101 protein-coding genes and 1 pseudogene (2 of these 102 running past the window's edge) are annotated in these 113,969 nt (G+C 65.9%); 54 read left to right on the forward strand and 48 right to left on the reverse strand.

The window, feature by feature from the left end:
- The 5 genes from LNV28_RS05655 to LNV28_RS05675 all read left to right on the forward strand — a co-directional run.
- Positions 1-665 carry the 3' end of a radical SAM/SPASM domain-containing protein gene (locus tag LNV28_RS05655; RefSeq protein WP_263516075.1) on the forward strand. Its footprint begins 721 nt before the window's first position, so only the last 665 of its 1,386 coding nucleotides appear in the window; the start codon falls outside the window, past its left edge; it ends in the stop codon at positions 663-665.
- Between the two features lie 93 nt (positions 666-758).
- Positions 759-1,946: an efflux RND transporter periplasmic adaptor subunit gene (locus tag LNV28_RS05660; RefSeq protein ID WP_263516074.1), complete on the forward strand. Its 1,188-nt coding sequence runs from the start codon at positions 759-761 to the stop codon at positions 1,944-1,946.
- 4 nt (positions 1,947-1,950) lie between these two features.
- Positions 1,951-2,703: an ABC transporter ATP-binding protein gene (locus LNV28_RS05665; protein ID WP_318013827.1), complete on the forward strand. Its 753-nt coding sequence runs from the start codon at positions 1,951-1,953 to the stop codon at positions 2,701-2,703.
- Positions 2,700-3,914 carry an ABC transporter permease gene (locus LNV28_RS05670; protein ID WP_263516073.1) on the forward strand — a complete coding sequence of 405 codons (1,215 nt, stop codon included), beginning with the start codon at positions 2,700-2,702 and terminating at the stop codon, positions 3,912-3,914. Before LNV28_RS05665 ends, LNV28_RS05670 begins: the two co-directional genes overlap by 4 nt.
- Before the next feature lie 133 nt (positions 3,915-4,047).
- Positions 4,048-4,875, forward strand: a complete 828-nt coding sequence (locus tag LNV28_RS05675; protein ID WP_263516072.1) for a hypothetical protein — start codon at positions 4,048-4,050, stop codon at positions 4,873-4,875.
- A gap of 265 nt (positions 4,876-5,140) precedes the next feature.
- On the opposite strand, the gene LNV28_RS05680 is transcribed toward LNV28_RS05675, so the two are convergent.
- The gene (locus LNV28_RS05680; RefSeq protein WP_263516071.1) at positions 5,141-5,719 is read right to left on the reverse strand and encodes a single-stranded DNA-binding protein; all 579 of its coding nucleotides are present in this window, start codon (positions 5,717-5,719) and stop codon (positions 5,141-5,143) included.
- A 126-nt stretch (positions 5,720-5,845) separates the two neighbouring features.
- On the opposite strand from LNV28_RS05680, the gene LNV28_RS05685 reads away from it, so the two are divergent.
- The 5 genes from LNV28_RS05685 (at position 5,846) to dgt (ending at position 11,017) form a co-directional block, all read left to right on the forward strand.
- Positions 5,846-6,562, forward strand: a complete 717-nt coding sequence (locus tag LNV28_RS05685) for a transglutaminase-like domain-containing protein (protein ID WP_263516070.1) — start codon at positions 5,846-5,848, stop codon at positions 6,560-6,562.
- A gap of 104 nt (positions 6,563-6,666) precedes the next feature.
- Entirely contained in the window at positions 6,667-7,842 is a 1,176-nt protein-coding gene (locus tag LNV28_RS05690; RefSeq protein ID WP_263516069.1) for a sensor histidine kinase, read from the forward strand.
- A gap of 5 nt (positions 7,843-7,847) precedes the next feature.
- Positions 7,848-8,627 (forward strand): LytR/AlgR family response regulator transcription factor, encoded by a 780-nt coding sequence (locus tag LNV28_RS05695; protein WP_263516068.1) that lies wholly within the window; start codon positions 7,848-7,850, stop codon positions 8,625-8,627.
- Positions 8,624-9,496, forward strand: coding sequence for a head GIN domain-containing protein (locus LNV28_RS05700; RefSeq protein WP_263516067.1), 873 nt, complete (start codon positions 8,624-8,626; stop codon positions 9,494-9,496). Before LNV28_RS05695 ends, LNV28_RS05700 begins: the two co-directional genes overlap by 4 nt.
- Positions 9,497-9,655: 159 nt before the next feature.
- Positions 9,656-11,017, forward strand: a complete 1,362-nt coding sequence (gene dgt / locus LNV28_RS05705; RefSeq protein WP_263516066.1) for a dGTP triphosphohydrolase — start codon at positions 9,656-9,658, stop codon at positions 11,015-11,017.
- Between the two features lie 36 nt (positions 11,018-11,053).
- On the opposite strand, the gene LNV28_RS05710 is transcribed toward dgt, so the two are convergent.
- Positions 11,054-11,554, reverse strand: coding sequence for a cupin domain-containing protein (locus tag LNV28_RS05710; protein ID WP_263516065.1), 501 nt, complete (start codon positions 11,552-11,554; stop codon positions 11,054-11,056).
- A gap of 29 nt (positions 11,555-11,583) precedes the next feature.
- On the opposite strand from LNV28_RS05710, the gene recQ reads away from it, so the two are divergent.
- The 4 genes from recQ (at position 11,584) to LNV28_RS05730 (ending at position 17,555) form a co-directional block, all read left to right on the forward strand.
- A complete protein-coding gene (recQ, locus tag LNV28_RS05715; protein ID WP_263516064.1) occupies positions 11,584-13,455 on the forward strand; it encodes a DNA helicase RecQ in 1,872 nt (623 codons plus the stop codon).
- A 51-nt stretch (positions 13,456-13,506) separates the two neighbouring features.
- On the forward strand, positions 13,507-14,601 hold the full coding sequence (locus tag LNV28_RS05720) for an extracellular solute-binding protein (RefSeq protein ID WP_263516063.1): 1,095 nt from the start codon (positions 13,507-13,509) through the stop codon (positions 14,599-14,601).
- A gap of 77 nt (positions 14,602-14,678) precedes the next feature.
- A complete protein-coding gene (locus tag LNV28_RS05725; protein ID WP_263516062.1) occupies positions 14,679-16,796 on the forward strand; it encodes a M13 family metallopeptidase in 2,118 nt (705 codons plus the stop codon).
- 183 nt (positions 16,797-16,979) lie between these two features.
- Complete coding sequence (locus LNV28_RS05730; protein WP_263516061.1) at positions 16,980-17,555, forward strand: hypothetical protein; 576 nt, start codon at positions 16,980-16,982, stop codon at positions 17,553-17,555.
- A gap of 343 nt (positions 17,556-17,898) precedes the next feature.
- Here LNV28_RS05730 and LNV28_RS05735 read toward each other — a convergent pair whose 3' ends face one another.
- Positions 17,899-18,786 (reverse strand): LysR family transcriptional regulator, encoded by an 888-nt coding sequence (locus tag LNV28_RS05735; protein WP_263516060.1) that lies wholly within the window; start codon positions 18,784-18,786, stop codon positions 17,899-17,901.
- Between the two features lie 128 nt (positions 18,787-18,914).
- On the opposite strand from LNV28_RS05735, the gene hppD reads away from it, so the two are divergent.
- Both hppD and LNV28_RS05745 read left to right on the forward strand, forming a co-directional pair.
- Positions 18,915-19,958: a 4-hydroxyphenylpyruvate dioxygenase gene (gene hppD, locus LNV28_RS05740; RefSeq protein WP_263516059.1), complete on the forward strand. Its 1,044-nt coding sequence runs from the start codon at positions 18,915-18,917 to the stop codon at positions 19,956-19,958.
- A 185-nt stretch (positions 19,959-20,143) separates the two neighbouring features.
- Positions 20,144-20,683 carry a VOC family protein gene (locus LNV28_RS05745; RefSeq protein ID WP_263516058.1) on the forward strand — a complete coding sequence of 180 codons (540 nt, stop codon included), beginning with the start codon at positions 20,144-20,146 and terminating at the stop codon, positions 20,681-20,683.
- A 23-nt stretch (positions 20,684-20,706) separates the two neighbouring features.
- Here the strand turns inward: LNV28_RS05745 and LNV28_RS05750 are convergent, their stop codons facing one another.
- Complete coding sequence (locus LNV28_RS05750; RefSeq protein WP_263516057.1) at positions 20,707-21,909, reverse strand: MFS transporter; 1,203 nt, start codon at positions 21,907-21,909, stop codon at positions 20,707-20,709.
- 182 nt (positions 21,910-22,091) lie between these two features.
- Here LNV28_RS05750 and LNV28_RS05755 point away from each other — a divergent pair, with 182 nt between their 5' ends.
- Positions 22,092-22,901, forward strand: a complete 810-nt coding sequence (locus LNV28_RS05755) for an AraC family transcriptional regulator (protein WP_263516056.1) — start codon at positions 22,092-22,094, stop codon at positions 22,899-22,901.
- Positions 22,902-22,908: 7 nt separating this feature from the next.
- On the opposite strand, the gene LNV28_RS05760 is transcribed toward LNV28_RS05755, so the two are convergent.
- Entirely contained in the window at positions 22,909-24,591 is a 1,683-nt protein-coding gene (locus tag LNV28_RS05760) for a M64 family metallopeptidase (protein WP_263516055.1), read from the reverse strand.
- Between the two features lie 198 nt (positions 24,592-24,789).
- Between LNV28_RS05760 and LNV28_RS05765 the strand changes: the two genes are divergently transcribed.
- Entirely contained in the window at positions 24,790-25,941 is a 1,152-nt protein-coding gene (locus LNV28_RS05765) for an ABC transporter substrate-binding protein (RefSeq protein ID WP_263517125.1), read from the forward strand.
- A 10-nt stretch (positions 25,942-25,951) separates the two neighbouring features.
- Here the strand turns inward: LNV28_RS05765 and LNV28_RS05770 are convergent, their stop codons facing one another.
- Complete coding sequence (locus tag LNV28_RS05770; protein WP_263516054.1) at positions 25,952-26,812, reverse strand: S1/P1 nuclease; 861 nt, start codon at positions 26,810-26,812, stop codon at positions 25,952-25,954.
- Positions 26,813-27,284: 472 nt separating this feature from the next.
- Between LNV28_RS05770 and LNV28_RS05775 the strand changes: the two genes are divergently transcribed.
- Positions 27,285-27,761, forward strand: coding sequence for an Lrp/AsnC family transcriptional regulator (locus LNV28_RS05775; protein ID WP_263516053.1), 477 nt, complete (start codon positions 27,285-27,287; stop codon positions 27,759-27,761).
- Positions 27,762-27,771: 10 nt separating this feature from the next.
- Here the strand turns inward: LNV28_RS05775 and LNV28_RS05780 are convergent, their stop codons facing one another.
- On the reverse strand, positions 27,772-28,344 hold the full coding sequence (locus tag LNV28_RS05780; protein WP_263516052.1) for a 4'-phosphopantetheinyl transferase family protein: 573 nt from the start codon (positions 28,342-28,344) through the stop codon (positions 27,772-27,774).
- A gap of 5 nt (positions 28,345-28,349) precedes the next feature.
- Positions 28,350-32,459 (reverse strand): Pls/PosA family non-ribosomal peptide synthetase, encoded by a 4,110-nt coding sequence (locus LNV28_RS05785; RefSeq protein WP_411969907.1) that lies wholly within the window; start codon positions 32,457-32,459, stop codon positions 28,350-28,352.
- A gap of 407 nt (positions 32,460-32,866) precedes the next feature.
- Here LNV28_RS05785 and LNV28_RS05790 point away from each other — a divergent pair, with 407 nt between their 5' ends.
- On the forward strand, positions 32,867-33,058 hold the full coding sequence (locus tag LNV28_RS05790; protein ID WP_263516051.1) for a hypothetical protein: 192 nt from the start codon (positions 32,867-32,869) through the stop codon (positions 33,056-33,058).
- 114 nt (positions 33,059-33,172) lie between these two features.
- Here LNV28_RS05790 and LNV28_RS05795 read toward each other — a convergent pair whose 3' ends face one another.
- The 5 genes from LNV28_RS05795 to LNV28_RS05815 all read right to left on the reverse strand — a co-directional run bounded on the left by LNV28_RS05795 (position 33,173) and on the right by LNV28_RS05815 (position 34,993).
- Positions 33,173-33,439 carry a hypothetical protein gene (locus tag LNV28_RS05795; RefSeq protein ID WP_263516050.1) on the reverse strand — a complete coding sequence of 89 codons (267 nt, stop codon included), beginning with the start codon at positions 33,437-33,439 and terminating at the stop codon, positions 33,173-33,175.
- 143 nt (positions 33,440-33,582) lie between these two features.
- Positions 33,583-33,921 (reverse strand): nucleotidyltransferase family protein, encoded by a 339-nt coding sequence (locus tag LNV28_RS05800; RefSeq protein ID WP_263516049.1) that lies wholly within the window; start codon positions 33,919-33,921, stop codon positions 33,583-33,585.
- A 74-nt stretch (positions 33,922-33,995) separates the two neighbouring features.
- The gene (locus LNV28_RS05805) at positions 33,996-34,358 is read right to left on the reverse strand and encodes a hypothetical protein (RefSeq protein ID WP_263516048.1); all 363 of its coding nucleotides are present in this window, start codon (positions 34,356-34,358) and stop codon (positions 33,996-33,998) included.
- A 111-nt stretch (positions 34,359-34,469) separates the two neighbouring features.
- Complete coding sequence (locus LNV28_RS05810) at positions 34,470-34,712, reverse strand: hypothetical protein (protein ID WP_263516047.1); 243 nt, start codon at positions 34,710-34,712, stop codon at positions 34,470-34,472.
- 23 nt (positions 34,713-34,735) lie between these two features.
- Positions 34,736-34,993 (reverse strand): hypothetical protein, encoded by a 258-nt coding sequence (locus tag LNV28_RS05815; protein ID WP_263516046.1) that lies wholly within the window; start codon positions 34,991-34,993, stop codon positions 34,736-34,738.
- A gap of 312 nt (positions 34,994-35,305) precedes the next feature.
- Between LNV28_RS05815 and LNV28_RS05820 the strand changes: the two genes are divergently transcribed.
- Positions 35,306-36,166, forward strand: a complete 861-nt coding sequence (locus tag LNV28_RS05820) for a restriction endonuclease (protein ID WP_263516045.1) — start codon at positions 35,306-35,308, stop codon at positions 36,164-36,166.
- A gap of 152 nt (positions 36,167-36,318) precedes the next feature.
- Here LNV28_RS05820 and LNV28_RS05825 read toward each other — a convergent pair whose 3' ends face one another.
- The 7 genes from LNV28_RS05825 to dnaA all read right to left on the reverse strand — a co-directional run bounded on the left by LNV28_RS05825 (position 36,319) and on the right by dnaA (position 51,466).
- Positions 36,319-38,025 (reverse strand): DUF8808 domain-containing protein, encoded by a 1,707-nt coding sequence (locus LNV28_RS05825; protein ID WP_263516044.1) that lies wholly within the window; start codon positions 38,023-38,025, stop codon positions 36,319-36,321.
- 304 nt (positions 38,026-38,329) lie between these two features.
- A complete protein-coding gene (locus LNV28_RS05830) occupies positions 38,330-39,349 on the reverse strand; it encodes an HNH endonuclease signature motif containing protein (protein ID WP_263568746.1) in 1,020 nt (339 codons plus the stop codon).
- Positions 39,346-42,426, reverse strand: a complete 3,081-nt coding sequence (locus LNV28_RS05835; RefSeq protein ID WP_263568747.1) for a DEAD/DEAH box helicase family protein — start codon at positions 42,424-42,426, stop codon at positions 39,346-39,348. Before LNV28_RS05835 ends, LNV28_RS05830 begins: the two co-directional genes overlap by 4 nt.
- A complete protein-coding gene (locus LNV28_RS05840; RefSeq protein ID WP_263568748.1) occupies positions 42,423-45,740 on the reverse strand; it encodes a site-specific DNA-methyltransferase in 3,318 nt (1,105 codons plus the stop codon). Before LNV28_RS05840 ends, LNV28_RS05835 begins: the two co-directional genes overlap by 4 nt.
- Before the next feature lie 158 nt (positions 45,741-45,898).
- The gene (gene gyrB, locus LNV28_RS05845) at positions 45,899-48,451 is read right to left on the reverse strand and encodes a DNA topoisomerase (ATP-hydrolyzing) subunit B (RefSeq protein ID WP_263515989.1); all 2,553 of its coding nucleotides are present in this window, start codon (positions 48,449-48,451) and stop codon (positions 45,899-45,901) included.
- Between the two features lie 107 nt (positions 48,452-48,558).
- Positions 48,559-49,695, reverse strand: coding sequence for a DNA polymerase III subunit beta (dnaN, locus tag LNV28_RS05850; RefSeq protein WP_263515988.1), 1,137 nt, complete (start codon positions 49,693-49,695; stop codon positions 48,559-48,561).
- Positions 49,696-49,939: 244 nt separating this feature from the next.
- On the reverse strand, positions 49,940-51,466 hold the full coding sequence (dnaA, locus tag LNV28_RS05855) for a chromosomal replication initiator protein DnaA (protein WP_263517123.1): 1,527 nt from the start codon (positions 51,464-51,466) through the stop codon (positions 49,940-49,942).
- Between the two features lie 676 nt (positions 51,467-52,142).
- Between dnaA and rpmH the strand changes: the two genes are divergently transcribed.
- The 7 genes and pseudogenes from rpmH to LNV28_RS05890 all read left to right on the forward strand — a co-directional run bounded on the left by rpmH (position 52,143) and on the right by LNV28_RS05890 (position 57,888).
- Complete coding sequence (rpmH, locus tag LNV28_RS05860; RefSeq protein ID WP_054021782.1) at positions 52,143-52,277, forward strand: 50S ribosomal protein L34; 135 nt, start codon at positions 52,143-52,145, stop codon at positions 52,275-52,277.
- A 23-nt stretch (positions 52,278-52,300) separates the two neighbouring features.
- On the forward strand, positions 52,301-52,762 hold the full coding sequence (locus LNV28_RS05865) for a ribonuclease P protein component (protein ID WP_263515987.1): 462 nt from the start codon (positions 52,301-52,303) through the stop codon (positions 52,760-52,762).
- Between the two features lie 54 nt (positions 52,763-52,816).
- Positions 52,817-53,125: a membrane protein insertion efficiency factor YidD gene (gene yidD / locus LNV28_RS05870; protein WP_263517122.1), complete on the forward strand. Its 309-nt coding sequence runs from the start codon at positions 52,817-52,819 to the stop codon at positions 53,123-53,125.
- Positions 53,122-54,834 carry a membrane protein insertase YidC gene (yidC, locus tag LNV28_RS05875; protein WP_263515986.1) on the forward strand — a complete coding sequence of 571 codons (1,713 nt, stop codon included), beginning with the start codon at positions 53,122-53,124 and terminating at the stop codon, positions 54,832-54,834. Before yidD ends, yidC begins: the two co-directional genes overlap by 4 nt.
- A 284-nt stretch (positions 54,835-55,118) precedes the next feature.
- On the forward strand, positions 55,119-56,501 hold the full coding sequence (gene mnmE / locus LNV28_RS05880) for a tRNA uridine-5-carboxymethylaminomethyl(34) synthesis GTPase MnmE (protein WP_263515985.1): 1,383 nt from the start codon (positions 55,119-55,121) through the stop codon (positions 56,499-56,501).
- Between the two features lie 33 nt (positions 56,502-56,534).
- Positions 56,535-56,823, forward strand: a pseudogene (locus LNV28_RS05885) (IS3 family transposase); the annotation flags it as partial.
- Between the two features lie 264 nt (positions 56,824-57,087).
- On the forward strand, positions 57,088-57,888 hold the full coding sequence (locus LNV28_RS05890; RefSeq protein WP_263515984.1) for an IPTL-CTERM sorting domain-containing protein: 801 nt from the start codon (positions 57,088-57,090) through the stop codon (positions 57,886-57,888).
- Between the two features lie 125 nt (positions 57,889-58,013).
- Here LNV28_RS05890 and LNV28_RS05895 read toward each other — a convergent pair whose 3' ends face one another.
- The 5 genes from LNV28_RS05895 to LNV28_RS05915 all read right to left on the reverse strand — a co-directional run bounded on the left by LNV28_RS05895 (position 58,014) and on the right by LNV28_RS05915 (position 62,971).
- Positions 58,014-58,670: an exosortase H-associated membrane protein gene (locus LNV28_RS05895; RefSeq protein ID WP_263515983.1), complete on the reverse strand. Its 657-nt coding sequence runs from the start codon at positions 58,668-58,670 to the stop codon at positions 58,014-58,016.
- A gap of 4 nt (positions 58,671-58,674) precedes the next feature.
- Positions 58,675-59,202: an exosortase H gene (xrtH, locus tag LNV28_RS05900; protein WP_263515982.1), complete on the reverse strand. Its 528-nt coding sequence runs from the start codon at positions 59,200-59,202 to the stop codon at positions 58,675-58,677.
- Between the two features lie 936 nt (positions 59,203-60,138).
- A complete protein-coding gene (locus LNV28_RS05905; RefSeq protein WP_263515981.1) occupies positions 60,139-61,428 on the reverse strand; it encodes a TRAP transporter large permease in 1,290 nt (429 codons plus the stop codon).
- Between the two features lie 65 nt (positions 61,429-61,493).
- On the reverse strand, positions 61,494-61,970 hold the full coding sequence (locus LNV28_RS05910; protein ID WP_263517121.1) for a TRAP transporter small permease: 477 nt from the start codon (positions 61,968-61,970) through the stop codon (positions 61,494-61,496).
- Positions 61,971-61,990: 20 nt separating this feature from the next.
- On the reverse strand, positions 61,991-62,971 hold the full coding sequence (locus tag LNV28_RS05915; RefSeq protein ID WP_263515980.1) for a TRAP transporter substrate-binding protein: 981 nt from the start codon (positions 62,969-62,971) through the stop codon (positions 61,991-61,993).
- Positions 62,972-63,118: 147 nt separating this feature from the next.
- On the opposite strand from LNV28_RS05915, the gene LNV28_RS05920 reads away from it, so the two are divergent.
- Positions 63,119-64,108 carry a sugar kinase gene (locus LNV28_RS05920; protein WP_263515979.1) on the forward strand — a complete coding sequence of 330 codons (990 nt, stop codon included), beginning with the start codon at positions 63,119-63,121 and terminating at the stop codon, positions 64,106-64,108.
- 8 nt (positions 64,109-64,116) lie between these two features.
- Positions 64,117-65,460 carry a pectate lyase family protein gene (locus LNV28_RS05925; protein ID WP_263568749.1) on the forward strand — a complete coding sequence of 448 codons (1,344 nt, stop codon included), beginning with the start codon at positions 64,117-64,119 and terminating at the stop codon, positions 65,458-65,460.
- Positions 65,461-65,473: 13 nt separating this feature from the next.
- On the opposite strand, the gene LNV28_RS05930 is transcribed toward LNV28_RS05925, so the two are convergent.
- The 3 genes from LNV28_RS05930 to LNV28_RS05940 form a co-directional block, all read right to left on the reverse strand.
- Positions 65,474-65,995, reverse strand: coding sequence for a YgjV family protein (locus tag LNV28_RS05930; protein ID WP_263515977.1), 522 nt, complete (start codon positions 65,993-65,995; stop codon positions 65,474-65,476).
- A gap of 43 nt (positions 65,996-66,038) precedes the next feature.
- Entirely contained in the window at positions 66,039-66,296 is a 258-nt protein-coding gene (locus tag LNV28_RS05935; RefSeq protein ID WP_263515976.1) for a DUF3297 family protein, read from the reverse strand.
- A gap of 80 nt (positions 66,297-66,376) precedes the next feature.
- On the reverse strand, positions 66,377-67,333 hold the full coding sequence (locus LNV28_RS05940; RefSeq protein WP_263515975.1) for a LysR family transcriptional regulator: 957 nt from the start codon (positions 67,331-67,333) through the stop codon (positions 66,377-66,379).
- 71 nt (positions 67,334-67,404) lie between these two features.
- On the opposite strand from LNV28_RS05940, the gene LNV28_RS05945 reads away from it, so the two are divergent.
- Entirely contained in the window at positions 67,405-68,469 is a 1,065-nt protein-coding gene (locus LNV28_RS05945; RefSeq protein WP_263515974.1) for an NAD-dependent epimerase/dehydratase family protein, read from the forward strand.
- A gap of 29 nt (positions 68,470-68,498) precedes the next feature.
- On the opposite strand, the gene pelA is transcribed toward LNV28_RS05945, so the two are convergent.
- The 4 genes from pelA to LNV28_RS05965 form a co-directional block, all read right to left on the reverse strand.
- On the reverse strand, positions 68,499-69,575 hold the full coding sequence (gene pelA, locus LNV28_RS05950) for a pectate lyase (protein ID WP_263515973.1): 1,077 nt from the start codon (positions 69,573-69,575) through the stop codon (positions 68,499-68,501).
- 388 nt (positions 69,576-69,963) lie between these two features.
- Entirely contained in the window at positions 69,964-71,991 is a 2,028-nt protein-coding gene (locus tag LNV28_RS05955) for a GDSL-type esterase/lipase family protein (RefSeq protein WP_263515972.1), read from the reverse strand.
- A gap of 2 nt (positions 71,992-71,993) precedes the next feature.
- Positions 71,994-74,990 carry a TonB-dependent receptor gene (locus LNV28_RS05960; RefSeq protein WP_263515971.1) on the reverse strand — a complete coding sequence of 999 codons (2,997 nt, stop codon included), beginning with the start codon at positions 74,988-74,990 and terminating at the stop codon, positions 71,994-71,996.
- Positions 74,991-75,193: 203 nt separating this feature from the next.
- Positions 75,194-75,529 carry a cupin domain-containing protein gene (locus LNV28_RS05965; protein WP_263515970.1) on the reverse strand — a complete coding sequence of 112 codons (336 nt, stop codon included), beginning with the start codon at positions 75,527-75,529 and terminating at the stop codon, positions 75,194-75,196.
- 258 nt (positions 75,530-75,787) lie between these two features.
- Here LNV28_RS05965 and kduI point away from each other — a divergent pair, with 258 nt between their 5' ends.
- The 9 genes from kduI to kdgR all read left to right on the forward strand — a co-directional run bounded on the left by kduI (position 75,788) and on the right by kdgR (position 85,290).
- Positions 75,788-76,624, forward strand: a complete 837-nt coding sequence (gene kduI, locus LNV28_RS05970; protein ID WP_263515969.1) for a 5-dehydro-4-deoxy-D-glucuronate isomerase — start codon at positions 75,788-75,790, stop codon at positions 76,622-76,624.
- 55 nt (positions 76,625-76,679) lie between these two features.
- A complete protein-coding gene (gene kduD, locus LNV28_RS05975) occupies positions 76,680-77,441 on the forward strand; it encodes a 2-dehydro-3-deoxy-D-gluconate 5-dehydrogenase KduD (protein WP_102768746.1) in 762 nt (253 codons plus the stop codon).
- A gap of 81 nt (positions 77,442-77,522) precedes the next feature.
- Entirely contained in the window at positions 77,523-78,410 is an 888-nt protein-coding gene (locus LNV28_RS05980; RefSeq protein WP_263515968.1) for a carbohydrate ABC transporter permease, read from the forward strand.
- On the forward strand, positions 78,407-79,270 hold the full coding sequence (locus tag LNV28_RS05985) for a carbohydrate ABC transporter permease (protein WP_263515967.1): 864 nt from the start codon (positions 78,407-78,409) through the stop codon (positions 79,268-79,270). The genes LNV28_RS05980 and LNV28_RS05985 overlap by 4 nt, the downstream gene beginning before the upstream one ends.
- A 238-nt stretch (positions 79,271-79,508) precedes the next feature.
- Positions 79,509-80,642 (forward strand): ABC transporter ATP-binding protein, encoded by a 1,134-nt coding sequence (locus tag LNV28_RS05990; protein WP_263515966.1) that lies wholly within the window; start codon positions 79,509-79,511, stop codon positions 80,640-80,642.
- Positions 80,639-81,967 carry an ABC transporter substrate-binding protein gene (locus tag LNV28_RS05995; protein WP_263515965.1) on the forward strand — a complete coding sequence of 443 codons (1,329 nt, stop codon included), beginning with the start codon at positions 80,639-80,641 and terminating at the stop codon, positions 81,965-81,967. The genes LNV28_RS05990 and LNV28_RS05995 overlap by 4 nt, the downstream gene beginning before the upstream one ends.
- Positions 81,968-81,992: 25 nt before the next feature.
- Positions 81,993-83,159: an oligogalacturonate lyase family protein gene (locus tag LNV28_RS06000; protein ID WP_263515964.1), complete on the forward strand. Its 1,167-nt coding sequence runs from the start codon at positions 81,993-81,995 to the stop codon at positions 83,157-83,159.
- Between the two features lie 11 nt (positions 83,160-83,170).
- Complete coding sequence (locus tag LNV28_RS06005) at positions 83,171-84,397, forward strand: pectinesterase family protein (protein WP_263517119.1); 1,227 nt, start codon at positions 83,171-83,173, stop codon at positions 84,395-84,397.
- A gap of 65 nt (positions 84,398-84,462) precedes the next feature.
- Complete coding sequence (gene kdgR / locus LNV28_RS06010; RefSeq protein ID WP_263515963.1) at positions 84,463-85,290, forward strand: DNA-binding transcriptional regulator KdgR; 828 nt, start codon at positions 84,463-84,465, stop codon at positions 85,288-85,290.
- A gap of 10 nt (positions 85,291-85,300) precedes the next feature.
- On the opposite strand, the gene LNV28_RS06015 is transcribed toward kdgR, so the two are convergent.
- The 3 genes from LNV28_RS06015 to LNV28_RS06025 form a co-directional block, all read right to left on the reverse strand.
- Complete coding sequence (locus LNV28_RS06015) at positions 85,301-85,534, reverse strand: DUF2805 domain-containing protein (RefSeq protein WP_263515962.1); 234 nt, start codon at positions 85,532-85,534, stop codon at positions 85,301-85,303.
- Positions 85,535-85,563: 29 nt separating this feature from the next.
- On the reverse strand, positions 85,564-86,121 hold the full coding sequence (locus LNV28_RS06020; RefSeq protein WP_263515961.1) for an adenine phosphoribosyltransferase: 558 nt from the start codon (positions 86,119-86,121) through the stop codon (positions 85,564-85,566).
- A gap of 83 nt (positions 86,122-86,204) precedes the next feature.
- A complete protein-coding gene (locus LNV28_RS06025) occupies positions 86,205-87,695 on the reverse strand; it encodes a GGDEF domain-containing protein (protein WP_263515960.1) in 1,491 nt (496 codons plus the stop codon).
- A gap of 187 nt (positions 87,696-87,882) precedes the next feature.
- On the opposite strand from LNV28_RS06025, the gene gshA reads away from it, so the two are divergent.
- Complete coding sequence (gene gshA, locus LNV28_RS06030) at positions 87,883-89,433, forward strand: glutamate--cysteine ligase (RefSeq protein ID WP_263515959.1); 1,551 nt, start codon at positions 87,883-87,885, stop codon at positions 89,431-89,433.
- A gap of 12 nt (positions 89,434-89,445) precedes the next feature.
- Here the strand turns inward: gshA and LNV28_RS06035 are convergent, their stop codons facing one another.
- The 5 genes from LNV28_RS06035 to LNV28_RS06055 all read right to left on the reverse strand — a co-directional run bounded on the left by LNV28_RS06035 (position 89,446) and on the right by LNV28_RS06055 (position 92,062).
- Positions 89,446-89,697 carry a hypothetical protein gene (locus LNV28_RS06035; protein WP_263515958.1) on the reverse strand — a complete coding sequence of 84 codons (252 nt, stop codon included), beginning with the start codon at positions 89,695-89,697 and terminating at the stop codon, positions 89,446-89,448.
- 228 nt (positions 89,698-89,925) lie between these two features.
- On the reverse strand, positions 89,926-90,147 hold the full coding sequence (locus tag LNV28_RS06040) for a hypothetical protein (RefSeq protein WP_263515957.1): 222 nt from the start codon (positions 90,145-90,147) through the stop codon (positions 89,926-89,928).
- A gap of 33 nt (positions 90,148-90,180) precedes the next feature.
- Positions 90,181-90,771 (reverse strand): hypothetical protein, encoded by a 591-nt coding sequence (locus LNV28_RS06045; RefSeq protein ID WP_263515956.1) that lies wholly within the window; start codon positions 90,769-90,771, stop codon positions 90,181-90,183.
- Positions 90,772-90,870: 99 nt separating this feature from the next.
- On the reverse strand, positions 90,871-91,413 hold the full coding sequence (locus LNV28_RS06050) for a DUF2939 domain-containing protein (protein WP_263515955.1): 543 nt from the start codon (positions 91,411-91,413) through the stop codon (positions 90,871-90,873).
- 10 nt (positions 91,414-91,423) lie between these two features.
- Entirely contained in the window at positions 91,424-92,062 is a 639-nt protein-coding gene (locus LNV28_RS06055) for a LysE family translocator (RefSeq protein WP_263515954.1), read from the reverse strand.
- 127 nt (positions 92,063-92,189) lie between these two features.
- Here LNV28_RS06055 and LNV28_RS06060 point away from each other — a divergent pair, with 127 nt between their 5' ends.
- Positions 92,190-93,896 (forward strand): O-antigen ligase family protein, encoded by a 1,707-nt coding sequence (locus LNV28_RS06060; protein ID WP_263515953.1) that lies wholly within the window; start codon positions 92,190-92,192, stop codon positions 93,894-93,896.
- 76 nt (positions 93,897-93,972) lie between these two features.
- The gene (locus LNV28_RS06065) at positions 93,973-94,605 is read left to right on the forward strand and encodes a PEP-CTERM sorting domain-containing protein (RefSeq protein ID WP_263515952.1); all 633 of its coding nucleotides are present in this window, start codon (positions 93,973-93,975) and stop codon (positions 94,603-94,605) included.
- A 46-nt stretch (positions 94,606-94,651) separates the two neighbouring features.
- Here the strand turns inward: LNV28_RS06065 and LNV28_RS06070 are convergent, their stop codons facing one another.
- The gene (locus LNV28_RS06070) at positions 94,652-95,005 is read right to left on the reverse strand and encodes a DUF3147 family protein (protein WP_263515951.1); all 354 of its coding nucleotides are present in this window, start codon (positions 95,003-95,005) and stop codon (positions 94,652-94,654) included.
- A gap of 64 nt (positions 95,006-95,069) precedes the next feature.
- Between LNV28_RS06070 and LNV28_RS06075 the strand changes: the two genes are divergently transcribed.
- The 3 genes from LNV28_RS06075 (at position 95,070) to LNV28_RS06085 (ending at position 97,644) form a co-directional block, all read left to right on the forward strand.
- Complete coding sequence (locus LNV28_RS06075; protein WP_263515950.1) at positions 95,070-95,606, forward strand: DUF3455 domain-containing protein; 537 nt, start codon at positions 95,070-95,072, stop codon at positions 95,604-95,606.
- A gap of 3 nt (positions 95,607-95,609) precedes the next feature.
- On the forward strand, positions 95,610-96,053 hold the full coding sequence (locus LNV28_RS06080) for a GNAT family N-acetyltransferase (protein WP_263515949.1): 444 nt from the start codon (positions 95,610-95,612) through the stop codon (positions 96,051-96,053).
- A 274-nt stretch (positions 96,054-96,327) separates the two neighbouring features.
- Positions 96,328-97,644, forward strand: a complete 1,317-nt coding sequence (locus LNV28_RS06085) for an NAD(P)-binding protein (protein ID WP_263568750.1) — start codon at positions 96,328-96,330, stop codon at positions 97,642-97,644.
- Positions 97,645-97,995: 351 nt separating this feature from the next.
- Here LNV28_RS06085 and LNV28_RS06090 read toward each other — a convergent pair whose 3' ends face one another.
- Together LNV28_RS06090 and LNV28_RS06095 are read right to left on the reverse strand one after the other, a co-directional pair.
- The gene (locus LNV28_RS06090) at positions 97,996-98,391 is read right to left on the reverse strand and encodes a nuclear transport factor 2 family protein (RefSeq protein ID WP_263515947.1); all 396 of its coding nucleotides are present in this window, start codon (positions 98,389-98,391) and stop codon (positions 97,996-97,998) included.
- A complete protein-coding gene (locus LNV28_RS06095; protein ID WP_263515946.1) occupies positions 98,388-100,127 on the reverse strand; it encodes a DUF885 domain-containing protein in 1,740 nt (579 codons plus the stop codon). Before LNV28_RS06095 ends, LNV28_RS06090 begins: the two co-directional genes overlap by 4 nt.
- A 335-nt stretch (positions 100,128-100,462) precedes the next feature.
- Between LNV28_RS06095 and LNV28_RS06100 the strand changes: the two genes are divergently transcribed.
- Positions 100,463-101,113 (forward strand): DUF2242 domain-containing protein, encoded by a 651-nt coding sequence (locus LNV28_RS06100; protein WP_263515945.1) that lies wholly within the window; start codon positions 100,463-100,465, stop codon positions 101,111-101,113.
- Between the two features lie 10 nt (positions 101,114-101,123).
- Here LNV28_RS06100 and LNV28_RS06105 read toward each other — a convergent pair whose 3' ends face one another.
- The 5 genes from LNV28_RS06105 to LNV28_RS06125 form a co-directional block, all read right to left on the reverse strand.
- A complete protein-coding gene (locus LNV28_RS06105) occupies positions 101,124-102,428 on the reverse strand; it encodes an RNA polymerase sigma factor (protein ID WP_263515944.1) in 1,305 nt (434 codons plus the stop codon).
- A 10-nt stretch (positions 102,429-102,438) separates the two neighbouring features.
- Entirely contained in the window at positions 102,439-102,858 is a 420-nt protein-coding gene (locus LNV28_RS06110; RefSeq protein WP_263515943.1) for a VOC family protein, read from the reverse strand.
- A gap of 29 nt (positions 102,859-102,887) precedes the next feature.
- The gene (locus tag LNV28_RS06115; RefSeq protein WP_263515942.1) at positions 102,888-103,463 is read right to left on the reverse strand and encodes an SRPBCC family protein; all 576 of its coding nucleotides are present in this window, start codon (positions 103,461-103,463) and stop codon (positions 102,888-102,890) included.
- On the reverse strand, positions 103,460-103,903 hold the full coding sequence (locus LNV28_RS06120) for a YciI family protein (RefSeq protein ID WP_263515941.1): 444 nt from the start codon (positions 103,901-103,903) through the stop codon (positions 103,460-103,462). Before LNV28_RS06120 ends, LNV28_RS06115 begins: the two co-directional genes overlap by 4 nt.
- A 116-nt stretch (positions 103,904-104,019) precedes the next feature.
- Positions 104,020-104,403 (reverse strand): YciI family protein, encoded by a 384-nt coding sequence (locus tag LNV28_RS06125; RefSeq protein ID WP_263515940.1) that lies wholly within the window; start codon positions 104,401-104,403, stop codon positions 104,020-104,022.
- Between the two features lie 79 nt (positions 104,404-104,482).
- Here LNV28_RS06125 and LNV28_RS06130 point away from each other — a divergent pair, with 79 nt between their 5' ends.
- From LNV28_RS06130 to LNV28_RS06160, 7 genes are all read left to right on the forward strand, one after another.
- Positions 104,483-106,798: a helicase-related protein gene (locus LNV28_RS06130; protein WP_263515939.1), complete on the forward strand. Its 2,316-nt coding sequence runs from the start codon at positions 104,483-104,485 to the stop codon at positions 106,796-106,798.
- Positions 106,799-106,881: 83 nt separating this feature from the next.
- Positions 106,882-107,625, forward strand: coding sequence for a class I SAM-dependent methyltransferase (locus LNV28_RS06135; protein ID WP_263515938.1), 744 nt, complete (start codon positions 106,882-106,884; stop codon positions 107,623-107,625).
- A 128-nt stretch (positions 107,626-107,753) separates the two neighbouring features.
- Positions 107,754-108,242: a hypothetical protein gene (locus LNV28_RS06140; RefSeq protein ID WP_263515937.1), complete on the forward strand. Its 489-nt coding sequence runs from the start codon at positions 107,754-107,756 to the stop codon at positions 108,240-108,242.
- 59 nt (positions 108,243-108,301) lie between these two features.
- A complete protein-coding gene (locus LNV28_RS06145; RefSeq protein WP_263515936.1) occupies positions 108,302-108,730 on the forward strand; it encodes a PaaI family thioesterase in 429 nt (142 codons plus the stop codon).
- A gap of 193 nt (positions 108,731-108,923) precedes the next feature.
- Positions 108,924-111,074: a GGDEF domain-containing protein gene (locus tag LNV28_RS06150; RefSeq protein ID WP_263515935.1), complete on the forward strand. Its 2,151-nt coding sequence runs from the start codon at positions 108,924-108,926 to the stop codon at positions 111,072-111,074.
- Entirely contained in the window at positions 111,071-113,143 is a 2,073-nt protein-coding gene (locus tag LNV28_RS06155; protein WP_263515934.1) for a GGDEF domain-containing protein, read from the forward strand. The genes LNV28_RS06150 and LNV28_RS06155 overlap by 4 nt, the downstream gene beginning before the upstream one ends.
- Before the next feature lie 36 nt (positions 113,144-113,179).
- Positions 113,180-113,969, forward strand: partial view of a SulP family inorganic anion transporter gene (locus tag LNV28_RS06160; protein ID WP_263515933.1) — the start only. Its footprint extends 890 nt past the window's final position; 790 of the gene's 1,680 nt are visible here — the first part of the coding sequence; it begins with the start codon at positions 113,180-113,182; its stop codon lies beyond the right edge, outside the window.

Genomic DNA, 113,969 nt, shown 5'->3' on the forward strand with positions numbered 1-113,969 from the left:
TTGCGGCCGACCCTCGCTTTGCGGACTGCGGGGCCCGCATCAGCATCCGTTGCAATGTGGACAGCCGCAATCACGAGGGCACGCTGGCCCTGCTGGACACGCTGATCGCGCACGACCTGCTGCGCCATTTCCAGTTCTACACCGCGCCGGTCCACAGCTGGGGCAACGATGCGCACCTGACCTCGCTGAGTCAACAGCAGTACGCCGACTTTGAGGTCGACCTGCTCGCCCGGCTGATGAATGCAGGCCATGCCCCACGCTTGCTGCCCAAGACTCTCACACCGATCGTGTGCATGAGCCTGCGGCCGGACGCCGAATTGACCGACCCCTACGGCGAAACCTTCAACTGCACCGAGATCTCGCAGGTGCCGGCCTACAAGGAAGTGCGCTTCTACCGCCTTGGTGAACTGGGCCAGCCCGCGCCTGTGCCGCCCCGAGAGCGCCCCTTCGGCGACTGGAACGACCGCATCCTCGCGGGTGATGTGCCTTGCCACAACTGCCGGATCCTGCCCATCTGCGGAGGCCAATGCCCCAAGAAGTGGCTGGAAGGGATCTCGCCGTGTCCGTCGATCAAGCACAACATCGAATCGCGCATGACGCTGGAGATGGTGCGTCTGAACCGACAGAACGGCCTCATCCACTCGCACGAGACCGCCGAGGCCTGAGGACATCAGCCTGCGCCGCGGTCGAACCGATAGCCGAACCCCTTCCCCCACGAAAGCCCCAGCGCAAACGGCGCGGGGCCTGAGGAGCCAATCATGCTGAAACCGCAACGTCGTCGCTGGGTCATGCTGGGCAGTGTGCTCAGCGTCCTGCTGCTCGCAGGCTGGGCCTGGAACAGCCAGGCCTCGTCCAGCCAACGACCTTCGCCCTACAAGTTTTCCTCGCTGGACGAGGGCGCCATCACGCAGGTCATCATGGCCAATGGCAGCCTGCAGCCGGTCTCCACCGTGACCGTCGGATCGGCTGTGAGCGGCACCGTGGCGCAGCGCCTGGTGGACTTCAACGACCGGGTCGTCAAAGGCCAGGTCCTGGCCCGACTGGATGCCGCGCACTTTGAGGCGCGTGAGCGCCAGGCCTCGGCCCAGCTGAGTGCGGCGCAGGCCCGGCTGGCCTACGCCGAAGGCCATCTGCGCCGCAACGAAACCCTGGCGGCCCAGGGCTTCATCGCCGCGCCCCAACGCGATCAGAGCCAGCGTGAAGTCGATACGGCGCGCGCGGACCTCGACCTGGCACGCGCCCAGCTGGACGCCGCCCGCACCGACCTGAACCACAGCATCATCCGTGCCCCGGTCGATGGCGTCGTCATCAAGCGCAGCATCGATGTGGGACAGACCGTCGCGGCCAGCTTCCAAACCCCGGAACTGTTTCTGATCGCCCGCGATCTCAACGAGATGGTGATTCAAGCCAACGTCAGCGAGGCGGATGTGGGCCTGGTCCGCGAAGGCCAAGCGGTGCACTTCGTGGTGGACGCTTTTCCCGCGCGGGAGTTCGAGGGCAAGGTTCAGCAATTCCGTTTGAATCCCAGCAACACCCAGGGCGTCGTCAGCTACACCGTGATCGTCAACGTGGCCAACCCGCAAGGGCTGCTCAAACCCGGCATGACCGCCCAGACCCGCATCGTCGTGGCCAGCCAGGCCAAGGCGCTGCGCCTGCCCACAGCAGCCCTGCGCTTCAAGCCCAGCGAGGATGAACTGGCCAGCCCGGCGCGGCAGGCCGGTCAGCACAACGCGAAGGCCAGCGATGACGGCGTGCTCGGCAATGTGCGTCAGGGCCAGCGTGTCTTCAAGGTGTACACCGAAGGCCCGAACCGCAAGCTGCAAGCCCATGAGGTGACCATCGGTATCGCCAACACCCGCTACACCGAGTTGCTCAGCACGACACTCCGGCCTGGCGAGCAGGTGGTCATCCGCCGCGCCAAGGCCGACGCTCGCGATGGCGCTTGAGCTCATGGCGCCCCATCCCCAAGGCCAAATGGCCGCCACCGCCAGCCGTCCCAAGGACCCGGTGCTCAGCCTGCGGGGCATCCGCAAGAGCTATCGCAGCGGCGATGTGCAAACCCCCGTGTTGCACGGCATCGACCTCGATGTGCAAGCCGGCGACTACGTGGCCCTGATGGGCTCCAGTGGCTCCGGCAAAAGCACCCTGATGAACCTCATGGGCCTGCTGGACCGCTGCGACGAGGGCAGCTACACCCTGCAAGGCCACGACGTCAGCCAACTCAGCGCCGCACAGCACGCCGAGGTTCGCAATGCACGAATCGGCTTTGTGTTCCAGAGCTTCAACCTGCTCAAGCGCATGAGCGTGCTGGACAACATCGCCCTGCCGTTGATCTACGCCGGCCGCAGCCGCGCGTTCGCCCGCAAGCGCGCCGAGCGACTGCTTGAGCAAGTAGGCTTGGGCACCATGGCCTCACGCATGCCCAACCAGCTCAGCGGCGGTCAGCAGCAGCGCGTTGCCATCGCCCGCGCCCTGGTCAACGAGGCCCCTCTGCTGCTGGCCGATGAGCCCACCGGCAACCTGGACACGCAAACCACAGCCGAGGTGCTGGACATCTTCGAGCGCCTCAATCGCGAGACCGGACTCACCATCGTCCTCGTCACCCACGAGCCGGATGTCGCCCTCCAGGCGCAACGCTTGGTGCGCCTGAAAGATGGACGCATCGCATTCGATGGTCATCCTCAGGAACAGGCCCACGCATGAAACCGCTGCAAATCCTCAACGAAGCCCTTCGCGCCCTCAACAGCAATCGCCTGCGCAGTGCGCTGACCATGCTGGGCGTGGTCATCGGCATTGCATCGGTGCTGCTGATGCTCAGCGTGGGCGACGCGGTGCGCAGCTACATCGCCAAGGAGCTGGCCGTGCTGGGCAGCAACCAGTTGATCGTGCAGCCCGGCACACCGGTGGAGGGCGGCGTTAGACGACGCGCCGGCGACACGCCCAATCTCACCCTCGACGATGCGCGCGCCTTGGCCCAGCTGCCCAGCCTGCGCGGGGCCGCACCGGCGCTGCAAGGCTTCTTCCAGCTGCACTACGGTGACGCCAACAGCAACCAGACCGTGCTGGGCACCATCCCCGCCATGCTGGAGCTGCGTAACTGGCAAATCGAGCGCGGCGTGGCCATCGACGAGCGCGATGTCCAATCCGCCAACCGTGTGGCGGTGATTGGCTCCATGCTGGCGCGCAAATACTATGCCGATCGTGACCCCGTCGGCCAGGTGCTACGCCTCGATGGGCAACCCTTCACCATCATCGGGGTGCTGGCCGGCAAAGGCCGCACCTTGGACGGCACCGAACTGGGCGAACTGACGCTGGTGCCCATCAGTGCCATGCCTCTGCGTCTGGCTCGGCCGGGCCTGGTGCACTACATCAGCCTGCAAGCCCACAGCGCCAAGCACATGGACGACGCCCGCCAGGACGCCGAAGAACTGCTGCGCGACCGCCACCACATCACCGGCGACAAGAAAGACGACTTCGTCATCACCGATCTGGCCAGCATCGCCGAGACCGGGACCTCCATCGCCACGGGGCTTTCCGTCGGGCTGGGGGTCATTGGCGCCATCTCCCTGCTGGTCGGCGGCATCGGCATCATGAACATCATGCTGGTCAGCGTGTCTGAGCGGGTGCGCGAGATCGGCATCCGCATGGCCATTGGTGCCCGCCCACGCGACGTGCTTTGGCAATTCCTGGGCGAAGCCCTGGTGTTGTGCCTGATCGGCGGCGTCATCGGTCTGGGGCTGGCCGCCCTGGGTGCGCTGGGCGTCAACAGCTTGGACAAGATGAGCGTGAGCCTGTCCACCCAGCACATGGCCGTGGCCGTCGGCTTTGCCAGCTTGGTCGGCCTGTTTTTCGGCTACTACCCGGCACGCCGCGCCTCCACCCTGCTGCCCATCGAATGCCTGCGCCAGGACTGAGATGCCACAGGACTGACAAATTTGCCAGTTGTCAGTCCCTAGCCGGCCGGATGAAATCTGATCAGGCGAAAAACCTCACAACGCCGCAGCACGCAAGAGCCGAAACACCCTGAACCCGATTGGAGCGACCGCCATGCGCCAGACCCCTCTGATGTTCCCGTGCGCCAGACCCGCAAACCGAGTGCCTCCCTGGCCGCGCCTGAATCTGGGCCTCGCCCTGATCTGCATCGCACTGCCGGTCAGCGCCCAGGCGCCAGAACCCATCACCGAAGCCCCGCCCGAGATCGCCACTACGAGTGACGCGACGCTGGAGCGGGTGGTGGTCGGTGGCTCGCGCAGCGTGGTCATGCCCTACCAAAACTGGATCAAGGCCGCAGCCCCGATCCACGAGATCAGCCACGGCCTGCTGCGCTTTGGCGCAAGGCTATACAGCCAAGACACCAGCCGCCCGCTGCGGGTCTCCGTCCTGGACGAAGACAAAGACCTGCCCATTGCCCCGCTGCTCGGCCAGCTCTATGTGGTGCCGCACGACCTGCCGGTTCAGCCACAGCACGCCGACTTCAGCATCAACCGCGCCGAGGGCCAATGGGGCGTGGGCAACTTCGCGCTGGTGCCTCAACTCACAGCCCAGACCCCCGACATGGCCAGCGTTCGCCAGGTCTTGCTGGCCTACCAGGCGCTGTACCGCAAGCAGTTCCCGTTGAGCTGGCGCCTCCTTTCACGCTCCGAGGCCAGCTTCGACGTCTGCACCCCGCGTGAAGGGGAAACCCTGCATGCCAGCCAGGCCGACGGCACCGAACTGGCCAGTCTGCGCATGGACCAAAAGGTCAAAGACCATGGCCGCACCACGGGTCGCACCCTCTACTGCGCCAGCATCAAGGCCAATACCGACTGGGGCGACCAGGTGCGCCTCAAGCTGCCGGCGCAGGCCATTGCCCTGCTGGGCTTCAGGCTGATCTGAACCCAGGGCAGGCGCCCGCGCATGTCGCTGGGCAGGACCGGTCGAGCGCGAGCGAATTGAAAGCTCGCGCTTGAATAGACACCCGATGGCATCTGACAACCATGGCTTGATGCAGAAAAAGGCCCGCGTCCTCTAGGAGCGCGGGCCTTCTCACAACGAAATTTCGTAAGTGCGGAATCAGAAAGGGATGTCGTCATCCATATCGTCCTCCGAAGGGACGATCAGAATGGAATATCGTCATCCATATCGTCTTCCGCAGGGACGATCAGAAAGGGATGTCGTCATCCATATCGTCAAAACCGGTCGCCGGGCGCGGCGCCGGGGCGGGCGCAGGGCGGGCTGCCGGGGGGCGCGCGGCCGGGCGAGCCGGGGCGCGAGGGGCAGGGGCGTCACCGTAGTCGTCGCCACCACCGCCGTAGGACGCAGCGCCGCCGCCGGCCGCAGCGCCTGCGCCACGACCTTCGCGGGCACCGTAGCCGCCACCACCACCACCGCCTTCATCGCCGGAGTCACGGCCGCCGAGCAGCTGCATCTCGTTGGCGATGATCTCGGTGGTGTAGACCTCCTTGCCTTCCTTGTCGGTCCATTTGCGGGTGCGCAAACGGCCTTCGACGTAGAGCGGGCGGCCCTTCTTGCAGTACTGGCCGACGATCTCAGCGAGCTTGTCGTTGAACACCACGCGGTGCCATTCGGTCTCTTCCTGCTTCTCGCCGGATTCGCGGTTCTTCCAGTTGCGCGTGGTCGCCAGGCTGATGGTGCAGAACGCGACGCCGCTGGGGTTGTAGCGCAGCTCGGGGTCGCGCCCCAGGTTGCCGATGAGAATGACTTTGTTGACCGAGGCCATATTGCGCTCCGCTGGCGATAAACGCGAGATTATGCCGCCGCCCCCGCTGCCCTGCCCAAACTTGACCCCGTACTGGCTCCAGGCTTCCCAATGCGGGCATCGCCCACAAGAGCTCAGGAGCCCGAGATGCCCGACACACTCCAGCCCGCCCTGCTGCAAAGCAGCCCCATCCTGGACTATGAACATCCACGCATCCAAGCCTTGCTGAGCGAGCGCGGCTGGTCGCTCTTGCCGGAGGCCGAGCGCATCGGCGCCATCTATGACTTCGTGCGCAAGGACATCGCCTTCGGCTACAACAGCGGCGACGAGATCCCGGCCTCCCAGGTGCTGGCCGACGGACTGGGCCAGTGCAACACCAAGGGCAGCCTGCTGATGGCCCTGCTGCGGGCCAGCGGCATCGCCTGCCGCTTCCACGGTTTCACCATCGACAAGCACTTGCAGAAGGGCGCCATCACCGGCCTGGCTTACTGGCTGGCGCCGCGCAGCATCGTGCACAGCTGGGTCGAGGTCTGGCTGGACGGACGCTGGCTGGAGCTGGAAGGCTTCATCCTCGATGCCGCCTACCTGAGCGCCCTGCAGCGCCGTTTCCCGCAAGCCCGGGCCTTCTGCGGCTACGGCGCCGCCACGCCGAATCTGCAGGCGCCCGGGGTGGAATGGTGTGGCCGCAGCACCTACATCCAGAAGGACGGCATCAAGCACGACTTCGGCCGTTTCGACACGCCCGATGACTTTTATGCCCGGCACGGCAGCAACCTCAGCGGCCTCAAGCGCTGGCTGTTCGTGCACGCCATCCGCCACGCCATGAACCGCCGGGTGCGCGCGATCCGGCAGTTCCCGGGCTGAGGCCGCGCGAGCCCAGACCCCGGGCGGCCGCAGTTCGCGCCCTGCATCCCGCACTTAGTCAGGCCGGCGCCAGGCGCGGCGCAGGCTTTGCCTAAGATGCCGACATGGACAGCAGCACGCCCCTGAACCCGAGCCAGAGCTGGAACACCGGCAGCCGCCGGCGTTTCTGGCTGGCCTATGGCGGTGCCTGCCTGCTGACCTGGCTGCTCTATGTGGTGGCCGGGCTCGATTACCAACGCGGCCAGCAGGGCGTGTGGCAGCTCTGGTCCGCCGTCTACGAGGCCACGCTGACGCTCTGGGCACCGATGCTGATGGGCGTGCTGGTCTACCCCTGGGTGCGCTGGCTGCATGAGCGCGACTTCGGCCTGTTCAGCCTGGCCGCCCTGCACGCCGCCGCCGCCCTGCTGTTCAGCACGGTCTGGCTGGCCAGTGATTTCGTGCTCGCCAGCCTGCTCTTTGGCCCTGAGCATGCCGAGGCGACGCTGATGCAGACGGCGCTCTGGCGCGCCATCACCGGGGTGTTCGTCTACGTGCCGGTGTCCACCGGTTTTGCGGCCGTGCTGAATGCCCGGCGCGCCCGCCGCAATGCGGTGGCCGCGGCCCAGGCCGAGAGCGCGCTGGCCCGCGCCGAACTGGCCGCCATCAGCGGCAAGCTGAACCCGCATTTCCTCTTCAACACCCTGAATTCCCTGATCGCCCTGACCCGCAAAGACGCCAAGGCTGCCGAAACCGCCTTGCTGCGCTTCTCCGACATGCTGCGCTATGTGCTGGACAGCAAGCGCGGTGTGGCCGACCGCGTGACCCTGGAGGAAGAGCTGGGCTTTGTGCGCGACTACCTGGCCCTGGAGTCCCTGCGCCTGGGGCAGCGCCTCAGCGTTGAATGGGCGCTGGACCCGCAGACTCTGCAGGACGAGATCCCGCCGCTGACCCTGCAACCCCTGGTGGAGAACTCCATCATCCACGGCATCTCGCCCAGCGTGAAGGGCGGCTGCATCAGCATCAGCGCGCGCCGCGATGCCTTGACGCAAGGCCTGGCCCTGACCGTCAAAGACGACGGCGCTGGCTGCGACCCGGCCCGGCTGAACGCACAGGACGCAGTGGCCTCGCCCAGCGACGCCGCCCATGTCGGCGGCGGCCACCGCGGTGGCGGCATCGGCCTGGGCGCCCTGCGCCGCCGCTTTGCGCTGGACTTCGACGGCCGCGCCCGCATGCACATCCACACCGCACCCGGCGCAGGTTTCCGCGTCGACCTGTGGATTCCACAGGCCCTCACTGCATGAACCCCATGAACACCACCGCCACACCCCGCATACGCACCCTGATCGCCGAGGACGAACCCCTGGCCAGCGAAGCCCTGGCCGACTGGGTCGCGCAGCTGCCGCAGCTGGAGCTGCTCGCCAGCTGCGCCGACGGCCTGAGCGCGCTGGAGCAGATCCGCAGCCTGCGGCCCGAGCTGGTCTTCATGGACATCAATATGCCGGGGCTGAGCGGCCTGCAGGTCTTGCGCGCCCTGGCCGAGGACGGCGCCGGCGGCCCGGCACCGCGCGTCATCTTCACCACCGCCTACAACGAGCACGCCATCACCGCCTTTGAGCTGCACGCGGCCGACTACCTGCTCAAGCCCTTCTCGCAAGAGCGCTTCAACGAGGCCGTCGGCCATGCGCTTCAGCGCGGCACCGCCGCTGAGACGGGCGGCAGCACCCAGGCCCTGGAGGCCGCGGCCAAGCCCGACAGCTCGCCCATGACCCGGCTGCTGGTGCGCGACCAGGGCAAGATCTTCCCAATCCAAGTGGACACCGTCGAATATCTGCGTTCGGACATCAAGTACACAGCCGTGGCCAGCGGTGGCCGCCAGTACCTGGTCAACCTGCCGATCACCGCCTTCGAGCAGCGCCTGGACCCGAGCCGCTTCATCAAGCTGCAGCGCAGCTGCATCGTCAATCTCGACTTCGTGGTGTCGATGACGCCCGATGAAAACTCGCAACTGATCGTGCAGATGCAGGACGGCAGCCGCTTCACGGCCAACCGCGATGTGTCCAAGAAACTGAGGGAGCAATCGATATGAGCTGGAAGCTGCTGTCCACCGGCCTGCTGGCCTGTCTGATGAGCGAGTTGGTGGCCGCTCAGCCCGGCGGCGCGCCCGCCGCAGCGGCGCCTCCTGCGGCCCCGGCGGCACCCGCAGCCCCAGCTGCTGCGGCGCCACCGGCAGCGCCGGCGGTCGAGGGCAAGCTCTACGTCAGTCGCCCGTTTGAGCGCCTGGAGCTGTCAGGCACCGCCAATGTGCGACTGATCCAGGGCGAGCGCGACCAGGTCTTTGTGGTCGGCGACGCCGAGGCCCAGAAACAGATCGAGCTCGACTACAGCGGCGACAAGTTGCAGATCCGCTCGGTCGACGGCTGGAAGATGTGGCGCAACCAAAGGCCGCAGATCGACGTCACCCTGCGCCGGCTCAATCAAGTGATCCTGTCGGGCGCTGGCGATCTGCATGCGCCAGGTGCCTTCCGCTGCGTCCAGCTGACGGTCAGCATCTCGGGCGCTGGCTCGGCACGCTTCGACGAGCTCAGCGCCGAGCGCTTGAACTTCGGCATCTCCGGTGCCGGCACCGGCCGCATCAGCGGCCAGGTGAACGAGCTGTCGCTGCGCATCTCCGGCAAGGGCCGCCTGCAGGCCGAGAGCTTGCAGGCCAATCGCGCGGCCCTCAGCATCAGCGGCATCGGTGAGGCCGAGGTCTGGGCCACCGAACAGCTGGCGATCTCGGTTTCGGGCTTTGGCCAGGTCGACTACTGGGGCCGGCCCGAGGTGCAACGCCAGTCCTCCGGCATCTCGCGCATCAACGCCCGCGGCGACAAGGCCAGCAACGCCCGCGCGGCACCCAGCAATGGCGGCGGCAGCAGTGAAGCCCGCGCGCCGCTGGAGGAGCTTGCGAGGCGCTGACAGCCGCGGCCCTGCCGGAAACCGGTCAAAGTCCACGGCGCCGCCCTGGAGGGCACTGTGCAAAGCTGAGCGTGCAAGCCTATCGTGTGCAGACGAGCACCCGGCACCGCTTGCCGCCGCAGTCGCTGGCGGACCGATGGCCGGGCGGAAGGAGATGCCATGAGCTCCACGCCCGAAACCTCCACACTGAGTGAGCAGCTCAGCCAACTGCGCGGCAGCATGCAATGGCTGGTTCGGCGCTCCGGCTCGGAGCTTCAACGGGCCCGAGGCAGCTACCGCAACCCCTTCGCCCGAGACCGTGCCCGTGTGCTGCATTGCAGCTCCTTCCGGCGCCTGCAGGGCAAGCTCAGTTGGCCCAGTCTCGACGAGGGCGAAGTCATGCGCTCGCGACTGACCCATGCGCTGGAGACCGCGCAATTGGCGCGAGGTTTGTTGCGCGCCTTGGAGGGCTTGCACTCCCGCTCGGAGCCCTGGGTGGCCTTGCTGCCGGACCCGAATTTGCTGGAGTCCATTGCTTTTGCACGCGAGCTGGGCGCGGCCCCCTTCGGGCGCGGCGGGGAGATCATGCTCAACTGCCTGATGCACGAGCACGGCGGCTTCGAGACCCGCGCGCAGAGCATCCGCCTGCTGGCACGCCAGGAGCCCTATGCCGAAGGCTTCGGCCTCGACCCCTCGCGCCGCCTTTTGCTCGGCATGCTGGACCGGCCCTGCCCCTGGTCGCGGCTGCTGTCGCCCCGCCCGCGACAGCAGCCCGGGCCCGGCATGGTGCCGTTGCGCGAACACTGGTCACCGCCCCAGGGCTTTTACGACGAAGACCAGGATCTGGTGGATTGGGTCCTCATGCCCCTGGAAGGCCCGGAAGCCGATCGCCTGCTCATGCCCCGGCGCTTGGCGACGGCCCAGCAGCATGGCCACGCCGGCCCTGGCAGCCTGGATGCCAGCCTGGTGCAGCTGGCCGCGGGGATTGCACAGGGCGTGCATGAATTCGAGGATGGCCTGACCCTTGGCGAGATTGCGCGAGAGGACTGGGAGGCGATCGAACTCGATCGCGGCTGGGCCGAGGCAGTGGACCTGGGCGATATCGACGGCATCGGCCAGGCCTTGTTCGGCAGCTCAACACCGGCACGCAAGCGCGCCATCGGCACGCTGGTGAACGCCCTGGTGGTGTCTGCCGAAGTGGAGCCCCTGCCCGGCCACGAGGAGGCCTTGCTCGCTTGGCAAGTGCAGTTGCTGCCTCAGGCTCAGGTCTTTCTGGGTGGCTTGCAAGCCTTGGTGCAGCGCCGCCTCTACGACCGTGCCCAGGTCCAGATGCAAGAGCACCGCGGCCAAATCGTCTTGCGCGAGCTCTTCGAGGCCTGCGTCACCACACCCAAGCGCTTGTTGCGCGACGAAGCCCTGGCGGCCTATGCGGGGGCAGAGAGCGAGACCGCAAAAATGAGGGTCATTGCGGACCAGCTGGCCGGGCTGTCCGACGCCCACGCCACCCGTTTGCACGACAAACTGGTGAATGGTGTCGGCTGAGTTGCTGCACCCGTCCCGCTCGGGTCGGGCCTGCCCTCAAGGCTCGCCGTCCCAGTAATCGAGGCCGTGCTCGCGCCGGTGGATGAAGGCCGGGCCTTTTGAGAACACAGCGATCTTGCCCGAGTCGGGGTATTCGCAGACTTCGGGCCGGTCCTGGGTGCTGATGCTCAGGTACTTGAGCTCGGCGTCCGAGGTGTTGAGGATGTGGTGCGGGTATTCGGGCCCGCAAGGAATGAAGATGACATCGCCGGCCTTGATGGGCAGCAGTTCATCGGCCACCCGCAAGGTACCCTGACCCTCGAGGACGATGAACATCTCCTCTTGCGTGTGGTGAAAGTGGTAGGGGCAGCTCTGCTGGCCGGGCGCCACGGTGTCCACGCCACAGCCGAGTTTGCGCGCCAGCGTGCCCTCGGACACAGCCCCGACCAGGCTGTCGTAGCGCGGCGCGCGCAGATAGCGCTCGCGCGGCACTTCCAGAAAATTGCGGATCAGTTTGCTGCGCAAATCGGCGGCCTTGTCCTGCGCGTTGTTCGACATTCCGGGTTCTCCTCGACAATGGCGGGCTCATGACCCGTGCTGACCATCTTCCCGCCCCCACCCAGATCCTGCAAGAGGTGTTCGGCTACAGCGCCTTCCGTGGCGCGCAGGCCGACATCGTGGGCCATGTGGTGGCCGGCGGCGACGCCCTGGTGCTGATGCCCACCGGCGGTGGCAAAAGCCTCTGCTACCAGATCCCCGCCATCGCCCGCCACCGCAGCCAGCAAGGCGTGACGGTGGTCGTCAGCCCCTTGATCGCCCTGATGCACGACCAGGTCGGCGCGCTGGAAGAAGCCGGCGTGCACGCCGCCTTTTTGAACAGCAGCTTGAGCGGCGAGCAGGCCGCCCATGTCGAGCGCGAGATGATGAGTGGCCGCCTGGTCATGCTCTACGCCGCGCCCGAGCGCATCACCAACCCGCGCTTTCTGGCCCAGCTCGATTCCCTGCAGGAGCGCGGCCTGCTGAGCCTGTTCGCCATCGACGAGGCGCATTGCGTCAGCCAGTGGGGCCATGATTTCCGCAGCGAGTACCTGGCGCTCAGTCTGCTGCACGAGCGCTACCCCGAGGTGCCGCGCATCGCGCTGACGGCCACCGCCGACGATCTGACCCGCGCCGACATCATCGAGCGCCTGCGCCTGGAAGAAGCGCGCGTCTTCATCAGCAGCTTCGACCGACCCAACATCCGCTACACCATCGTCGAGAAGGACAGCAAGCCGCGCGATCAGCTGCTGCGCTTCATCCAGGACGAGCACCACGAGGACGCCGGCGTCGTCTACTGCCAGAGCCGCAAAAAGGTGGACGAAACGGCCGACTGGCTGGTCAGCGCCGGCATCAAGGCCTTGCCCTACCACGCCGGTCTGGACGCGGCCGTGCGCCAGCGCCACCAGGACCGCTTTTTGCGCGAAGACAGCATCGTCATGGTGGCCACCATCGCCTTCGGCATGGGCATAGACAAACCCGATGTGCGCTTCGTCGCCCACCTGGACCTGCCCAAGAACATCGAGAGCTACTACCAGGAGACCGGCCGCGCCGGCCGCGACGGCGCGGCGGCCGATGCCTGGATGACCTACGGCCTGGCCGATGTGGTGAACCAGCGCCGCATGATCGACGAGAGCCCGGCCGGCGAGGAGTTCAAGAAAGGTCAGCGCGGCAAGCTCGATGCCTTGCTGGCTCTGGCTGAGGCGACCGACTGCCGGCGCGTGCGGCTGCTCGCTTATTTCGGTGAGTTAAGTACAGCCTGCGGCAACTGCGACAACTGCCTCGTGCCGCCCGCCACCTGGGACGGCACCGATTCCGCCCGCAAGCTGCTCAGCTGCATCTACCGCTTTCACCAGAACGGCGGCCAGCGCTTCGGTGCCGGCCACCTGATCGATGTACTGCGCGGCAAGGTCACCGACAAGGTCACGCAGTACGGCCACCAAAGTCTGTCCACCTGGGGTATTGGCGCCGACCTGCCGGAAACCCAGTGGCGCGCCGTGCTGCGCCAGCTGATCGCCTTGGGCCATGTCTTCACCGAAGGCGAGTACATGACCTTGGCCCTGGCCGACAGCGCCCGCGCCGTGCTCAAGGGCGAGGTGCAGCTGCTGCTGCGCGTGCCCACGGCAGCGCCCAAGCGCGGCCGGCTGACGCGCGGAACCAAGCCCGGTGCTGGCAGTGGCAAGAGCAGCGCGCCGATCGAGCTCGACGACGATGCCCTGGCGCGCTTCGAACTGCTCAAGGCCTGGCGCGCCGAGGTGGCCAAGGAGCACGGCCTGCCCGCCTATGTGATCTTCCAGAACGTCACCCTGGCCGAGATGGCCCGACAGAACCCGCAAAGCCTGGACGAACTGGTCGGCATCAGCGGGGTGGGGGCGAAGAAGCTGGAAGCGTACGGCGAAGAGATCTTGCGCGTTCTCGGCTGATCCGTGCGCTGTGCCCTGGGTCACGCGGGCACAAACTGTAACAATCGGCGTATGAAACGCCGCCTACTGCTCAGCGCCCTGAGCCTGCCTACCGGGCAGGTGCTGGCGCAGCTGGCGGCGTCCGCGCCGCTCGCACCCGGCCTGCCGGCACTGAACGTCGAGCGCCAGCTGGAAGCCGCGGCCCGTGCCGAGGGCCGGCTCCACACCTTGGGCATGCCTGACAGCTGGGCCAACTGGGCCGGCATCTGGGCCGACCTGAAGCGGCTTTACGGCATTGAGCACAGCGACGAGAACATGAACAGCGCCGAAGAGATCGAGCGCATGGCACGCGACGGCAGCCGCGGCACCGTGGACCTGGGCGATGTCGGCTTCGAATATGGGGCTGTGGCGCGCGGGCGGGGCATCAGCCGGCCGCACAAGCCCAAGCATTGGGAGCAGATCCCCGCCTGGGCGCGCGACGAAGATGGCTACTGGGCCCTGGCCTACACCGGCACGATTGCCTTTGCCGTCAACAAAAAGCGGCACGGCGGGCGTGTGCCGCGCAGCTGGCAGGAGCTGTTTGATGGCCCCTACACGGTGCAAGTCGGCGGCGTCGGCAGCTCGGCCCAGGCCAGCGCCAATGTGTTGGCGGCCGCCATCGCACTGGGCGGCGATGAAGTGCGCCTGCAGCCGGCGCTGGAGGCCTTTGCCAAGCTGGCCCGACAGGGCCGGCTGATTCACAGCAATGCCACGGTGGCCGACTTGCAGCGCGGCAAGGCCGATGTCTTCCTGCTCTGGGATTTCGTCGCCCTGGGCCATCGCAGCCGCCTGACGCAGCCCGCCGACTACGAAGTGCTGATTCCCACCGACGGCTCGGTCACCAGCGGCTACACCACCCTCATCAACCGCCACGCACCGCACCCCAATGCCGCGCAGCTGGCACGCGAGTACATCTTCAGCGACGCCGGCCAGCTGCAGCTGGCGCGCGGCTATGCCCGGCCGATTCGCCTCGCTCACCTGGACCTGCCGCCCGAGCTGCGCCAAAGGCTGCTGGACCCGGCCCAGTACAGCAAGGCTCGCGCCCTGCGCCCCTTCGTCTGGGCCTGGGAGATGAAGAAGCTGCGCGAGACCTGGCAAGACGAAGTGCTCAAGCAAACCGTGCGCTGAACTGCGTCGGCGCGCGTCGCGCTTGGCGGAGAATCCGAGGCTTCGACCCACGACGGTCGCCAACGATGCCGCCCCCCATGCCCAAGATCTCCAAGCCCATGCGCCGCAGTGCGCCCTTCAAAGCCCTGTTGGGCGCCCTGAGCCTGGGGACGCTGAGTCTGATGGCCCAAGCCCAGACCAGTGATGGCAACAGCGCAGCCAAGGAACAGCCCCTGGCCAGCCTGCCCTACACACCCAGCCTGGACCTGCAGGCCATGGACCGCAGCGTCGACCCCTGCGAAGACTTTTACCAGTACGTCTGCGGCGGCTGGATGGAGAAGAACCCGGTGCCGGCCGACCAATCGCGTTGGTCGGTCTATGCCAAGATGGCCGATGAGAACCAGCGTTATCTTTGGGGCATCCTGGAGCGTCTGGCAAGCAGCCCGGCCGCGCAGCTGAACGCCAGCCAGGCTCAGATGGCCGACTACTACGCCGCCTGCATGGACGAAGGCGCGGCCGAGCGCCGTGGCCTGCAAGCCTTGCAGCCCTTGCTGAGCCGCATCGACGGCCTGAGCAACAAGCAAGAGCTGCCGGCCCTGTTGGCCGCTCTGCAGCTGGCCAGCAACAACGAGCGCCTGTTCTTTGCCTTCACATCGAGCCAGGACCTGGCCGACTCCAGCCAGCTGATCGCTTTCGCCATGGCCGGTGGCATCAGCCTGCCGGACCGCGACTACTACCTCAAGAGCGATGCGAAGTCGCTCAAGATGCGGAAAGCGTTCAGCGCCCACATCGCCCGCATGTTCGAGCTTGGTGGCAGCAGCGCGAGCCAGGCACAGGCGGCCGCCGCCCGCGTGCTGGCCCTGGAAACCACCCTGGCCCGCGCCACCCTGAGCCGCGTGGACAAGCGTGACCCCTACAAGACCTTCCACAAGTTCGACGCCCGCGGCCTGCAAGCCCTGACCCCTGGCTTCGACTGGGCGTCCTACCAGCAGGCCCTGGGCGTGCCGGCCTCCACCCGGGTCTTCAACGTCACCGAGCCGGCCTTCTTCAAGGCCCTGGCCGGCCTGCTCAAGAAGAGCAGCCTGGACGACATCAAGACCTACCTGCGCTGGCAGACCCTGAGCAGCCAGGCACCACATCTGAACCAGGCCCTGGTGCAGGCCAACTTCGAATTCTTTGGTCAGACGCTCAACGGCGTGCCCCAGCTCAAGGCACGCTGGAAGCGCTGTGTCGAGCTGGTGGACAACCAGATCGGCGAAGCCCTGGGCCAGGAGTTCGTGGCACGCAATTTCAGCCCCGAGCTGAAGGCCAAGACCCAGCAGATGACCGAGCAGATCGAGCGCGCCATGGCCCAGCGTGTGCAAGCGCTCGAGTGGATGAGCCCGGCCACCAAGACCCGCGCGATCGAAAAGCTGCACAGCATCGTCAACAAAATCGGCTACCCCGATGTCTGGCGCGACTACAGCGCGCTGGAGATCAAGCGCGATGACTTCCTGGGCAATGTGCAGCGCGGCAATGCCTTCGAAGCGCGGCGCCAGCTGAACAAGATCGGCAAGCCGCTGGACCGCGGTGAGTGGGGCATGACGCCGCAGACGGTGAATGCCTATTACAACCCGCAGATGAACGACATCAACTTCCCCGCCGGCGTGCTGCAGCCACCGCTGTTTGACACCAAGCTCGACGACGCGCCCAGCTACGGCAACACCGGCGGCACCATCGGCCATGAGCTGATCCACGGCTTCGACGACGAAGGCCGCCAGTTCGATGCCAAGGGCAATCTCAAGGACTGGTGGGCCAAGAAGGACGGCCGCGCGTTTGAGAAGCGCGCTGCCTGCGTGGTCGAGCAGTACGCGCAGTACACCATCGTCGATGACATCAAGATCAACAGCCGCCTGACCCTGGGCGAGGACCTGGCCGACCTCGGCGGCATGGTGCTGGCCCTGGCCGCCTGGCGCGAGCAGACCGCCACGCAGAAGCTCGCGCCCATCGACGGTCTGACGCCCGAGCAGCGTTTCTTCATCGGCTTCGGCCAGTGGGACTGCAACACCGCACGCCCCGAAGCGCTGCGCGTGCAAGCCCTGACCAACCCGCATTCGCCGGGCCGCTACCGCATCAACGGCGTGGCTGTGAACATGCCGGAGTTTGCCCAGGCTTTCGCATGCAAACCGGGCCAGAAGATGGTCAAGGAAGAGAGCAAGCGCTGCAAGATTTGGTGATCACCGCCGCGGCGGCCAACACCCACAAGGGGCGCGTTTCGCGCCCCTTTTTATTTGCACCAAGCGATCGAAGTACCGACTTGTGACACGTGTAACGCTTTGCAAGGGCGAGGAAACAGGGTCAACGACGACTCATCGGGCGTCGTTGTGCAGGTACCTTTCGCAACCCTTGGAGAAATCCTGATGAACACCAAGTCCAACGCTCTGAAGACCGCTCTGATCCCCGCGCTGCTGGCTCTGTCCTTGGGTAGCGCCATGGCCGCCGAAGCCACCAAGCCGGTCAGCGCCAAACCCACGGCCACCGCAGCCACCACCACCGCACCGGCTGCCACCGCAACGACCGCGGCACCTGCCACCAAGGAGGCTAACGCAAAAACAGAGCAGCACACAAGCGCTGCAAAAGTGGAGCACAAAGCTGAACACAAGGCAGAACACAAGAAGGCCCATGCTCACAAGGCTGCCGCAAAGACCAGCCAGACCGCAGCTGCTGCAGCTCCGGTGACCACCGCTGCCGCGCCTGCCGCCCCGGCAACACCGGCTGTGACTGCAGCCCCCGCGGCCAAGCCGGCCACCACCGCTGCCGCCACGCCCGCCGCAACCGCCGCCCCGATGGCGGCCACGACCAGCCCGGTGAACAAGACCGACGGTGCCGGCCCAGCCACGCCCAAGAAGCCTGCCACTGAGGCAGCTGCTGCGGTGACCACACCCAGCGCCACCCCAGCTGCGGCCAAGACCGAAGCCACCCCGGCCAAGTCCTGATCCGCTTCACAGAACTCCAACCCAGGTTTCCCTGGCCCGGGCGGGCCGGGCTCCGGCCCGACTCCTTACCTGCCCGGTTTTACAAGGCGCAAGCAGCTTCAGGCGGCTTGCGCCTCTTTTTTTGGTCGGCGCGAGTGGCAGGTCGCGGCACAGAACCGTCGTTCGCTGAGATTTGAATACGAACGCAGAGTTCGCAGAGGACCGCAGAGGTCGCAGAGAGAGAAGAAGAGCGAGGATTGTGTTCTCAGCGTCCTCTGCGGTCCTCTGCGAACTCTGCGTGCTGAAATTTCTCAGCGAACGACGGTTCTGTGCCGCTTCCAGTCGCCATGGGCTAACGCGCCAATCAAGCAGCCCGGCTGAGCAGCTCGATCAGACGCTGGCCAGCGCGGCCGGGTGGGCGGTCGAGGCGCTGGACCAGCCAGGGGGTGAAGCGAAATCGAGAGCCGCCCTGGTAGGGCAGCTCGACCAGCTGGCCAGCGGCCAAGGGCTCGTCGACCAGGTAGCGAGGCATCCAGCCAAAGCCCATGCCCATCAGCAAGGCCTGGCGCTTGGCAACAAAGCCAGACAGATAGAACACCCGCTCGCCGCCAAACATCTGGCGATCGCTGCCCTGGTCGCTGCTGTCCTGCACGCTGAGCTCAACATGGTCTTGCAACTCCTCCAGTCGCAAGGGCCGCCCGGCTTCCGCGGCCAGCTGCGCCAGCGCATGCTCAGGCGCCACGCAGAGCACGCACTCCACCTCGGCCTTCGCCTGGGCTTGCAGCAAAGCCGAGGGCTGGTACTCCTTGACCAACATCAGATCGGCCTGCTCCTTTTCGAAGCGGTGCTGCACGCCCCCCAGAAACTCGATCTTCAGCTGCACCCGGGTCGGCACGCCTTCGTCAACCAGTTGCTTGAGCGCCCGCAAGGTGTTGGCCAAGGGCAGGATGCCGTCCACCACCACCAGCAGGCGCGCCTCCCAGCCCGAGGCCAGTTGCTGGGCCAGGGCCTCGACCTGGTAGGCCTGGCGCAGCAGGCGCCGGCCTTCGGCCAGCACGGCCTCGCCCTCAGCGGTCAGGCGCACACGGTAGGCACTGCGGTCCACCAAGGTCAGGTTCAGCTGTTCTTCGAGCTTTTTGACCTGGTAGCTGACCGCCGATGTGACCTTGTGCAGCGCTTCAGCGGCGCGCGCAAAGCTGCCGTGGCGCACCACCGCGTCCAGTGCTGACAGGGCTTCGAGATCCAATTTCATGTTCGAAATTATTGATCAAGAACGACGAAGAAATTCGCTTTCTTTGAAGCAGCGGCGAGCGAAGAATGCGCTCCATCGCCACGAGGGGCGAAGCCACAAGCCAACACCAACACCTGGAGACCCGCGTCATGAGCATCATCAGCCCCAGCAACCCCGTCGGCCTGACCGGCATCGAATTCACCGAATTCTGCGGCCCGACTCTGGAGCAACTGGACGCGCTCTTCCTGTCTTTTGGTTTCTCCAAGCTGCGCCGCCACCCGAGCAAGGCCATCAGCTACTACCGCCAGAACGACATCCACTTCCTGCTCAACGGCGAACGCGCGGGCCACTCGGCCCAGTTCGCGCGCCGCCACGGGCCCTCGATCAGCGCCATGGGCTGGCGCGTCGAGAACGCTGCGGCTGCCCTGGCCGCCGCCGTGTCCCGCGGCGCCGTGGCCGTGCCCGCTGCCATGAAAGACCATGCCTACCCAGCCGTCTGGGGCATCGGCGAATCCATCATCTACTTCATTGAGGCCCACCCGGCCGGCGCCAGCATCTACGAACGTGACTTCGTGGCACTCGATGCCCCGGTGATCCAACCGGACAAGGGCTTCCTGACCGTGGACCACCTGACCAACAACGTGCCCCCGGGCGAGCAGGACAAGTGGGCCGCCTTCTACAAAGGCATCTTCGGCTTCACGGAAGTGCGCTACTTCGACATCCAGGGCGCCAAGACCGGCCTGACCAGCTTCGCCCTGCGCTCGCCCGATGGCAGCTTCTGCATCCCCATCAACCAGCCCAAGGACGACAAGGACCAGATCGCCGAATACCTGCGCGAGTACAAGGGCCCGGGCGTTCAGCATCTGGCCTTCCTGACGAACGACATCCTCGGCTCGCTGGACCAGCTGCAAGGCAGCGGCATCGAGACCCTGGAGATCGACGCCGATTACTACGCCGAGGTCTTCGACCGCGTTCAAGGTGTGCGTGAAGACCATGCCCGCATCCAGCAGCACCAGGTGCTGGTCGATGGCGACGAGCAAGGCTATCTGCTGCAGATCTTCACCAAGAACATCATCGGCCCGATCTTCATCGAGATCATCCAGCGCAGCAACAACCTCGGGTTCGGCGAAGGCAACTTTGGTGCCTTGTTCAGATCGCTGGAAAAAGACCAAGAACGCCGCGGCGTCATCTGAGGCAGGGATCTTTCTACTGCGCGACTGCCATGCGTCGTTGGCCGAATGCTCGGAATCCTCACGTACAGGAAGTACGTTCCGGTTCCTGCGCTCCGTCCGCCTAGCCTGACAGCCGCTCGCGACGAAATCTCCCAGCCTCAGAGCGCGTACGACTCGACATCTCTAACTCGCAGGAGACAAACATCATGTTGACCCAAGGCATTCACCACGTCGCCTACCGCTGCCGCGATGTGCAGGAAACCATCCGCTTCTACAAAGAGACGCTGGACATGGACCTGCTGCTGGCCATCTCCGAGGACCGCGTGCCCTCGACCAAGGAGGCCAACCCCTATATGCACATCTTCCTCGACGCCGGTCGCGGCAATGTGCTGGCCTTTTTCGAACTGCCCGAGTCGCCACCGCAAGGCCGCGACGAGAACACCCCGGCCTGGGTGCAGCACCTGGCTTTCCAGGTCGAAGACGTGGCCACGCTGGAGCGCACCAAGGCCAAGCTCGTGGCCCTGGGCATCGACGTGGTGGGCCCGACCAACCACGAGATCTTCCAGTCCATCTACCTGCACGACCCCAACGGCCACCGCATCGAGCTGGCGGCCAACACGGTCAAGCCGGGCCAGCTGGAGCGCTTGCGCGAACTGGCTCCGGCCATGATCGAAGAGTGGAGCCGCACCCGCCGTACCGTCAAGCATGCCGCCTGGCTGCACGAGCAGGAGTTCGCCGCGCCGTGATGCCGTGACAGCGGGCCGGCCGCTCAGGCCCTGCCAGGCGTTGGTTTGGGCAGGGCCAACAAGGCCAGAAAGGCCAGCAGCCCCAATCCGCAGGACAGCCACAGCGATTGCGCGCCCCAGCGGTCCAGGCACAGGCCGAACAACCAGGGCGCAAGCGCCTGGGCCAGACGCGCCGGCACCATCATCCAGCCCTGGCGCTGGCCATAGCCATGCGGGCCGAACAAGATCAGAGGCAGGGTGCCTTTGGCGATGGTGAGGATGCCGTTGCCCGCCCCGTGCAGCAGCGCAAACGCCGTGGCCAGTGGCGCCCCCAGCAGCGCCAGCAAGGCCGCTGCCACCGGGTGCATCAGCGTGGCCAGGCGCGCCGACAAGAGCGGGTGGACATGGCGCAGCACGCCAAATTCCAGCAGCCGGGCGGCCACCTGGGCCGGCCCGATCAAGGCGCCCACGGCCACCGCCGCCGCCAGGCTGACTCCCCCCGCCATCAGCAAGCGGGGCAAGTGCGCGGCCATGGCGGTGCTGATGAACCATGTCACCGCGAACACCCAGGACAAGATCAGCACCGATCGCCAGGCAGGTGCGGTCGCCGGTACTTCGGCCTCCACCGGCTCGGCTGAAGCGCCCGCCAGCTCCGGTGCAGCCACCACCAGCCTCTGAGCCCGGGGCACGCTGAAATTGAGCGGCAGCGCCAGCAGCAGATGCAGTCCGGCCCAGGCCATGCAGGCTGCGCGCCAGCCCCAGTGGGCCTCCAGCCAGCCGGTCAGGGGCCAGCCCACGGTCGAGGCAAAGCCGGCGATCAAGGTGATGCCGGTGATGGCATTGCGCGCCTCACGGCCGTACAGGCGCACCAGGGTGGCAAAGGCCGCTTCGTACAAGCCTGCGCCCATGGCCAGGCCCATGATCAACCAGGCCAGGAACAAGCTGAGCAAACCTTGCGCCTGGCTCAAGGCCAACAGTCCCAGGGCAAACACGAGATTGCTGAGCATGAGCACCGGCCGCCCGCCCCAGCGGTCGATGCAGCGGCCGGCATAGGGCCCGACCACGGCCGAAGCCAGCAACGCCGCCGAGAAGGCCGCAAAGATGGTCGCCGAGGCCAGGCCCAGTTCGCGCGCCATGGCTGAAGCCAGCAAAGCCGGCAGGTAGTAGCTGGAAGCCCAGGCCAGGGTTTGGGCCACGCCCAGGGCGGCCACGGTGCGGTGGCGAGCATCGAGAGAAGGAAGCGGCATGGCGAGGTTCTACCACCCGCAGGTTTCAGCCCAAGGCGCGGCGGCAGATCGAAGTGAAGGCTCGGCCGCCCGCGCACTTTCGAAGCAGGGAAATCGACATCGGGACTTGCCCTGCAAGGGCGGCGTTATCCAAGCCTTTTCGGCGACGATGCGCCCATCGAAAGAATTCGAGGCGTGTTTCCATGCCTACCCTTCCTCGCAGCGCGGCGGTGCCGGTCGCCGCGCCACCTTCTGCCGCTGAGCAAGCCTTGCTGTTTGGCGCCGCCCAGACCGCCCTGCTGTTCGATGGCGTGCCGGGCTATCTCTTCGTGGTCAAGGACCGCGCCGGCCGCTATGTGTCCTTCAACCAATCCTTGCAGCAGCGTCTGGGCCTGAACCCGGACGAGAAGCTGCACGGGCGGCGCGCGGCCGAGCTCTGGCCGGCCGATCTGGCCGTGCGCTACCGCGAACAGGACGACTGGGTGCTCGCGCGCCAGCAGCCGCTGCTCTACCAGCTCGACCCCATCTTGCTGCCCGACCGCCAGGCCGGCTGGTGCGTCACGCACAAATACCCGCTGTGCAGCCGCGAGGGCGAACTGGCCGGCCTGCTCTGCCTCTCGCGCGATGTGCCCGGCGTGCCACGTGGCGAGGCAGAAGCCGGCCTGGTGCAGGCCGTGGACCGCATGACCAAGCACAGCGAACGGCGCGTGCTGCTGTCCGAGCTGGCCGAGGAAGCCGGCCTCAGCCCGGAGCGTCTGTCGGCCCTGGTCAAGCGCATCTACGGCCTCAGCCCCATGGCCTTCATCCTGCGCAGCCGCGTGCGCGCGGCCTGCGCCTTGCTGCGTGGCAGCCAGGAGCCCCTGCTCGACGTGGCCCTGGCCTGCGGCTTCTACGACCAGGCGCAGTTCAGCCGCCAGTTCAAGTCCATCGTCGGCATGGCGCCGTCCAGCTACCGTCAGCAGGCGGCCCAGGTAGCCAGCGGCGCCTGGTTCTGGGAGCCGCCGGGTCTTTGAGGTCCGCTTACTTCGGGAAGGTGTAGCTCAGGCTGTAGCTGCCCGAGCCCGCCGCCGAGCTGACTTGGGCGTAGTAGTAGCCGGCCGTACCGGCATAACTGATGTTTTCGGTGGATCCTGCCAGCTCCGACTTCGCCACCACGGCCCAGGCCGAGCCGTTCCATTTGTACAGGCTCAGGTTGAAATTGGCAGTGGCAGGCCCACTGAGCTTGAGCGTGAAGCTGCCGCCCGACAGGCTCTGCACATAGCCCGGAGAGCCGCCGGGGTGCGAGGCGGTCGCGCCGGCCGCGGCCAAGCTGCCATTGACCGTGACCGCGCCACCGGTGTCGGGCGGGGTGCTGCCCGTGTAGGACGCAAACACCGCGCCCGCACGGTTCTCGTTGACCTTGTGCCAGGGCTGGCCCAGAGTGCGCATGCGTGAATTTTCAGTCGGGCGGTAGACGCCGCTGGTGCAGTACTTGGCACCGACAAACAGACCCAGGGTGCCGTTGGCATAACTGCCCGGCTGGGTGGGCACGGCCGTGCCGCTGGCGATCAAGCTGCCCCATTTGGCCGTGCTGCGGCTGCTGCCGCGGGTGACGTTGACTTCGCTCGGCTCGCTGTTGGTGGCGCAGGTGCCGTAGTCGTACTCGTCGGCCAGCTTGAAGGCGGTGTGGCCGATCTCATGCAGGGCGATCTCGATCGAGGACGGATGCATGGTCATGGTGCCGATATTGCCGCCGGCGCCGCCGTAGGTCGTGCTGTTGGCCACGACGATGATGACGTCGCGCGCATCGGCCGCCGTCACGCTGCCCACCGCGGCCAGCACCTTGGCCTCGTCAGCGCAAACCAGGCGCGCCAGGCCGTAGCAGCCGATCACCGTGCCCAGCGCCGGCTGGCGCGTCACGCCACCTTCGCTGACGCCCGACTGCGGGCTGGCGATGTCGACCCGACGGACATTGAAGGAGTTCTTGTAGGCCGCAAACAGCGGGTCGGCCAGGATGCCGCTGCTGATCTTCTGCGCGTCCGTTTGCCACTTGCCCAGCTCTGCGCTGCTGTAGCCGTCGCCGATCAGCACGATGTCCATGCGCTGGCCGCTGGCGCCGCTGTTCCAAAGCAGGGCGCTGCCGCTGGGCACCGCCGTGGCCTCCAAGCCGCGAGCCGCTGCGGGCGCCTGGCTCTGTGCCACCAACTCGCTGAGCTCTTGCCGGTTCAGGCGCAGCAAGGCATTGCTGGCACTGAGCGGCTCCAGCTGCCCGGGCCTGCTCTTGCTGCCGTGCGCCGCGCGCTGGTCCTGCAGCTCCAGCGTCGCCACCTCGGCCAGGTGCGGCAGGCGCAGCTCCACCACGCCGTCGCGCTGGATAGCGCGCGCCTCGACAATCTGGCCGGTCTTGGGGTCGAAGACTTCGGCCATGTGCTGGCCCGGGTGGCGCAGCGTGCGGCGGTACAGCTCCTGGCCGGCGGCGTTGCGGGCCAGGACGATCAGGTCGCTGTCGCGCGCATCGGGCAGCTCGGGCTGGCCGGCGAAGCGGCCCTCTTGGGCATGGGTCAGCTGGTAGCGCTGGCTGGCCGCGTCGAAGCGGATGCGCAGCATCAGGTCCTGCGCCATGGCGCCGGTCGACAGCGCCAGCAACAGGGCGGCCAGCGCCGCGCAACGGCGGGAGCGAGGGCGGCGGGAGCGAGAGCTGCGCGAGGGATGCAAGGGCTTCATATCAGGGCTCCTCCGAAAGCGGGGTTCGAGATGGCCGCGATCTTGCGCTGGGAGCCGGCAGCCGGCCTTGTACGCATTCGGCGGCCGGGGCGCGAATCGATGCAAGCCTCAGGGACGATCCCATTGGGGCAAGCCCTGGGTCAGCGCGTAGACTGACACCCGTCGCCTCCTGTCTGGCCTTTCCATCGCCCACGCTTGATGCCGCAACTCCCGACCCCGCTCAGCCACCCTGATGCCTTGCGGCGGCGCTGGCTCGCCGATCTGGCGGCCTTGTCGGCCTGCGTGGCCACAGGGCCGGTGGCTGCGGTGGCCGCTGGCGGTGAAATCCATCTCGGGGCCTCGGCGGCGCTCAGCGGCCCGGCCGGCAGCCTGGGCCGGCGCTTCCATGCCGGCGCGCAAGCCGCGTTCGCCCACATCAAGCACCAGGGCGGCATCCACGGTGCCAGCATCGTGCTCCATGTGCAGGACGATGCCTACGAACCCGAGCGTGCCGAAGCCAACACCCGCATGCTGCTGGACGACCCGCGTGTGCTGGCCCTGTTCGGTTATGTCGGCACGCCCACCTCCATGGCGGTGCAGCCCCTGGTCAAGCGCGCCGGCATCGCCTTTGTCGGCCCTTACACCGGGGCCGACTTTCTGCGCGAACCGCAGCAAACCCTGGTCTTCAATGTGCGCGCCAGCTACAGCCAGGAAGGCCTGGCCCTGGCTCGGGCCATGAAGGCCGATGGCGTGAAAACCGTGGACTTGCTCTACCAGGCCGATCTGTTCGGCCGCGCCGGGCTCGAATCGATGCGCGGCGCGGCCACCCAGATGGGCCTCAGCCTGGGCCTGGCCAGCTCGCACAAGCGCAACAGCGAGGACATGGAGCAAGCCATCGGCCGCTTGCTGGCCCATGGCCAGGGCGAGGCCATCTTCATGGTCAGCACCTATGGCAGCTGTGCCGCCGCCGTGAAGCTGGCGCGCGCCAAGGGCTACCGTGGCCGCTTCTACACCTTGTCTTTCACCGGCCTGGAGCCGCTGCGCCAGGCCCTGGGCTCGGCCATGAAGGGCCTGACCATGGCCCAGGTGGTGCCCGATGCCGAGAACCGCCAGCTGCCCGTGGTGGCCGACTACCAGCAGGCCATGCGCGCCCATGGGGACAGCAGCTTCGACGCCATCAGCCTGGAGGGCTATATCGCCGCCCGGGTGATGGCCGAGGGCCTGCGCCACGCCCGCTTGCCACTGAGCCGAGCCAGCGTCGCCGAGGGCCTGGGCGCCATCGGCAGCCTCGACCTCGGCGGCTTCCGCTTGACCCTGGGCCCGCAGCAGCGTCAGGGCTCGGACTGGGTCGAGTTGCGCGTCGGCAAATAGGCGGCCTTACTTACTGCAGGCTGCTGTTCAAGACTCCGGCCAGGCGGCGCGCGGCCTCGCTCAGGCGTTGGCGCAGGGCCGGCTCATGGGCATCGGCATAGCTCTGGTCGACCTTGTGGCCGTCCGGGTAAAAGCCCGGCGCGGCCACCAGGCGGCAGGACTCGCCCGCCCACAGCGCCGCCGCGCGACTCTCGGCGGCGGGCATGCGCTGGCTGCCCTGACCGGCACTCAGCTCCTGCTGCAAGGCCTCGGCGCCACCGGCGCGGTTGCGCATCAGGCCCGAATCCCAGAGCGAATGCAGGTTCGAGCCGCGGCCAAAGCCTTGCACCTGGTAGCTGTTGCCGCCGCGGTCGTCGGCAAAGCCGGCGTGCAGGGGCTGGTGCACATCGGCCACCAGATGGACCACGTACTTGAGCGCCTTGAGGCGCGCCTCGTCCGTGGCGCGGGCGTTCTTCAGCACCTCGACCTGACGCTCGATCGCGCCGACCACGCAAGCGCCGTCCTCGCAGTCACGCGTCGGCTCAAAACTGCAGCCGCCGTCACGCGGGAAGTTCACGTAGTGCCAGGGCCCGGTCTGCGGCGAGCGGTGCTCGTCAGCCCAGGTGGAGATGGAGGCCAGGGTGCTGCCGGGCTCCAGCGCCAGCAAGCGCTGCACCTCGGCGCGGGCGGCCGGGCTCAGGCCCTGCTCGGCCACGCTGGCGACCAGGCGGTGGCCCTCGGCGCCCCAGGCTTGGGCCGGCGCGCTGCTCAGCAACAGCGGCGCGGCCAGGGCCAGGCCGGCCAGCAGCGCCAGCGGGCGAAAGCGCGAGAGGGGGGAGGCGGAGGGAGCTGAAGAAGCGAGGGAGGCGTGGGGGCGGAAGGCGATCTGCAAGAGGAATCCAGCTCAAAGAAACGGAGAGAAACGGAGAACAACGGAGGGCCGGGATGCACGGCCCGAAGCGGCTCGCCATCCACGCGCAAACGGTTGCGCACTCGCCATTGTGCCCAGCTTCAGGGCCGGCCCGGGCGCGGCTGGGCTGGGCTTCTGCGCAAAGCGCACGCCCTAGGGAAGTGAATGAAAGAGTCAGCCGCAAAGAAAAAACCCCAAGCGCTTGTGGTGCTCGGGGTTCTCGGGGCTGCAGGGGCTGAAGTTGCGGCGCTCTTGGCGCCGGCCCTGCACCGCGCGGGGGTGCCGCGGGGCTGCATGTCCGCCGGGCCGGGGTCCGGCTCGGCGGTGGTCAGTTGCGATCTCTCGCAGTGCTTTCAGTGTAGGCCGCGGGCTCGGGCAGAAAATTGCGAAGATGGCAGACTTCTGTCTTTGTTTGGCAGAAAATTGCGCAATTCAAATATGAAAAGGCATCACCATGGAATTGGACCGCATTGACCGCCAGATTCTCGATGTGCTGCAGGAAGACGGCCGCATCGCCAACCAAGACCTGGCCGAGCGCGTGGGCCTCTCGCCCTCGCCCTGCTTGCGGCGGGTGCGGGCGCTGGAAGAAAGCGGCCTGATCACCGGCTACCGGGCCCTGCTGGACGCCAAAAAGCTGGGCCTGGCGCTGATGGCCCTGGTGCACATCTCCATGGACCAGCACACGCCCGAGCGCTTTGCCAATTTCGAAGCCTCGGTGCGGGTGCTGCCCGAGGTGCTGGAATGCCTGCTCATCACCGGCCAGGCGGCCGACTACCAGCTCAAGATCATCGTCCGCGACATGGACCATTTCCAAAGCCTGCTTCTGGGCAAGCTGACCCGCATCCAGGGCGTCACCGGCGTGCACTCGAGCTTTGTGCTGCAGCAGGTGATTGCGCGCACCAGCGTGCCGGTCACGGCCAGCGCGCCATAGCCTCGCGGCATCAAGACCTGGGCACCGCCAGCGCGGCAACAAACCCAGGCCAAGCGGACGGCAGCTGAAGGCCCATGCTGCGGCAAGCCGCCGCCAAAAGGCTTTCCCGCTCGGGCGACCACTCGGTCAGCGCTTGGCCACAGCACTTGAGCTGGGCCTCCAGCACCGCCCAGGCCGGGGCGAACCCGGCGGCGCCCAAAGCCACAGCCTGCGGGCCGAGGTAGTCGCGCGCCACGGCGGCCCAATCAGGCGGCGCTTCTGCGCAGACCACATCCACCCCCACCGGCCCGTCCAGGTTCACCGCCACCAAGCTCAAACCCGCTTCATGGCTGAAAGACAAGCCGATGTCCGGCCGGCCCAGGACCTGGGGCGGCTGGCCGGGCGGAGCGTGGAGCTGCACGGCGTCCAGCGGCTGGCCCAGCTGTGCGGCCAGGGCTTGGCGCGCGGCCAGGCGGGCGGCGGCGCGGGCTTCGGAGCGGCCGGAAGAAGCCCCACCGAGCGCCAGCACGAACACGCGCTGATCAGGCGCGGGCTTGCACGCCGGCCACAGGCAGACCGAGAACGGAGCGCCCCGCTCGGCCATCCTGCTCAGGCGCCCTGCGGCGCGGCCGGGCAGCCACTCCAGGCGGAGCCGGCCGGGATGTTCTCGCCCTTCATCACCAGGGTCATGGGGCCTAGGCGCGCGCCGTCACCGACGCTGGCGCCGTAAAGCACCGTGCTGCGCGCGCCGATGGTGACGCGCTCGCCGATGTGCACATGGTCAATTTTCATGACCCGATCTTCGAAGAGATGGGTCTGCGGGCAGCTCAAGGCGTTGAGCTCGCTGTAGGCGCCGATGTGCACGCAGTCAAACTCGGTGATGTCGGTGGTGTCCAGGTAGACACCGCGGCCGATCTTGCAGCCCAGCAGGCGGAAGGCCAAGGGCAGCCAAGGCGTGCCGCGCAGAAAGCGCATGAAGTTGGGTACGGCAATGCCCTCGTAGAGATTGGTGGCCGCCTCCGAAACCCAGACAAACGGCGTCCACATGGGCACGGCGCGCGGCCGGTAGCGGCCCAGCAGCAGCCACTTGAACAAGGCCACGAAGACAAAGCAGGCCAGGCCGAAGAGCAGGCCCGATTCGGTCAGCTCCCAGGCCACCAGGCCCCAGCGGCCATCGCTGGCGTCGGGCATGACGTCGAGCACGATGGTGTAGCCGGTGGCGATGACGATGGCATGCGGCGCAACGATGCGGAAGGTCTCGATCAGGCCACGGCCCAGGCGGCGCAGCGGCGAGGGGCGGAAGGTCAGGTGCTCGGGGTAGCCCTGCACCGTCTCGCGCGCCGGCAGGTTGATGGGCGGCGTGCCCAGCCAGGTGTCGCCGCTCTTCATCTGCCCGCCCTCGGGCGCCCGCGAGAGCACGCCGATCAGCACGTTCTCGGGGATGGTCGTGCCATCGGGCACGTACGCGCCGTTGCCGACAAAGCTGCGCCGCGACACCACCGTGGGCCGCACCGTCATCCAGCCGCCGTCGATCTCTTCATCGCCCAGCAGCACCGCGTCGGCGATGAAGGTCTCGTCGCCCAGGGTCAACATATCGGGCACCACGCCCAGGGCGGTGGAGATCTCGGCATCGCGGCCCACGCGCGCGCCCAGCAGGCGGTACCACCAGGGCGCGAACACGGTGGCATACACGCCATGCAGGCCTTGCAGGCTCGATTCCTGGATCTGGTTGACCAGCCACTTGCTGCAGTAGACCCAGCTGTGCACCGGCCATGTGCCCTTCATCAGGCGCGGCAGCACGCCCCAGCGGATGGCCGCCGAGAGCAGGGCGGTGATGACGATCAGCACCGCGCTGGCCGGCAGGGCGAAAAGGAAGTAACGCAGCAGCTGCAGCCACAGCACCTCGCCCTGCAGCCAGTTCAGGGAAGGCCAGTCGTCCAAATTGTCCAGGTTGTCCAAGCTGTCGATCAGCATGAAGGTCGGGAAGACCGGCAGGAAGAACAGCGTGGCGATCAGCAAGGCGCCGGCCACAAAGAAGGCCGCTTCGCCCCAGCGCTGCAGCTGGCCCACCACGGGCCGCGGGCGCAGGCTGCTCGGGTCGAAGGCGCGCAGATCGCGCGCCGGCGAGCCGCCCCAGACGCGCCGCTCCGGCACCCGCGTGCCATCGGCCAGGGCCGACTGGCCCTCGACATGGCCCCAATCGGCCACGGCCGTGTTGCCCTCCAGCACCGAGTAGGAGCCGACGTAAGCATTCGCGCCGATGTCGACGCGGCCCAGCACCAGCTCGCCCTGCTGCACGCGAGCGTTTTCCAGATTGACGGCATTGCCGATGCTGGCGCCGTCGCCAATGCTCAGCAGCTCGGGCGCGCGCACGGTCATGGAGCCGATCAGCACCTCGCGGCCGATCTTGGCGCCCAGCAGGCGCAGCCAGCCCACATAGAGCGAAGAGCCGCCCAGGAAGTAGACCGGCGCGTTCTCCAGCAAGCGGTCAGCCAGCCACCAGCGGTAATAGGTGAAGCCCCAGAGCGGGTAGCGCCCCGGCTTCAGGCCCGCCGCCAGCAGCCATTTGCCGGCCAGGGCGACCACGAACTCCAGCACCGTGGCGCCCAGGAACACGGCCACCGACATCCACACCGCCGTGACGACCGAATCCGACGGGTCGCCGGTGAAGAAGTGAAAGGTGAAGAAGGGTGCCAGCCAGCTGGCCATGCGCAGCGCCACCAAAAAGGGCACGGCCAGGGCCTGGGCCGCACCGCAGCGCCAGCGCCGCCAGGCCGAGGGCGGTTGCCAGGGCGGGGCCGTGTCAGCGCCGCTGGTGGGTGCGGCCTCACGCATGGCCTCCATGGCCTCGGCGATCGCGCCAATGCGGCGACCCTGGTAGATGTGGCGCACGGTCAGGCCGGCAAAGCGGGGCTGGGCGCGCAGGGCCGAGGCCAGGCGCGCCGCCATCAGCGAATGGCCGCCCAGGTCGCTGAAGAAGTCGGCCTCGCGGCGCAGAGCCTGGCCGGGGAAGAGGCGGCGCAGGGCCGCGAACAGCGCGGCCTCGGCCTCGCTGCGCGGGGGGTCGGAGCCGTCTTCGGCTTCCACGGGTGCCATGTCCACGAGCAGGGGCCGGGCCTTGAGCGTGTTGCGGTCAATCTTGCCCGAGCTCAGGCGCGGCATGGCCGGCAGCCACTCGAAGCGGCTGGGCACCATATAGGGCGGCAGGCTGTGGGCCAGCGCGGCGCGCAGGGCTGCGGCGCTGGGCAGCGCGCCTGACGCCGCCGCTGCCACCGCATCGGCCACCAGGTAGGCCATCAACAGCTCCTGGTCTTCTTCCGCATCGCGGCGCAGCAGCACGGCCACCGTGCCCACGCCGGGCTGGTGGGCCAGGGCCGCCTCGATCTCGCCCAGCTCGACACGGAAGCCGCGGATCTTCACCTGGTCGTCCACCCGGCCCAGGCAATGGATCTGGCCCGCCTCGTCGATGCGGGCCAGATCACCCGTGCGGTAGAGCCGGCCATCGGCGCCACCGGGCGTTTGGGCCCAGGGGTTGGGCAGGAACTTCTCAGCCGTCAGCTCGGGCCGGCCCAAATAGCCGGCCGCCACACCGGGGCCGCTGATGCACAGCTCGCCGGTTTCGCCTTGCGGCTGCAGTCGCAAACCGTTCTCGACATCGGCGGCAATCACCATCAACTGGTAGTTAGGCAGGGGCCGGCCGATGGTGACCGGCGCGCCCGCCTGCAGCTCGGCCAGACTGGCCGAGACCGTGGCCTCGGTCGGCCCGTAGGTGTTGAAGACCTGGCGGCCGGGCCGCGCCCAGCGCGCCACCAAGGCCTCGGGGCACATCTCACCGCCCAGATTGATGATGCGCAGGCCCGGCACCTCTTGGTTGAACAGGGCCAGCAGCGTGGGCACGGCGTGCAGCACGGTCACGCCTTGCGCGTTCAGGGCCTGCGGCAGGGCGTCGGGGTCAGCGGCGATCTCGCGCGGCGCCAGCCAGAGCGTGGCGCCGACGAGGTAGCTGATCCAGATCTCCTCGAAAGACATGTCAAAGGCGACCGAGAAGCCCTGGTAGACCGTGTCGCTGGCGCGCACGCCCAGCACCTCGTTCTCGCTGCGCAGGAAATGGCAGATGCTGCGCTGGCTGATGGCAATGCCCTTGGGCTTGCCCGTCGAGCCCGAGGTGTAAATCACATAGGCCGTGTGCTCGGGCAAGGCGCCTTCGCGGCGACGCAGCGGGCCTTCGTCCACACCCTCGTCAAGGCCCGACTGCGGCGGCGCCAGCAAGGCCTCGGCGCTCCAGACCGGCCGGCCCAGGCTGGCAGGGCCGGCCAGGCGCTCGGCCGCCCAGGCGGCTGGGGTCAGCAAGCCGGCCGCGTCGGCATCCTCCAGGCACACGGCCACCCGCTCGGCCGGCGTGTCGGCGTCGCTGGGCAACCAGGCCGCGCCGGTCTTGGCAATGGCCAGCTGCAAGATCAGCAGCTCCATGCCGCGCGGCATCCACAGCCCCACGATCTGCCCCGGCCGCACACCGGCCGCGATCAGGCGCGAAGCCGCAAGGTCAGCGGCCGCATCCAGCGCCGCATAGCTCAGCGAACGCTCGCCCTGGCGCAGGGCGATCTGCTCGGGCAGGCGCCGCGCCGTGGCTTCGAACAGATCGGCCAGCAGCTCGCGGCGCAGCAGGTCGGGGCGGTCAGGGCCGCGAAGAATCGGGGGCGGGGTTGCGGCAGGGGTCAAGGAGATCGGGCCAGTCGGAGCAAAGCAGTGCGTCGCAGCACCGCGAAAAATGGAGGACAAGCAAGCCAAGCGGGTGGCTACAGCTGCCCTCTATCGTAGAGCCTGGGGCGGCGGCCGGGCTCTGGCGCAGCAGCAGCAACAGGCCTGGGGCATTTCACCCAAGCTCGCCCCCACACCCAGCCCCAAACCCCCAGATCTTGGGGTCCGTGCCCCAGAGGCCCCAGGGCCGCAGCGCCAAGCCCTTGATTCATAAGGCCTGGCCGAGCTGGCACGGCTTTCGCGTTAGTCCTGCTGAGGAAGGGGGGAAAGAACTGGCGCCAAGTGCTTCCTTTCTTTCCTTCTTTCTTCTTTTCTTCACTCCGAGCTTGACCCTTGAGCTCCTCACCCACCCTGGAGACCTACTCATCATGCGCAAGACCTTGATCACCCGCAGCCTTCGTGTCCTGACCCTGCTGGCCGTGGCCGCCCCCCTGGCCCTGCCGCCCACCCTGGCCCAGGCCCGCGAAGGCGCCACCAGCACCGGCCACGGCATCAAGTGCTACACCTGGTTCAACCCGGTCAAGCTGGCTTGGGAACAGGTTTGCTACAAGGGCGTTTGAACGCCTGCGGCGGCCCGGCGGCCTGGCAGCGTTGTGCCAGCCGCCCCAGTTTTGTTTTCTCTAACGCCCTGGTTCAACGGCTGATCGCCACGCGTTGGGCAGCGCGGTCTAGACCTACAGCTGCAGCTGCAGCATCAAGCTGCGGATGCGCTCAACCGTCGCCTCCACTGGCGCCTCGCGCGACACCTCCAGCCCCAGCGCCCGCGCGATCTGGTTGACCTTGCCCGGGTACAGCGGAATGCCACCGGCGTCGATGGCGGCGATCAGGGCGCGAGCCTGCGCCAGCTCGGGCGGCAGCTCCGGCGCTGCGGGGGCAGCCCCCGGTGTGGAGGCCGAGGCAGCTCGCTGGGCGAGCAGGCGGCGCAAAGGAGAGGGTTTCATTTGGAGCCGTATGGCGCTTGAAATGTGATACCAAGTCCTTGTCAGAAAATGACTTCTTCGGGACTTCCGGATTGCCGTGTGATACGCGCAGTGCGGACTAGCCTGCCATTCTCAGCGGGACATCCCCAAGGTATTTGGCTGAATCAGGCGCCATACAAAGCAAGCTGTTCCGACTCGATGCGGCGCCGCAGATAGGGGTTGCGCAGAGCATCAGGCGTCAGCAAGTCGACCGGGCGATTGAACAAATCTTCCAGCCCTTGCTTGAGTGCGAAAAAGGCCTGGGAATATGCGGCTGGCGGCAAAGCCCCGTCAAAGTCCACCAAAAAGTCCAGGTCGCTGTCAGCAGGCCTGAAATCGGCCCGCGTGGCGGAGCCAAACAGATGCAGCGTGCGGGCGTGGTGGCGCTGGCACAGTTCAGCAAGCTGCGGCCGGCGGCTGGTGATGAAGGATAAGAAGTGAGAGGCCTGAGTGCTGTCGTCCATGTCCGCCATTCAACCCGCAGTGAAGACGGGCCGTCAACCATGAAGGTAAAAAAGAAAGCCGCCCCGAGCGAGCCTCAAGCGCCGGGCAAGAGCTTGCCCGCAAACGCAGCGCCCTGTTCTGCGGCGCTGATGGCGCTGCAGTCGGAGTCCTCATCTTCATAAATCACCAAGAACCAGAACCGCTGCTCGGGCGCACCGAACACCGGGCTCAAGGCAGATGCCGGCCGCGCAAGCTTCAGCTTGACCTCCAGCGACAGCTCCTCGGCCTCGGCCAGCGCCTGGCGCGGCACGGCCTCCAGCTCCGGAGTCTCCGCTCTGAAATCCAGCAGCACCACCAAGTCATTGGTCTTGAAGTGCCGCTGCGCCGCCTGCGCAAAGTTGAACACGCGCTCATCCAGCAGCGCGTGCAGGCGTTCGGGGAGTGGGGATTCGCTCATGGGGGGCTTGGGGCGGCTGGGGTGGGACGGTGGATGGATGGATGGGTTGCGTGATTATCCTGAGATGGCGCTTGGGGCGCGTCGCGGGGCTCACTGGCAGGCATCACATGGTTAGCCCAACTCACCAGGCTCACCGGGCTCCTCCGGCTTGCCCCATTCAAACTCGCAATTCAGACAGCGATAGTTCACCGGCTCCCAAGGCATGCAGCAGCCCCCGAGCGCGATCTCGCCGCGCTCTGCGGCCGCCATCGCCTCCCCAGACGGCATGCCGAACAGGAGCTCCACGCCCTCGATCTGCCCACAGGCCGGGCAGCGCAGCTTCAGGGTTGGCGTATTCGTATTCATTGATTTCAAGGCGCTTGCTCCACCGCTCCTGTTCAATGCGAGGCCCGATCACCTGCTTCCTTGCGCGCCCAGTCCGCCAGGAAGTCGAAGGTCTTGGCAATGAGCCGCATCTTCTCGGGCTTTTCTTCCTCGGTGTACATGTGCTGGACGGACATGCCATTGCCCTTGTTTCCGCCCAGCACATAGAGCAGGCTGAACTGGGCCTCCACGCGATCGGCCAGTTCGATGGCGAGGTCGTCGTACTTGCCGCGGGGGGTGGTGGTTTCGTTGGGGTCGTTCCGGTGGCTCATTGGATATCCCTTCATGGCTCTGGTTTGGTTGAGGTGTGGCGAAGTTTCCGCGACAGATGGCTCACCAGATGAGCCATCTGCGCCTTTTTGGACCTCCGCACGCAAGCGCTAGAGTTCAGCCTTTCGACGCACTGCACCACCATGCCCAGCACCATTCGAAGCAAGCTCAGAAGCTGGCTCGGCTCATGAATTAGTTAACGAGATTGAAGCCGGCAAAGCCAACCAGTTTTGAGGTTAGGCGATCACTCCATTACGGACCCAACCGCTCGGTATCATCTTTCCCAGAGGCATGTGCACAAGGGAGAACAACAAGTGGCGAAGAAAAGAACGGGGGTTGGCGAGGACCTGCTATCGATCGCGGCAGCATTGCCATGGTGGGCTAGCTTGCTAATCGGCTTGGTCAGCTACCCAGTGCTTCACAAGTTCGCTGCACAGCCGGCAAGTGTTGCTGTGGCACCGGGTCAAATGGCCACCGTTGCGATATCTGCAATGGTTTCAACTGCCGCCGGCATCGGCCAATACTTGCTGCCTTTGATATTCGGAATTGGCGCAGCTATTTCTTTCTGGAAGCAACGCCGACGGTCAGATCTGATAGACGGAGTCGCCGAGTCGCCAAGTGCCGAAGCGTTGGACGGCTTGTCCTGGCGTGAATTCGAAGTGTTAGTCGGCGAGGCGCTTCGCTTACAGGGCTACACGGTAGTCGAGCTTGGTGGCGGCGGACCTGATGGCGGTGTGGACCTCGTCCTGTCCAAGGGCAAGGAGCAGTTCCTCGTTCAGTGCAAGCAATGGAAAGCCTTCAAGGTCGGCGTGACCGTGGTTCGGGAGCTGTACGGCGTGATGGCTGCCAAAGGCGCTGCTGGCGGCTTCGTGGTGACGTCGGGTCGCTTCACTGCTGATGCAGTCGCATTTGCCAACGGCCGGAATGTGAAGCTTGTCGACGGTGAACGGCTGCTCGTTTTGATCAAGCAAGCAAGGCAGTCTTTGGCAGAGGGGCATTCAAGGGCTGCGACCACCAGCAAGATGGCCAAAGAGCCGGCCTCGGCTCGCTCACATGTATGCCCTGGTTGTGGGGCGCCCATGCTCGTCAGAACCGCGAAGAAGGGCGCCAATGTCGGAGCGCAGTTTTGGGGTTGCTCGACGTACCCAACTTGCAAGGTGACAGAGGAGTTGTAGCAGGCCGCGTCTAAGCGTGGGTTGGTGCCGCCGAAAGGTGGCAGCTACGGCTTCAAAGCCTTGGCGCTCCTCGCTCGGACAATGAACCGTCAAAGACGGTGTTCCCTACACCTGATGTTCTCAACAATCAAACAGCCAACTGAGCCTGCCGATTAGCCGGCAATAACAGGCTCCCAACGCTCCACACCTCGCTGCATGGCCGTTAGTTCGACCGCTTCACGCATACGGGCAAAAAGCTCTTGCTCCCAGTTCAATGGCCCGCTCAAAGTGCGGCCAAGCAGATGGCTGGCCTGGGCGTCGAAGGGTTGAGGCAAGGCCTCACGCAACAAGCGCCAATGCTCAATGATCTGCGGCTGGCGGCTGCGCAGCAGCTCGGCCGAAGGCAGCTTGTCGGACTTGCTGCCGTTGACCTTCTCGTCCACCGGCATCAGGTTCCACAAATCGTTGTTGCCCCAGAGCGAGAACGGAATCACATGGTCCACCGCCCATTTGGGACTCAGCAGCTTTCGGCTCCACACACACTCGCTGGCACCACCCTGTTCAAACACTTGCCGCGCCAGCTGAGTTCGACGGGTAGGTTCGGGCACGGCCAGGAGCAAAGGTAAAGCGTCCCCAGCGCTGATGTGTTGGCGCTGAGCAAAGCTCTCAGTCAGGCTGGCCCAGCGCAGCACCACCGCGTCGCTGACCCAATGGCCCAGCAGGCTCAGCTCATGCCACAGCTCCGAGCGCATCAGCACCAGCCGCTCCTCGGGCTCGTAACTGAACACCGCGCCCGCGTCGGATGACAAACCCGAGTGCCTCACCGGCCCTTCGCGGACCGCCGCCTCAATCACCCGCAGGCAGGCTTCCAAGGCCTGGGCTTGGTCTGCGCGCAGCCGGTGCCCGGCGACATCCTGTTGCCAGGCGCACAGGCCGCCGTGCATGCCCTCGCCCTGGTAGGGGGCCATCAAGGCGGACATGGCGGAGCGGAACTTCAACTGTTTGGCCGAGCCCGCACCCTCACTGCGCGACTGCGGTACAAAACGATCGCTCGCAAAGATGGGCCAGTAATAGCGGAACCACTTTTCGGCAATGCGGCGCAGCGGCACGCCAACCATGCCCTCGGCCCGCCAACGCACGCAGCGCGGCTCTTTGAGCGCAAGCTCGGCCAAGGCGCGGAACAAGGCCAGTTTGTAGGTGGCCTCTTTCTTGTCGCGATTCAGTATTCCCTCGATCTGGTCCACCGCCCTCGCAGCACCACCGACACGCAACTCGAACAACACGGTGTACCAGCGCATGCCGCTGCGACCCATGCTGTCGTCGCTGTCCCAGCGACCGATCTGCTGAAAGCCCAGGCGTTCGAGCAACAATTTGATGGCATCTGGAGCGTAGTTCTGGAAAAGCCGCCCGTCCTTGTCCCGATCGCCGTCCAGCACATCATCGCGAGCCAAAGGCAGGGACAGCAACAAGCGCCCGTTCGGTTTGAGTTGCTTGCGTAGCGCGAACACTGCATCGAACAGTTCCGCGTCCGGCACATGCATCAGCACCGCGCTGCATAGCACGCCATCGAACAAGAGGCCTTGGCCAAACGGATCGCCAATTGCAGGCAGCGCCGCCGCTACCAAGCGCTCAGCCAACTCCGGATGGGCGTGTACCGCTGCGGCACGCATTGCAGTGCTTGGCTCAAGTCCGTAAACCTGATACCCCTGGCGGGCCAGCTCGGCCATATCTCGCCCCGAGCCTGCTCCCACATCCAAGATCCGGCCACCTGCCGCAAAAGCGACCGGGAAGTACTTGGAAACGCCGCTCTGAGCTGCCTCATAGCGTGTCGCCAGATCCTTGGCATAACGGTCATAAAAAGCGGAAGTTGGCTGATCCATGACGAATGGCGATCAGGCGCCAGATCTGTGAGCCGCCGGCCGGCTCGGCATGCACCGTGCGTGGATAGTGCTCGCTAGGTTAACAGCTGCAGGGTCAGGTGTTGCCTAAGGCTGATGCGCACGGTGGCTGATCACCAATCGCTGCCGGTAGCCACAGTGCTGAAATCATTTTTCGATAGTCAATGAGGCAGCTGAGCGCAAGATCATTCAAAGGTTTGAGAACGCGGGCGACGCCCGCGCGGAATTGTGAGATGAGGCGCGCAAAGGGATGGGCTTCATGCGAGGGCAGTCCGCTCTATCGGTCCTAGCCGCCTCTAGCTAAATCCAAGAGCAGTAACTTGAGGCGAGCGCTGTCAGCCTCAAAATGCGCGCGTCGATGATCTGTCGCGCACAACGCGACTACATTCCAGACCGCGTCCGCGCCACCTTCTCCGAGCGGGATGACATGGTGCGTTTCCAGATAGAGCTTGCCGGCTGTCGTCATAAAACCGGGCTGACCGCAAAGCTGGCACAGCCCACGCGCTCGCCGAAGCGCAGCAGCCCGAACATCAGGACTACGAACGAAGGCGCTGCCGGCAATTTCACGCCGCTCGGGTGGTCTGCTGAAGTCCTCGTCGAATTGGTCGGTGTAGACCGGCTCAGGGGGGATGAATGGAGTTGTTGCAATTTCGGCGGCCAGTGGCTCAGCCGGGGCTGGTTGAACACCAGCAGATGCCGCTGGAGCCGTAGGCCGCACAGCGAGCGGGTCAGCCGAATCCAAGGGACGGCCGGTGTGCCCGCGGCGCAGGATGGTACGGCCTGTGTCGGGGGCGTAGCTATCAATGCCCCAGTGCAAGGGGTCGAGCACGCGCCGCTTAACCTCGGACGCCCGTTCATCACCTGACGCAAAGCCACGCATATCGCCTTCGCAGACGATCACTCGAATCGGCAGTCGCTTTCGAACTGCAAGCTGGATAGCTAGGTCCATGCTGCGGGCGCGCTTCTCCCAAACAGGCTTCGGCTTTTTGTCTCGCCACGGTTCGTCGCGCGCTCTAGCGATCTCGTTCGCGTAAGCGCGCATGTTGAGCTCACAGACCACGTCATCGCCGTCAGCAGCCAAGCTGGCATGCCAGAGATTCAAGACCACGACTCGGTCAGATTGCGTGAAGCACCACTCGTAGCAGTACTTGGGATTCGACGCTGGTGCGGTTTTGCCCTTCTTGTAGTTCGCCCAGTCCGAGACATCGGCCTTGATCTCATCGCGCAAGATTTCGTAGATAACCTCACGCCGCTTCGGGATCAACGAGGCGAGAGTCTGCGCAGCAAGTCCTTGACCTAATGTCATGACAGCGCAAGGGGTGCTGCGGCATCAGAAATCGCACCATGTCGCTGCACGATGTCATGCACCTGCGCCGGCTCAAACGCAACGTCCAAGCACCACGTACCGAAGCCGCCCTTGGAGTTGACCGCATCGACCCAAAGCTTCAGCGCATCGCGCTTAGCCACGTTCTGCGGCGAGTCTTCGCCCTTGATCTCTAGCACCAGCGTTTTGCCGTTGGCAAGACGCACGATGAAGTCGGGCAGGAACCGGCGGCGTGATCCGCCCCACAAGTAGAAGATCTGAAAACCAAGGTGGTCGTTCTTGGCGTAGGCCGAGACCAGATCACTGCTGTCGAAGATGTTGGCGGCGTAAATCTCCCACGAGCTATCGCCCACCACATGGCTAATCTGTGACCTCCTCGTTGGCTGGTTGCCCTTGGTCGTGTACCAAGTGCGCATGCCACGGGTCGATCCGACAGGCTGCTCGGGGTCAAACACCGGCTCGATGGTGGACACATTCTGCTGCTCCACGTGTTTCACCAGGTGCTGCACGACAAGATCGGCGTTCAGGGCGATCAGGATGCGACGGCGCAGTCCGTCGCTGTGGAACAGGCTCGGAATATCCAACTTGTTTGCCGCTGGGCTGATGAACTGCTCGACGAGGCGGATCAGCTGGAAGACTAGGTACTCGCGGTTGCCCTTGAAACGCCCGCTCATCTGATCGAAGGCCTTGCGAGCCGCCTGGAAGATGATGCGCTGCGCGCGGAACTCCTCGGGAAGTTTCTCCAAGTCGATGCTCGTCGTATTGCCCAGATCGGTCGCACCGCCCACGGCTGGCGCCAGCTCAGCACTGATGGGCGTCGCAGCCGGGTCAAGGCGCAGCGAAGGCACGGTGCTCCAGGCAACCGATAGCGTAGGTTTGACGACGACATCCACCCGCAGCAGATTGGGCCAACGCACCTCCAGTTCATTGCGCGAGTGCAAGGACTCAATCTGCGTGCTGGGCTTGGGCGGCGGCGGGGGCGTACCACCGTCGTCGGAATCGACGAACACCGACAAGGGCACTCCGAAGACGTTGACGTACTCGGGAACAAACAGGCCGTTCTCGTCACGGTCATAACCCACGCGGCGAAGGCCTCGGCCGATCACCTGCTCACACAGCAGCTGGCTGGTAAACGCACGCAGGCCCATGATGTGGGTGACGTTCTTCGCGTCCCAGCCTTCCGAAAGCATCGCGACCGAGATGACGCTCTGCAACCCCTGGCCAGCCTGGCCTTGCTTGCCCACGCTATCCACGATGGCCCGCAGGAGGTCTTCCTTGTCGAGCGCCAGCAGCCGCTCCTCACGGTCCTTCGGCAGCTTGGCCGCCTTCACGATTTCACGCAGGCGGTTGACGTACTCGGTGGTACCCAGCAGGTAGTCTTTCACCGCAGCGTCGATTGGCGCAGCCTGAATCAAGGTCACCAACCGGTCATCCGGCTGCTGCTCGTCGAAGCGCTTGCTCGCCTCGGGCTTCAAGTTGATGTGGCCCGCCAGCAACTTGAGCTTGTCGGCGTCCTTCTTCGTGGCATCGAGCTTGTCGGCCAATTCGTCCGGCAACTGCAGCACCTTCAGCAGCGACGACAGGCGCGCCTTGAACACGCTCTCGCCTGATGCCCTCTCGCCGATCTCGGCCTTCTCCAACACCTTGGAATCGACACGCAGCGTGCGCTCCGGCGCCTTCAGCTCGGTCCAGTGGGCGTCACCATGGTTGAGGTAGTGCTCAATGCGCGCGGCCGTTTCCACGCGGTTACAGACGGTCAGCATCACCGGAGGGGAGGCGTGACCGGCAGCGCGCCAGTCCAGCAGTGCGGCGCGCCAGTCGGCGCCCAGAAGCGTGTAGGCGTCCTGCACCAGCTTGGGTAAGGCCTCGTGCGGCTCGGCGCCGCGGCGGTTCAAGTCCTCTTGCACCTCGGGTTCGCGGTACAGGTGATAGAGCTTGGACCGATAGGTCTGCGCGTTGGGCAACGCATCATCACGCACCACCACCCGAGGCGTCTTGACCAGGCCAGCTTCAATGGCGTCGTTCAGGCCGAAGTCGCTCACCACCCAGGTGAATAGCCCCTCCTCGGTGTTCGTCTTGCCGGTAGGCGCAAAGGGGGTGGCCGACAGGTCGAAGCAGCGCTGGATGCGCCGGGTCCTGTGGATACGGTCCAGCCCCTCGATCCAGCGCGTGGCCTCATCCAGGTCAATGCCCAGCCGCTCCGCCTCGGCCTTGCTGATCTTGATGTCGGCCGGCTTGCGGTAGGCGTGGTGGGCCTCGTCGTTGATGACGACGATGTCCTTGAATTGGGCCAGCTTGCCCAGCACCCGCTTGGTGAAGACCTCGTCGGGCTCCTTGCCCTTCTTCACCACCGAACGGTCGGGTTCCTTCAGAGGCATCAGCGTGTGCCAGTTCTCCACCAGGATCTCCGCCTGGTTGAGTTTGCTGCGCAGTGCGTCGGATGGGCAGGTGCTGAACTCGTCGTAGGCATTGCCCGGCTCGCCGGGGTACAGAACCTTCAGCCGGCCCTTGACGGTCAGGCCCGGCGCCACCACAAAGACAGCGCGAGAGAAATCCTTGTAGCGTTTTGGGTAGGTGACAGCGTTCAGCACCTGCCAGGTGATGAGCATGGCCATCACTGCGGTTTTGCCCGAGCCGGTGGCCATCTTGTTGCACACCCGCTCGAACGGGCCGCCATCGCCCTGCAAAAACACGCCCTGCCGGTACGAGGCTGCGGCCTCCAACCACCAAATCTGCGTCTCCACCGCCTCCAGCTGGCAGTAGTAGAAGGAATTGGTGCGCACCCCGGGCGACTGGTCTCGCCAATGCTCCAGCAACTGGCGCGTTACCGCCGTCACGCCAGGGTAGTCATCGGCGCGCCAGGCATCGATGCGGTTACGGATTTCGTTGACCTGCTCCAGCACCTCCACGCGCCGCGTGTTGTTGCGAACGTCATAGATTTCGTAGCTGGCCGGCCGGCGGCCTTCGATCAGCGCAAGGCTGCCGTCGTTCTGCTGCTGCCAGTGGAGCTGCGGGACGACGAAGGGCGAGTTGATGATGACGTTGCCGGGGCGCTTCATGCGGCAGCGCCCGTCACCAGTGGCAAGATCTTCAGCGACTCGATCCCACGGTCATCAACAATCTTCACCGCCGCTTTGCCGTGTTTTCCGGCCTCAAAAGGCAGAGACACGGTGCCGTGGAACTGGTCGAGCATCGACTCATCCAGCTCGGCGCGGATAGTCTTCTTCAGCTTCTTCCATCCCTCGTCCTTGCCGGCCATGGGAAAGAACACCTGATGCGGGAACAGGCTGCGCCCGTCGTAGTCAGTGTCGAGGCTCCACATGGCAATCTTGCCCTTGCCGCCGGAGATCAACTCGCCCTTGACGGTGTCGAAGTAGTCGAAGCCGTTGACCTCCACCTGCCACAGGCCGTTGGCGGTCTGCGTCAACGCCACGTCGGGCTGACCCATCAGCCAGAAGCTCTGGTTGCTGCTGCGGGCCTTCTTCAGGTCCTCGGTCAGCAGGTCGGTGTTCATCTGCGCCTTCAGCGCGGTGATGCCCTTCAGTGCGTCGATGTCCTTGGCCGCCTCTGGGTCGAAGGTGAAGGCGCAGAACACGATCATCTTCGGCCGCGGGAACAACTCGCCAGCTTCGGTCAGCGCGTGCTCCACCTGGCGCTGCTCCAGCGCCCCATGCTCGGGGCCAAAGCTCACCACCACCCGCTCGCCCGTCTCGGCCAGCGTGCCGGTGGCATGCAGGCAGGTGGTGCCGGCCATCACCTCCAGCTCGGCGAATTCCAGCTTCTGGCCGCCCTTGCCGCGGATACCGGTCTTCAGCAGCTCATCGCGCCACTGCTGCTGGCGGTTGCTCTCGCCGCTGCGGGCAATGCTGGTCTGGTAGGCCTGGTCTTCGGTGGGCGTGGCCGATGCGCCACCCTCGGCTGCTTCCAGGCTCAGCACGGTTGGGAAGGGCACCGCTTCCACCGTGAACGGGCCGGTGATGCGCAGCTTGGTCCTGCTCTTCTCGGGCTGGTCGTACAGCGTCTCGTTCTCGGCGTTGGCGGCGATGGAGCGGTCCATCTCCGCCTGCATGCGTTGGCGAGCGGTGTGGAAGGCGTCGAAGGGCTCGCGCAGCGCGGGTGGCCACCCCGAGGGCAGCGCTCCTTCGTCGCCTGGGAATGGCACCTCCCACTCGTGTAGCGCTACGCCTTTGGCACCTAGCTTCAGTTTTTGCCCCTTGCGCACACCATCAGTCACGGTCAGCAGATCCAGCGGCGCGTGCTTTGCGAACGCGCTGTTCAGGGCCGCTAGGGCTTCTTCGATGGCCGGGTGCAACCGCGCGTAGATCGAATCGATGTCAACGTTGTTGGCGATCGACTTCAGCGTGATGTGCGGCACCGTCTTGTAGATGAAACCGCCCTTCAGACCCTCGTGCGGGTACGCCAGTTCGTAGTAGTCGAAGCTGGCAGTCATCAAACGCTGCTTCGCCAAGGTGACTGCCACCCGAGAAGTGTCACAGGTGATCCAGCGGCGGCCCCAACGCTCTGCCACGAAGGCCGTAGTCCCTGAGCCGCAGGTAGGGTCGAGGACCAGATCACCGGGGTCGGTTGTCATCAACATGCACCGTTCGACGATGGTGACGTTGGTTTGGACGACATAGACCTTCTTGTCAGAGAAACCGGAGGTGACGGTATCGGTCCAAAGGTTCGAATACGGGTAGACCGGAAAATCTTCGATGAAGCGGACATAGCAGAGCGTGTTACCGATCAGGCCAAGTCGGCCCGCCTTCGTGAGCGCCTTGATGCCTGTCTCACCGGTCTTCCAATAGCCGTTGGAAGGCTGCAAAGACCTACCCATGATGTCCACCGGAAAGTCGCCGGGCGGGCGCTGGCTAGTCATGTTGTCCATGCGGAAAACACGCCCGAGATTCGCAACGGAACCGGTCGAGGAACTGAGGTCCGAAATCCTGCGTCGCTCTCCAGTGGCAAGTTGAATCAGCGAGTACTGGGCGGCCCCGGCGCCTCCGACTTCCTTCGTCTGGTACAGCTCTCGGAACTTCACGACATCGACGTCGCGTGCATACCAAACGACGTAGTCGGAAACGCCTGCGAGCAACTCACTCGTAGCGCTGCTGGTCTTCGCGACAGTAATGATTGAGACAAAGTTCTTCGCGCCGAATACCTCGTCCAGGACTTCTCGCACGTGATGCAGGTTCTCATCGGAGATCTGGACGAAGACGCTGCCACTTTCGTTGAGCAGCTCTTTGGCCACGAGAAGGCGATCTCGCAGGTATGACAAGTACGAATGCAGCCCGAGCTCCCAGGTGTCCCGAAACGCCTTGATCATCTCGGGCTCTTGGGTCAGGTCGGCGTCGCTCCTGTCTTTGACGTCGCGCTTGCCGACGAAGGGCTGGAAGTTGCTGCCGTACTTGATGCCGTAGGGCGGGTCTATGTAGACCATCTGCACCTGACCGGCCATGCCTTCCTTAACCAGGAGGCTGTTCATCACCTGCAGGCTGTCGCCGCTGACCAGGCGGTTGGCCCAGCCCTTGTCGTGGCGGTAGAAGTCCACCGCGTCACGCAGCGGCAGGTTCTCGAACGGCGCCTCGAACAGGCTGGCTTGGCGCCGCTGGGTCTCGTCGAGAGTCTTTCCCTTCTTGTCGACACCGCCGCCCTTGCGCACAGCCGACAGGATGCTCATCGGATCGATGCGCTCGTGCACGTGCAGGCTGACGGTGTCCACTTCAAAACTGGTGCGCTCGGCCTTGCCGGCCCATTGCAGGTATGGTGCGCCGCGCCGTTGAATTTCTTCCAGCGCGGCCTTCATCGTTGCAGCGTCGCCCGAGGCCAGCGCGTCGGCAACCTGGCTCTCCAGCTCAGAGCGGCTGGAGTCGAAGTTCAGTACGGGGTCCAGGTGAGGGTTGTAGGCCCATTCCTTCTTGGGCTGCTGCGGGTCGCTGGCCTCGCTGACGAGCCCGACTTCAGGGTTGTTCTTGCGTTTGTCCGTGTGCCTGTAGCTGATGACTTGAGCGGCCTCATCGGCCAAGGTGCGAGGTTTGGCACTGGCTTTGGGTTTGCGTGTTGCACCGGTTTTGGCTTGACCGATCGAAGCAGTCGCTTCGACCTGGCCCGTCAGCAGTTCAAAATCCTCAGCATCGGGCGCAGCGCTGGAGGCCCGGCCTGTTGCGCCACCTCGGCCCTTGCCCTTGACGACCAAGCCACGGACCAGCAAGGCTTCACGAACGGTTGTGAAATCAGCTTCTGTGACTGTTTCACCTTCCGCCTTTGCTGCATCAACCCAACGCGAAAGCAACTGGCCATTGGCAAGGTTGCTGCCATCAACCGGCAACAAATTCAGCAGCAACTGTTCAAGTTTTCCTTGACGCACAACGGCCATGCCGCCTCCCCATTTTTGTGTTTGATGACGTACAGAAGATAGGTTACCAGCTGCTCTCACCTAAGAAGTGAATGCGCGTCGGTAGCAACTGCATCCTGCAAGAAAAAAGCCCGCACAAAGGCGGGCCCTACAGAAATTGCGCGCGCAGAGCGGCAAAGTCAAACGTCGATATTCCCCGCCCGGAGCGCATTCGTCTCAATGAAATCGCGGCGCGGCTCCACGTCGTCGCCCATCAGCATGGTGAACACGCGGTCGGCTTCGATGGCGTCGTCGATCTGCACTCGCAGCAGGCGGCGGACGTTGGGGTCCATCGTCGTTTCCCAGAGCTGCTCGGGGTTCATTTCGCCCAGACCCTTGTAACGCTGACGGCCGACGGAGTTCTCGGCTTGCTGCATCAGCCAGGCCATGGCGGCGCGGAAGTCGCTGACCTTGCTTTCCTTGGCCTTTTCGCCATCGCCCTTGCGCACGGTGGCGCCTTCGGCCATCAAGGCCTTGAAGGAGGTGCCGGCGGTGCTGAGCACTTCGTAGTCGGCGCTGTGCACGAAGTCGGCATTGATGATGCTGGAGCGGGTGTTGCCGTGTTGCTTGCGGCTGATGCGCAGCAGGTGCTTGTCGCTGCGTTCGTCGTACTCGCTGCTGACTTCGGCCTGGTGCAGGGCGGCCTGCATGGCGGCGGCGGCGGCTTCCGAGGCTTCCTTGCTGTCGAGGTTGATGGCCAGGCCACCGGACAGCACGCGCAGCGCTTCAAAGTCCATCCAGTTGGACAGGCGGGTGATCACGCTTTCGGCGGCCACGTACTGGCGGGCAAGGGTTTCCAGGGCCTCGCCGCTGAGCACCTGGTCACCGATGCCGGTGTGCAGGTGGGCGTCTTGCATGGCGATCTTGAGCAGGAAGCCGTCGAGCTCGTGGCCGTCCTTCAGGTACTGCTCATGCTTGCCGACCTTGACCTTGTAGAGCGGCGGCTGGGCGATGTAGATGTGGCCGCGCTCGCAGAGCTCGGGCATCTGGCGGTAGAAGAAGGTCAGCAGCAAGGTGCGGATGTGGGCGCCGTCCACGTCCGCGTCGGTCATGATGATGATGCGGTGGTAGCGGAGCTTGTCGGGGTTGAAGTCGTCACTGCCGGCGCCGCGGCCGATGCCTGTGCCCAGTGCGGTGATCAGCGTCAGGATTTCGTTGCTGGTGAGCAGCTTTTCATAACGCGCTTTCTCGACGTTCAGGATCTTGCCGCGCAGCGGCAGGATGGCCTGGAACTTGCGATCACGCCCTTGCTTGGCGGAGCCACCGGCGGAGTCACCCTCCACGATGTAGATCTCGCACAGGGCGGGGTCTTTTTCCTGGCAGTCGGCCAGCTTGCCGGGCAGGCCCAGGCCGTCGAGCACGCCCTTGCGGCGGGTCATTTCGCGGGCCTTGCGGGCGGCTTCGCGGGCGCGGGCGGCGTCGAGGATCTTGCCGCAGATCATCTTGGCGTCGATCGGGTTCTCGAGCAGGAAGTCGGTCAGCAGGCGGCTGACGATGTCTTCCACCGGGGCGCGCACTTCGCTGGAGACCAGCTTGTCCTTGGTCTGCGAGCTGAACTTGGGCTCGGGCACCTTGACGCTCACCACGCAGGCCAGGCCTTCGCGCATGTCGTCACCGGCCACTTCGACTTTGGCTTTCTTGGCCAGGTCGTTGTCGGCGATGTATTTGTTGAGCACCCGGGTCATGGCGGCGCGCAGGCCAGTCAGGTGGGTGCCGCCGTCGCGCTGCGGGATGTTGTTGGTGAAGCAGAGCACGTTTTCGTTGTAGCTCTCGTTCCACTGCATGGAGACTTCGACGCCGACATTGGTGCCGTTCTCGCTGATCTTGTCGCCCTGGGCGTGGAAGATGGTCGGGTGCAGGGTGTTCTTGCCCTTGTTGATGAACTCAACGAAACCCTTCACGCCGCCGGCATAGGCGAAGTTGTCTTCCTTGTTGTTGCGCTCGTCGACCAGGCGAATCTTGACGCCGTTGTTCAGGAAGCTGAGTTCCCGCAGGCGCTTGGCCAGGATGTCGTAGTGGAACTCGTTGTTGGTCTGGAAGATTTCGGTGTCGGGCACGAAGTGGACTTCGGTGCCGCGCTTGTCGGTGTCGCCGACGATCTTCATGGGGCTGACTTCGAAGCCTTCGCGCATTTCCAGCACGCGGTCTTGCGGCACGCCTTGCTTGAACTCCAGCTGGTGGATCTTGCCCTCGCGGCGCACGGTCAGGCGCAGGCTCTTGGACAGGCCGTTGACGCAGGACACGCCCACGCCGTGCAGGCCGCCCGAGACCTTGTAGCTGTTCTGGTTGAACTTGCCGCCGGCGTGCAGCTCGGTCAGTGCAATTTCGGCGGCACTGCGCTTGGGCTCGTGCTTGTCGTCCATCTTGACGTCGGTGGGGATGCCCCGGCCGTTGTCGCTGACGCTGATGGAGTTGTCGGTGTGGATGGTGACGACGATGTCGTCGCAATGGCCGGCCAGGGATTCGTCGATGGAGTTGTCCACCACTTCGAAGACCAGGTGGTGCAGGCCGGTGCCGTCGGAGGTGTCACCGATGTACATGCCGGGGCGCTTGCGCACGGCTTCCAGGCCTTCGAGGATCTGGATGGAATCGGCGCCGTAGACCGCGCCAGAGCTCACGTCCGCATCGGCGGCAGCCTGCTGCTTGTCGGTCAGGCCTTCGGGGTTTGTTTCGTTGCTCGGCACATCACTCATCGGGAACTCTCTCTCTCACTCACGGGGCAAAAATACCGCCCCTTAAAAGCACTGAAGCGGGCTGGGCTTCTGAAGCCCACGCCCGCTGTTGGTTTTCTTGCTGTGGCCTAGATCCGCATGGGCATCACGACGTACTTGAAGCCGGTCTGCTCGGGGATGGTGATCAGGGCGCTGGCGGAGCTGTCGTTCAGGTCGATGCTGACCATGTCTTGGCTCATGTTCTGCAGCGCGTCCATCAGGTAGGTCACGTTGAAGCCGGTTTCGATCAGGTCGCCGCCGTAATCGATTTCGATTTCTTCCTTGGCTTCCTCTTGCTCGGCGTTGCTGGAGGCGATGCTCAGCAGGCCCGGCTCGAAGGACAGGCGCACGGCCTTGAACTTCTCGCTGGTCAGGATGGCGGCGCGCTGCAGGCTGGACAGCAGTTGCAGGCGGCCCAGGGTGACGTTGAACTTGTGGTTCTTGGGGATGACGCGGTTGTAGTCGGGGAACTTGCCCTCGACCAGCTTGGTCACGAACTCCATGCCCGAGAAACTGAACTTGGCCTGGTTGCCGGCGAAGCGCATTTCGATCGGGGCTTCTTCGCCCTCGCCACCCTTGTCGGCCTTGGCGCCGTCTTTCAGCAAGCGCATCAGCTCCAGCACGGTCTTGCGTGGCAGGATGACTTCTTGCTTGGGAATTTCCGTTTCCAGCTCGGCCTGGGCCAGGGCGAGGCGGTGGCCGTCGGTGGCGACCAGGGTCAGGTTCTTGCCTTCGGCGACGAACAGGATGCCGTTCAGGTAGTAACGGATGTCATGCACGGCCATGGAGAAGTGCACCTGGTTGATCAGGTGCTTGAGCGTCTTCTGCGGCACGGCGAAAGCGGGGCCGAAGTCGGCCGCTTCCTGGACCAGGGGGAAGTCGTCGGACGGCAAGGTCTGCAGGGTGAAACGGCTTTTGCCGCCTTGCAGGGTCAGCTTGGAGCCATTGGCTGTCAGCGAGACGGTCTGGTCCGCGGGCATGGAGCGCAGGATGTCGATCAGCTTGCGGGCGCCGACCGTGGTGCTGAAGTCGCCGGCGTCGCCGCCGAGTTCGGCCGAGGTGCGGACCTGGATCTCCAGGTCGGAGGTGGTCAGCTCCAGCTGGCCGCCGGTCTTGCGGATCAGCACATTGGCGAGGATGGGCAGGGTGTGGCGCCGCTCCACAATGCCGGCGACCGCCTGCAGGGCGCTCAGCACCTTGTCCTGGGTGGCTTTCAACACAATCATGTCAACCTCGCTCTGTCGCTTGTTTGCTTACTTGCTTGCTTATTTGTTCGTACGTCGGTCTGTTCAGCGGCGCTGAGATCAAACCCAAGTCCACTGGCACGCTTCATTCAGACCGCGCGCGCGGAAACAACCCGCATTTTGACCCAGGAATGGGGTGTTTCCCGGGGGTGGGAACCCTGTCTTTGCACAGTGGGCGCACCGGGAGGGGCTGGGCCCTGAAGAGCTGGCCGCTCCCGGCGGTTTTTCAACCCTTCAAGGTCTGCTCGAGCACGTGGAGCTGCTGGTTCAGCTCGGTGTTCTTCTGGCGCTCGCCGCCGATCTTGCGCACGGCGTGCAGCACGGTGGTGTGGTCGCGGCCGCCGAAGAGCTCGCCGATCTCGGGCAGGCTCTTCTGCGTGAGCTCCTTGGCCAGGTACATGGCAATCTGGCGCGGCCGGGCGATGCTGGCCGGGCGCTTCTTGCTGTACATATCGGCGATCTTGATCTTGTAGAAGTCGGCCACGGTCTTCTGGATGTTCTCCACCGAGATCTGCCGGTTCTGGATCGAGAGCAGGTCTTTCAGCGCCTCGCGCGCCAGCTGGATGTTGATTTCCTTGTGGCTGAAGCGGCTGTAGGCCAGCACCTTGCGCAGGGCGCCTTCCAGCTCGCGCACATTGGCGCGGACGTTCTTGGCGATGAAGAAGGCCACGTCCTCGGGCATGGGCGTGGCTTCAGCCTCGGCCTTCTTGATCAGGATGGCGACGCGCATTTCCAGCTCGGGCGGCTCGATGGCCACCGTCAGGCCGGCGTCGAAGCGGCTGGTCAAGCGCTCATCGATATCGGCCAGACCCTTGGGGTAGGTGTCGCTGGTCATGATGATGTGGGCGCGCTTGGCCAGCAGGGCCTCGAAGGCGTTGAAGAACTCCTCCTGCGTGCGCTCCTTGCCGGCGAAGAACTGCACATCGTCGATCAGCAACAGGTCGAGCGAGTGGTACTTGGCCTTGAGCTCGTCAAAAGTCTTGCGCTGGTAATTCTTCACCACGTCGGAGATGAACTGCTCGGCGTGCAAATACAGCACGCGCGCATCGGGCTTGTCCTTGAGCAAGGCATTGCCCACGGCGTGGATCAGATGGGTCTTGCCCAGGCCGACGCCGCCGTAGATGAACAGCGGGTTGTACATGGCACCCGGAGCGCCGGCCACATGCAGGGCGGCGGTGCGCGCCATCTGGTTGGCGCGGCCGGGCACGAGGTTGTCAAAGGTCAGCGCGCTGTTGATGCGGTGGCGGCTGGCGCTCGGCGGCAGGTTGGCAGCCGGCATGGCCGCCTGCTGTGCCTGGGCGGGCGACGCGCCGGCCGCGGCGCTGCGGGAGTCAGGGCGCGGGTCGGCCGGGTGGGAAACCGGGCGCAGGCCGTTGTGCAGCACCTGGCCGACCGAGATGGCCGGGCTGGACGGCGAGCTCAAAGTGGCCGGGCGGCCCATGGGTGCCATCGGTTCGCGGGCGGCCAGGGCCAGCTCCAGGCGGGCGGGCTTGCCAGCGAGTTCGCTGAGGATGGATTCGATGCGGCCGGCGTACTGGTTGCGGATCCAGTCCAGCTTGAAGCGGTTGGGCACCCGCAGGGAGACGACCAGGCCTTCGGAACCCGCGCCATCGGCCACCACGGCGGGCGGCAAGGGGCGGATCCAGGTGTTGAATTGTTGCTCGGGCAACTCGGCGGCCAGCCTCTCGCAGCCGCGTTGCCAGAGGTCGAACCCCTGGTCAAAGCCCTGCTCCGGCACCGGCTGCGGGCTCATGCCCTCAGCGCCAAACATGTCTGCGCTCATTGTGGAAAACTTGTTCTAGAGCGGCCAGATTGTACGGGTTCAAGGCCGCCGGATCCAAGGTTATCCACAGATTTTTCGGCGCGGTCAATCCCCGGTAAACCCCGCTGGCAAATGCCCGGGCATTGACCGCGGCCGCATTCTTTGGTGTAATCGCGGGTTTTCCGGACGCTGCGGACCTTGGGTCGGGTGTTTGGTGCACAGGTGGGCACATTCCTTGGGCCTGCTGCCTTGGCGAGCGGCATTGCATAAATGCCAGCCACAGCAGCGGATCCGAAAACCGTGAGCCCATACCCGGCGCCAGGCAATCATCCTTGCGACAATGGCTGACTTCGGCTTTGGCCGAACTTGGCAATGAACGCAGCATCGAATTTCTGCCACCGGCGGCGCGACTTGTACACAGGTCCGCTGGCGGCACAGGGTTTCGATGTTGCCAACGCATGAGCGGCGCCCCGGCGCGGCACACATCAGTGGCTGTTGGTGAAAGAGCTGTAACCCGCCGGGCGATCCATCGCCTTGCAGAGCACCAGCCCTGAACCAGCCGACGCTTGAGGTGCAATCCGCAACTCGTTTTGCACCCGGCGATTGATCGCCAACCACAGCTAAAGCGTCATCCGACGACCTTAGACCTTCTCAAGAGGCCTCCATCATGAAACGTACTTACCAAGCATCCAAGACCCGTCGCGCCCGCACCCATGGCTTCCTGGTCCGCATGAAGACCCGCGGTGGCCGTGCCGTCATCGCCGCGCGCCGCGCCAAGGGCCGCAAGCGTCTGGCTGTCTAATTCAGGTTCTTTCTTCCTGAATCATGATCGGCCGCATCGTGCGATCGGCCGACTTTGAACGCGTGCTGGGTCGCCCCAGCCGCGTGCGCAGCAGTCACTTCGCCGTGCACCATCTGTCGGCCTCGCCGAGCCTGCCTGCCAAGGTCTTATCCACCGCTGCAGGCAAGTTATCAACAGGCAATGCACAAGAAGCCCACAGCCCTGTGGATGAAGCACTGCCGGACGGCCAGTGGTTGGGGGTCATCGTGCCCAAACGCCATGCCCGCCGCTCCGTCACGCGCTCCCTGCTGAAGCGCCAAATCCGCGCCGCCTTTGCCGACCAGCCGCTTTTGCCGCCGGGTCTGTGGGTGGTGCGTTTGCGCACGCCTTTTGATCGCAAGCAGTTCCCCAGCGCCGCCTCCGATGCGCTGCGTGCTGCTGCGCATGCCGAACTCGCCCAGTTGCTGAACCGCCTGTTGCCACGCAACACGCCGGCTCAGCCCTGAGCGGCTGCCGCATTCCTGCCAGCCGCCATGGCCCACGACCCCGCCGCCCCTTCGATTGCGCAGCGCGCTTTGGTCGGCCTGGTGCGTGGCTACCGCCTGCTGCTGAGCCCCTGGCTGGGCAGCGCCTGCCGTTTCGAGCCGACCTGTTCGGTCTACTCGATCGAGGCCTTGCAGCGCCATGGCGCCGCCGCCGGCAGCTATCTGACCCTGCACCGTCTGTTGCGCTGCCACCCTTTGTGTGCCGGCGGTCATGACGCTGTGCCTGACAATCCGCCTGCGCTGTTCAGCCGACTCGGGCTGTGCGCGCCGAATTCGCCTTCCCCTTCCCCCCGCAATTCCACCCAATCAGAAGCCTCCTCATGACTGATATTCGCCGCACCGTCCTGTGGGTGGTGTTCACCATGTCCCTCGTCCTGCTCTGGGACGGCTGGCAAAAGCACAACGGACATCCGTCGATGTTCAGCCCGCCGGCCGCCAAGCCGGTGGCCGCCGCCGGTTCCGCCGCGCAGCCGGGTGTGCCCGCTGCCGCGGGCCTGGCCGTTGGCGCCACGGCCGTGCCGGGTGCGCCCGTCGCCACCCGCAGCGAGAAGCTGAACATCAGCACCGATGTCATGACCATCACCCTGGACACCCAGGGCGGTGATGTCACCCATGTCGAGCTGCCCAAGTACCTGGCTTCGCCCGAGCCCGGCCTGTTCGACCCGCTGCTGCAAGCCGTGGGCCTGAAGGACAAGCCCAAGGTCGAGCCCAAGCCCATCGTGTTGATGGACGCAGCTGCGCAAAGCTACAAGGCCCAGACCGGCCTGGTCGGCACGCGCGGCGAACAGCTGCCCACGCACAACACGCTGATGACGGTGACCACACCTGAGCGCAAGCTGGCCGATGGCGCCAACGAGCTGCTGGTGCGCCTGGAGTCGGCCGAAGTCGGCGGCGTCGTCTATGTGAAGACCTACAGCTTCAAGCGCGGCGACTACGTCATCGGCGTCAAGCACGAGGTCATCAACAAGGGCGCGGCCCCGCTGACCCCGCAGGTCTATGTGCAGCTGGTGCGCGACGGCGTGGCCGGCCCTGGCGGTACCGCCTTCACCGGCACCTTCACCGGCCCGGCGATCTACAACGACAAGAACAAGTTCCAGAAGTTCGAGTTCAAGGACATCGAGAAGGGCAAGACCGACCACGACAAGACCGCCAATGACGGTTGGGTGGCCATGGTCCAGCATTACTTCGCCAGCGCCTGGCTGCACAACGAAGCCGTGCCGCGCGAGTTCTTCGTCAACAAGGTCAAGGGCGCCGCTCCCGAGCAGTACGCCGTCGGCATGGTCTTCACCCTGCCCCAGCTGGCACCGGGCGCCACCGCCACCAAGCTGGACCAGCTGTTTGTCGGCCCGCAGGAAGAAAACAAGCTCGCCGCTCTGGCCCCGGGCCTGGAGCTGGTGAAGGACTACGGCATCTTCGCCATCCTGGCCAAGCCCCTGTTCTGGCTGCTGGAAAAGCTGCACTCCATCCTGGGCAACTGGGGCTGGGCCATCATCGCCCTGGTGGTGCTGCTGAAGATCGCCTTCTACTGGCTCAATGCCAGCGCCTACAAGAGCATGGCGAAGATGAAGGCTGTCGGCCCCAAGATTCAGGAAATGCGCGAGCGCCTGAAGGACAAGCCGCAGCAGATGCAGCAGGAGATGATGAAGATCTACCGCGAGGAGAAGGTCAACCCCATCGGCGGTTGCCTGCCCATCTTCTTGCAGATGCCCTTCTTCATGGGCCTGTACTGGGTGCTGCTGTCCACCGTGGAAATGCGTGGCGCGCCCTGGCTGGGCTGGATCACCGACCTCTCGGTCAAGGACCCCTACTTCATCCTGCCCCTGCTGATGACGGCCTCCAGCCTGTTCCAGGTCTGGCTGAACCCGACGCCGCCGGACCCGATGCAGGCCAAGATGATGTGGATCATGCCGCTGGCCTTCAGCTTCATGTTCTTCATCTTCCCCTCGGGCCTGGTGCTGTACTGGCTGGTGAACAACATCCTGTCGATCGCCCAGCAGTGGTACATCAACAAGAAACTGGGCGTGCAAAACTAGGTCTGCTCCAGCCCCTCGCAAGTGCCCGGCACTTGCAATAGTTCACGAAGCCCCCAGCTACCCCATAGCTGGGGGCTTTTTTCTTGAGCGAGATAAGCCTCCAATCCGATCATGCGGGGCAGAGTTTCATCGCCGCCTCCGGACGATGGACCCAGGCCCGAGATCCAGGCTCACGCGAGCGCTGGGCCCCGGCCTCCCCCGCGCCACATACTGAAGACTTGACGCCGACGTTGCACAAAGCAACGCCGGCGTCTTCGCTTGGTACAGGCCACCGATAATTCAGCATGCTCTCCCGCCACCACGACCCCATTGCCGCCATCGCCACCGCACCCGGTCGAGGCGCCGTCGGCATCGTTCGGGTCTCGTCCCCGCAAGACCTGACCCCCTTGGTGGCTGCTGTCTGCGGCAAGGCCCTGAAGGCGCGCGAGGCCACATACCTGCCTTTTCGCGACGCGGCCGGTGCGGCCATCGACCAAGGCCTGGCCCTGCTGTTCCCGGCGCCGCATTCCTACACCGGCGAGCATGTGCTGGAACTGCAGGCCCACGGCGGCCCGGTGGTGCTGCAACTCTTGCTGGCGCGCTGCCTGGAAGCGGGGCGCGAACAGGGCTTGGCCCTGCGCCTGGCCGAACCGGGTGAGTTCACCCAGCGCGCCTTCCTCAACGGCAAGCTGGACCTGGCCCAGGCCGAGGCCGTCAGCGACCTGATCGACGCCAGCACCGAGGCCGCGGCCCGCAGCGCCAGCCGGGCGCTGGGCGGCGCGCTCTCGGGAGAGGTGGGCGAGCTGTGCGACGCCCTGATCAAGCTGCGCATGCTGGTCGAGGCGACCCTGGACTTCCCCGAAGAAGAGATTGATTTCCTGCAGCAAGCCGACGCACTCGGCCGCCTGAGCCGCCTGCAGCAGCGCCTGGACGCCGTGCTGGACCGTACTCGCCAGGGCGCCTTGCTGCGCGAGGGCATCAAGGTGGTGCTGGCCGGCCAGCCCAATGTGGGCAAGAGCTCGCTGCTGAACGCCCTGGCCGGCGCCGAGCTGGCCATCGTCACGCCCATCCCGGGCACCACGCGCGACAAGGTCAGCCAGACCATACAGATCGAAGGCGTGCCCCTGCACATCAGCGACACCGCCGGTCTGCGCGACACCGAGGACGAGGTCGAACGCATCGGCGTGGCGCGCAGCTGGGAGGCGATTGCCGATGCCGACGTCATCCTCTTCCTGCACGACCTGACCCGCGTCGGCCAGGCCGACTACGAGGGTGAAGACCGTTTGATTTCAGCCCGTCTGGCTAACGTGTCAGCCGAGCGCATCCTGCAAGTGTTCAACAAGAGCGATGCGCCGAATGCCGCGCCGGTGCCCGAGGGTGCGCTGAGCCTGTCCGCCAAGTCCGGCGCCGGCCTGCAAGCCCTGCGCCAGCGCCTGCTGCAGCAGGTGGGCTGGCAAGCCACGCCCGAAGGCCTCTACATCGCCCGCGAGCGTCATGTGCAGGCCCTGCGCCGCACACGGGAACACCTGGACATGGCCCAGGCCGTGGCCCACCAGCAGCCGCCGGCGCTGGACCTGCTGGCCGAAGAACTGCGCCTCGCCCACGACGCCCTGGGTGAAATCACCGGGGCCTTTTCGGCGGACGACTTGCTCGGCGAGATCTTCAGCAAATTCTGCATCGGAAAGTAGAGTCAATTCCAGGATCGTCCACCGGCATTTGGCCAGTACGTTTCCATTCGGTACATCGAGCTCTTGGCCAAAGCTGGTGTCGAACCGTCCATAGGCAGCAAGAGTGATAACTACGGCAATGCGCTGTCAGCGACGATCAACGGGCTCTACATAGCCGAATTGATTCACCGTCGCGCGCCCTGGAAAACAAAGGAAGCTGTAAAACTGGCCACGCTGGCATGTGTGGCCTGGTTCAACAACTATCGGCTACATCCCGCCTGCAGAGGCTGAGGCAAACGACTACCGGCAACTCACCATTCGAGCTCCGCCCGTGACAGTCTGAATTAGACCGAACCGCCTCAACGAATCCATGGGCGATTCAGCAAGTGCACCGCTTGGAAAAATTGAATCGCGACGAAACCCATCTCGACTGTAAGTTCTAACGCACTCGACGCCAATTGCCGCAAATCTGCTTCGCGAAACGGCAGAATTGTTGACACGGGTCTGTCCGACTGGCCGGTTGCGACTCTCCGTTCCCCCTAGAATCATTAGGGCCAAATTCTTGGCCAGGTGCTTTCTCCCTTTTCAATCAATCATTGGAGTATCCATGCAGGTGTCAGCAGGAAAATCAATCAGTGCCTTGGTCGGTTGCTTGGCACTCTGCCTAGCGCAACAGGCAATTGCGGCGCCGTACTGGACAACTTTCGGTGGAACCAACATCGGCACCATCGATAGCACGACCGGGGTTGGAACCGTCGTCGGACCGACCGGCCATGCCGGGACCTACGGTGTTGCCGAAGACCCGACAAGCAATATCCTATATGCCACCTACGGTACCACCCTGGCCACAGTCAATAAGTCGACCGGGGCTCTGACGACTGTGGGGAATATGGGGATCTCGATTTTTGGTATCACGTTTGATGCTTCCGGGGCACTTTGGACGGTCTCCACGGGTACCGGCCTGTACACCGTCAACAAGGCGTCTGGCGCAGTGACGCTGGTCGGGAACGGCACGCCTGCGGGCGGTTGGATGGACATCGCATTCAGCGGCGGCGGCGTGCTTTATGGCGTGGATGGGCCGCGCCTTTATACGATCAATACCGGCACTGGCGCCAGCACGCTGGTCGCCACATTTTCTGGCCCTTGTACTGATGTCATGAGCATCGGTTTTGACACGGGGGGAACTCTTTACGGCGCTGACTACTCCGCCGGTAAGTTCTGCAGCATCAATCCAGGAACGGCGGTCACGACCCTGATTGGCCCCACGGGCGTGGCCAATCCCCACGGTGGCGACTTTGGTACTCCGGCCCCGGTTCCGGCCCCCACCTTGGGGGAGTGGGCAAAGATTGCCTTTGCCGGCTTGCTGCTGGCGGTTGGCATCGGCGCCATCCGCCGCCGGCAGGCTTAAGTCGCAACCTCTCACCTGAAGCGGGTTGGAGCAGGAATCGGCCCCTCATGGGGGCCGTTTTTTTTGCATGGTCTCATTCACATGTGCCGGCTTTCTGGAAAGCGCTGTCATCCATCGCGGATGGTTCAGCTTGCTTGAAACCGCCGGTGGTGCTGAAGCCTTATGACCAAGCGGGCAAGTTGCCGGCGGCACAGGGCGGCCCACACGACGATGGGCCCGATGAACGGGATGACCAAGACGCCTAGATAGGCCAAGTAGCCACTCAGGTAATACTGCCACGCCGGGTAGGCTTCGATCGCGAGGCGAAAGGGCGGCGGCATGGCGGTGTCATCGACAAAACTGGGCGTGGTTCCCGTCATGACCGCCAACTGATGCCAGGCCCAGCCTGTGATCGAGAGCCAGGAGATGGCCAGCAGCAAGACAATGCCCAGGACGCCCCGGCGCCAGTGCCCGGGCGATGTGGCAGCGAGCAATGTGATGAGCAGTGGCAGGCCGACCACCATGCGCCTGAGTGCCTGGCCGCTCAAACGAAGGGTAACCAAATCGGCCGGTGCTCCTTCCCGTGCCCAACCGGTATGCAAGACCCAGTCTCCCATGGCCTTACCGCCCACCCGCACCACGCCATGGGTAAATAGGCCGGGCCAGAAGATGTCTGACGTGTTGATCATCAACTCCATCACGTAGGGGAGCATCCACTGCCAGAGCAGGAATACCGGCACTATAAGCAACAGTATTCGAGTCAGAATCCCAGCAGGTGTGCGGCGACGTAGCCAGTTGTTCATCGCGTCAATGGCCCCGTGGTATTTGGCGCAGCCACAGGATGAAAACCACAAGTCCGTCAATCATGATGAGAACGTCCCAGGCATATAGATGAGCCCAGTTGAACCATTCCGTTGAGTATTGACCGAGATAGTACAGACTGATCACGCGAACAATATTGAGCCCCATGATCGCCACGGTACCCAGCAGCAGCCCGAGTGCCTTGTAAGCCAACTTGGCCGGAAAAGCCAGAATGGCCGAGAACAGCAGAATCAGGCCTTCCAGCCCACTGCATCCGTTCGACACCCTGATCGAGAAGCCGCCAGGATACTGAATGACATTTGAATGGACCTGGGCCACGCCACCGAAAGCAAGAATCAGCTTTGCGCACACCCAGGTAATTCCCTCAGTAAGCGGGGCGACAACGTTGGTGTCAACCCAAGGCACTATTTCGATAGCAAAACCGGCAAGTGCCAGCAATGCAAAAATTCCAAGGAATCGCAAGGTTGAGACCTTCTGGCGCCCCTTGGCGACATAGTCGGCGGCATTTTTCAAGGCAGGGCCGTTTCAGAGAATGAATGCGCACAGCATACCGGTTGACGCGGACAAATTTGAACCGCGCTTCGGGCTAATTCAAGCGAACCGGAAGTGGGTGCCGTCGCAGTCCAGGCAACGGCTGCTGTGTCGAAGTGTCGCCTGGCGATCACTGAGATATCCGCTCTGGCCGGAACGCCATGCTCAGAAAAGAAGTGACGGTGCCCGTACAGCGTGGGCTTCGCCTTCTCACCTGTGTTTGTAGAGCACACCCTTCTTGCCCATGAGCTTTTTCTACTCTTGTCGCTCGCCATGCGCTGATTCCAATTTGGGCTGAAGCACCATAACGCTGCTCGCATAGCCCGGCCAATATGAATTCAGTGAATCAAGATGTCGTTCCGCAGCTTCCGGGTAGCGCGATCGCGGTGGTGCTCAGCATCGCCCAGCATAAAAACACCTTTGGCCACAAGCTTGCGCGAAGCACGAAGAGCCCACCGCAATGGAACACTTAACTCGGGCACGACAAAGTAGTCGGTCCTCTTCGGCTCCTTCAATACTCGGTTGATCAACCCATTGAATGCGACATGTCGACTAGGAGCCTCGTCAAACCTGGGGCGGTTCAGAGAGCCCTATGCCCTGAATCGTGACGACGTCCTTAAGTCGGTCAAATTCGCGTTTCCGCGCGTCGATTGGGATGCGGCATACCGAGAGTTCAAAGCTGCCTGAGGGGAGAGCGCCCAAGGAAATGCCGCAATATCGCCGGCTAGAGCGTCGGTCTCAAGCGCGTACAAGCCGCATGCCCAAGCCAACTCGAGCTGACGATCCCGAAAAGGCACCGGGAGCCTGCGTGAATCCAAATTTGAGTCCAAGTCAGTAGCAGTCGGTTAGAAAGCCATATGAAGACGGGGTTTGAAGGCAAATTGCCACATTCTGTATATGCAAGTGAGCGCCGCCCGCTCACTTCATGAGCGCAGGCAGCCAGAGCGAGATCGCCGGCACAAAGGTCACCAGCGCCAGCGTGGCCAGCAAGGCGCCGTAGAAGGGCCAGATCGAGCGCATGACCTGGCCGACCGAGATCCCGCCGATGGCGCAACCGACGAACTGGGTGCTGCCGACCGGGGGCGTGTTGAGGCCCAGGGCGCAGTTGATCAGCATCAGGATGCCGAACTGCAGCGGGTCCATGCCGTACTGCTGGCAGATGGGCAGAAAGATCGGCGTGCAGATCAGGATGGTGGCCGCCATGTCCAGGAAGGTGCCGAGCACGAAGAGCAGCAGGTTGACCATCAGAAAGATCACCCAGGGGTTCTGGCTGACGCTCTGCATCAGCTCCCCGGTGCGCTGCGGCACCTCGTACAAGGCCATGAAGTAGCCGAAGGCCGAGGAGATGCCGATCAGCAGCAACACCACACCGGTGGTCTTGCAGGCCTTGGCACAGGCCTTGAGGAAGTTCTGCCAGCTCAGTGAGCGGTAGACGAAGACCGTCACCCCCAGGGCCCAGAACACCGCCGTGGCGGCCGACTCGGTGGCGGTGAAGACCCCGCTGAGGATGCCGGCCAGGATGATCACCACCACCAGCAGGCCCGGCAGGGCGCCGACAAAAGCGCGGCCCACCGCCGCCCAGCCCGGGAAGGCGCCATGTGTGGGATAGCCACGCCGCACCGCCACACCGTAGGCTGCGGCCAAATTGGCCAGAGTCAGCAACAAGGCCGGAATCAGCGCCGCCAGGATCAGGCCGAAGACACTGACCGAGGCGATGCCGGAGGCGGCCAGCACGAAGATGATGAGGTTGTGCGAGGTTGGCATCAGGGCGCCGACCAGGGCCGCATGCGTGGTCACATTGACCGCGTAGTCAGCGTGGTAGCCCTCTTTCTTCATCAGCGGAATCATCACCGAGCCCATGGCCGAGACATCGGCCAGCGGAGAGCCCGCCACGCCTCCGAACAAGGTGCAGCCCAGCACATTGCTCATGCCCAAACCGCCGCGCACATGGCCGATCAGGCTGTTGGCGAAGCGCACGATGCGGTCGGCAATACCGCCGTAGAGCATCAGCTCGCCGGCGAACACGAAGAAGGGAATGGCCAGGAAGGAGAAGACCTGCATGCCTCCGACCATCTTCTGAAAGACCAGGGCCAGCGGCAGATCGGCCGCCAGCATGGTGGCCACCGAGGACAGGCCGATGGCAAAAGCCACCGGCACGCCCAGCAGCAGCAAGAGGGCAAAGCTCAGTCCCAGAACCCAGAGTTCCATCGCATCAAATCCTTGTGAATCAAAAAGGGGGGGCAGGCTTCGCCAGGCGTCGCGCTGCGCTGGGTTCAGTACCAGGACGGGCGTACCGCCTCACCGCGCCAGAGCGCACGCATGTGCTCCAGCGAGAACAGCACGATGAGCACGCCGGCGATCAGCAGCGGCAGGTAGTCCAGGCCCTCGGGCACGCCCAGCATGGGCTTGGGCTCGCTCCACTTCAGCTGCGTCCAGACCCAGCCCGACTGCGCCATCAGCGCACCAAAGCCCGCCACCAAGGCATGGACCAACAGCTCCAGGCGCAAGCGCCAGCGCTCGGGCAGAAGCACCAGCAAAGACTCCAGGCCGATGTGGCCGGCATCGCGCACGCCCACGGCCACGCCGAAGGCCGTGACATAGAGCACCAGCAGCATGGCCAGGCCCTCGGTCCAAGTGGGCGTGTCGTTGAAGACATAACGGCCCAGCACCTGGGCTTGCACACACAGCAGCACCGCGATCAGGCAGACCACGGCGGCCACCAGCGCCAGCTTGGACAGGGCGGCACACATGCGCGTGAATGCGGGGACGTTCACGGTGTCTCCTGCAGGGTCTTGACCAGGCGCTGCAGCTCCGGCGTGTTCATGAAGCGGGCGTAGACCGGCGGCATCACAGCCTGGAAGGCGCTCTTGTCCACGTCGACGATCTGCGCGCCGCCGGCTTTCACCAAGGCCAGCGATTTCGCCTCCTGCTCGTCCCAGCGCAGGCGCTGGAAGGCGACCGATTCCTTGGCCGCGGCGCGGATCAGCTGCTGGTCGGCGGGCGGCAGGCCGTCGTAGACCTTTTTGCTCATCAGCAGCAGCTCGGGCGCCATGGAGTGCTCGGTGCGGGAGTAGAACTTGACCGCCTCGAAATGCTTGAAGCCTTCAAACGAGGGCAGGTTGTTCTCGGCTGCATCGACCAGGCCGGTCTTGAGCCCGGTGTAGACCTCGCCCACCGGCATGGGCGTGGCATTGGCGCCCAGGGCCGCGGCCACCGCCACCCAGAGGTCCGACTGCGGCACGCGGATCTTCAAGCCCTTGGCATCGGCCGGGGTCTTGATCGGCTTGCGGGCATAAATGGAGCGGGCGCCGCTGTCGTAAAAGGCCAGGCCGATGAAACCCTGCGGCTCGCAGGCGCGCAGGATCTCCTCGCCGGCCGGGCCGTCCAGCGCACGGCGCATCTGCGCGACCGAGCGGAACAAGAAGGGCATGGTCGGCACCTGGGTCTGCGGGCAGATGGCGTTCATGGGGCTGATGTGCACGCGGGTCAGCTCAAGCGCGCCGATCTTGAGCTGGTCGATGGTTTCCTTCTCGGTGCCCAGCGCGCCCTTGTTGAAAACCTTGAGCTTGATGCGCCCGGCGCTGCGCTGCTCCAGCAGCTCGCCCATGCGTTTGAGCGCCAGCACGGTCGGGTACTCATTGCTGTTGTGCACATCGGCGGCGCGCAGAGTCAGGGCCTGGGCGGCCGGCTGGGTCAGCGCCAGGGCCAGCAAGGCGGCGGCGGGCAGGATCTTGAAGCGGGGGCAAAACATAGGGGGCGTCTCCGGGCGAGTGAGGGAGGGTCTGCCCCGGCACGCGCGCGGCCGCAGCCTTGGCGCATCAGGGTCAGCCCTTGTTTCGAAATTCGTTCGCTCGCAAATAGAATAACGAAACAGCGTTCCAAATCACTAAGGGATTCCATGAGGGTAGCTTCAACAAAGCAGGTGGCGGTGCTCGGTGAATGCATGCTGGAGCTGGTCGGCCCGGCCTTTGGCGCGCTGCAACAAGGCTTTGGCGGCGACACCCTGAACACGGCCGTCTATCTGGCGCGCTGTGCTGCGGACCCAGGCCAGAACGAGGCCGAGGCCGCCGCGCCTTACACCGTGCACTACGCCACCGGCCTGGGCGAGGACGGCCTCAGCCGTGGCCTGATGGAGCGCTGGGCGGCCGAGGGCCTGGCCCTGGATCTGGTGCGCCAGATCCCCGGCCGCATGCCAGGGCTTTACATGATCGAGGTCGATGCGCGCGGCGAGCGCAGCTTCAACTACTGGCGCGACACCAGCGCAGCCAAGGCTTACTTTGAGGGCGAGTGCACACCTTTAGAGGACCAGACCGCCGACTGGGACTTGTTTTACCTGAGCGGCATCAGTCTGGCCATCCTGCCGCCGGCCGGGCGCGAGCGCGTGTTTTCCTTGATGGAAACGCTGCGGGCGCGAGGCGCCATGGTGGTGTTCGACAACAACTACCGGCCGCGGCTCTGGGCCAGCCGCGCCGAGGCGCAGGCCGTCTTCCGCCGCGCCCTGGACCTGGCCAGCGTGGGCCTGATCACCGCCGACGACCACCAGGCCCTGTTCGAACTGCCCAGCCTGGCCGAGGCGGTGGCCGCCGCGCAAGACCTGGCCCCGCGCGAGCTGCTGATCAAGCGCGGCGCCGACCCCACCTTGGTGCGCGCGCCCGAAGCCGGCGCCCCGGACTGGCAGGCAGCCGCCACCGAGCGCGTCGAGCGCGTGGTCGACACCACCGCGGCCGGCGACTCCTTTGCCGGCGGCTACCTGAGCCAGCGCCTGCGTGGCCGCCCGGCGCTGGAATCGGCCCGCTTCGGCAACCGCCTGGCCGCGCGCGTGATCCAGCACCGCGGTGCCTTGATCGAGCCGGCCCTGATGGCCGATCTGCTGCAGCCCCACGCATGAGCCGCACCATGCGTCGTCGCCACCTGCTCGCCAGCGTCTGCCTGCTGGCCTTGTCTTTCAGCGCCAGCGCCGAGGGCCCACCAACGCCCCAGCTGGACCCTGCCGGCATCAGCGTGCAAGGCTGGGCCACCGGCACCGTGGGCGGCCGCGGCGGGCGCATCCTTCGGGTCAGCAACCTCAACGAATCCGGCCCCGGCTCGCTGCGCGAAGCGCTGGAGGCCGAGGGGCCGCGCATCGTGGTGTTTGAGGTCGGCGGCGTCATCGACCTGGCCGGCCAGACGATCAACATCCGCCACCCCTACCTCACCATCGCCGGCCAGACCGCCCCCAAGCCCGGCATCACCGTGATCAAGGGCGAGACCAATATCGCCACCCACCAGGTGATCGTCCAGCACCTGATGTTCCGGCCCGGCGAGTTCGGCCGCGCCAAGAAAAGCGGCGCCGACCAGGACGGCATCTCCACCCAGGGCGCGGCTCACCACGTCATCGTCGACCACTGCAGCCTGTCCTGGGCCACGGACGAAAACCTGTCGGTCGGCGGCCCGCGTTTCGAGGGCGCCACGCCCGAGGACTGGCGCCGCAACACCTCGCACGCCATCACCTACAGCCACAACCTGATCTACGAAGGCCTGGGCTATTCGGTGCACGAGAAAGGCGAGCATTCCAAGGGCAGCCTGGTGCACGACAACGCCAGCGGCATCCTGCTCTACGCCAATCTCTACGCCTCCAACCGCGAGCGCAATGCCTTGTTCAAAGGCGGCGTGCAGGCGGCCATGGTCAACAACCTGATCTACAACCCCGGCAACAAGGCGGTGCACTACAACCTGGTCGCGCACGAGTGGGCCCCCCACCCCTGGCAGACCGGCCGCATCAGCCTGATCGGCAACGCCTACCGTCAGGGCCCGGACACGCGGCCCAACACGCCCTTGTTCGCCCTCGGCGGCCACGGCGATGTGGCGCTGTTCCTGCACGACAACCTGGCGGTGGACGAGTACGGCGCCGCCGTGGCCCAGACCGGCATCTACAGCGCCGGCCAGGCGCGCATCCTGCAACTGCAAGCGCCCGAGCTGCCCGCCGACCTGCCGCTGAGCCGCATCCTGCCGGCACGGCGCCTGGAGGCGGAGCTACCCCTGGCCGTGGGCGCCCGGCCCTGGGACCGCGACCCGGTTGATTTCAAGCTGCTGTCCGATGTGGCCGAAGGCCGCGGTCAGATCATCGACAGCGAGCTGCAAAACGCCAGCGGCTACCCGCGCTACGCGCCCAGCAAGCAGGCGTTTCAGCCCGAGGCCTGGAATCTCGACGACATGAGCCCGCGCGCCGGCTGGGCCTCGCTGTTCCGCCGCGGGCGCTGAATCGGGTTGAAGCTCACGAGGCCTGAGCGGCCTCCGGCGGGCGGCGCCAGAGCCGCCACAGCGTCCAGCTGTTGGTCAGGGCGATGGTGGCTTCGAGCAAGCTGCCGCCCACCGAGCCCACCGCCAGGTTGTTGACCAGCCACAGCAAGGTGCCCAGCAGCATCAGCAGGCGCATGCGTAGCCCGCTCAAGAAAAACAGCGCCGTCGTGCCGATGCAGGAAGCCGCAATCGGCAGCAGCGACAGCCAGCCCTGCTGCAGCCACAGGCCCAGGCCGGCGCTCAGGCCGATGAAGCCCAGGCCCACCCAGGGCGAGCGGCTGCGCAGCGAGGCCAGCGAGCGGCCCAGCGATACCAGGCTGCTGGCAACAGCGGTAGATTGGCCGAGCAGCCAGAAGTGCAGCACATAGGCGAAACACTCCAGGGCCATGAAGACCTTGAAGCGGCGATCGTCGGTCTGCGCAAAACAGGCCACGCCGCAGGCGAAGGCGACATAACCAAAAATCTGCGCAGCAGAAAAATACGCGGGGTCCAGCATGCGGTCAGCGCGCGGCCTGGCAGGGGCAGGCTCGGGCGGAGCTTCAGCTGTAGAAAGCTTCCACCGTGCCCTTGAGCTTGATCATCACCGGGTTGCCCTTGCGGTCCACGGTGCGGCCGGCCGGCACCTTGACCCAGCCTTCGCTGATGCAGTACTCGGCCACATCGAAGCGCTCCTTGCCGTTCAGGCGGATGCCGATGTCGTGCTGAAACACGGCGGCATCGTGGTGCGGGCTGCGCGGGTCGATGGACAGATGGTCGGGAATGGCGGGGCGGTCGGTGGGGGCGGCGGTGTCGGTCATGGCGGCAGCAATCGTCAAAAAAACAAAAGGCCCCGGGCGGGGCTGGATACCGGCATTTTCCGCGATTTGGCGCTGCCCGCTCAGGCCGGGGCCACCATCATTTCGCTCAAGCCCTCGGCCAGGGCCTCGAACACCCGCTTGCAGGCCAGGCTTTGGCGCAGGTCCTCGTGCATGGCCAGCCAGGTTTCCAGCGGCAGGCTGAGCTGCTCGGGCAGCACGCGCTCCAGACCCGGGCTGCGCCGCGCCAGGGCGACCTGGCAGACGCCGATGCCAGCGCCGGCGCGCAGCAAGGCCAGCTGGGCCAGATCGCTGTCGCTGCGCAGTGCAAAGGCCTCGCGGCGCCAGCTCGGGAAGCCCTGGCGGGCGGCACGGATGAAGGGCGTTTCCTGGTCATAGCCGACCAGGCGGTGCGTGGCCAGATCCTCCAGCGTGGCCGGGCGGCCGGCGCGGTCCAGGTAGTCGCTGCGGGCGAACAGCCCCAGCTCCAACGTGCCCAGGCGGCGCGCGATCAGCTGCTCCTGCGTGGGCGCGGTCATGCGCACGGCGATGTCGGCCTCGCGCTGCAGCAGGTCCTGCATGCGGTTGCTGAGCACCAGCTCGATCACCAGGCCGGGCTCCTCCTGCGCCAGCCGGGCCAGGATGGCCGGCAACACTTCCACCCCCATGACCTCGCTGGCCGTCACCCGCACCACGCCGCGCAGATGGCCCTGGGCGCCGAGCTGGCGTTCCTGGGCCAAACGCTGCAGCGACGCCGCCTGGTGGGCCATGGCCTCGGCGCCTTCTCGCAAGGTCAGCGCCGCCTCGGTGGGCATGAGGCCTTGCTGCGAGCGGGTGAATAGCGGCAGGCCCAGGGCCTGCTCCAGCGCTTCGATATGCCGGCCCACCGTGGGCTGGGCCAGGCCCAGGGCGCGCGCGGCGCCCGATTGCGAGCCCTCCTGCAAGACGCCGAGGAAGGTGCGGTACAGCTCCCAGCCGATGTCCTTGCCGGGCTTGCTGCTGCTGATGCTGCTGTCGAGGTCTTTGTTCTTGGAGTCCATGCAGAACTGTATAGCCGCTGGCACATCGTCGGCAGTTCCGCGCGCAGCCCGGGCGGCCGAGACTGGCGGCCATGAACAGCGCACACCCACCCACCTCCGTCACTCCCTTCACAAACACCGGCACGGCCCTGGTCCTGGGCGCCAGCGGCGGCATCGGCGGCGAAGTCGCTCGCCAGTTGCTGGCCGCCGGCTGGCGGGTGCGCGGCCTCAAGCGCGAGCCGCCCAGCGCGGCCCAGGCCCGCAGCGGCATCGCCTGGCAGCGCGGCGATGCGCTGGACGGCGCAGCCGTGCGCCAGGCCGCCCAGGGCTGCCAGCTGATCGTGCATGCCGTCAACCCGCCCGGCTACCTTCGCTGGGCCGAGCTGGTGCTGCCCATGCTGGAGCACAGCATCGCTGCGGCGCGCGAGCAGGGCGCCTGCCTGCTGCTGCCGGGCACGGTCTACAACTACGCGCCGGATGCGCCCATGCCGCTGCGCGAGGGCACGCCGCAGCAGCCGCCAAGCCGCAAAGGTGCCATCCGAGTAGAAATGGAGCGGCGCCTGCAAGCAGCTGCGAGCGAGGCTGCCGAGCGCCCCTGCCAGGTGCTGATCGTGCGCGCTGGCGATTTCTTCGGCCCGCAGCCGGGCAACAACTGGTTTTCGCAAGGCTTGATCCAGCCGGGCCGGCCGCCCTCGCGCGTGCTGCTGCCGGCCACGCCGGGCGTGGGCCACCAGTGGGCCTTTCTGCCCGATGTGGCGCGCACCATGGTGGCCCTGGTGCAGCGGCGCGCTGAGCTGCCGGCTTTTGCAAGCTTTCACATGGCCGGCCACTGGGATGCCGACGGGCGTCAGATGGGCGAGGCCATCCAGCGCGTGATGGCACAGCACGGCCTGCCGCAGCCGCGGCTGCGCGCCTTTCCCTGGTGGCTGATGCGTCTGCTCGCGCCGTTCAAGGCCACGCTGCGCGAGATGCAGGAGATGCGCTACCTCTGGCGCCAGCCCCTGCGCATGGACAACGCCCGGCTGCGCGCCGTGCTCGGCGAGGAGCCGCACACGCCACTCGACGACGCAGTGGCGCAGAGTCTGCGCGGCCTGGGCTGCCTAGCCCTTGCCGCGTCTGTGGCGTCTCAATCGGCGGCGGCTGGACCAAGGGCATAGGGCGAGCTGATTCGAATTTCCCTTGCGACTCACTGGGAGGGCTTCGCTGCATCCGACCGAGATGCGCTAGCAGGCCGCTCGGACAGACGATGAGCCCAACTCTCATAGGCCTGGAGTGCACCCCGAGGCGAGGTCACGAACCAGGCGTAGCCATTGCGACGCTCGGGGCTGATTCCAGCCACATCGTCGTGCAGAGACTTGTCGCGGTCTCCGAAGACCGGTTTCAAGGTCCGGGCATCGTAGTAGCGAGCCCAAAGATGGCGAGCGCCGGGATGCCGACGAAGACCGCGCACCGTCGTGCCGGCAGGTCGATCCCAGACCTGATCGAAGATTTCCAACTCTCGCAAGGTCTGGACCGCCGCCTCCACAGCCGCAACGGTGTCGGCATCGGGATAGGGCAGGCGCATCAGGTAGATCAGGACGCTGGCGCTTTCGGAGCTGCTCAGCGCGGGCGGCTCATAGTTGCGCGCCGAGACGGGCAGCAAACTGAGTCCGTCGTGCTGCTGCGCCCACAACAGACGGCGCCCATCCACGCGCACCTGCAGCTCGACCAGCAGGCGGCTGGCGCGCTGCTGCGCCACCGCAGCCCGGCTTCGCAAGTCCGGTGGCACGAAGTCGAAAGGGCTGAGTGCGGCGGCGACATCCCCGAGCAGGCTGGCGACGCCCACCATCGCGTCATCGTTGAGGGTGATGGCATCGTGATAGCCGCCCTGCAGAGGCCAGACCTGCGGCCAGCCGCCATTCGGAAACTGGGCGCTCAACAGGTACTGCAGGCCTTTGATGGACGCAGCTCGATAAGCCGCAGACGCCGTTGCGGGCAAAGCTGCCTGCACCCGCGCCAAGAAACGGATTTCCGTCAGAGTCGCGTCGTTGTCGATGGTGCCGACATAACTCCATTCATGCTCATGCTGCGCGTCAAAATCACCCGCCTGCGCAAAAGCCGACGCATTGCTGGCCACAAAGGCTTGGCCTGGCTGACGCGGCGGCTGGTCGCGCGGCTGATTCTTGCCCCAGCCGCCGGCGGGCGTCTGAAAGCTCACGATATTGTCTGCGACCCACAATGCCTCGGCGCTGGCATACCAGGCGGACGGGCGATCCAGCGGCATGCTGGCTTCGCTTTTGCCCGAGCCCGGCGGAGCGGGTATGGCGTGCCCCGCACTTCGTTCAGCAGCCAGGACTGCGCGGTCCGTCTGGCGCTGTCGGGCCGAGGCGGCCAAATAGTCGACCCAGGCTTGCCGAGCAGGCTCCGCCAAGCCAGCCACGCGCTCCTGGTTCAAGGGCGGAGCCGGTGGGTTGCTGCCAATGACTGCAGCACCTGCCTCGGCACAAAGTGTTGCCAAGGCAAGCACGAAAACGCCTTGCCGAAGGCGGCGCTTCGCGCGACACAAGCGCGATGCTGGCGCAGGACGTAGTGGGAACACGATCGGTCTCCTCTTCAAGTTTCAATACCTGCGCCATGAACTGAGCTCACACCGCGGACATCCACGCCTTTGCTCATGGCTTGCTCTTGGAAAACAGGGAGTCCCAGCCGGCCTTGGGGCTCATGTCCTGCAACTGCCAGGCCGCCGGGTCGAAGGCACGCATGCTCGCGGGGTAGCGGGGGTAGCCACTCGACTCGGTTTCGCTGTCGATGATGCGGCCCCGCCCCTCGGCCACATCCGACAGCAGCTTGAAGTCGATGGGGTCGCGGTTCCAAGGGCGGGCGCCTGCCGTCAGCAAGATGTGGTCCTCCAACTGCGAGGCCGGCAAGGCGCTCAGCCGTGGCGGCAGATAGGCCGGGCGCTCGGCACCGCCGGCGGGCAGCATGCGGGCTGAGCCCGAGGTGTAGCGCCCGGTCTGCGCCGCGCTGCTGCCATTCATGTCCATCGCGATGTTGTCCGCCAGGTGCAGCTCAATGTCCCCGTGCCCACCCAGGCTGAACAGTGGTGTGCCGGGCGGCGTGTCTGGCCCGTAGCGCAAGGCATTGCCCACCAAAGCCAGCTTGCCTGTCTGATAGGGTCGGTTCAACCATTCGTGCGCAACAAGGTTGTAGTGCACGGCCTTGGCGCCCGGGTTGTAGATCAGGTTGTTGACCATCGCGGCATACACGCCGCCCTTGAACAAGGCGTTGCGCTCACGATTGCTGGCGTAGATATTGCCGAGCAGCAGAACGCCCGTGGCGTTGTCGTGCACCAAGCTGCCCTTGGAATGCTCGCCCTTGGGGTGCACGCTCTCGGCCAGGCCTTCATAGATCAGGTTGTTGCTGTAGGTGATCTCGTGCGAGGTGGCGCGGCGCCAGGCGACCGGGTCAGCGCCTTCGAAGCGTGGCCCGCCGACCGACAGGTTTTCGTCCGTGGCCCAGGAAAAGCTGCAGTGGTCGACGATCACCTGGTGCGCGCCGGCATGGGTGGAAATGCCGTCGTGGTCAGCGCCACTGCGTTTCGCACGACCGTAGGCACCGGGTCGCACGCTGAGGTGCTGAATCATCACGTCATGGCTGCGGATGTTCAGCTCGCCCTTGATGAGGGTGATGCCTGGCTCGGGCGCCGTCTGGCCGGCCAGTGTCACGAAGGGATGGCGGATCTCGAGCGCGTTCCCTTGCAGGTCGATGACGCCGCCGACTTCGAACACCACGATGCGCGGTCCTTCGGACTCCAGGGCCGCTCGCAGCGATCCGGGTCCACTTTGATTCAGCGTGGTGACCTTGATGATGCGTCCGCCCCGTCCGCCCAAGGTCCCGACGGCCCAGCCCGCATGCTGATAACTGGCCCTGTTCAAGGGAGCGGGCGCTGCGGCGGGCGTGGACTCAGCCGAAGGGGCAGAAAGCTCTGCGCAGTCTGGCTGCGCGCTGCGCGGGAGATCCAGGGCAGGGGCCTGTTTGGCCAACTCGCGCGACACCAGTTCGGCGAACAGGCAGGCGCCGCGAGGGCCCAGATGCGTGTGGTCAAAAGCAAGTTGCCCCGGGGCCGCCTGCGCCAGCGCATCCGCCGCCGGGCTGCCCAGCTCTCGTACGGCGGCCATGCTGAGATTGTGCAGGTCCACCAAGGGTACTTGCTGCTCTCGGGCCACGGTGCGCATCGCATCTGCCCAGGGCTGCAGATCATCCTGCAGCACGCCGGCCTTGAACTGGCGGCGCGTCAGCGGCGTCACCAGGACCGGCTGCGCCTGGACGGCACGCAAGTCCTGGATGAATCGGGCCAGGTTGGCCGGGTACTCGCGGGCCAGATCGGTGGAGCGACCCGGCTTGCCTGCTTGGTCGTTGTGGCCAAACTGGATCAGCACATGGGCGGGCGTGCCGGCTGGCCGAGCGCTGACCCGCGCCAGCGCACGCGCCCACAGCCCTTCGGCCCGATAGCTGAGCGTGCTGCGCCCGCCGCGCCCCAGATTCAGGCAAAGCAAAGCCGGCTCAAGACGCTGGCACAAGGCATCACCGTAACCGGTTTGCGGCGCCATGGTGCTGTCGCCCACGAGCAGCACGGTGGGTGCTGCTGCATGAGCGACGGACGCCATCAGGCACAGGGTTCCGATGACATGACGAAGCATGCTCAGAACCTGTAGCGCGCCCCGAACATGAACTCGCGGCCGGTGACGTTGTTGACCACCACGCTGTCGCGCGCCCGGCTGATGAACTGGTCGTTGGCCTGGTTGGTCAGGTTGACGCCTTCCAGGGTCACTTCCAGCTTGTCATTGAACTTGTAGCTCAGGGACACATCGACGTTGAAGGTCTTGTTCTTGCCCTCGACATCGTTGTTGTTCTGGCCCGGCACCCGGGTGACGAAGCCGGAGCGCTGCGAGCCCGAGATGCGGGCGCTGAAGGCGCCGTCGTCGTAGTACAGCGTGGCGTTCCAGGACTTGGGCGAGAGGTTGATCAAGTCGTCGGTGATGGTGGCCGTGCTGGTGGGCGAGACCACGTACTCGATCTTGCTCTTCACATAGGTGTAGTTCAGCAGGGCGCCGAAGTTCTTGCCCCAGCCGGGCAGGAAGGTGAAAGGCTGCTGGTAGTTGAGTTCGAAGCCCTGCAGCTTGCCGCCGTCGGTGTTGATGGGGGCGGTGACCTGGAAGACCTCGTCGCCGGTGAAGTTGCTCGGCAGCAGGCTCATGGGCAGGCCGGTCTGCTTGAACGGAACGTTGTTGCGGATGCTCTGGATGTAGGTGCTGATGTTCTTCTGGAACAGGCCCAGGCCCAGGAAGGCGTTCTTGGCGAAGTACCACTCGATGCTGGAATCGAAGGTGGTGGCACGGAAGGGCTTGAGCAGGGGGTTACCGCTGGTGACCGACAAGGTGCCGGTGGTAGACACGGTACCGCCCGGGCTCAGATTGCCCAGCTGCGGCCGGGCCATGACCTTGGCCGCGGCGAAGCGCACGATCACGTCCTTGCTCAGCGTCGCGGCCAGATTGGCGGCGGGCAGCAGGTCGTCGTAGACATGGTCCACGGTCACGGCGGTGCCGCCGCTGGTGGCCTGGTAGCCGGTGGCCGCGAGTCGGGTCTTGACGTAGCGGGTGCCGACATTGCCGCGCACCGGGATGTCACCGAGGCGGGTGTTGAAGTCCAGCTGGAAGAAGGCCGCCTCGTCTTTCTCGGTGACGCTGCGGTTGTTGCCGCGCGCATTGCCGTTGGTGATGGACGAAAGCGTGAAGTCACCGGGGCCGCCGGCTGGGCCGCTCTTGATGCAGTTGCAATAGATGTCGTAAGCCTGGGCGATGGCGGCCAGATTGGGGATGACCCAGCTGGTGGCCGTGCCCGCGGGCAGGTTCTGGCCCTTGCCGAAGCCGGTCAGGCTGGTCGTCAGGCTGGCCACCGTGCTGCCGGCCGGCACCGGGAAGATGGTGTCGTTCTGGTTGACGCGGCGGAACTCGTAGGAGTCGAAGCTGTACTTCTTGTAGTCCACCCCGCCCTTGAGCATGAGCTTGTTGGGCATCACGTCCCAGGCCAGGTCCAGGTGGAAGACGTCGTTGGTGTTGCTGGCACCTTGCGGGCGGATGCGGATCTCGCTGCTGGTGGTGTTGGCGATGGTGCCGGCCTGGGTGCCGCTGGTGGCGACGGGCACACCGACCAGGGTCAGGGCGCCGCCGGCCTGGGTGGGGTCGAAGGGGTAGCTGATGGCCGGCGCGCGGTCGTCGGCGCTGAAGTCGATGCTGTAGCCGTTGACATTGAGCGCGTCCAGCGTCGTGGTGGTCTGCACCGGATTGCGGAACTTGCTGGTGGCGCGGCCGGCGCGGGCGGTCATGCGCACATGCTCGCCAAAGTCCTGCTCCAGGGTCAGGGTGGGCTGGGTGAAGGTGGTGGAGAGCTCGTCGAAACGCGACTCGGCGCGCACATCCACGCCGTTGAACACGCCCTTGATCAGCGCGCCGTTGGGCGCATAGCTGGCCGAGACCACGCTGGTCTGCGGCTTGCCGCCCTGGCCGGCGTTGCGGCTGAAGGAGATCACTTCCAGGAAGTCTTCCTGGCGGGTGGCGTCGAGCTTGGAGTAGAGCAGGTCCAGGGTCAGCAAGGTGCCGTCGGCCGGCTTGAACTGCACGGCGGCGGTCACACCCAAGCGGTCCTGGTCATGGGTCAAGCGGCCGTAACGGGGCAGGCGGGGGTGGAAGTTCTCGGCCTTGCTGGCCTCGTTGTAGGTCGCGATATTGGCGGCGGTGTTGGGCAGGCGCAGCACGCCCTGAGCGGCCGGGCCGCAGGTGGTGGCGGTCGAGTTCGTCGGGTTGGCGGGCGTCACGCCCTGTGGGGCGCACCAGCCGCCGGAGGAGGGGCCGTTGTCCCAGCGCACGGTGCTGAAGCCTTCTTCCAGCACCTTGCGCTGCGAGTAGGCGCCCGAGATCAGCACGCCCAGCTTGTTGTCGGCAAAGGTGTTGGACAGCAGGAAGGCGGCGCGCGGCGTGGTCTTGCCGGACAGGTCGTTGTAGCCACCCTTGAGCGAGACCATGCCGGTGAAGCCCTTCAGGTCGAAAGGCCGGGTGGTTTGCAGGTCCACCGTGGCACCGAGCGAGCCTTCGTCCACATCGGCGGAGCTGCTCTTGCGCACGGTCAGCGAATTGAACAGCTCGGAGGCGAAGACATTGAAGTCAAAACCGCGCGAGCGGTTGGCGCCGCCCGAGCTGTCGGTGCCGCCGGTGGTGGCCAGACCCTCGATGCCATTGATGCGCACGCGGGTGAAATCCTGGCCCAGGCCGCGCACCGTGATGTTGCGGCCCTCGCCGGCGTCGCGGTCGATCACCACGCCGGGCACGCGCTGCAGCGATTCGGCCAGGTTGGTGTCGGGGAACTTGCCCATGTCCTCGGCCTTGATGACATCGACGATGCTGTTGTCATCACGCTTGGCGCGCAGTGCACTTTCCAGCGAAGCGCGCAGGCCGGTGACGGTGACGGCGTCCAGGCTGGCCTTGGACGGCGCAGCCGGGGCTGCTTGTGTGGCCGCTGGCGGCGCGCTCTGCGCCTGGGCGCCGGCGGCCAGGGTGCTCAGGGCAGCCAGCGAGGCGAGCGAAAGCAGGCTGCGGCGGCAGGTGAATTGGGGCGTCTGCGGCGAAGCGGGGCGCGAGGTCATGGCTTGTCTCCAATGGTTTGGGGCGGCGTCGCTCGGTCGGGGCCGGCTGACGCTCTGATGCGGGTTCGCACGACCCGGCGCCGTCTGTGCGGCTTGGCCGGTTCGGTTCTGGCTTGGAGGGCGCACGCAGGGCACCGCTACATCGGGAGAGCCGGGGCGGCCGCTGCAGTGCGGCCGCCTCCGGTGGCAGGGGGCTGGCCTGTTTAGAGGTAGTCCTGCCGAGGCGGGGAAAACTGGTCGAGCAAGGTGCTGCCGGCCTCCAGGGCCACCACACCGTGCGGGGTCAGGCGCGGCGCGGTGAAGGCATCACCGACGCGCAGAATCTTCTTGATGCCGGCCACATCGGCTTCGAAAGAGCCGCTGACCACAAAGGCGATCTGGTCATGCGCATCATGGGCATGGACGCTGCCGATGGCGCCCTGGTCGAACTGCACCAGCACCGACATCAGCTCCGGCGTGTGGCCCACGATCTTGCGGCGGATGCCCTCGCCCAGCTCGGTCCAGGCGCTGCTGGCGTTGTCGAAGTACGGTGTGCTCATCGGGGATGTCTCCTGCTGCGGCGCAAACGGCCGTTTCACGCATCGATGGTTCAGACTATAGCGTTCCGCCAAATAAATGAAACAGCGGTTCACTAAATAGAAACCATAATTCCGGGAAAGTCCTGAGCTGCGTTAGGCTTGCACCCATTCGCCGTGCCACAGGCCTTCTGCCTGGGCTTGCCCACCACCCCGCACCCCGACCGCCGCCTGACGCGTGCGGCTTCGCCGGCCCCCCGCCCGACCGCTAGGACCCCAGCCATGGACATCCGCCAACCCATCCACAGCGAACACGCACGAACCCTGGACACCGAGGGCCTGCGCCGCCACTTCCTGGTCGAGGACCTGTTCCAGCCCGACCAAGCGACGCTGACCTACAGCCAGATCGACCGCATCATCGTCGGCGGCATCATGCCGGTCGGCCAGACCGTGCGCTTCGCGCCCGAGCTGGGCAAGCACACCGGCACCGATTTCTTCCTGCAACGCCGCGAGCTGGGCCTGATCAATATCGGCGGCGCCGCCCGCGTCAGCGTCGACGAGCAGGTCTTTGAAATCGGCCCGCGCGAGGCCTTGTACGTGGGCCAGGGCGCCCGCGAGCTGGCCTTCAGCAGCGTGGACCCGGCGCAACCGGCCAAGCTCTACTTCAATTGCGCGCCGGCCCACACCGCCTACCCGCACCGCAAGGTGACGCTGGCTGAAGCCTCGCCCGAGACCCTGGGCTCGCCCGAGACCAGCAACCGCCGCACCATCTACAAATTCCTGGTGCCCGATGTGCTGCCCACCTGCCAGCTGCTGATGGGCATGACCCAGCTGGAGCCCGGCAGCCTGTGGAACACCATGCCCTGCCACACGCACGACCGGCGCATGGAGGTGTACTTCTACTTCGACATGAACGAGAACGCCGCCGTCTTCCACATGATGGGCGAGCCCAGCCAGACCCGGCACCTGGTGGTGCGCAACGAGCAGGCAGTGATCAGCCCGAGCTGGAGCATCCACTCCGGCGTCGGCACTCAGGCCTACACCTTCATCTGGGGCATGGTGGGCGAGAACCAGGTCTTCAAGGACATGGACCATGTGCCCATGACTGCGCTGCGCTGAGCGGACCCACGCGACATCGACCGACCCACAGGTCCACCCCTCACGAAAGCACCTCATGATCCTCGATCAATTTCAACTGCAGGGCCGCGTGGCCATCGTCTCCGGCTGCAACACTGGCCTGGGCCAGGGCATGGCCGTGGCGCTGGCCGAGGCCGGCGCCGACATCGTCGGCGTCAACGTCACCGACCCGGCCGACACGCGCGCCCAGGTCGAAGCCACCGGCCGCCGCTTCCTCGATCTGCGCGCCAACCTCAGCGACATCGGCTGCATCGACGGCCTGCTCAACCAAGCCAAGAGCCTGACCGGCCGCGTCGACATCCTGGTCAACAACGCCGGCATCATCCGCCGCGAAGACGCCATCAAGTTCAGCGAAGCCGACTGGGACGATGTCATCGACCTCAACCTCAAGTCGGTGTTCTTCTTCTCGCAAGCCGTGGCGCGCTGTTTCATCGCCCAGGGCAGCGGCGGCAAGATCATCAATGTCGCCTCCATGCTGTCCTACCAGGGCGGCGTGCGCGTGCCCTCCTACACCGCCTCCAAGAGCGCGGTCATGGGCATCACCCGGGCCATGGCCAATGAATGGGCCAACCACGGCATCAATGTCAACGCCATCGCGCCCGGCTACATGGCCACCAACAACACCGCGCCGCTGCGCGCCGACGAAGGCCGCAGCGCCGCCATCCTGGAGCGCATCCCCGCCGGCCGCTGGGGCCTGCCCGAGGATCTGGCCGGGCCGGTGGTGTTTCTCGCGTCCAAAGCCTCCGACTATGTAAACGGTTATACCGTCGCAGTCGACGGCGGCTGGCTCGCCCGCTGAGCTGGACCCACCCGCAGGGCGCGACTGCGCCCTGCTCCCCAACCGTCGCGACAGACGACGAGACCGCCGGAGACACGGTGTATGTATGAGAACAAGAAGCTGGGCTTTCTGTTCGTCCTGCCATTTGTGCTGGGCGTGCTGCTGTTCAAGCTGTTTCCCTTCGTGATGAGCCTGGCGCTCAGCTTCACGCAGTACGACATCATCAACCCGCCCGAGTTCGTCGGCCTGGAAAACTACCGCGAGCTGGCCACGCAGGACCCGCTGTTCCGCAAATCGCTGGGTGTGACCCTGCTGTTCGCTATGCTGGCCGTGCCGCTGCGCGTGGGCTTCGCGCTCTTCATCGCCCATGTGCTGAACTTCCGCATGCGCGGCATCAACTTCTTCCGCTCAGCGTTCTACCTGCCGTCCATCCTGGGCGGCTCGATCGCGGTGGCTGTGCTCTGGCGCTTCATCTTTTCCCAGCATGGCCTGGTCAATATCGCCCTGGGCAAGTTCGGCATCGAGCCGATCTCTTGGCTGGCCGACGAGCACTTCTCGATGTGGACCATCGTGCTGCTCTTCACCTGGCAGTTCGGCTCGGCCATGGTGATCTTTCTGGCGGCGCTGCAGAACGTGCCGATCGCGCTCTACGAGGCGGCCGAATGCGACGGCGCCAGCAAGCGCCAGCAGTTCTTCCGCATCACCGTGCCCCTGATCACGCCGGTGATCTTCTTCAACATGATCATGCAGATGGTGCACGCCTTCCAGGAGTTCAACGGCCCCTACATGATCACCGAGGGCGGGCCGCTGAGCTCCACCTATGTGCTGGCGCTCTACATCTACGACCAGAGCTTCCGCTTCTTCAACCTGGGCTACGGCGCGGCGCTGAGCTGGGTGTTGTTCGCCCTGGTGGCGGCCTTGAGCGGCCTATCCTTCTGGAGCTCGCGCTATTGGGTGTTCTACGCCGGCGAGAAGGAGAGCAAGCGATGAGCGGCGGCTCCGAACTGATCCTGGTGCGCGAGCGCGGCCGGCCCTGGCTGCGCTATCTGGCGCTGGGCGCCGTGGCCATCGTCATGCTCTACCCGCTGCTCTGGCTGGTCGGCGCTTCGTTCAAGAGCAACACCGAAATCTACACCGAGATTGGCTTCTGGCCGGCCCGCTTCGATTTCGGCGCCTACGCCAAGGGCTGGAAGACCAGCACCGAGTACACCTTCGCCACCTACTTTCTGAACAGCTTTCTGATCACCATCCCGCGCATCCTCGTGACGGTGATTTCCTGCGTGCTGGTCGCCTACGCCTTTGCCCGCTTCGAGTTCTGGGGCAAGAAGCTGCTGTTCTCGGTGATGGTGGGCACCATGATGCTGCCCCTCATCATCCTGCGCCTGCCGCAGTACCTGGTGTTCAAGGAGGTGGGCTGGCTGGATTCCTACCTGCCTCTGATCGTGCCCTCGGCCTTCGCCACCGACACCTTCTTCGTCTTCATGTTGGTGCAGTTCCTGCGCGGCATCCCGCGCGACATGGAAGAGGCCGCGCAGATCGACGGCTGCAACGCCCTCCAGCTGCTCTGGCACATCATCGTGCCCCTGCTCAAGCCGGCCATCATCTCGGTCATCGTCTTCCAGTTCATCTGGACCATGAACGACTTCATGGGCCCACTGATCTACCTCTCCACGGTCGAAAAATACCCGGTCTCGCTGGCACTGAAGATGAGCATCGGCGCCACCGAAGAGGTCGAGTGGGCCAGCGTCATCGCCATCTCCGTGCTGGCCCTGGTGCCCTCGGTGACGGTCTTCTTCCTGGCGCAGAAGCACTTCATCGAAGGGGCGACTTCGAGTGGGGTGAAGGGATGAGCGAAATGGCAGCTGCGCCGCAAGACCGGACGGGCAGGTGCCTGCTGAAGCGAAGTCAAGGAGGAGGCGCGGGCCGCAGGCCCGCGACGGGGGAGCGATCCTGGACTCAAACAGTCCGGTGGACTGTTTGTGCCTGGAGAGCGCCGTGGCCAACAGGCCGCGGCATGAGCGGAACAAAGCGCGCAGTCGGCCTGATCCTCGCCGAACTCGCAAAACAAAAAACACCGGAGACACACACGTGGCCCACCTGAGCCTGAAGAAAATCGAGAAGGTCTACCCCAATGGCTTCAAGGCCGTGCACGGTGTGGACCTGGAAGTGCAGGACGGCGAGTTCATGGTCTTTGTCGGGCCCTCGGGCTGCGCCAAGTCCACGCTGCTGCGCATGATCGCCGGCCTGGAAACCATCTCGGGCGGCGAGCTGCAAATCGGCGGCCGGCGCGTCAACGATCTGGCGCCCAAGCAGCGCGGCATCGCCATGGTGTTCCAGAACTATGCGCTCTACCCGCATATGAAGGTGTACGACAACCTGGCCTTCGGCCTCAAGCTGGCCGGCACGCCGAAGGCCGAGGTCGACCAGCGCGTGCGCCAGGCCGCCCAGCTGCTGGAGATGGAGCATCTGCTGGACCGCTACCCCAAGCAGCTCTCCGGCGGCCAGGCCCAGCGCGTGGCCGTGGGCCGCGCCATCGTCAAGAAGCCCGAGGTCTTTCTCTTCGACGAGCCGCTCTCCAACCTCGACGCGAAACTGCGCGCCTCCATGCGCGTGCGCCTGACCGAGCTGCACCGCACCCTGCGCGAATCGGGCCAGCCGGCCACCGTCATCTATGTGACCCATGACCAGGTCGAGGCCATGACCATGGGCCAGCGCATCTGCGTGCTCAAGGACGGCGTGATCCAGCAGGTGGACACACCCACGGCGCTCTACGACCGCCCGGCCAATGCCTTTGTGGCCAGCTTCATCGGCTCACCCGAGATGAACATCCTCGAGGCCCAGCTGCAGCAAGTGTCCGGCGCAGAAGGCCTGACCGTTCTGCTCGGCGGCCAGCGCCTGCCACTGCCTCCCGCCAAAGCCGCCAAGCTTCACGGCCGTGGCGCCGCCATCAAGTTCGGCCTGCGGCCCGAACACATCAGCGCCCAGGCCCGGCCGCAGGGCGACAGCCTGTCCGTGCCGGCCACGCTGCGCTTCATGGAGCATATGGGCAGCGAAGTCTTTGTGCATCTGTCCATCGGTGATCAGCCGCTGACCGCGCGCGTGCCGGCCGACCAGCTCAACGGCCTGGCCGACAAGCAACGCGGCGACAGCCACCTCTTTCATCTGCAGATGGCCTGCGCCCACCTGTTCGACGCCGACACCGGCGCGAACCTGCTGCTGTGAAGCCCGCCCTGCTGCAACGGCGAACGGTGCTGGCCGCCGGCATGGCCGGGGCCGCGAGCAGCTTGCTGCCCGGCTGCTCGCCGAGCGCGCCGGAAGCCCAGGCGCCAACCGTGCTGCGCTTCGCCTGGTGGGGCGGCGCCAGCCGGCATGAGGCCACGCTCAAGGCCGTGGCCGCGTTCGAGGCCGCGCACCCAGGCGTCAAGATCAAGTGCGAGTACATGGGGTTCAACGGCTATCTGGAGCGCCTGACGACCCAGATCGCCGGTGGCTCCGAGCCCGATCTCATGCAGATCAACTGGGCCTGGCTGGCCATGTTCTCCAAGCGCGGCAATGGCTTTGCCGACCTGCTGCAACAGCGCCAGCACCTGGCCCTGGACCAGTTCGAAGCCGAAGACGTGCAGACCGGCATGGTGGCCGGCCACCTGAACGCGCTGCCGGTCAGCTACAGCGCCCGCGTGCTGCTCTGGAACCAGGCGGCGTTTGATCGCGCCAATATGGCCTTGCCCAAAACCTGGGACGAGCTCTTTGCGGCCGGCGCCCTGATGCGCGCCCGCCTGGGCCCGCAGGCCTACCCGCTGGATGGCGAGCTCTACGACATGATGCTGCTGTCGCAAAGCTATGTGCAGCAAAAGCATGGCTCGGCTTACGTTGACCCAGCCTCACCGCGCGTGGCCATGGATTTCGCCGCCGCGCTGGACTGGGTGCGCACCTACCGCCGCCTGGTGGACGGCCATGTCGCCACGCCGCTGAAGCTGCGCGCCAGCCTGGGCGGCGCCGACAAGGCCACCGAGCAGCAGCAGGACTGGGTGGTCGGCAACTGGGCCGGCAACTACACCTGGGATTCGGTGATCGGCCTGCGCGCCGCCACCCTGGACAAGAAGCAGCGACTGGTGCTGGGCGACTACCCGACCCTGCCTGGTGCCAAGAACAGCGGCATGTTCGGCCGCCCCACCGTGATGCTGGCCGTGGGCCGCAACAGCAAGAACGCCGCGCTGGCCGCCGAGCTGCTCAGCTATCTGCTGACCAGCCGCGAGGCGGCGCTGATCCTCGGCCGCACCCGCGGCGTGCCCGTGGCCAAGGCCCAGGTCGAGGTGCTGCTGGCCGCCAAGAAGCTGCCGCCGCTGGAGCTGCAAGCGCATGAGCAGATCCGCCAGCAGCGCGCGGCCGGCCAGATCGCCCTGCCCGCGCCCTTGTTCGAACATGCCCGCCTGCACAAATTTATGCGCGAGGTGTTCGAGACCATCGCCTACGGCAAGACCGGCGACGAAGACGCCGCGCGCCGCCTGATCACCGAGGGCAATGCCCTGCTGCAGCGCATCAAGTGACCCCGCCCCTGCCTGGAACGACCCGATGAAACGCACCGAACGCCAGCTCCACTTCACCGACTGCCCCCAGCTGCGCCTGAGCGCCAGCGCGGGCGGCCGCGTCACCCGCCTGACACCGACCGACATCACCTGCCACCGCAACTACTTCTACCAAAAGTGCTTCACCAATGACGGCCAGCGCCTGATCTTCGGCGCGGAGTTCGGCCCGGGCACGGACTGGAACTACCACCTGCTGGACCTGCAAAGCCAGGTCGCCACCCAGCTCAGCGATGGCGCGGGTGAAAACACCTTCGGCGGCTTCCTCAGCCCCGATGACCGCCACCTCTACTTCGTGCGCGCCGAGCGCCAGCTGATCCGCCTGGACCTGGGCGACCTCAGCGAAGAGGTGGTCTACACCGTGCCCCAGGGCTGGGTGGGCTACGGCACCTGGGTGTCCAACAGCGCCTGCACGCAGATGGTGGGCATCGAGATCCATGCCGACGATTGGTTCCCGCTGTCAGACTGGCAGAAGTTCCACCAGATGTACCACGCGCAGCCGCGCTGCCGCCTGTTCCGCATCGACCTGGCCACCGGCGAGCGCCAGGTGATCCTGGAGAAGAAGGGCTGGCTCGGCCACCCGCAGTACCGCCCCTTCGACGACCACACGGTGGCCTTCTGCCACGAGGGCCCGCACGACCTGATCGACGCCCGCATCTGGTTCATCAACGAGGACGGCAGCGGCCTGCGCTGCGGCCGCGAGCATGAGCCGGGCGAGAGCATCACGCATGAGTTCTGGGTGCCCGATGGCTCGTCCATGATGTTTGTCTCCTACCTCGAAGGCCAGACGGACCGCTGGATCTGCTCGCTCGACCCGGTGACGCTGGAGAGCCAGCGCCTCAGCGCCATGCCACCCTGCTCGCACCTGATGAGCAATGGCGACGGCAGCCTGCTGGTGGGCGACGGCAGCGGCACGCCCACCGATGTGGCCAACACGCGCGGCCACGAGATCCAGAACGACCCCTTCCTCCATCTTTTCGACCTGCGCGCCGGAAGCACCCGGCCCATCGCCCGGCACAACAGCTCCTGGCGCGTGCACAAGGGCAACCGCCAGGTCACCCACCCGCACCCCTCGTTCACGCCCGACCAGCGCCAAGTGCTGTTCAGCTCGGACGCCGAGGGCGAGCCGGCGCTCTACCTGGCCGATCTGGAGTGAAAGTCTTGCGTGTGGATCGCTGTGCAATTGCACTGGCCCTTGCTTTGCTGGCCGGCAGCGGGCATGCCAACCCAAAGCTGCGTCCACAGCTGAGCGAAGGCCAAGCCAAGCTGCAGACCCGCGCCGCCCTCCTCGCGGATTGGCAGCCCGCAGCGGCGCGGCCCCTCGCCGAGCTGCCCGCCCATTTCAGCGTGACGGCCGACGGCAGCGGCAGCCACCGCAGCCTGCAAGCGGCCATTGATGCCCTGCCCTCGCGCAGCGCCGCGCCGGTGGCCGGTGCGCCGGCGCGCTACTTCATCCGCCTGGCGCCGGGCCGCTACGTCGAGAACGTCTGCATCCTCGACAAGCCGCCGCTGACGATCTACGGCGCTGGCGGAGAACCCGGCGCGGTGCGCCTGGTGGCCGGCCGCTTTGCCGCCCAGCCGCGCGAAGCCGGCAGCGCCTCACCCTGCTTTCCGGCCAGCAGCGCGCCCCGCCACGGCACGGCCGGCAGCGCCAGCGTGGCCGTGTTCAGCGACGAGGTGACGCTGCGCCATCTCAGCATCGTCAACAGCGCCATGGACGGCGTGCGCGCCGGCCAAGGCTACCCACCCGAGGTGGGCGAGGGCGGCGGCGCCCAGGCCGTGGCCTTGATGACGCGCGGTGACCGCATCGAGCTGGACCGGGTTCAGCTCTGGGGCCATCAGGACACCTTCTATGCCAGCCGCCGCCGTGAGGGTGAGGCTGAAAGCACGGGCCCGAGCCGCGTCTGGGTCCATGACAGCCTGATCGCCGGCGATGTCGATTTCATCTTCGGCGATGCCCGCCTGCTGCTCGAGCGCTGCACCGTGCTCAGCCGCGCCGGGCGGCGCACGCCGGGCGAGGGCGGCATCGTGCTGGCGCCGAGCACGGCGGCGAACGAGACGATCGGCTTCATCGTGCAAGACAGCCGCTTCCTGGCCGAAGCCGGCTTGGCGCCGGGCAGCGTCTGGCTCGGCCGCGCCTGGGACCAGGGCGTGGCCAAGGGCGAGTGGCGCGCCGGCCCGGCGGCACCGAATGGCCTGGCCGTGGTGAGCGAGAGCCGCATCGGCGCCCACATCCACGCCCGGCACGAGGGCGTCTGGGGCCCCTCCACCGCACGCCGGCCGCACCAGACCGAGGGCCAGGCCGCCAACCGCCTGTTCGAACACCGCAACCAGGATTTGCCAGCCGTGCAGAACGAGACACGGCTTCACACCGGGGCCGGGCTAGCCCGGTAGAGCGCAAACGCCAAGCCGTGGACAATCCACTTCAAATGAAACACCAGCCCGGGGAAAACAAAACAATGGATGACGATTCAGTCGACAGCGGCGGCAAGCAGCCCGAATCGGTGGCCGCGGTGCTCAAGGTGTTTGCCATCCTGCAAGCCCTGTCCGAGCGCAGCGAGACCGGCATCTCCGAGCTGTCGGTGCGCCTGGCCATGCCCAAGGCCACGGTCTACCGTTTTCTGCAGACCATGATGACCCTGGGCTATGTGCGTCAGCAGGCCGACAGCGAACGCTACGGCCTGAGCATGAAAGCCTTCGAGCTGGGCGCCAAGGCGTTGCAGTACCCTGACCTGGTGGACCTGGCCAAGCACCACATGCAGATGCTGGCCGACAAGACCGGCGAGACGGTTCACCTGGGCACCTTGATCGACAGCGAGATCATCTATGTGCACAAGATCGACTCGCGCCACACCCTGGGCATGTACTCCAAGGTCGGCCGCCGCGCGCCCTTGCACTGCACCGCCATCGGCAAGGTGCTGATGGCCTGGGAACACCCGGAGCGGCGCGATCGCATCCTGGACGGCGCCGAGTTCAAGCGCTTCCGCGACAAGACCATCGTCGAGCGCGGCCCCTATCTGGCCGAGTTGGAGCGGGTGCGCGCCCAGGGTTACGGCGAAGACCGCGAAGAGTTCGACGACCACATCCGCTGCCTGGGCATCCCCATCTTCGACCGGCTGAATCAGCCGATCGCGGGCATGAGCATTTCCTTCCCGACCTTCCGCTACGACGAGGAGAAGGCGCCGGAGATCATCGCCATGCTGACAGCCGCCAGCCGCGACATCTCGACCCGGCTGGGCTGCACCAAGTTCCCGCTGGACCCGCCGGCACCAGCCGGTCGAGGCTGAGACTGCTGGTTTACTTGCCGTAAGGCCACTGGGCCTTGCGCGTCGGCGCCTTGGCGCTCTTGCCTTGGGCGGCCCACATCTTGTAGGCGGTCGAGGTCAGCTCGCGCTTCATCAGCTGCACCAGCTCGCCCTGGCCGAGCCCATGCTCCATCAGCACCTTGCTGTAGGGCGGTTGGTCGGTCCAGGCGGTGGCGATGACACGCTTGATTTCTTCAGCGCTGAGACGGGGGATGGGTTTGGCCATGGTGCGATTGTCCCTCGCTCCGGAGCTTTTTAGTGGCCAGCGAAATCGACGAGCGTAAACAAGGGCAGCCCCGCCGCCCGCAACTGGGCCGAACCGCCCAGCTCGGGCAGGTCGACGATGGCGCCGCACTCGACCACTTCGGCGCCCAGGCGCTGCAGCAGTTTGGCGCCGGCGCCCATGGTGCCGCCAGTGGCGATCAGGTCGTCGATCAGCACCACACGCTCACCCGGGCGCACCGCGTCGGTGTGCATCTCGACCGTGGCGCTGCCGTATTCCAGCTCATAGGTTTCTTCCACCGTGGTGAAGGGCAGCTTGCCTTTCTTGCGGATGGGGATGAAGCCGATGTTCAGCTCATAGGCCAGCACCGAGCCGATGATGAAACCGCGCGCATCGAGCCCGGCGATGGCATCAGGCTTGCGGTCGAAATAGCGGTGCACGAACTGGTCGATCAGCACCCGGAACACACGCGGGTTGGACAGCAGGGGCGTGATGTCGCGGAACTGCACGCCGGCGCTGGGCCAATCGGGCACGGTGCGAATGTGGCTGCGCAGGTAGGCGCAGACCGAAGCGTCGACAGAGGTGGGCATGGCCAGATGATCCAGAGGGCGGGAGAGCCCAATGGTAGCGAACGGGCGGGTGAGCAGCAGGCTTGGGGCTCAGGCCGCCCCGTTCAAGCAGCCCGGTCCAAAGGCGCGCAGACCAGACGGGCACGGCCATTCTGCTTGGCGGCGTAGAGCGCGGCATCGGCCTGCTCGACCAGGCGCAAGGGGCTGGCATGGGCCTCGGCCACACAGGCCGACACGCCAATGCTCAGGCTGAGGCTGCGCCGCAGGGGCGAGGCGGCGTGCTCGATGGCGGCCAGGCGCAGGCTGTCCAGGCAGCGCTGAGCAAGGGTCTGGGCTTCGGCCACATCGGTGTCGGGCAGCAGCAGCACAAACTCCTCGCCGCCAAAACGGCAGACCGTGCCGCCGCCGCGGCCCACGCAGGTGTGCAAAAGCTCCGCCACCCGGCGCAAGGTCTCGTCGCCGGCGATATGGCCGTAATGGTCGTTGTATTGCTTGAAGTGGTCGATGTCGACCATCAAGCAGGCCAGGCTGCGGCCTTCGTTGGCGCTGTTCAGCCATTCCTGCTGCAGCAGATGGTCGAAATGGCGGCGGTTGCCGACACCGGTCAGGCCGTCGGTGGTGGACTGACGCGCCAGCTGCGCATTGGCCAGCTGCAGCGCGACTTCCTGGCGCTTGCGCTCGGTCAGGTCGGTGATGATGCAGACAAAACGGTGGGTGGTGTCGGTGCGCACCTCGGCCATATTGAGCTGCAGGGTCAGTTCTTGCCCGTCGCGGCGGCGCGTGCTCAGCTCACGTGACTCGCCCAGCAGCTCGGCCGGGCTATCGCCCATGCAGATGCCGAAGAGCAGATCGATATGGCTGCCGCGCAGCTCGGCGGCACGGAAACCGAACAAGCGCTCGGCGGCCGGGTTGAGCTCCAGCACATGGCCTTCGGTGTCCAGGGTCAGCACGCCGTTCGGCGCCGCCTGCACAAAGGCCTTGAGGTGGGCCTGGCTGGCGGCCAGGCGCTGTTGCTCCAGAATCAGGTCGCTGACATCGAGACGCACACCGACCGTGCCGCCCGAGGGCGTGCGGCGCTCGAAGATGCGCAGCCAGCGGCCGTCACTGAGGCGCTGCAGCAGCGCTTCCTGGCCGCGCGCGCGGTCGGCAAAGCGCTCGGCCAGCCAGGCTTCCTCGCGGCCCACGGCGGCCGGAATCGCGCCATCGCGCACCGAGCGGCGCACCAGTTCCTCGAAACTGGCGCCGCTCTGGAAGGCCTGCACCATATGCGGGTAGTTGGCAGCCAGCTGCTTGTTGTAGGCGACCAGACGATCGTCCTGGTCAAAGATCTCGACGCTGGCCGGCAAGGCATCGATGGCCTCCTCCAGGCTGCGGTTGGCAGCCCGGATGCGCTCACGCGCGCGCCGCAAGGCCAAGGTGGCCAGGGCCGCCAGCAAGAGATTGACCACCAGGCTGGCCGCGGCCAGGCCGGGCAGCCAGGACACTTCGGCATCATTGAGCCGGTCGAGCCAGAGCACCGCGACCTGCAAAGCCAGGGCGAGGATGACGGTCAAGGGCAGCCAGCGGATGGCGGCGTCGGCGTTGTGTGCTTTCATGCGAGGGCGCAGCGTAGCGCAGAGCCCAGCGCAGCGGCAGCCCTTCCTGTGGGGGAGCGGGAAAACCCGATGTGGGCGGGCCAACTCACGGCTTTAACACAAGTTCGGCTTGAGCCTGGCGCGGGCAGAATTCACGGCGCTCTGTTACCGTGCGCGACTGCACAGAGGGTGATTGGGGACATACAAGATGAGCGAAGCAAACAAGCGCCTGGAGCATTTGACTCGAGCCGACTTGCTGGGCATACGCCGGGGCATCGAAAAAGAAAGCCTGCGCGCGCGCCCGGGCGGTCAGTTGGCACTCACGCCCCACCCGGCGGCCCTGGGCTCGGCCCTGACCCACCCCCACATCACCACCGACTTCAGCGAATCCCAGGTCGAGCTGATCACCGGCGTGCACGCCGGCGTGGACAGCTGCCTGCTCGAATTGACCGAGGTGCACCAAGCTGTCTACCAGACCCTGCACGAAATGAGCTGCTGCGGCCAGAGCAGCGAGGAAGAGCGGCTCTGGGTCGGCTCCATGCCCTGCGGCCTGCCCACCGACGAGACCATCCCCCTGGGCCGCTACGGCCATTCCAATGTCGGCCGCAGCAAGAGCGTCTACCGCATGGGTCTGGGCCAGCGCTACGGCCGGCGCATGCAGACGATCTCGGGCATCCACTACAACTGGTCCCTGCCCGGCGTCAGCAGCGAGCAGTACTTCGCCCTGATCCGCAATTTCCGCCGCCATTCCTTTTTGCTGCTGTATCTCTTTGGCGCCTCGCCGGCCCTGTGCTCCAGCTTTGTGCAGGGTCGCCAGCACGAGCTGCAGTCGCTCAACAGCGGCACGCTCTATATGCCGCATGGCACCTCGCTGCGCATGGGCCGCCTGGGCTACCAGAGCGATGCCCAGGCTTCGCTGGCGGTCAGCTACAACTGCCTGGAAAGCTATGCCGATTCATTGCAAGAAGCGCTGACGCGGCCGTATCCGGCCTATGAGGCCATCGGCGTGCAGAACCCCGGCGGCGACTACAACCAGCTCAGCACCAGCCTGCTGCAGATCGAAAACGAGTTCTACGGCACCATCCGGCCCAAGCGCGTGATCCGCTCGGGCGAGCGCCCCCTGCATGCGCTGCGCGAGCGCGGCGTCGAGTATGTGGAAGTGCGCTGCATGGACCTCGACCCCTTTGTTCCGGTAGGCATCGCCGCCCAGACCGTGCGCTTCCTGGACGTCTTCCTCCTGCACTGCCTGCTCAGCGACAGCCCGCCGGACACGCCCGAAGAGATCCGCGCCCTGGGCCAAAACCAGCACCTGGTGGCCGCACGCGGCCGCGAGCCAGGCCTGCGCTTGCAAACCCCGGACGGCGGCAGCCGCACGCTGCAGGACTGGGGCTCGGAGCTGCTGGAAGCCTGCGCGCCCATGGCGGCCGCGCTCGATGCCGCCCATGGAGGCGAGGATTACCGCGCCGCTTTGGACGCCGCCCGCCAGACCCTGGCCGAGCCCGACAGCACCCCGTCTGCCCGCGTGCTGGCAGCCATGGCCGAGCGCTTTGACAACTCCTACGTCGGCTTTGTCCGCCAGCAGTCCGAGGCCACCCGCGCCCTGCTGCTGGACTTGCCCTACAGCGCCGAGCTGGCGCAGCGCTTTGCCGAGCAAGCCGCCGCGTCGCTGGCGGAGCAGGCGCGCATCGAACAAGCGGACACCTTGCCGTTTGAGGCCTACCGCCAGCAATATCTGGCGCCGGAGCGCATGGAAGTCTGAGACAGATCCGGTTCAGCGTCCGCTGGGTGCTCCGGCCAGGTACGACGATCGCCCAAGGCCAAGGAACAAGGGAAAGGTGAGTGGCCATAGGGGCACTGCAAAGGCCAGAGCGACAAACACCACCGTCCGAAATTTCCAGGTACAAGCCAGTTCGCTAGGCTCTGGCCGGAAAGCGGTGAACACCCAGCGCAGGTAAACCCTGATCAAGATCAGAACAAGAAAGAAGCCCAGAAGGGCGCTCAGCTTTGCGAGGTCGAAATTCATGAATGCTCTGTCTTGGATTCGATTGACTCGGACTCGTTTCAGCCGCAAGAGGGGTCCTCATGCGGGCCGACTGATGAATGAAGTGCAAGCCAGATCGGAGTCTGGCGGAACTGAGGGTCGGGATTGTGGGTCGGCCAATTCAAAGTCCGCCATCACCCTTATGGGTGCTGGCCGAAGCATTGCTGCATGACGCCACCGTGTCCCTGCCAATGCCGCTCATTTTGAGACCTAGGGCAGGCGCAACTCCGCGATCTGCCAGCCAAACAAGCCCTGGCGATGCAGGACCAGCTCGACCGGCTCCTCATCCTCGCCCGCCTGGCGGATGCTGAAGACAAATCGCTGCGGATGTTCATAGCCCATCGCCGTCTCGACCCGGGGCGGCGGCACGGAGGCTTCGCTACCTTGCGGGCGCGGCAGGGCCGCACTGGCGGGCGGCACGCCCTGCAGCAAGCGGGCCAGGCTGGCACCAGACTGGCCTCGGCGTCAGCGACGCTCGCAGGCCGTCGCGTCACAGCTCACCCGGCAATGCGGCGTCTTGGCCTCCGGGCACAGTTGCCCGCTCAATGAGCCAGGCAGACGCAAGACCACGGTGGCATGGCAGCGCGACCCGGCGTAGTCGGGAATTGCAACAAGGCCGACATCAAGGCTGAGGCCCGCAAACGCAGGTCGCGCCTGCACCAGGCTTTGCGCCAGCAGCGCCCCGCGCTGAGACATCAAGGTCAGAGTGGCTGACAGCTGCTTCCCAGTTGGATCAAGAAGCGTCGGACCAGCCAGCCGAGGATCCAAGCGAATGAGGACCTCCTGCGGAGCCAGCTCGAACTCCTTGAACACATCGAGGAATCGGGTCAGTGCTGCATGCCCCTTGGCATCCAGCATCGCTTGATCGGTCGCAAAGGACAGACAGGCGGACAGATGCACGACCGGCGCTGGGGGAGGCAGGGACGACCAGGCGGCCGTGCTCCAGCTCAGCACGCCAAGGGCTAGCGCCCAAGCAGCTTGCGTTGAGCGCCTGAACTGGCGTCGCGCTGCGACTCCTGGAAGGCCCAAGCTGATGTGCGGCGGGGATGCGTTCATCGGTCTTCTCCCATCAAGTCTCTGCTCCGTCGATTGATGCATTCATCCATCCATCCACCACTCCTGAGGTGGCGCGCGCTGCATTAGCGCCACCCCGGTTCAGGGCAAGCGCAACTCCGCGATCTGCCAGCCAAACAAACCCTGGCGATGCAGGACCAGCTCGACCGGCTCCTCATCCTCACCCGCCTGACGGATGCTGAAGACAAAACGCTGCGGGTGTTCATAGCCCATCGCCGTCTCGACCCGGGGCGGCGGCACGGCCGCTTCGCTGCCTTGCGGGCGCGGCAGGGCCGCACTCGTGGGCGGCACACCCTGCAGCAAGCGGGCCAGGCTGGCCGGGGTGATCAGGGCATCGACCATGGGGCCCAACAAGGCACTGGCCACGGCCGCGCCCATGGCGCGGGCCGGGCTGGGCGGCTCCGCCGAACCGGGGCTGCGCGAGTTGACCAGACGCTGTTGCACCCCGAGCTTGACGCTGGCGCGCAGGCTGGGAAAGTCAACCCAGGCGGCCAGGGCTGCGCCGTCGCGAACGCTGGCCGCCTGGCGCATCTGCAACAGGGCCAGATAGGGGCTGGCATAGAGCAGCAGGCCGAATACCAGCGCCGCCGCCCACAGAAGTCGTTTGGTGTTGAAGCGGGCCATGGCCATGGTTTCAGCGCTCGACCAGAGCCAGCTTGAGGCCAAAACCCAGGAACAAGGCGCCGATGGCCCGGTTCAGCCAGGCCACCAGGCGCTCGCTGGCCGAGATGCGCCGGCTGGCCTGCGCCGTGGACCACGCCAGAAAATGGCACCAGAGCATGCCGTTGATATTGAAGACCAGGCCCAGGAAGACAAAGGCCAGCGGTTTGCTGGCGGCATCAGGCGCGATGAACTGGGGCACAAAGGCCAGGAAGAACAGCGCCACCTTGGGGTTCAGCACATTGGTCAGCAAGCCCTGGAGATAGATGCTGCGCAAGGGCCGAGGCGTGGGTAGCGCCAGCGCTTGGTCGCTCGATTCGGGCGCGGCACGCTTGAGCAGCAAGCCCAGGCCCATATAGACCAGGTAAGCGGCGCCCAAGAGCTTGACCAGCCCGAAGGCCCAGCTCGAGGCCGCCATCAAGGCTGACAGGCCCAGGGCCGCCGCCAGCACATGAACAAAAGTCCCCGTGCCGATGCCGAGCGCGGCCGCCGAGCCCGCACGCCAACCCTGGCTCGCGCTGCGCGCCATGATGAGCAGGGAGTCCGGGCCCGGCGCGATATTGAGCAGCAGGCCGGAGATGATGAAAAGGGTCAGGTCTTGCGTGCCGAACATGGGGAACAGTTTCTCGCTGAGTGGGCTGAAGCAGCAAGCCGCAGCTTAATGGAACTGCTGCCCAGGCTCGCTGCGCAAACGCTCCTAGAATCGCGCGCCCCCCTGCCCCCCGCACAAGATCACGCCCATGATTCGCCAACCCGAACGCTGGGCCGCCCAGTTGCAAACTGCCTTGCCAGCCATGCTCCTGGCACTGAGCTGGCTGATCCCCAAACACGAAGCGCCCTGGCTGGCCTTTCACAGCGACCTGTGTGCCGCAGCCGCCTTGGTGATGGCCGTTCTGGTCTGGCTGAGGCAGAGTGAAGACCGCATGCTGCGCATGCCCAGCCTGGCACTTGCCGCGCTGCTGCTGGCCGCAGTACCTGCGCTGCAATTCGCTTTTGGCCTGATTCATTTTGGGGGCGACGCTTTGATGGCTTCGCTCTACCTGGTCGGGTTCGCCTGGGCGGTGCTGGTCGGCGCCCACGGTGGGCCGGACGCGGCACTGAGGCTGAGCCGGATTGCTCCCTGGCTGCTGGGCGCGGCCCTGATTTCGGCCTTCATTGCGAGCTTGCAGTGGCTGCGCATCGACACAGGCATGGAGTGGCTGCTGCGCACTCGACCCATGGCCCGGCCCTATGGCAACCTCGCTCAGACGAATCTCCTGGCCAGCCTGCTGGTACTCGGGCAGTTGGCCGCACTGGGCTTGCATCAGTGCGGAAAGCTCGGCTTGCGCAGTTTGATTGCACTCAGCCTGGTCTTGTGGGCCGGCATTGCCATGAGTGGCTCCCGGACCGGGCGTTTGGAGTTGCTGGTCCTGCTGGCCTGGCTGCTACTGATTCAGAGCCGGGCCGACCTGCGCTTGAGTCGATGTGCCATGCTTGGATTCGGCGCACTCGGGCTGCTGCTGTTTTCTGCCTGGCCCCTGCTGGAGAGCGCGCTGGGGCTAGGCCGTGTTCAAGTGACCGTTCATATGGGCAGTCATTCCATGCTCGAAGCCGGTACCCGGGCCATCCACTGGCGAACCCTGGTTGACGCCTTGCAGGAGTCACCGCTGTGGGGCTTCGGCTGGAACCAGGTCGCTGTGGCACAGACCAGCGCGGCACTGAACCACCCGGCCAGCTACGAATTCATCGAACACAGCCACAACCTGCTGCTCGATCTGCTGGTCTGGAACGGCCTGCCGCTCGGTGGGCTCTTGATCCTCGGACTGCTCGGCTGGCTGAGCTTTCAGCTGCGCGCCTGCCGCACCCCTCGGGCCGCCTGCTTGCTGGCCGGGCTGCTGATGCTGCTGACGCACGCCATGACCGAGTACCCCTTGGAGTACTTCATCTTTCTGCTGCCACTGGGCTTGATGATGGGCGAGCTGGAAGCCATGCAAGCCACAGGCCAAACCTGGCGCGTACCGCGACCGCTGATCCTCACCGCAGGCCTGTTGAGCGTGGCCCTGTTGACTGCGATTGCGCTTGAATACCCCAGGCACGAGCGGAACCATCGCCGCATGCAGAGTGACTACGAGGCCGGCCAGATGCAAGCAGCACCCCCGCCCCCTGACGCCAGATTCACACTGCTCACGCAGTTGCAGCCCCTGCCCGAGCTGCTCTTGATCAGCGATACGAGCAGCTACTCCGATGCACAGATTCGGCAACTGGCGCAGTTGGCCGAGCGTTTTGCCTACGCGCCGGTTCTCGAACAGCGTGCGCGACTTCTGCAACAGCAAGGGCAAGTGGAAGCGGCCCGTCACACCGTCGACCTCTTGTGCAAGCTGCATCAAAAGAAAGACTGCGCGCGTGTCCATGAGCGCTTCGGCATGGGCACAAACCCGAAAAAAATGAGTCAAGAGCCTGGGCGATAATGGCGCTCATAACAATAAACAATATCGGCGAGCTGTGCTCTACAGACCGTCCCATTCACTCAGGCGAGGAACTCCCATGAAAAAATATTTTGCGACCGCCCTCGTGGCCATGGCCGCGACCCTTGGCGCTTCTCATGCGCAGGCTCAGTTCAGCAGCGCTTCTGGCCCTGTGACTCCGCCACCCCTAGGTTCCGAAGCGAATCCATACCGTGCCCACTTTGTCGATCACCACGCCAACGGGGAAAGCACTTACTACTTCTGGCAACACGTTTCAAACAGCTGGTACGCAGCGCCCCGGCAGCTTGAGACGCAAGGCGCCGCCGGTCATCACGTGGGGTATCAGATTTCCGTCTCGCCTGGAACCTACAACACGATGGTGTTCAATTCAGTTCAGATCGGCAGCTTTCAAGCCGAAGGCCTGACTGTCAGCGTCAATGGTGTCGCCATCACTGAGAATTTTTCCAGCGGATCGGTTTTGAACTTCGGGCCCAATGTGCGCAGCTTTGAGGTCTACAGCCGCAATGGCAGTCTGCCTGTGACCAGTTCCAACACCTTGTTCCCCTTGCTGGTGAGTTTCACTGGCTCGGCATCTGGGATGGATTGGAAGACCATCACTTCCGCTGTCCCGGAAACCGAGACCTATGTGCTCATGCTGCTCGGTTTGGCGTTGCTCGGCGGCACTTTCGGTCGCCGCAAATCCAAGGCCTGAACCAGGCCGAATCCGCTGATGCAGCGGCGACGGCGGCTGCTCTGACTCAGAGCAGCTCCACCCCAAAGCGCCGCATCAGCGCCGCGAAGGCCACAAAGCACAGCACTGCAAACACAGCGCTGAGCAGCAAGGCCGGCCAGAAGCCCAGGCGCGCCAGCAGGGCCGGGAAGAGTAGGAACATGGGCAGGGTCGGCAGCACGTACCAGAAGGTGTAGCGCGCGTGATTGGCGATCTTGTCCATGGGCTGCTGCTCCAGCTGCAACCAGATCAGGGTCAGCAGGGTGACCAGGGGCAGGGCGGCGATCAAGCCGCCGAGCCTGTCATTGCGCCGGGCGAACTCCGACACCGCCACCACCACCGCGGCCGTGGCCAGGTACTTGATCAAGAGCCAGCTGTTCATCGGCCCAGTGTAGGCGCGCCGCATGACTTCCAGCGCCGCCGCAGGTGCCGCCTAGGATGCGCGCATGACGCATACCTTGACCTCTGCCCACCGGGCCCTGGCTGCCGCCGGCCTGCTCCTCACCACAGGCCTCCTACACGCCGCCGCCCTGCCCGAAGCCCTGAAAGCCACTGCCTCGCAGCAGCAGACCATGGAACTGCAAGCCACCGGCGTGCAGATCTATGAATGCAAAGCCGTCAAGGATGCCCAGCCGGCCCGTTTCGAGTGGGCTTTCAAAGCACCCGAGGCCGAGCTCTTCGACGCCCAAGGCCGCAGTATGGGTAAGCATTACGCCGGCCCGAGCTGGGAGTTCCAGGACGGCAGCAAGGTGGTCGGCGAAGTACGGGCCCGCGATGCCGGCCCCGATGCCAAGGCCATTCCCTGGCTGCTCTTGAGCGCCAAATCCAACAGCGGCAGCGGCGTTTTTGCCAAGACCGTCGCCATCCAGCGCATCGACACCGTGGGCGGACAAGCCCCGGCTGAGGGCTGCGGCGCCGAGACGCTGGGCCGTGAAGCGCGCATCAGTTACCGTGCCGCCTACCGTTTTTTCGAGACCAAGTGATCCATGACTGAGAACACCACCGCATCCCGCTGCCAGCTGCGCCAGGCCTTGCGCAGCGACATCCCCGGCATGCACCGGGTGCGCCGCGCCGTGCGCGAGAACCCATTGACCAGCGACGTGATCCGCGAAGAGCATTACATCCCCGCGATCGAGAGCAGCGGCCGGGGCTGGGTGGTCGAGGAAGCCGGGGAAGTGCGCGCCTTTGCCGTGGGCAATAGCCAGACCGGCAATATCTGGGCCTTGTTTGTGGACCCCGCCCATGAAGGCCGCGGCTTCGGCCGCCAGTTGCAAGCCGTCATGGTGGACTGGCTGTTCAGCGAGGGCCTGGAGCGCCTGAACCTGGGAACGGCACCAGGCACCCGAGCCGAGGCCTTCTATCGGGCCACGGGCTGGACGTACCTGGGCATTGACGCCCATGGCGAGGCCAGCTTCGAGATGCGGCGCTAAGGCAGAGCGCCGAGGCCGTGGTGTTGAGCTGCCTGCAAGGTCAAGGACCCGGCCGGTTCATCGCCACAGACTTCAATGGAGACTGCAGCCGGGAAGAGTCATCGCCCTGCTCGTGATGAAGGTCAGCTGAAGGCCACAAGGCGGCCACGGCATCCGCCGAGCTGCCCGGTTAGTCGATGACGACAAGCGCAGCACCGTTGCCGATCGCGCCCACCGCGTCTGCCTCCGCGCGGTACGGGATGCATTGGCGGGAAACACCGGTTAACCTTCGGCCATGAACATCGCCGTCATCGGGGGCGGCATCGCCGGCTTGGTGGCCGCTTGGCAGCTGTCACGGCGCCACGCGGTGACCTTGTTTGAACGCCAGGCGGTGCCCGGCTTTATCGCCAGTTCGGTGGCACTGAACGATACCCCCTCAGGCCTGCGTATCGACGTGCCGCTGCGCGTGTTCTACCCCGGCTACTACCCGACGCTCACTCGCCTGTATGCAGAGCTTGGCGTGGCCACCGATCCCGTCGATTACGCGACCACCTTCACTGACGGCGAAGGTCGCGCCTACTTTCGTTGGCGCAACGCTCGCCTCGGTGCCTGGTCGCTGCCTTATGTGCTGCCGCAAGACGTGGCCAGCGCGCAGGGACGGCGCATCGTGCAGGGTGCGCTGCACTTCCAGGGCCGCGCGCGCGCGGCGCTGGCCGATGGGGGCTTGGGTGCTGCGAGCATCGGCGAGTTCGTCGCTGCCGAGCGCATCGCACCCGAGTTCGTCGAAGGCCTGCTGCTGCCTGCTGTCGCCACCATTGGCACCTGCAGCAGAGAAGATGCACGCGCCTACCCCGCTGCCGTGATCGCCGACTACGCAGCCGCTGGCGTGGCGCGGCAAAGCGTGCGCCGTGCGCGCGACGGCGCCGATGCGGTGGCGGCCAAGCTGATGGCCGGCATCACCCGCGTTCAATGCAGCGCCGGCGTGGTGGCCGTTTGGTCCCGGCGTGGGGGGGGGCCCCCCCCCCCCCCCCCCCCCCCCCCCGCCGCCGAAAAAGTGGTGGTGCAGCGCAGCACTGGCGAGGAGGCCTTCGACCATGTCGTCTTCGCCACGCAAGCCAACCAAGCGCTCACCCTGCTGGTCGACGCCGCGCCCGACGAGACTGCGGCGTTGGCCGCCTTCCGCTACCGAGCGCTGGAGGTGATGATGCACAGCGACACTGCGCTGATGCCGGCACGGCGCGCCGACTGGTCCCCGGTGAATGCCCGTGTCTGCGCTGAACACGGGCATCCCGAAAGCACGATCTGGATCAACCGCGTGCAGCCCGGGCTGCGCGATGCCGCGCCGCTGTTCCAGACCGTGATGCCGCAGAGCTTGCCGAGAGACGACAGCATCATCGGCCACGCTCGCTTCGAACGCCCGCTGGTCGATGCCGGCAGCGCTGGCGCCCTGGCCTCGCTGAAGCAACTGCACGCGCAGCCCGGACGTCGCGTCTGGTGGTGCGGCTCCTATGCCGAAGCCGGCGTGCCGCTGCTGGAAAGCGCGGTGCGATCAGCGCTGGCGGTGGCCGCGCAGGTGGAGTCCTGCGCCGCCCGGTCGTTAGCGGGGCCCTGACAGCTTCGCAAATCGCGCATGTCTAGGACTGTCGCAGGATTGTGGGCATACCCCCCACGGGGAGAGCAAGTCACTGCCGATCGGTACAGAACGCCGCAGGCAGTCCTCATCCCAAGTGTGTCCCTATCGGCAATATCGGTGCGAGCGCAGTGGGCATTGCCTTCCATCTTGCCGGCTCCGGCCTCTTCGCGAGCATCAAGACATCTGGAGCCATCTACAGCTGCACCGTGCTTCTCTCGGGTGGCATCCATCCCAGCGGAGGATGCGCACAAGTGTCTGCTCTGGCTTCTCTCACATAGCCAGGCGTCGCTTCACAAGGCTGCGGTCGCAGGCTGAAGCCGGTGCTGACGCTCAAGCGGAGCGACCGCTTTCCACGCATGGCGTGTCCTGGCTGAACAGGTTCTGCCAGAGGCCATCGGCCCTGCGCCGCCAGAGCGAGGACACAAACATCGCTTCCTCCGCCTTCTCCATCTCCCGAGACACACGCTGCCAATCGGCCCGGTAGCTCAGCAAGGCCAGGCCCTCGCCCAAGGGCAGCAATTTGGCCTCGCTCAATCGGTAGTGCGAGACCACCGCGCCGCCGTCCAATTGCCCGACGTGCTCGGCCTTGCCGGCGTGGCCACTGGCATAGACGCCCAGGAATTCATCGGCCAGCAGGCGCTCATCGGCCTCTCGGTCGCCCGATACCAAGGCCGCCCAGACCTGCTCTTCCAGTTGCAGGAGATGAGCCAGGTCGAAAGAACTCATGGCCGGCCTGCGGCCGCCTTCAACATCGCCTCGCTGACCACCTTGACCGGGGCGCTGCCGTAGCTGAGGAAGTTCTCATGGAAGGCCTTGAGCTTGAAGGACGGGCCTTGGGCGGCCTTGAGCTGCTCGCGCAAGGCGAGGATTTCCGAGAAGCCGGCGAAATAACTGCTCAGCTGTACGGCGCTGACTTGTGAGCGGTGCCACTTTTCCTTGGCCTCGGTTTTGGCCTGGAAGGCTTCGCGCTCGAGCAGCTGGATGGCCTCGGCCTCGCCCTGGCCCAGCACATGGGTCTGGTAGTCCAGGATGGCATTGCAGACCACGCGCAGATTCCATTTCGCGTACATCAGGCCCATCTCGGGGCTGGGCTGACCGTTGACCGAACCCCAGCCGCTTTCCATCATCATGCGCTCGGCGTAGACGGCCCAGCCTTCGATCATGGCGCCGTTGCCGAACAGGCTCTTGACCTTGGAGCTGGACTTGTTCGAGTACAGCAGCTGCACATAGTGACCCGGCACGGCTTCGTGGATGCTCAGCACCTGCAGGGTCCAGTGGTTGTACTCGCGCAGAAAGGACTCGGCCTCGGCCGGGCTGTACTTGTCCAGCGGGTCGACGTTGTAATACGTCATGCCCTTGGGGTCCAGCGGGCCGGGCGCGCTGATCGAGGCGCCGGCCACGCCGCGCATATACGCCGGGGTTTCGCGCACCAGCAAAGGGCGGCTCGGGTCCAGGGTCAGCAAGTCATGCTCGGTGACCCAGGCCGAAAGCGCGGGGATCTGCGCCTTGATCTCGTCCACAAAGCCCTCGGGCGTGGCATGGCGTTCGCTGAGCTTGTCGATGACGCGGGCAATCAGGTCCAGGCGCTCCGTTGGCACGGCCGCGCCGGGGAAGAGCTGGGGCCACAGGCCCAGGGCCAGCGCACCCATCTTCTGGTGCAGGGCGGCCTTCTCGGCCAGGGCGCGCTGGTACAGGCCGTCGGCATCGACGCTGGCCTGAATCTCATAGCCAAACGACTTCTCGAACAGCGCGCGGCCGAGGCGGAAATCACGGCCGCTGCCGGCCGCCGTCTGGCGTGCGTCCAGGGCCTTGAGCTCGGCGATGAACTGCTCCAGGCTGCGCTGCGCGGCGGCGTTATGGCGCAGCAAGGCGGCCTGGCGCGCCGGCGCCAGCTTGGCCTTGGCAGCCGCCTCAGGGATGCTGCTGCGGAAGGTGTCGAGCGCACCCTCGCTCTGGCGGATCGCCAGGCGCAGATGCATGGGGCTGGGCTCTTTGAGCTTGAGCAAAGCGGCGCGGTAGTAGGCCGGCACCTGCTGCAGGCGGCGCTCCACCAGGTTCAGGCGCTTCGGCAGGGGCGCGAAGTCTTCCTTGCTGAGCAACTCGGAGAAGCCGTTGGCCACGTTGTACTCGGAAGGATTCCACTGGTCGCTGCGCAGCTCGCTGAGGCTCCACTGCAGGCCGCGCAGATGGTTGTCCAGCAGGGCCAGATCGCTGCGCTGGCCGGCGTCGAGCGCCAGCTTGGCCGGCAATGCCTGCAGGCGCTTCAACCAGCGCTCGGCAAAAGCCAGCTGCGCCTGGCGCAAGGCCTCGGTCGGCGCCGGCAGCTGGGCTGCGGCCGCGTACTGGCCGGCGGCCACGGCCATCTCGGGCACCAGGCGCCAGTAGTCCTTCAGGAAGGCATCGACTTCCCGCTCGAAGGCTTGAGCGACGGCAGCCGGCGCATGGACCGCAGCCGGCGTCATCGCGGCCGCCTCAGCCGCTCCGGCCGGGGCCGCAGCTGAGAATGCCAGAACCAAACAGGCCGCGAGGGTGCGCAGTGGCGGACGTACAGGGAAGTTCGAGGTCATGGCAAGCAATCCATCCATCAATCAAGCGGTCAGTGATGAGCAATCCGGCCGGCAGTGTAGCCAGGGGCTGATTCGCGCGCCGTTCTCAAGGCGCAGCTTGCGCGCGGCCAGCGCACGGGCCGACACCGGCCTTGGAGCGCGCAGGCGAGATAATGCCCCCCAGCCCGCCGATGCGCGGGCCGCAGACGATGCTGTGTGAAACCCACGGAACGAAATAGGAGCGCTTTGCCATGATGCAGCCAGCCCGGTTGCCACCCGGCCCGATGACACGGCAGGCCCGGAGCCTCGGCGTCCGGACCCGCCTGCTCGGCCTGGGCGTCGCCGCTTGCTGCCTTGGCGGCTGTGCGGTGCAGCTGCCCTTCCAGGCGCCGGCCGAGAAGGTGAGCAAGACCACCGTCTACCAGAACGAGCGTTTCCAGGCCGACGAAACCTTCTCGCGCTTGTTCGACGGCACGGTCGAAGACACCTGCGAGGCAGCGCGCCGTGCCCTGCTGAGCCAGGGCTATGTGATCAGCCCGACACCATCCAATGCCGTGCCGGCCAGCAGCAACAACAGCTCGGTCACCGGCCGCAAGCATTTCCAGCCGGACGGCGAGGTCCATGTAGAGATCAGCTTCAATGTCGTGTGTGCGCCCGACGGCCGCCAGGACTTGGTGACCACAGCGTTCGTCTCCGCCCAGCAAGACCGTTACTCGCTCAAGAAGAGCAGCAACTCGACCAGCATTGGCGTCAGCGCCCTGGGGTCCATCTCGGTGCCCATGTCCTCGACCGACGAATCCCTGGTCAAGGTGGCCAGCGAAACCATCCCGGCCGGCGCCTTCTACGACCGCTTCTTCAGCCTGATGCAGCGCATGTTGGGCGAGCGCACGGCGGACCGCTGAGCGACGCGGCTCAGTCCGCGGGCAGTTCGGCCGCCCGGGCGCGCAGCAAGGCCTGGTCCTGGGCATTGCCGCTAAGCCGGGCGGCACGCTCGAAGGCCTCGCGCGCTTCCCGGCCGCGGCCCAGCCGGGCCAGCACATCACCCTCGACGCTGGCCAGCCAGGGGTAGTCGCGCAGCGCCGGTTGCTCGCGCAAGGGCTGCAGCAAAGTCAGGGCCACCGCGGGCCCGCCGCCTTGTTCCGCGCTCATCATGCTCACCGCCACCGCCCGGTTCAGGCTGACCACGGGCGAAGGAAAGCGCGCCACCAACGCGTCATACGCGGCCACGATGGCGGGCCAATCGGTGGCCTCGGCCGTGGCCGCCCGGGCATGGCAGGCGGCGATGGCGGCTTGCAACTGATAGGGCCCGGGGCCGGCCGGGTCGGCCTGTGCCAAGGTCTGAGCTCGGGCCAGGGCGGCCAGGCCGCGGCGGATCAGCAAGGCATCCCAGCGGCGTCGGTCCTGGGCCATCAGCAGCACCGGCCGGCCCTGGGCATCGCCCCGGGCGGCCAGGCGCGAAGACTGGATCTCAAGCAAGGCCAGCAGGCCTTGTACCTCGGGTTCAAGCGGGCTCAGGCCGGCCAGCACCCGGGCCAGACGCAGCGCCTCTTCGCACAAGGCCGGGCGCAACCAGTCCTCGCCAGTGCTGGCGGCATGGCCTTCGTTGAACATCAGGTAGACGACGGCCAGCACCGAGCCCAGGGCTTCACGGCGCGCCGCGCCCTGAGGCAGTTCGAAAGGCAGACCGCTGTCCGCCAAGGTGCGCTTGGCACGGACGATGCGCTGGGCCACGGTGGCCTCGGGCTGCAGGCAGGCGCGGGCGATCTCAGCCGTGCTCAGGCCACCCAGCAGACGCAGGGTCAGGGCCACCCGGCTGGCCGGTGGCAGCACCGGATGGCAGGCGATGAAAAGCAGGCGAAGCAGGTCGTCATCGATGTGGGCGGCATCGGCGGCCTGGTCGAGGCTGCGGATCAGCTCGGGCGCGAAATCGGGCTCCACATCGGCTTGCAAGGTTTGCAGATCCTGGGTCAGGGCTTCCTCCTGGCGCGCCTGCATGGCGACGCGGCGCAGGTGATCCAGCGCGCGATGCTTGGCCGTGGTCATCAGCCAGGCGGCCGGCTTGTCCGGCAGGCCATCGCGCGGCCAGGTTTCCAGGGCGGCCAGCAAGGCGTCTTGCGCCAGCTCCTCGGCGCGGTCCAGATCACGCACCAGACGGGCCACATGGGCGACGATGTGCGCCGACTCTTGGCGCCAGATGGCCGCCACGGTGTCGCGCATGGCGCAGCCTTCAGGCATCGCTGCCCGAGTCGGCGCAGGCGCTGACGTCCATGAAGCACAGCTCCCAGATGTGACCGTCCAGGTCCTCGAAGCCGTGGGCATACATGAAGCCATGGTCCTGCGGCGCGCGCGGCGCCGTGCCGCCGGCGGCCACAGCCTTGGCCACCAGGGCGTCCACCTCGGCCCGGCTGCTGCAAGACAGGCAAAGCAAAAGCTCGGTGCCCTGGCGCGCGTCGACGATGGGCTTGGCCGTGAAGCCCTGGAAGAACTCATGAGTCAGCAGCATGGCGAAGAGCTGCTCGCCCAAGACCAGACAGGCACCCTGCTCGTTGCTGAACTGCGGGTTGAAGCGGTAGCCCATGGCCTCAAAAAACGCACGCGAAGCGGCCAAGTCCCGAACCGGCAAATTGACGAAGATTTGTTGATGCATGGGAAAAGCCTCCTGAATTGGGGTCAGAGTCATTTCTGCGCGGCGGCTGCGGCTGCAGGCGGCGACGCCTCAGCCAGGGCCTTGAGGTTCAGCAGGCCGGCTTCGAAGTCGCGCCCGATCATGCGGTCCATATTGAAAATCACGCCCATCAGCTTGCTGATGAAGGGCGAGGGGCCGCTCAAGGACCAGCTGACCTCACACGCGCCGCCCGGCTGCGCCACGATCTGGAATTCGGCCAGGTTGTGGGCCTCGAAAGGCTTGAGGAAATCCAGGCGCATCTGCACACGCTGCGGCGCCTCTTGCGCGGTGATCTCCATGCTGCCCTCGCCCACCTCCTTGCTCTGCCAAGCGTAGCGAGCACCGGGGCCGACCGTCTGGGCGCTGTACTGGCCCTGGATCTGCGGGTCCTTCTTCTCGTAGGGGTTCCAGCGATTGAACTGGCGCAGATCCTGAATCAAGGCGAACAAGGCCTCGGGCGAGGCCTGGATCAGCAGCTTGCGCTCGACACGGAACTGATCAGGCTGGCGCGCCGCCTGGATCAGCAAGACCAGCAGCACCAGCAGCAAGAGGCCACCGACGGCTTTGAACAGGCTCGCCCACATCATGCGGCTCCAGCGCTCTGGCTGGCCTGCTGGGCCTCGATCGCCTTCATCTGATCGAGGGCCGGGCCGGGCGTGAAGTCATCAAGCTCGTAGAGCTGGCGCACCTCGATCTCGCCGCCGTCGCCCTGCCTGCCGAAGGGCGCCGGGAAACGCCGCGCCCATTCCATGGCCTCCGCGCGGGAGCGCACCTGGATCAAGGTGTAGCCGGCGATCAACTCCTTGGTTTCGGCAAAAGGGCCGTCCATGAGCTGCGCCTGGCCGTTCTGGTAGCGCTGGCGCCAGCCCTCGCGGCTGGGCTTGAGGCCGTTGCCGTCCAGCAGCACGCCGGCCTTGGCCAGCCCTTCGTGATAGCGGGCCATGTCCGCCATCAGCGGGTCGTCGGCCGGCGGCATGATGCCGGCCTCGCTGCTGGCAGTGGCGCGCACGATGATCATGAATCGCATGAGGTTCTCCTGAGCCAATGGAAGCAGAGCCGCCGCTTGCGGCCCACCCACACACGACGAAGCCGGGCAGCGCTTCTCGACCGCTGATGCACAAAATCAGGGTAAATACCCGGTCATCAAAGCGGCTCGGCATCCTCAAAGCAAGGCCCGACCTGACGCAGCTCCACCGTCGCCCACTCGGCCGCCGGGCAGAGGGCAGCCATCTCCAGCGCCTGTTCGCGGCTGCAGTTCTTGAGCAGGAAGAAGCCGCCGATCATTTCCTTGGCCTCGGCAAAGGGGCCATCAACCAGCTGGGTCTGGCCCTCGCGCACCTGCAGGCGCACGGCCTGGCGCGTCGAGGCCAGGGAATTGCTGGCTTCCAGAAGACCGCGGGCTTGCAAGTCCGCAGTGAAGGCCAGCATGCGGGCATAGGCTTGCTCGCCTCCCTCGCGGCCGCGCTCTTGGCGCTGGCCGGTGGGTTCGACGATCAAAAGCATGTAAGACGAAGAGGGTGTGGCCATCGCGGGTTCCGGCTTGGGGCTGAGTTCGCGCGCATTGTCTGGCTTCGTGCCCGGCTTGAACATGTGGTCCACTCCCAGGGTGAGTGATATTTCCAAAGACGCGGCCACGACCGCCACCCCCTCCTCTTCTACTTCCACGTCAAGTTCCCCCGCGGCTGCCCTGTCCCCGGGCGCCGGCAAGCCCACGCCGCTGAACCTGCCCAACCCGCGCCATGCCAGCCGCCTGCCGGCCGGCATCGGCCCCGAGCAGCTGCTACGCATACGCCAGGCCGCCTACCAGCTGCCCCAGGTGCTGACGCCGGCCGATTTCGGCGTGGCCGGTGCCGAGGGCGGCGCCAGCGAAGACGCGCTGGACCGCGCCGGCCTGGTGCTCTTGCAGAAAGCCGTGGCCGGTGCCCGGCCGAGCCGCTGGATCGCCCCGCAGCTGATGGCCACGGCCCTGGCCCACCTCGATGTGGTGGGCACGGCGCCGACCGTGCGCGCGCTGATGCAGCAGCGCCAAGTGCTGCTCGACGGCCTGGGCTTGAGCCGCGAAGGCCTGGGCTGGAGCCGGCTCTGCCGCCTCAACCTCAAGCTGGCCCAGCCGGGCTGGCAGATTCCGCTCGCCTTCCGTGTGCCGCTCGATGACGATGCGCCGGTCTGGGCCTTCTACCGTGACGGCGACCTGCACGCGCTCAAGGCGGCCCTGGGTCAGCAGCCGCCGTATGTGCATGCGGCCGAGCTGCAAGCCCATCTGGCCCAGCTGCTGGCGCGCAGCGAGGCCGGCCACCCCGAGCATCTGGAGTCCCTGCTACCGCGCCTGCAGGCGGAATGCGCGACGCCCCAGACCTTCGAGCTGCTCAAGGCCGGCTGCACGCGCGCCCAGGACCGCTGGGAGCACCGCGTCGCTGAGCTCAACACCCTGGCCGGGCTGAACAGCGAGCTGGCCTTCCAAGGCTACCCCGACACCTTCGACGCCGCGCGCCGCCTGCAGCGCACGGTGACGCTCTACGTCGGCCCGCCCAACAGCGGCAAGACCTACGCCGCCTTCGAGCGCCTGGCGCAAGCGCATGAAGGTTGCTACCTCGCCCCCTTGCGCCTGCTGGCCCTGGAAGGACGCGACCGCCTGGTCGGCCGTGGCGTGCCCTGCTCGCTGCTGACAGGCGAGGAGAACGTGCCGGCCGACAACGCCCGAGTGGTCTCCAGCACCATCGAGATGGTCAACACCAACAAGCCCATCGACGTGGCGGTGATCGACGAGGCACAGATGCTCTTCGACCTCTACCGCGGCTGGGCCTGGACCCAGGCCATCGTCGCGGTGCCGGCCAATGAAGTGATCATCATCTGCTCGGCCTATGCCGTGCCGGCGATCGAGAACCTGCTGGGTCTGTGCGGCGAGCGCTGCACGGTCAAGCATTTCGAGCGCAAGCAAGAGGTGCAGCTGCTGCCCGCGCCGCTGCCGATCGCTTCGCTCAAAAAGGGCGATGCGGTGGTGGCCTTCAGCCGCCGCGAGGTGCTGATGCTGCGCGACCAGATCGCCCAGGCCGGCCACCCGGTCTCGGTCATCTACGGCGCCTTGCCGCCCGAGGTGCGGCGGCGCGAGGCCGAGCGTTTTGCCGTCGGCGCCGCCCACATCCTGGTCGCCACCGACGCCATCGGCATGGGCCTGAACCTGCCGATCCGGCGCGTGCTGTTCAGCACCATGAGCAAGTTCGACGGCCAGGGTGACCGCGCCTTGACCGTCTCCGAGGTGCACCAGATTGCCGGCCGGGCTGGGCGTTATGGCATGCACGACGAGGGCTTCTGCGGCGTGCTGCGCGAAGCCGAGCCGCAAGCGGCCAAGGTGCTGAAGGAGCTGCTGCCCAAGCAGCCAAGGGCACCGCGCGACTTCAAGGCCGCGGTGGCGCCGAACTGGTGGCATGTCAACACCATCGCCAGCCGCCTGGGCCTGAAGCGCCTGCGCGAGGTGCTCAATGTCTTCATGGAACAGCTGCGCCTGGACGACGCCCATTTCGCGGTGGCCGAGCTGGAGCAGATGCTGGATCTGGCCGGTCAGCTCGACCAGGCGGCCGGCGCTCTGACCATGAAGCAGCGCTTCATCTACGCGCAAGCGCCGGTCGACAGCCGCACGGATGCCCAGGTGCAGGAATACCTGGACTGGGCCCACCGCCACGCCCTCAATGGCAAGGCTGGTTCGCCCTGGTTCCTGCAGGATGTGGACGAGCACAGCCGTCTCGATCGCATGGAGCAGGCCTTGCGCAGCTGCACCTTGTGGCTCTGGCTGGACCTGCGCTTCCCTGGCGTCTACGGCCAGGTGGCCGAGGTGGTGGACCTGCGCAGCCGTCTCAACGACGGCATCGAGCGGCACTTGAAGGGGAAGAAGCCGCTGTGGCAGACACGCGGGGGGCGCCGGTGACAGCGTGAGGCGCGGGGACCCCGCGGAAAGGCCAGCAAGGCCGCGCATCCCGGTTGGATGTGGGAAACACGAGAGCTGTACCCATGCCCAACTCCAGAGTCACCCACGACGAACCGCCCCTGGCCTACAAGCAGGAGTCGATCGCCATCGCCGGCGCAGCCGACCTGCTGATCCGCTCGCTGCTGGACCGCCAGCAGTTCAATGACCCCGGCGGCGAGGCCGAAGCCCTGGGCATATCCTCAGCCGCCTGGCCGCTGTTCGGCCTGCTCTGGCCCTCGGGTCTGCGCCTGGCCGAGGCCATGGCGCTGCGGCCCTTGCTGGAAGGTGAAAGCATCCTGGAGATCGGCTGCGGTCTGGGCCTGGCCAGCCTGGTCAGCCACCGGCGCGGCGCCCTGGTCACGGCCAGCGACTGCCACCCGCTGGCGGCCAGCTTTCTGCTCGAGAACCTGCGCCTCAACGAGCTGCCTCCCATGCGCTACTGCCACGGCGACTGGTCGGGCCAGAACTGGGACGAGGAAGCCCTCGCGCAAGCCCTGAGCCATATCGGTCCGGCGCGTCGGCGGCCGCGCGTGCAAGGGCGCTTCGACCTCATCATGGGCAGCGACATCCTCTATGAACGCGACGAGGGCGGCGCCCTGGCCGGCTTCATCGAACGCCACGCCCAGACGCATTGCGAGGTGCTGATCATCGACCCCAACCGCGGCAACCGCCCGGCCTTCAGCAAGCGCATGGCCGGCCTGGGCTTCGAGCTCGACGACCAGCCGCTGCGCTCGCTTGCCCAGGCCACTGAGAAGTACAGCGGGCACTTGATGCGCTATCAGCGCTGAGGCGGAGCGGTCGCTGGCATCTGACGTCTCGACACAGCGTTATGCTTGGGCTCAGGGAACGAGCAACCGCGCTTGGGCCCACAAACACGTCTCAGAGCCAGTGATCACAGGCGGGAGGGCCTGACACCATGAACAACAGCTTGCCCACAGATGCGAGTGATTTGCCCTCGGCAAAGCCTGACACCTCTGCCGTGCCGCGCTTGTGGAACCCCAACGCCGCCGCCAGTTGGAGCCTGATCTTCAGCCCCATCTTTGGCGCCTTGCTGCAGAGATCCAACTGGTTGGCAATGGGGCATCCGGACAAGGCCGCCGGTTCGCTGCGTTGGGTCTGGGCCAGTCTGGGCTTCCTCGGTGTGAGCCTCATCAGCATCGTCTGCTTCCCTGACTCCAAGACGGTTGACCTGCTGATGCGAATCGCCGGATTCGTCTTTCTGGTGGCCTGGTACTACGCCAATGGCAAGGAGCAGGTTGGCCTGGTGCTGGCCCGATACGGGCGGGACTATCCGCGCAAGTCTTGGTGGCACCCTCTGGGGCTTGCGCTGCTGGCAATGGTGGGTTTGATGCTGATCGCAGGCCTGCTGGGCCTGGTGGCGAGCTTGATCTCCGGCGAAGGCTGATGGCGGGACCGGCCGCGTACAGTCGACGGCAGGAAGCCCCGACCGGAGAGTTCTGAGCCATGAATGACGAGACCCACGCCCGCATCGCCCGTAGTTTCGAAGCCCAGGGCCTGATGGCCACGCTGGGCGCGCGCCTGGCCTGGGTCGGCGATGGCGAAGTGCACATCGCCATGCCCAACTCGCCCCAGGTCTCGCAACAACATGGCTATGTCCATGCCGGCGCGGTCACCAGCATCGTCGACAGCGCCTGCGGCTATGCCGCGCTGAGTCGGGCGACGCCGGAGTTTGAGGTGGTATCGGCTGAATTCAAGATCAATCTGATGCGGCCGGCCATCGGCACGCATTTTCTGGCCGTGGGCAAGGTGCAGAACGCCGGCCGCCTGCTGACGGTGTGCAGCGGCGAGGTGCGCGCCTTTCTGAGCAAAGGCGCCAGCGAGTACAAGGTGGTGGCCTTGATGCAGGCGACCATGGTGCTGGTGCGCGCCTGAGGCGCTTGAGCCGCCAGCGCTGCCGACCCGGGGAAATCAGCACTTGCGGGGCGGGGCCGCCTCACTACACTGCCGCCTGCGCGTCAGCCGCGACGCCCCGGCCTGCCAAGAAAGTCGCGCTTGCCCCCGCCGGTCCGGTCAGCGCCCTGAGCCCGCCCTCAACTCCACCCCTTCCGTGCCGATACCGCCGTCCATGAGCCGAGCACCCGCTGTCACGCGCGCTGCAACTGCGCCCGGGCGGCGCCGTGCGCGCGCCTGTCTGCTTGAGAGCGTGCGCGCCGGCTTGTTGCTGAGCTTGCTCGGCCTGACTGCCTGCCAGCCGGCCGGGCCCGGTGTCGATTCAGCCGGTCCCGTCCCGGTCGCCGCTGCGACCGGTGCGAGTGCGCTGGAAGAGGAACTGAAGCAGCCCATCTGGCAAGAGCTGGAACGCATTGAGCGCGAAGGCCGCAGCCACCCGGCGGCCAGCGAACACGCGCTGCACGAGTTGCAGCCGCGCACGGCACCAGGCAGCCTGGCCCGCGTGCAACTGCTGGCGCAGCGCGGCCATCTGGCCACCGAGATGCGCAATGCGGGGCTGACCGCCAGCATCCTCAAGGACCTCGAGGAATGGCCGGCCGAGGCCAGCCGCCGCGCCGCCCATCTGGCCTTGCTCTATGTGCGTGCCCGGCAGCAGCGATTCAGCGGCGACTTGCGCCAGGCCGAGCGGACCATGGCCCCTCTGGCCGGCTACAGCGTGCGCGAGACCGGGCCGCGCCTGCTGCTGCGCTGCCATGACTTCATGGCCTATCTGCAGGCCGAAACCGGTCAGATCGATGACGCCATCGCCAGTGCCAACGAGGCCCTGCGCCTGGCCGATGGCATGGGCCAGCCTTGGCGGCGCGCCTTGGTGATGAGCAATCTCGCCTTCATTTATCACCAGGCCCAGCAGCTGGAGCTGGCGCAGCAATTCAGCGTTCAATCCCAGGCCGAAGCCAATTTGGACCCGAGCCCGGCCCTGCTCTACGACGTCCACACCACGCGCGGCATCATCCTGCAAACCCAGGGTTGGGTGGGGCAGGCGCAGCAGGCCAAGCAAGCCGCCCTGGACGCGGCCCGGCAGAGTGGCTCGGACGCCCTCATCGCCCTGGCCTTGGGAAATTTCGCCGACTTCCACCTCAACCAGGGCAATTACCCGCAAGCCCTGGAGTTTTCCGAGCAGGCCCTGGCCCTGGCCATTGCCAGCCAGAACATCGACTACGAGCTGCTGTCACGCCACAACCGCGGCATCGCCAAGATCGGCCTGAAGCGGATCGAGGAAGGCAAGCGCGAGGTGCTGGAAGCGCTGGCGCGCGACGAGCAGCGCGGTGCGGACACCAACGCGGCCAACGCCTGGCTGGAACTGGGCATGCATCTCGAACGCGCCGGCGACCTGCCGGCCGCCGTGGACGCCTTCCACCAGCACCGCCGCCGCATCGACCAGGTGCTGCGCAATGAAACCCGCAAGGCCTTGCTGGAAAGCCAGGAAAGCTATGAGGACGAGCGCCGTGCCAAGGAGATCGAGCTGCTCAACCGCGGCAACAGCCTGAAGCAGGAGCAGCTGCGCGCGCGCGATCTGCAACTCTGGCTGTGGGCTGCCCTGGGCGGCTGCATCGTGCTCTCGGCCGTGCTGCTGGGTCTGGCCTACCAGCGCATTCGCCGCACCAATCAGGCCCTGGCGCACAGCAATGCCGCACTCAAGACAGCCAGCGAGCGCGACCCCCTGACCGGCCTGGCCAACCGCCGCCATTTCCTGGCCGCCATCAAGCGCCTGGCCGAGCATGGCCAAATCAGCGGCAGCTTGTTCCTGATTGATATCGACCACTTCAAGCGCATCAACGACCGCCACGGCCATGCCGCCGGCGACAGCGTGCTGATCGAGATCGCTCAGCGACTGCGCGCTTGCTTGCGCGACGAGGACCTGCTGGTGCGTTGGGGCGGCGAGGAGTTCCTGATCCTCGTCAACACCCGTGAGGCCAGCTTTGCCAGCACCCTGGCGCAAAGGCTCTTGGACCAGATCGCCTGGCCGACGGTCAAGCATGGCACGCAAGGGATTCCGGTGACGGCCTCGATCGGCTTCGCCAGCTTCCCCATGGCCCCGCATGAGCTGGCTCTGGTCTGGGAGCGCGCCATCGATCTGGTGGACACAGCCATGTATCTGGCCAAGGCCCATGGCCGCAACCAGGCCTACGGTATCGCATCTGTGGCCGCCGTCGATGAGGTGCAGCTGCAATCGCTGGCGGGCGATATGGAAGCCTCCTGGCAGGCCGGGCAGCTGGAGCTGATCACCTTGCATGGCCCGGCCCGTTTCGAGGACAGCCGGCAATGAGCAGGGTCCGCCGCTTGCGCTCGCGCTGTCTCTGGGCCTTGCTGGGCTGGAGCCTGGGCCTGGCCCAGGTGCAAGCAGCAACAACGAGCCCCGGACCGGCTCAAGCTGAGGCCCTGGCCGCCCGACTCGACCTGTTGGTCCGGCAAGAACAGGGCCAGACGGACCAACAGCCTGGTTCCCTCAAAACCCTACAAGCCTGGCGCCAGGCGGCGGCCGCCGACGGCGCGCTCGACGACCGGACTCGGGTGGCCTTTGATCTGGCTGAGGCGCGTCTGCTGCTGGCCCAGGGCGACAGCGAGGCCGCGCTGCGCCTGGCCGACCGTCTGGCGGCCCAGCCCGGGTCTCCGGCCCTGAGTCCCTTGCTGCGCGCCGAACAGGCGGCACGCCAGGGCAGGCTGCAGGCCGCTGCCGACTGGGCAGGCCAGGCCTGGCAGATCCTGGAAACAGGCTGCCCCGAGGGCGTCTTGAAAGCGGACATCCAGCAAGGGCGCTGCGACTACCGCAGCAGCTGGTCGGCGCTGCGCCTGCAGGCGCGCCAGCGCATGGCCGAGGGTGCGCATTCGCTGGCCGAGGTGCAGCTGCGCCGTTCCCTGGATCTGGCCCAGGCCGGCGCTGACCCGGAGCGCAGTGCCTTGAGCATGGCCAGCCTGGCCCAAGTGAACCAGTCGCTGAGCCAGACCGAGCAAAGCCGGCGCTGGCTGACACTGGCCCTGCAAACGGCGCAGGGCGATGCGCAGACCCAAGGCCAGATCAAGGTCATCGAGGCCACCATGGCCGCCCGCAACGGCGATCTTCGGGCACAGCGCCAGGCCCTTGATGCAGGCCTGCAAATCGCCCGGGCCACCGGCAATCGCCTGCTGCTGGCGCAAATGCACATCGGCCTGATCGACTTCTATATGCAGCAGAAGCAGCCCCTGCGCGCCCTGCAGGCGGCCGGGCCGGCACTGGACTGGCTGGCGCACCAACCCGATGCACGGATCGAACGCGCCCTGCGCAACAACCTGGCCGTGGCACGCATCCAGCTGCACCAGTTCGAGCGTGCGCGCCAGGAACTGGCGCGGCTGCGTGAGCTGAACCAAGGGCACACCGAGCTGGTCGATCAGTCGGTGGAATTGCGCGAGCAGGGCGAAGCCTGGGCCGCGGCCGGCCAGACGCGCGAGGCCATCCTGGCGTATCACGCCGAGCGCAAGCTCAATGCCCAGCTGACCGCGCGCCATCGCGAGAGCTCGCTGCAGCAGCTCAAGCTCAAGTACGACAGCGAGCGCAAGCAACGGGACCTGGCCCTGCTGGTCAGCAAGCAGGCCTTGGTCGACCGCCAACTGAGCAACCGACAGCTGGCCAGCCAGGTCGGCTATGCGGTGGCGGCCCTGCTGGGCCTGTCCCTGCTGCTCGGTGCAGTGATGGTGCGCCGCGTGCACCTGACCAACAAGCGACTCAAGGCCAATGAAGTCTTGCTGCGCGCCCAGAGCGAACGCGACCCGCTGACCGACCTGGCCAACCGCCGGCACTTTCTGGCGGTCATGAACCAGCAAGACCAGCCCGCCTTCAACGGCGCCCTGCTGATGGTGGACATCGACCATTTCAAGCATGTCAACGACCAGCACGGCCATGGCATCGGCGATGTCGTGATCTGCGAAGTGGCGCGCCGGCTTTCGCATGCGGTGCGCCAGAACGATCTGGTGGTGCGCTGGGGGGGTGAGGAATTTCTGGTGTTTGCTGCCGACGTCAGCGCCGAGCAGCTGTGCGCGCTGGCCGAGCGCATCCTGCACAGCGTGGCCGGCACGCCAGTACAGACCACCGACGGGCCGCTGCGCATCACCGTGTCCCTGGGTTTTGCCCGTTTCCCTCTGCCACCAAGCCAGCTCTTGCTGCACTGGGAACAGGCCGTCAACTGGGCCGATATGGCGCTCTACAGCGCCAAGTCGCGCGGCCGCAATCGGGCCATGGGCATCGAGACGGTCCATGCGCCCAATGCCGAAGCCCTGGCCGCCATCGCGGCCGACTTTGATGCCGCCTGCTCTTCCGAGCGGGTCAACCTCAAGCAGATCCTGGGGCCGGGCAGCGCCTGAACCGGCAGCAGGGATACGGCTGAGACAATGCGGACGATGAAGCCTGCCTCGAAGCCATGGATCACGCAGCGGCTGTTGACGCTGAAGGCCTACCGCCGCGATGGCATGCGCAGCGATCTGCTGGCCGGCCTGCTGGTCAGCGTGCTGCTGATTCCCCAAAGCCTGGCCTATGCCATGCTGGCCGGCCTGCCGCCACAGATCGGCCTGTATGCCAGCCTGCTGCCTTTGCTGGCCTACGCGGTCTGGGGCTCCAGCCCGGTGCTCGGCATCGGGCCGGTGGCGGTGCTGGCCTTGATGATTGCCCAAGCCCTGGGCGGCCTGCCGCCCGGCGTCAGCCCCTCGGAAGCAGCACTGGTGCTGGCGGCCGAGGTCGGCCTGATCCTCTTGCTGGCCTCGGCTCTGCGTCTGGACGCCCTCGCCTCCTTGCTGTCGGTGCCGGTGCTCCACGGTTTCGAGACCGGCGCCACCCTGACCATCGCCATGAGCCAGTTGCCGGTGCTGCTGGGCAGCCCGGCCCAAGGCTTCGAGCTGCCGGGGCTGTGGGCCTCCATGCAGGCGACCGGCTTTGCCTGGCATGGATTGAGCGCGGGCTTTGGCCTGCTGGCCTGTGCCACCTTGCTGGCCGGCCGGCGCTGGCTGCCGCCCGGCAGCGCTCGCCTGGTGCCCATGGCCCTGCTGCTGGCGGCCATGGGCCTGGCTTGGGCCATAGACGGTCTCTCGCGCGGGGTCGCCTTGGTGGGGACCTTGCCACCGCTGGATCTGCACCTCAGCCTGCCACGCTTGAACGGCGAGCTCTGGTGGCAGTTGGCGCCCAGCGCCCTGCTGA

Source organism: Paucibacter sp. DJ2R-2 (genome assembly GCF_025717675.1).
In the GTDB taxonomy this organism is placed as follows: domain Bacteria; phylum Pseudomonadota; class Gammaproteobacteria; order Burkholderiales; family Burkholderiaceae_C; genus Paucibacter_A.

Coding starts and splice junctions, on each gene's coding strand:
- LNV28_RS05660 (WP_263516074.1), top strand. CDS start 759: ATGCTGAAACCGCAACGTCGTCGCTGGGTCATGCTGGGCAGTGTGCTC.
- LNV28_RS05665 (WP_318013827.1), top strand. CDS start 1,951: ATGGCGCCCCATCCCCAAGGCCAAATGGCCGCCACCGCCAGCCGTCCC.
- LNV28_RS05670 (WP_263516073.1), top strand. CDS start 2,700: ATGAAACCGCTGCAAATCCTCAACGAAGCCCTTCGCGCCCTCAACAGC.
- LNV28_RS05675 (WP_263516072.1), top strand. CDS start 4,048: ATGCGCCAGACCCCTCTGATGTTCCCGTGCGCCAGACCCGCAAACCGA.
- LNV28_RS05680 (WP_263516071.1), bottom strand. CDS start 5,719: ATGGCCTCGGTCAACAAAGTCATTCTCATCGGCAACCTGGGGCGCGAC.
- LNV28_RS05685 (WP_263516070.1), top strand. CDS start 5,846: ATGCCCGACACACTCCAGCCCGCCCTGCTGCAAAGCAGCCCCATCCTG.
- LNV28_RS05690 (WP_263516069.1), top strand. CDS start 6,667: ATGGACAGCAGCACGCCCCTGAACCCGAGCCAGAGCTGGAACACCGGC.
- LNV28_RS05695 (WP_263516068.1), top strand. CDS start 7,848: ATGAACACCACCGCCACACCCCGCATACGCACCCTGATCGCCGAGGAC.
- LNV28_RS05700 (WP_263516067.1), top strand. CDS start 8,624: ATGAGCTGGAAGCTGCTGTCCACCGGCCTGCTGGCCTGTCTGATGAGC.
- dgt (WP_263516066.1), top strand. CDS start 9,656: ATGAGCTCCACGCCCGAAACCTCCACACTGAGTGAGCAGCTCAGCCAA.
- LNV28_RS05710 (WP_263516065.1), bottom strand. CDS start 11,554: ATGTCGAACAACGCGCAGGACAAGGCCGCCGATTTGCGCAGCAAACTG.
- recQ (WP_263516064.1), top strand. CDS start 11,584: ATGACCCGTGCTGACCATCTTCCCGCCCCCACCCAGATCCTGCAAGAG.
- LNV28_RS05720 (WP_263516063.1), top strand. CDS start 13,507: ATGAAACGCCGCCTACTGCTCAGCGCCCTGAGCCTGCCTACCGGGCAG.
- LNV28_RS05725 (WP_263516062.1), top strand. CDS start 14,679: ATGCCCAAGATCTCCAAGCCCATGCGCCGCAGTGCGCCCTTCAAAGCC.
- LNV28_RS05730 (WP_263516061.1), top strand. CDS start 16,980: ATGAACACCAAGTCCAACGCTCTGAAGACCGCTCTGATCCCCGCGCTG.
- LNV28_RS05735 (WP_263516060.1), bottom strand. CDS start 18,786: ATGAAATTGGATCTCGAAGCCCTGTCAGCACTGGACGCGGTGGTGCGC.
- hppD (WP_263516059.1), top strand. CDS start 18,915: ATGAGCATCATCAGCCCCAGCAACCCCGTCGGCCTGACCGGCATCGAA.
- LNV28_RS05745 (WP_263516058.1), top strand. CDS start 20,144: ATGTTGACCCAAGGCATTCACCACGTCGCCTACCGCTGCCGCGATGTG.
- LNV28_RS05750 (WP_263516057.1), bottom strand. CDS start 21,909: ATGCCGCTTCCTTCTCTCGATGCTCGCCACCGCACCGTGGCCGCCCTG.
- LNV28_RS05755 (WP_263516056.1), top strand. CDS start 22,092: ATGCCTACCCTTCCTCGCAGCGCGGCGGTGCCGGTCGCCGCGCCACCT.
- LNV28_RS05760 (WP_263516055.1), bottom strand. CDS start 24,591: ATGAAGCCCTTGCATCCCTCGCGCAGCTCTCGCTCCCGCCGCCCTCGC.
- LNV28_RS05765 (WP_263517125.1), top strand. CDS start 24,790: ATGCCGCAACTCCCGACCCCGCTCAGCCACCCTGATGCCTTGCGGCGG.
- LNV28_RS05775 (WP_263516053.1), top strand. CDS start 27,285: ATGGAATTGGACCGCATTGACCGCCAGATTCTCGATGTGCTGCAGGAA.
- LNV28_RS05780 (WP_263516052.1), bottom strand. CDS start 28,344: ATGGCCGAGCGGGGCGCTCCGTTCTCGGTCTGCCTGTGGCCGGCGTGC.
- LNV28_RS05790 (WP_263516051.1), top strand. CDS start 32,867: ATGCGCAAGACCTTGATCACCCGCAGCCTTCGTGTCCTGACCCTGCTG.
- LNV28_RS05795 (WP_263516050.1), bottom strand. CDS start 33,439: ATGAAACCCTCTCCTTTGCGCCGCCTGCTCGCCCAGCGAGCTGCCTCG.
- LNV28_RS05800 (WP_263516049.1), bottom strand. CDS start 33,921: ATGGACGACAGCACTCAGGCCTCTCACTTCTTATCCTTCATCACCAGC.
- LNV28_RS05805 (WP_263516048.1), bottom strand. CDS start 34,358: ATGAGCGAATCCCCACTCCCCGAACGCCTGCACGCGCTGCTGGATGAG.
- LNV28_RS05815 (WP_263516046.1), bottom strand. CDS start 34,993: ATGAGCCACCGGAACGACCCCAACGAAACCACCACCCCCCGCGGCAAG.
- LNV28_RS05825 (WP_263516044.1), bottom strand. CDS start 38,025: ATGGATCAGCCAACTTCCGCTTTTTATGACCGTTATGCCAAGGATCTG.
- LNV28_RS05830 (WP_263568746.1), bottom strand. CDS start 39,349: ATGACATTAGGTCAAGGACTTGCTGCGCAGACTCTCGCCTCGTTGATC.
- LNV28_RS05835 (WP_263568747.1), bottom strand. CDS start 42,426: ATGAAGCGCCCCGGCAACGTCATCATCAACTCGCCCTTCGTCGTCCCG.
- LNV28_RS05840 (WP_263568748.1), bottom strand. CDS start 45,740: ATGGCCGTTGTGCGTCAAGGAAAACTTGAACAGTTGCTGCTGAATTTG.
- gyrB (WP_263515989.1), bottom strand. CDS start 48,451: ATGAGTGATGTGCCGAGCAACGAAACAAACCCCGAAGGCCTGACCGAC.
- dnaN (WP_263515988.1), bottom strand. CDS start 49,695: ATGATTGTGTTGAAAGCCACCCAGGACAAGGTGCTGAGCGCCCTGCAG.
- dnaA (WP_263517123.1), bottom strand. CDS start 51,466: ATGAGCCCGCAGCCGGTGCCGGAGCAGGGCTTTGACCAGGGGTTCGAC.
- rpmH (WP_054021782.1), top strand. CDS start 52,143: ATGAAACGTACTTACCAAGCATCCAAGACCCGTCGCGCCCGCACCCAT.
- LNV28_RS05865 (WP_263515987.1), top strand. CDS start 52,301: ATGATCGGCCGCATCGTGCGATCGGCCGACTTTGAACGCGTGCTGGGT.
- yidC (WP_263515986.1), top strand. CDS start 53,122: ATGACTGATATTCGCCGCACCGTCCTGTGGGTGGTGTTCACCATGTCC.
- mnmE (WP_263515985.1), top strand. CDS start 55,119: ATGCTCTCCCGCCACCACGACCCCATTGCCGCCATCGCCACCGCACCC.
- LNV28_RS05890 (WP_263515984.1), top strand. CDS start 57,088: ATGCAGGTGTCAGCAGGAAAATCAATCAGTGCCTTGGTCGGTTGCTTG.
- LNV28_RS05895 (WP_263515983.1), bottom strand. CDS start 58,670: ATGAACAACTGGCTACGTCGCCGCACACCTGCTGGGATTCTGACTCGA.
- LNV28_RS05905 (WP_263515981.1), bottom strand. CDS start 61,428: ATGGAACTCTGGGTTCTGGGACTGAGCTTTGCCCTCTTGCTGCTGCTG.
- LNV28_RS05910 (WP_263517121.1), bottom strand. CDS start 61,970: ATGTGTGCCGCCCTGTCCAAGCTGGCGCTGGTGGCCGCCGTGGTCTGC.
- LNV28_RS05915 (WP_263515980.1), bottom strand. CDS start 62,971: ATGTTTTGCCCCCGCTTCAAGATCCTGCCCGCCGCCGCCTTGCTGGCC.
- LNV28_RS05920 (WP_263515979.1), top strand. CDS start 63,119: ATGAGGGTAGCTTCAACAAAGCAGGTGGCGGTGCTCGGTGAATGCATG.
- LNV28_RS05925 (WP_263568749.1), top strand. CDS start 64,117: ATGCGTCGTCGCCACCTGCTCGCCAGCGTCTGCCTGCTGGCCTTGTCT.
- LNV28_RS05930 (WP_263515977.1), bottom strand. CDS start 65,995: ATGCTGGACCCCGCGTATTTTTCTGCTGCGCAGATTTTTGGTTATGTC.
- LNV28_RS05935 (WP_263515976.1), bottom strand. CDS start 66,296: ATGACCGACACCGCCGCCCCCACCGACCGCCCCGCCATTCCCGACCAT.
- LNV28_RS05940 (WP_263515975.1), bottom strand. CDS start 67,333: ATGGACTCCAAGAACAAAGACCTCGACAGCAGCATCAGCAGCAGCAAG.
- LNV28_RS05945 (WP_263515974.1), top strand. CDS start 67,405: ATGAACAGCGCACACCCACCCACCTCCGTCACTCCCTTCACAAACACC.
- pelA (WP_263515973.1), bottom strand. CDS start 69,575: ATGCCGCTGGATCGCCCGTCCGCCTGGTATGCCAGCGCCGAGGCATTG.
- LNV28_RS05955 (WP_263515972.1), bottom strand. CDS start 71,991: ATGCTTCGTCATGTCATCGGAACCCTGTGCCTGATGGCGTCCGTCGCT.
- LNV28_RS05960 (WP_263515971.1), bottom strand. CDS start 74,990: ATGACCTCGCGCCCCGCTTCGCCGCAGACGCCCCAATTCACCTGCCGC.
- LNV28_RS05965 (WP_263515970.1), bottom strand. CDS start 75,529: ATGAGCACACCGTACTTCGACAACGCCAGCAGCGCCTGGACCGAGCTG.
- kduI (WP_263515969.1), top strand. CDS start 75,788: ATGGACATCCGCCAACCCATCCACAGCGAACACGCACGAACCCTGGAC.
- kduD (WP_102768746.1), top strand. CDS start 76,680: ATGATCCTCGATCAATTTCAACTGCAGGGCCGCGTGGCCATCGTCTCC.
- LNV28_RS05980 (WP_263515968.1), top strand. CDS start 77,523: ATGTATGAGAACAAGAAGCTGGGCTTTCTGTTCGTCCTGCCATTTGTG.
- LNV28_RS05985 (WP_263515967.1), top strand. CDS start 78,407: ATGAGCGGCGGCTCCGAACTGATCCTGGTGCGCGAGCGCGGCCGGCCC.
- LNV28_RS06000 (WP_263515964.1), top strand. CDS start 81,993: ATGAAACGCACCGAACGCCAGCTCCACTTCACCGACTGCCCCCAGCTG.
- kdgR (WP_263515963.1), top strand. CDS start 84,463: ATGGATGACGATTCAGTCGACAGCGGCGGCAAGCAGCCCGAATCGGTG.
- LNV28_RS06015 (WP_263515962.1), bottom strand. CDS start 85,534: ATGGCCAAACCCATCCCCCGTCTCAGCGCTGAAGAAATCAAGCGTGTC.
- LNV28_RS06020 (WP_263515961.1), bottom strand. CDS start 86,121: ATGCCCACCTCTGTCGACGCTTCGGTCTGCGCCTACCTGCGCAGCCAC.
- LNV28_RS06025 (WP_263515960.1), bottom strand. CDS start 87,695: ATGAAAGCACACAACGCCGACGCCGCCATCCGCTGGCTGCCCTTGACC.
- gshA (WP_263515959.1), top strand. CDS start 87,883: ATGAGCGAAGCAAACAAGCGCCTGGAGCATTTGACTCGAGCCGACTTG.
- LNV28_RS06035 (WP_263515958.1), bottom strand. CDS start 89,697: ATGAATTTCGACCTCGCAAAGCTGAGCGCCCTTCTGGGCTTCTTTCTT.
- LNV28_RS06045 (WP_263515956.1), bottom strand. CDS start 90,771: ATGAACGCATCCCCGCCGCACATCAGCTTGGGCCTTCCAGGAGTCGCA.
- LNV28_RS06050 (WP_263515955.1), bottom strand. CDS start 91,413: ATGGCCCGCTTCAACACCAAACGACTTCTGTGGGCGGCGGCGCTGGTA.
- LNV28_RS06055 (WP_263515954.1), bottom strand. CDS start 92,062: ATGTTCGGCACGCAAGACCTGACCCTTTTCATCATCTCCGGCCTGCTG.
- LNV28_RS06060 (WP_263515953.1), top strand. CDS start 92,190: ATGATTCGCCAACCCGAACGCTGGGCCGCCCAGTTGCAAACTGCCTTG.
- LNV28_RS06065 (WP_263515952.1), top strand. CDS start 93,973: ATGAAAAAATATTTTGCGACCGCCCTCGTGGCCATGGCCGCGACCCTT.
- LNV28_RS06070 (WP_263515951.1), bottom strand. CDS start 95,005: ATGAACAGCTGGCTCTTGATCAAGTACCTGGCCACGGCCGCGGTGGTG.
- LNV28_RS06075 (WP_263515950.1), top strand. CDS start 95,070: ATGACGCATACCTTGACCTCTGCCCACCGGGCCCTGGCTGCCGCCGGC.
- LNV28_RS06080 (WP_263515949.1), top strand. CDS start 95,610: ATGACTGAGAACACCACCGCATCCCGCTGCCAGCTGCGCCAGGCCTTG.
- LNV28_RS06085 (WP_263568750.1), top strand. CDS start 96,328: ATGAACATCGCCGTCATCGGGGGCGGCATCGCCGGCTTGGTGGCCGCT.
- LNV28_RS06090 (WP_263515947.1), bottom strand. CDS start 98,391: ATGAGTTCTTTCGACCTGGCTCATCTCCTGCAACTGGAAGAGCAGGTC.
- LNV28_RS06095 (WP_263515946.1), bottom strand. CDS start 100,127: ATGACGCCGGCTGCGGTCCATGCGCCGGCTGCCGTCGCTCAAGCCTTC.
- LNV28_RS06100 (WP_263515945.1), top strand. CDS start 100,463: ATGATGCAGCCAGCCCGGTTGCCACCCGGCCCGATGACACGGCAGGCC.
- LNV28_RS06105 (WP_263515944.1), bottom strand. CDS start 102,428: ATGCGCGACACCGTGGCGGCCATCTGGCGCCAAGAGTCGGCGCACATC.
- LNV28_RS06110 (WP_263515943.1), bottom strand. CDS start 102,858: ATGCATCAACAAATCTTCGTCAATTTGCCGGTTCGGGACTTGGCCGCT.
- LNV28_RS06115 (WP_263515942.1), bottom strand. CDS start 103,463: ATGATGTGGGCGAGCCTGTTCAAAGCCGTCGGTGGCCTCTTGCTGCTG.
- LNV28_RS06120 (WP_263515941.1), bottom strand. CDS start 103,903: ATGCGATTCATGATCATCGTGCGCGCCACTGCCAGCAGCGAGGCCGGC.
- LNV28_RS06125 (WP_263515940.1), bottom strand. CDS start 104,403: ATGGCCACACCCTCTTCGTCTTACATGCTTTTGATCGTCGAACCCACC.
- LNV28_RS06135 (WP_263515938.1), top strand. CDS start 106,882: ATGCCCAACTCCAGAGTCACCCACGACGAACCGCCCCTGGCCTACAAG.
- LNV28_RS06140 (WP_263515937.1), top strand. CDS start 107,754: ATGAACAACAGCTTGCCCACAGATGCGAGTGATTTGCCCTCGGCAAAG.
- LNV28_RS06145 (WP_263515936.1), top strand. CDS start 108,302: ATGAATGACGAGACCCACGCCCGCATCGCCCGTAGTTTCGAAGCCCAG.
- LNV28_RS06150 (WP_263515935.1), top strand. CDS start 108,924: ATGAGCCGAGCACCCGCTGTCACGCGCGCTGCAACTGCGCCCGGGCGG.
- LNV28_RS06155 (WP_263515934.1), top strand. CDS start 111,071: ATGAGCAGGGTCCGCCGCTTGCGCTCGCGCTGTCTCTGGGCCTTGCTG.